92 protein-coding genes, 1 tRNA gene, 1 other RNA gene and 4 pseudogenes (1 of these 98 running past the window's edge) are annotated in these 115,343 nt (G+C 60.5%); 38 read left to right on the top strand and 60 right to left on the bottom strand.

What is annotated here, in order from left to right; translation table 11 throughout:
- A protein-coding gene (locus P7A97_RS06410) for a hybrid sensor histidine kinase/response regulator (protein WP_277689087.1) crosses the window boundary here: on the bottom strand, positions 1–1,165 show its 5' portion. It extends 1,226 nt beyond the left edge of the window; the window shows 1,165 of its 2,391 coding nt (coding positions 1–1,165); it begins with the start codon at positions 1,163–1,165; its stop codon lies beyond the left edge, outside the window.
- Between the two features lie 190 nt (positions 1,166–1,355).
- On the opposite strand from P7A97_RS06410, the gene P7A97_RS06405 reads away from it, so the two are divergent.
- The 9 genes from P7A97_RS06405 (at position 1,356) to P7A97_RS06365 (ending at position 11,167) form a co-directional block, all read left to right on the top strand.
- Positions 1,356–2,153, top strand: a complete 798-nt coding sequence (locus P7A97_RS06405) for a hydroxymethylpyrimidine/phosphomethylpyrimidine kinase (RefSeq protein WP_277689086.1) — start codon at positions 1,356–1,358, stop codon at positions 2,151–2,153.
- Entirely contained in the window at positions 2,150–2,779 is a 630-nt protein-coding gene (thiE, locus tag P7A97_RS06400) for a thiamine phosphate synthase (RefSeq protein ID WP_277689085.1), read from the top strand. The genes P7A97_RS06405 and thiE overlap by 4 nt, the downstream gene beginning before the upstream one ends.
- 18 nt (positions 2,780–2,797) lie before the next feature.
- Complete coding sequence (hemL, locus tag P7A97_RS06395) at positions 2,798–4,081, top strand: glutamate-1-semialdehyde 2,1-aminomutase (RefSeq protein WP_277689084.1); 1,284 nt, start codon at positions 2,798–2,800, stop codon at positions 4,079–4,081.
- Between the two features lie 141 nt (positions 4,082–4,222).
- Positions 4,223–4,825, top strand: a complete 603-nt coding sequence (locus tag P7A97_RS06390; protein ID WP_277689083.1) for a tetratricopeptide repeat protein — start codon at positions 4,223–4,225, stop codon at positions 4,823–4,825.
- Between the two features lie 63 nt (positions 4,826–4,888).
- Positions 4,889–5,902, top strand: a complete 1,014-nt coding sequence (locus P7A97_RS06385; protein WP_277689082.1) for a class I SAM-dependent methyltransferase — start codon at positions 4,889–4,891, stop codon at positions 5,900–5,902.
- A gap of 88 nt (positions 5,903–5,990) precedes the next feature.
- A complete protein-coding gene (locus tag P7A97_RS06380) occupies positions 5,991–9,014 on the top strand; it encodes a DUF748 domain-containing protein (RefSeq protein ID WP_277689081.1) in 3,024 nt (1,007 codons plus the stop codon).
- Positions 9,014–9,304: a DUF2845 domain-containing protein gene (locus P7A97_RS06375; RefSeq protein WP_277689080.1), complete on the top strand. Its 291-nt coding sequence runs from the start codon at positions 9,014–9,016 to the stop codon at positions 9,302–9,304. Before P7A97_RS06380 ends, P7A97_RS06375 begins: the two co-directional genes overlap by 1 nt.
- Positions 9,305–9,360: 56 nt before the next feature.
- Positions 9,361–9,666 carry a DUF2845 domain-containing protein gene (locus tag P7A97_RS06370; RefSeq protein ID WP_277689079.1) on the top strand — a complete coding sequence of 102 codons (306 nt, stop codon included), beginning with the start codon at positions 9,361–9,363 and terminating at the stop codon, positions 9,664–9,666.
- 46 nt (positions 9,667–9,712) lie between these two features.
- On the top strand, positions 9,713–11,167 hold the full coding sequence (locus P7A97_RS06365) for a rhomboid family intramembrane serine protease (RefSeq protein WP_277689078.1): 1,455 nt from the start codon (positions 9,713–9,715) through the stop codon (positions 11,165–11,167).
- A gap of 48 nt (positions 11,168–11,215) precedes the next feature.
- Here P7A97_RS06365 and P7A97_RS06360 read toward each other — a convergent pair whose 3' ends face one another.
- The 16 genes from P7A97_RS06360 to ftsH all read right to left on the bottom strand — a co-directional run bounded on the left by P7A97_RS06360 (position 11,216) and on the right by ftsH (position 27,860).
- Positions 11,216–11,413: a CsbD family protein gene (locus tag P7A97_RS06360; protein WP_277689077.1), complete on the bottom strand. Its 198-nt coding sequence runs from the start codon at positions 11,411–11,413 to the stop codon at positions 11,216–11,218.
- 46 nt (positions 11,414–11,459) lie between these two features.
- Entirely contained in the window at positions 11,460–11,810 is a 351-nt protein-coding gene (locus tag P7A97_RS06355) for a BON domain-containing protein (RefSeq protein WP_277689076.1), read from the bottom strand.
- 205 nt (positions 11,811–12,015) lie between these two features.
- The gene (locus P7A97_RS06350) at positions 12,016–13,428 is read right to left on the bottom strand and encodes a hypothetical protein (protein WP_277689075.1); all 1,413 of its coding nucleotides are present in this window, start codon (positions 13,426–13,428) and stop codon (positions 12,016–12,018) included.
- A 94-nt stretch (positions 13,429–13,522) separates the two neighbouring features.
- On the bottom strand, positions 13,523–15,628 hold the full coding sequence (gene pnp, locus P7A97_RS06345; protein WP_277689074.1) for a polyribonucleotide nucleotidyltransferase: 2,106 nt from the start codon (positions 15,626–15,628) through the stop codon (positions 13,523–13,525).
- 210 nt (positions 15,629–15,838) lie between these two features.
- On the bottom strand, positions 15,839–16,108 hold the full coding sequence (gene rpsO, locus P7A97_RS06340; RefSeq protein WP_277689073.1) for a 30S ribosomal protein S15: 270 nt from the start codon (positions 16,106–16,108) through the stop codon (positions 15,839–15,841).
- Between the two features lie 149 nt (positions 16,109–16,257).
- Positions 16,258–17,178 (bottom strand): tRNA pseudouridine(55) synthase TruB, encoded by a 921-nt coding sequence (truB, locus tag P7A97_RS06335; protein WP_277689072.1) that lies wholly within the window; start codon positions 17,176–17,178, stop codon positions 16,258–16,260.
- Between the two features lie 2 nt (positions 17,179–17,180).
- The gene (gene rbfA, locus P7A97_RS06330) at positions 17,181–17,558 is read right to left on the bottom strand and encodes a 30S ribosome-binding factor RbfA (RefSeq protein ID WP_277689071.1); all 378 of its coding nucleotides are present in this window, start codon (positions 17,556–17,558) and stop codon (positions 17,181–17,183) included.
- A 99-nt stretch (positions 17,559–17,657) separates the two neighbouring features.
- Positions 17,658–20,153, bottom strand: a complete 2,496-nt coding sequence (infB, locus tag P7A97_RS06325) for a translation initiation factor IF-2 (RefSeq protein ID WP_277689070.1) — start codon at positions 20,151–20,153, stop codon at positions 17,658–17,660.
- A gap of 27 nt (positions 20,154–20,180) precedes the next feature.
- Positions 20,181–21,662: a transcription termination factor NusA gene (gene nusA / locus P7A97_RS06320; protein WP_277689069.1), complete on the bottom strand. Its 1,482-nt coding sequence runs from the start codon at positions 21,660–21,662 to the stop codon at positions 20,181–20,183.
- Positions 21,663–21,709: 47 nt separating this feature from the next.
- Positions 21,710–22,168, bottom strand: a complete 459-nt coding sequence (gene rimP, locus P7A97_RS06315) for a ribosome maturation factor RimP (RefSeq protein ID WP_277689068.1) — start codon at positions 22,166–22,168, stop codon at positions 21,710–21,712.
- Positions 22,169–22,439: 271 nt separating this feature from the next.
- Positions 22,440–22,525, bottom strand: a tRNA-Leu gene (locus P7A97_RS06310).
- A gap of 10 nt (positions 22,526–22,535) precedes the next feature.
- Complete coding sequence (gene secG / locus P7A97_RS06305; RefSeq protein ID WP_277689067.1) at positions 22,536–22,913, bottom strand: preprotein translocase subunit SecG; 378 nt, start codon at positions 22,911–22,913, stop codon at positions 22,536–22,538.
- Positions 22,914–22,917: 4 nt separating this feature from the next.
- On the bottom strand, positions 22,918–23,673 hold the full coding sequence (gene tpiA, locus P7A97_RS06300) for a triose-phosphate isomerase (RefSeq protein ID WP_277689066.1): 756 nt from the start codon (positions 23,671–23,673) through the stop codon (positions 22,918–22,920).
- A gap of 66 nt (positions 23,674–23,739) precedes the next feature.
- Positions 23,740–25,077 carry a phosphoglucosamine mutase gene (gene glmM / locus P7A97_RS06295; protein WP_277689065.1) on the bottom strand — a complete coding sequence of 446 codons (1,338 nt, stop codon included), beginning with the start codon at positions 25,075–25,077 and terminating at the stop codon, positions 23,740–23,742.
- Positions 25,078–25,092: 15 nt separating this feature from the next.
- Positions 25,093–25,944: a dihydropteroate synthase gene (folP, locus tag P7A97_RS06290; RefSeq protein ID WP_277689064.1), complete on the bottom strand. Its 852-nt coding sequence runs from the start codon at positions 25,942–25,944 to the stop codon at positions 25,093–25,095.
- 8 nt (positions 25,945–25,952) lie between these two features.
- Positions 25,953–27,860 (bottom strand): ATP-dependent zinc metalloprotease FtsH, encoded by a 1,908-nt coding sequence (gene ftsH / locus P7A97_RS06285; RefSeq protein ID WP_277689241.1) that lies wholly within the window; start codon positions 27,858–27,860, stop codon positions 25,953–25,955.
- Positions 27,861–28,345: 485 nt separating this feature from the next.
- Here ftsH and yhbY point away from each other — a divergent pair, with 485 nt between their 5' ends.
- On the top strand, positions 28,346–28,657 hold the full coding sequence (gene yhbY, locus P7A97_RS06280) for a ribosome assembly RNA-binding protein YhbY (RefSeq protein WP_277689063.1): 312 nt from the start codon (positions 28,346–28,348) through the stop codon (positions 28,655–28,657).
- A 12-nt stretch (positions 28,658–28,669) separates the two neighbouring features.
- On the opposite strand, the gene P7A97_RS06275 is transcribed toward yhbY, so the two are convergent.
- The 8 genes from P7A97_RS06275 to grpE all read right to left on the bottom strand — a co-directional run bounded on the left by P7A97_RS06275 (position 28,670) and on the right by grpE (position 38,898).
- On the bottom strand, positions 28,670–29,071 hold the full coding sequence (locus P7A97_RS06275; RefSeq protein ID WP_277689240.1) for a DUF4149 domain-containing protein: 402 nt from the start codon (positions 29,069–29,071) through the stop codon (positions 28,670–28,672).
- A gap of 10 nt (positions 29,072–29,081) precedes the next feature.
- Positions 29,082–29,558, bottom strand: coding sequence for a transcription elongation factor GreA (gene greA, locus P7A97_RS06270; RefSeq protein WP_277689062.1), 477 nt, complete (start codon positions 29,556–29,558; stop codon positions 29,082–29,084).
- Positions 29,555–32,776, bottom strand: coding sequence for a carbamoyl-phosphate synthase large subunit (gene carB, locus P7A97_RS06265; protein WP_277689061.1), 3,222 nt, complete (start codon positions 32,774–32,776; stop codon positions 29,555–29,557). The genes greA and carB overlap by 4 nt, the downstream gene beginning before the upstream one ends.
- Positions 32,777–32,812: 36 nt before the next feature.
- A complete protein-coding gene (carA, locus tag P7A97_RS06260) occupies positions 32,813–33,949 on the bottom strand; it encodes a glutamine-hydrolyzing carbamoyl-phosphate synthase small subunit (RefSeq protein WP_277689060.1) in 1,137 nt (378 codons plus the stop codon).
- A 184-nt stretch (positions 33,950–34,133) separates the two neighbouring features.
- Positions 34,134–34,937 (bottom strand): 4-hydroxy-tetrahydrodipicolinate reductase, encoded by an 804-nt coding sequence (gene dapB / locus P7A97_RS06255; RefSeq protein WP_277689059.1) that lies wholly within the window; start codon positions 34,935–34,937, stop codon positions 34,134–34,136.
- A gap of 94 nt (positions 34,938–35,031) precedes the next feature.
- Positions 35,032–36,162 (bottom strand): molecular chaperone DnaJ, encoded by a 1,131-nt coding sequence (dnaJ, locus tag P7A97_RS06250; RefSeq protein ID WP_277689058.1) that lies wholly within the window; start codon positions 36,160–36,162, stop codon positions 35,032–35,034.
- A 117-nt stretch (positions 36,163–36,279) separates the two neighbouring features.
- Positions 36,280–38,196: a molecular chaperone DnaK gene (gene dnaK / locus P7A97_RS06245; RefSeq protein ID WP_277689057.1), complete on the bottom strand. Its 1,917-nt coding sequence runs from the start codon at positions 38,194–38,196 to the stop codon at positions 36,280–36,282.
- 108 nt (positions 38,197–38,304) lie between these two features.
- Positions 38,305–38,898 (bottom strand): nucleotide exchange factor GrpE, encoded by a 594-nt coding sequence (grpE, locus tag P7A97_RS06240; protein WP_277689239.1) that lies wholly within the window; start codon positions 38,896–38,898, stop codon positions 38,305–38,307.
- Between the two features lie 123 nt (positions 38,899–39,021).
- Here grpE and recN point away from each other — a divergent pair, with 123 nt between their 5' ends.
- Positions 39,022–40,695, top strand: coding sequence for a DNA repair protein RecN (gene recN / locus P7A97_RS06235; RefSeq protein ID WP_277689056.1), 1,674 nt, complete (start codon positions 39,022–39,024; stop codon positions 40,693–40,695).
- A 59-nt stretch (positions 40,696–40,754) separates the two neighbouring features.
- On the opposite strand, the gene fur is transcribed toward recN, so the two are convergent.
- Entirely contained in the window at positions 40,755–41,165 is a 411-nt protein-coding gene (gene fur / locus P7A97_RS06230; protein WP_277689055.1) for a ferric iron uptake transcriptional regulator, read from the bottom strand.
- A gap of 97 nt (positions 41,166–41,262) precedes the next feature.
- Here fur and P7A97_RS06225 point away from each other — a divergent pair, with 97 nt between their 5' ends.
- Positions 41,263–41,778 (top strand): outer membrane protein assembly factor BamE, encoded by a 516-nt coding sequence (locus P7A97_RS06225; protein WP_277689054.1) that lies wholly within the window; start codon positions 41,263–41,265, stop codon positions 41,776–41,778.
- 52 nt (positions 41,779–41,830) lie between these two features.
- Here P7A97_RS06225 and P7A97_RS06220 read toward each other — a convergent pair whose 3' ends face one another.
- Positions 41,831–42,142 (bottom strand): RnfH family protein, encoded by a 312-nt coding sequence (locus tag P7A97_RS06220; RefSeq protein WP_277689053.1) that lies wholly within the window; start codon positions 42,140–42,142, stop codon positions 41,831–41,833.
- Positions 42,135–42,569, bottom strand: coding sequence for a type II toxin-antitoxin system RatA family toxin (locus P7A97_RS06215; RefSeq protein WP_277689052.1), 435 nt, complete (start codon positions 42,567–42,569; stop codon positions 42,135–42,137). The genes P7A97_RS06220 and P7A97_RS06215 overlap by 8 nt, the downstream gene beginning before the upstream one ends.
- Before the next feature lie 130 nt (positions 42,570–42,699).
- Between P7A97_RS06215 and smpB the strand changes: the two genes are divergently transcribed.
- A complete protein-coding gene (smpB, locus tag P7A97_RS06210) occupies positions 42,700–43,194 on the top strand; it encodes an SsrA-binding protein SmpB (protein ID WP_277689051.1) in 495 nt (164 codons plus the stop codon).
- 36 nt (positions 43,195–43,230) lie between these two features.
- Here the strand turns inward: smpB and P7A97_RS06205 are convergent, their stop codons facing one another.
- Complete coding sequence (locus P7A97_RS06205) at positions 43,231–43,995, bottom strand: FCD domain-containing protein (protein ID WP_277689050.1); 765 nt, start codon at positions 43,993–43,995, stop codon at positions 43,231–43,233.
- A 273-nt stretch (positions 43,996–44,268) separates the two neighbouring features.
- Between P7A97_RS06205 and P7A97_RS06200 the strand changes: the two genes are divergently transcribed.
- The 4 genes from P7A97_RS06200 to P7A97_RS06185 all read left to right on the top strand — a co-directional run bounded on the left by P7A97_RS06200 (position 44,269) and on the right by P7A97_RS06185 (position 49,234).
- Positions 44,269–45,963: an L-lactate permease gene (locus tag P7A97_RS06200; protein WP_277689049.1), complete on the top strand. Its 1,695-nt coding sequence runs from the start codon at positions 44,269–44,271 to the stop codon at positions 45,961–45,963.
- Between the two features lie 66 nt (positions 45,964–46,029).
- Complete coding sequence (lldD, locus tag P7A97_RS06195) at positions 46,030–47,169, top strand: FMN-dependent L-lactate dehydrogenase LldD (RefSeq protein ID WP_277689048.1); 1,140 nt, start codon at positions 46,030–46,032, stop codon at positions 47,167–47,169.
- Between the two features lie 2 nt (positions 47,170–47,171).
- On the top strand, positions 47,172–48,884 hold the full coding sequence (gene dld / locus P7A97_RS06190) for a D-lactate dehydrogenase (protein ID WP_277689047.1): 1,713 nt from the start codon (positions 47,172–47,174) through the stop codon (positions 48,882–48,884).
- 89 nt (positions 48,885–48,973) lie between these two features.
- A complete protein-coding gene (locus tag P7A97_RS06185) occupies positions 48,974–49,234 on the top strand; it encodes a hypothetical protein (protein ID WP_277689046.1) in 261 nt (86 codons plus the stop codon).
- Positions 49,235–49,258: 24 nt separating this feature from the next.
- On the opposite strand, the gene P7A97_RS06180 is transcribed toward P7A97_RS06185, so the two are convergent.
- On the bottom strand, positions 49,259–52,177 hold the full coding sequence (locus P7A97_RS06180) for an ATP-binding protein (RefSeq protein ID WP_277689045.1): 2,919 nt from the start codon (positions 52,175–52,177) through the stop codon (positions 49,259–49,261).
- A gap of 136 nt (positions 52,178–52,313) precedes the next feature.
- Between P7A97_RS06180 and ssrA the strand changes: the two genes are divergently transcribed.
- From ssrA to P7A97_RS06160, 4 genes are all read left to right on the top strand, one after another.
- Positions 52,314–52,670: a transfer-messenger RNA gene (gene ssrA, locus P7A97_RS06175) on the top strand.
- 99 nt (positions 52,671–52,769) lie between these two features.
- Positions 52,770–55,217, top strand: coding sequence for a site-specific integrase (locus tag P7A97_RS06170; RefSeq protein WP_088177167.1), 2,448 nt, complete (start codon positions 52,770–52,772; stop codon positions 55,215–55,217).
- Between the two features lie 157 nt (positions 55,218–55,374).
- Positions 55,375–56,646 (top strand): tyrosine-type recombinase/integrase, encoded by a 1,272-nt coding sequence (locus tag P7A97_RS06165; RefSeq protein WP_088177166.1) that lies wholly within the window; start codon positions 55,375–55,377, stop codon positions 56,644–56,646.
- 546 nt (positions 56,647–57,192) lie between these two features.
- Positions 57,193–57,360, top strand: a complete 168-nt coding sequence (locus tag P7A97_RS06160; RefSeq protein WP_179213504.1) for a hypothetical protein — start codon at positions 57,193–57,195, stop codon at positions 57,358–57,360.
- 521 nt (positions 57,361–57,881) lie between these two features.
- On the opposite strand, the gene P7A97_RS06155 is transcribed toward P7A97_RS06160, so the two are convergent.
- From P7A97_RS06155 to rmuC, 13 genes are all read right to left on the bottom strand, one after another.
- Positions 57,882–58,781 carry a hypothetical protein gene (locus tag P7A97_RS06155; protein WP_088177165.1) on the bottom strand — a complete coding sequence of 300 codons (900 nt, stop codon included), beginning with the start codon at positions 58,779–58,781 and terminating at the stop codon, positions 57,882–57,884.
- A 3-nt stretch (positions 58,782–58,784) separates the two neighbouring features.
- Complete coding sequence (locus P7A97_RS06150; RefSeq protein WP_088177164.1) at positions 58,785–59,276, bottom strand: hypothetical protein; 492 nt, start codon at positions 59,274–59,276, stop codon at positions 58,785–58,787.
- Positions 59,277–59,543: 267 nt separating this feature from the next.
- Positions 59,544–62,645 (bottom strand): type I restriction endonuclease subunit R, encoded by a 3,102-nt coding sequence (locus P7A97_RS06145; protein WP_088177163.1) that lies wholly within the window; start codon positions 62,643–62,645, stop codon positions 59,544–59,546.
- Positions 62,646–62,805: 160 nt separating this feature from the next.
- Positions 62,806–66,051: a type I Zorya anti-phage system protein ZorD gene (gene zorD, locus P7A97_RS06140; RefSeq protein WP_088177162.1), complete on the bottom strand. Its 3,246-nt coding sequence runs from the start codon at positions 66,049–66,051 to the stop codon at positions 62,806–62,808.
- On the bottom strand, positions 66,051–67,688 hold the full coding sequence (gene zorC / locus P7A97_RS06135; RefSeq protein ID WP_088177161.1) for a type I Zorya anti-phage system protein ZorC: 1,638 nt from the start codon (positions 67,686–67,688) through the stop codon (positions 66,051–66,053). The genes zorD and zorC overlap by 1 nt, the downstream gene beginning before the upstream one ends.
- Entirely contained in the window at positions 67,689–68,426 is a 738-nt protein-coding gene (zorB1, locus tag P7A97_RS06130) for a type I Zorya anti-phage system protein ZorB1 (RefSeq protein ID WP_088177160.1), read from the bottom strand.
- 14 nt (positions 68,427–68,440) lie between these two features.
- Entirely contained in the window at positions 68,441–70,636 is a 2,196-nt protein-coding gene (zorA1, locus tag P7A97_RS06125; RefSeq protein WP_088177159.1) for a type I Zorya anti-phage system protein ZorA1, read from the bottom strand.
- A gap of 78 nt (positions 70,637–70,714) precedes the next feature.
- On the bottom strand, positions 70,715–71,947 hold the full coding sequence (locus P7A97_RS06120) for a PD-(D/E)XK nuclease family protein (protein ID WP_277689044.1): 1,233 nt from the start codon (positions 71,945–71,947) through the stop codon (positions 70,715–70,717).
- Entirely contained in the window at positions 71,944–73,290 is a 1,347-nt protein-coding gene (locus tag P7A97_RS06115; protein ID WP_277689043.1) for a restriction endonuclease subunit S, read from the bottom strand. Before P7A97_RS06115 ends, P7A97_RS06120 begins: the two co-directional genes overlap by 4 nt.
- Positions 73,280–75,223 (bottom strand): class I SAM-dependent DNA methyltransferase, encoded by a 1,944-nt coding sequence (locus tag P7A97_RS06110; RefSeq protein WP_277689042.1) that lies wholly within the window; start codon positions 75,221–75,223, stop codon positions 73,280–73,282. Before P7A97_RS06110 ends, P7A97_RS06115 begins: the two co-directional genes overlap by 11 nt.
- Before the next feature lie 268 nt (positions 75,224–75,491).
- On the bottom strand, positions 75,492–76,133 hold the full coding sequence (locus P7A97_RS06105; RefSeq protein WP_277689041.1) for a peptidase M15: 642 nt from the start codon (positions 76,131–76,133) through the stop codon (positions 75,492–75,494).
- 62 nt (positions 76,134–76,195) lie between these two features.
- Positions 76,196–76,552 (bottom strand): hypothetical protein, encoded by a 357-nt coding sequence (locus P7A97_RS06100; RefSeq protein ID WP_277689040.1) that lies wholly within the window; start codon positions 76,550–76,552, stop codon positions 76,196–76,198.
- Positions 76,549–78,135: a DNA recombination protein RmuC gene (gene rmuC / locus P7A97_RS06095; protein ID WP_277689039.1), complete on the bottom strand. Its 1,587-nt coding sequence runs from the start codon at positions 78,133–78,135 to the stop codon at positions 76,549–76,551. Before rmuC ends, P7A97_RS06100 begins: the two co-directional genes overlap by 4 nt.
- Positions 78,136–78,262: 127 nt before the next feature.
- Between rmuC and P7A97_RS06090 the strand changes: the two genes are divergently transcribed.
- The 4 genes from P7A97_RS06090 (at position 78,263) to umuC (ending at position 81,698) form a co-directional block, all read left to right on the top strand.
- The gene (locus tag P7A97_RS06090) at positions 78,263–79,138 is read left to right on the top strand and encodes a WYL domain-containing protein (RefSeq protein ID WP_277689038.1); all 876 of its coding nucleotides are present in this window, start codon (positions 78,263–78,265) and stop codon (positions 79,136–79,138) included.
- Positions 79,139–79,152: 14 nt separating this feature from the next.
- On the top strand, positions 79,153–79,686 hold the full coding sequence (locus P7A97_RS06085) for a plasmid pRiA4b ORF-3 family protein (protein WP_088177154.1): 534 nt from the start codon (positions 79,153–79,155) through the stop codon (positions 79,684–79,686).
- Between the two features lie 307 nt (positions 79,687–79,993).
- The gene (gene umuD, locus P7A97_RS06080) at positions 79,994–80,431 is read left to right on the top strand and encodes a translesion error-prone DNA polymerase V autoproteolytic subunit (RefSeq protein WP_031633879.1); all 438 of its coding nucleotides are present in this window, start codon (positions 79,994–79,996) and stop codon (positions 80,429–80,431) included.
- On the top strand, positions 80,424–81,698 hold the full coding sequence (gene umuC, locus P7A97_RS06075) for a translesion error-prone DNA polymerase V subunit UmuC (protein WP_277689037.1): 1,275 nt from the start codon (positions 80,424–80,426) through the stop codon (positions 81,696–81,698). Before umuD ends, umuC begins: the two co-directional genes overlap by 8 nt.
- An 8-nt stretch (positions 81,699–81,706) precedes the next feature.
- Here the strand turns inward: umuC and P7A97_RS06070 are convergent, their stop codons facing one another.
- Positions 81,707–82,609 carry a site-specific integrase gene (locus P7A97_RS06070; RefSeq protein ID WP_277689036.1) on the bottom strand — a complete coding sequence of 301 codons (903 nt, stop codon included), beginning with the start codon at positions 82,607–82,609 and terminating at the stop codon, positions 81,707–81,709.
- Positions 82,610–82,852: 243 nt separating this feature from the next.
- Here P7A97_RS06070 and P7A97_RS06065 point away from each other — a divergent pair.
- A pseudogene (locus P7A97_RS06065) lies at positions 82,853–83,126 on the top strand (transposase); the annotation flags it as partial.
- Between the two features lie 28 nt (positions 83,127–83,154).
- Here the strand turns inward: P7A97_RS06065 and P7A97_RS06060 are convergent.
- The 7 genes from P7A97_RS06060 to P7A97_RS06030 form a co-directional block, all read right to left on the bottom strand.
- On the bottom strand, positions 83,155–83,949 hold the full coding sequence (locus P7A97_RS06060) for a hypothetical protein (protein WP_277689035.1): 795 nt from the start codon (positions 83,947–83,949) through the stop codon (positions 83,155–83,157).
- Between the two features lie 368 nt (positions 83,950–84,317).
- Positions 84,318–86,405, bottom strand: coding sequence for an exodeoxyribonuclease V subunit alpha (recD, locus tag P7A97_RS06055; RefSeq protein WP_277689034.1), 2,088 nt, complete (start codon positions 86,403–86,405; stop codon positions 84,318–84,320).
- Positions 86,402–90,082: an exodeoxyribonuclease V subunit beta gene (recB, locus tag P7A97_RS06050; protein WP_277689033.1), complete on the bottom strand. Its 3,681-nt coding sequence runs from the start codon at positions 90,080–90,082 to the stop codon at positions 86,402–86,404. The genes recD and recB overlap by 4 nt, the downstream gene beginning before the upstream one ends.
- Entirely contained in the window at positions 90,079–93,540 is a 3,462-nt protein-coding gene (gene recC, locus P7A97_RS06045; RefSeq protein WP_201720807.1) for an exodeoxyribonuclease V subunit gamma, read from the bottom strand. The genes recB and recC overlap by 4 nt, the downstream gene beginning before the upstream one ends.
- Before the next feature lie 139 nt (positions 93,541–93,679).
- A complete protein-coding gene (locus P7A97_RS06040) occupies positions 93,680–94,273 on the bottom strand; it encodes a hypothetical protein (protein WP_201720808.1) in 594 nt (197 codons plus the stop codon).
- A gap of 170 nt (positions 94,274–94,443) precedes the next feature.
- Complete coding sequence (locus P7A97_RS06035) at positions 94,444–95,982, bottom strand: hypothetical protein (protein ID WP_201720809.1); 1,539 nt, start codon at positions 95,980–95,982, stop codon at positions 94,444–94,446.
- A gap of 92 nt (positions 95,983–96,074) precedes the next feature.
- Positions 96,075–96,947, bottom strand: coding sequence for a tetratricopeptide repeat protein (locus tag P7A97_RS06030; RefSeq protein ID WP_201720810.1), 873 nt, complete (start codon positions 96,945–96,947; stop codon positions 96,075–96,077).
- 83 nt (positions 96,948–97,030) lie between these two features.
- Between P7A97_RS06030 and P7A97_RS06025 the strand changes: the two genes are divergently transcribed.
- The 3 genes from P7A97_RS06025 to P7A97_RS06015 all read left to right on the top strand — a co-directional run bounded on the left by P7A97_RS06025 (position 97,031) and on the right by P7A97_RS06015 (position 99,797).
- A complete protein-coding gene (locus P7A97_RS06025; protein ID WP_236582585.1) occupies positions 97,031–98,053 on the top strand; it encodes a WYL domain-containing protein in 1,023 nt (340 codons plus the stop codon).
- Between the two features lie 204 nt (positions 98,054–98,257).
- Complete coding sequence (locus P7A97_RS06020) at positions 98,258–99,079, top strand: hypothetical protein (protein ID WP_277689032.1); 822 nt, start codon at positions 98,258–98,260, stop codon at positions 99,077–99,079.
- A gap of 133 nt (positions 99,080–99,212) precedes the next feature.
- Entirely contained in the window at positions 99,213–99,797 is a 585-nt protein-coding gene (locus tag P7A97_RS06015; RefSeq protein WP_277689031.1) for a HEPN domain-containing protein, read from the top strand.
- A 114-nt stretch (positions 99,798–99,911) separates the two neighbouring features.
- Here P7A97_RS06015 and P7A97_RS06010 read toward each other — a convergent pair whose 3' ends face one another.
- The 3 genes from P7A97_RS06010 to tauA are packed head-to-tail and all read right to left on the bottom strand — an operon-like array spanning position 99,912 to position 102,676.
- Positions 99,912–100,781 carry an ABC transporter permease subunit gene (locus tag P7A97_RS06010; protein ID WP_277689030.1) on the bottom strand — a complete coding sequence of 290 codons (870 nt, stop codon included), beginning with the start codon at positions 100,779–100,781 and terminating at the stop codon, positions 99,912–99,914.
- Positions 100,778–101,617, bottom strand: a complete 840-nt coding sequence (locus tag P7A97_RS06005) for a taurine ABC transporter ATP-binding protein (RefSeq protein ID WP_277689029.1) — start codon at positions 101,615–101,617, stop codon at positions 100,778–100,780. Before P7A97_RS06005 ends, P7A97_RS06010 begins: the two co-directional genes overlap by 4 nt.
- 54 nt (positions 101,618–101,671) lie before the next feature.
- Positions 101,672–102,676: a taurine ABC transporter substrate-binding protein gene (gene tauA / locus P7A97_RS06000; RefSeq protein ID WP_277689028.1), complete on the bottom strand. Its 1,005-nt coding sequence runs from the start codon at positions 102,674–102,676 to the stop codon at positions 101,672–101,674.
- 183 nt (positions 102,677–102,859) lie between these two features.
- Here tauA and P7A97_RS05995 point away from each other — a divergent pair, with 183 nt between their 5' ends.
- From P7A97_RS05995 to P7A97_RS05975, 5 genes are all read left to right on the top strand, one after another.
- On the top strand, positions 102,860–104,350 hold the full coding sequence (locus P7A97_RS05995) for a PLP-dependent aminotransferase family protein (protein ID WP_277689027.1): 1,491 nt from the start codon (positions 102,860–102,862) through the stop codon (positions 104,348–104,350).
- Positions 104,351–104,423: 73 nt separating this feature from the next.
- Positions 104,424–105,161 (top strand): sulfite exporter TauE/SafE family protein, encoded by a 738-nt coding sequence (locus P7A97_RS05990; RefSeq protein ID WP_277689026.1) that lies wholly within the window; start codon positions 104,424–104,426, stop codon positions 105,159–105,161.
- A 23-nt stretch (positions 105,162–105,184) separates the two neighbouring features.
- The gene (locus P7A97_RS05985) at positions 105,185–105,943 is read left to right on the top strand and encodes an SDR family oxidoreductase (protein WP_277689025.1); all 759 of its coding nucleotides are present in this window, start codon (positions 105,185–105,187) and stop codon (positions 105,941–105,943) included.
- A 93-nt stretch (positions 105,944–106,036) separates the two neighbouring features.
- On the top strand, positions 106,037–107,416 hold the full coding sequence (locus tag P7A97_RS05980; RefSeq protein ID WP_277689024.1) for an aminotransferase class III-fold pyridoxal phosphate-dependent enzyme: 1,380 nt from the start codon (positions 106,037–106,039) through the stop codon (positions 107,414–107,416).
- A gap of 161 nt (positions 107,417–107,577) precedes the next feature.
- Complete coding sequence (locus P7A97_RS05975) at positions 107,578–107,907, top strand: hypothetical protein (protein ID WP_277689023.1); 330 nt, start codon at positions 107,578–107,580, stop codon at positions 107,905–107,907.
- 66 nt (positions 107,908–107,973) lie between these two features.
- On the opposite strand, the pseudogene P7A97_RS05970 reads toward P7A97_RS05975, so the two are convergent.
- Positions 107,974–108,585 (bottom strand): annotated as a pseudogene (locus P7A97_RS05970) (inositol monophosphatase family protein); the annotation flags it as partial.
- Positions 108,586–108,629: 44 nt separating this feature from the next.
- Entirely contained in the window at positions 108,630–108,932 is a 303-nt protein-coding gene (locus P7A97_RS05965; protein WP_007182542.1) for an antibiotic biosynthesis monooxygenase, read from the bottom strand.
- 63 nt (positions 108,933–108,995) lie between these two features.
- Between P7A97_RS05965 and P7A97_RS05960 the strand changes: the two genes are divergently transcribed.
- The 3 genes from P7A97_RS05960 (at position 108,996) to P7A97_RS05950 (ending at position 111,456) form a co-directional block, all read left to right on the top strand.
- Complete coding sequence (locus P7A97_RS05960; protein WP_277689022.1) at positions 108,996–110,009, top strand: helix-turn-helix domain-containing protein; 1,014 nt, start codon at positions 108,996–108,998, stop codon at positions 110,007–110,009.
- A gap of 66 nt (positions 110,010–110,075) precedes the next feature.
- The gene (locus P7A97_RS05955) at positions 110,076–110,261 is read left to right on the top strand and encodes a hypothetical protein (protein WP_031634788.1); all 186 of its coding nucleotides are present in this window, start codon (positions 110,076–110,078) and stop codon (positions 110,259–110,261) included.
- A gap of 211 nt (positions 110,262–110,472) precedes the next feature.
- Positions 110,473–111,456: an LLM class oxidoreductase gene (locus P7A97_RS05950; protein WP_031634789.1), complete on the top strand. Its 984-nt coding sequence runs from the start codon at positions 110,473–110,475 to the stop codon at positions 111,454–111,456.
- 55 nt (positions 111,457–111,511) lie between these two features.
- Here P7A97_RS05950 and P7A97_RS05945 read toward each other — a convergent pair.
- The 3 genes and pseudogenes from P7A97_RS05945 to P7A97_RS05935 form a co-directional block, all read right to left on the bottom strand.
- Positions 111,512–111,649, bottom strand: a pseudogene (locus tag P7A97_RS05945) (antibiotic biosynthesis monooxygenase); the annotation flags it as partial.
- Positions 111,650–111,774: 125 nt separating this feature from the next.
- Entirely contained in the window at positions 111,775–112,758 is a 984-nt protein-coding gene (locus tag P7A97_RS05940) for a zinc-dependent alcohol dehydrogenase family protein (protein WP_031634792.1), read from the bottom strand.
- A gap of 95 nt (positions 112,759–112,853) precedes the next feature.
- Complete coding sequence (locus tag P7A97_RS05935) at positions 112,854–113,597, bottom strand: SDR family oxidoreductase (RefSeq protein ID WP_031634793.1); 744 nt, start codon at positions 113,595–113,597, stop codon at positions 112,854–112,856.
- A 143-nt stretch (positions 113,598–113,740) separates the two neighbouring features.
- Here P7A97_RS05935 and P7A97_RS05930 point away from each other — a divergent pair, with 143 nt between their 5' ends.
- Positions 113,741–114,655 carry a LysR family transcriptional regulator gene (locus tag P7A97_RS05930; RefSeq protein WP_078452183.1) on the top strand — a complete coding sequence of 305 codons (915 nt, stop codon included), beginning with the start codon at positions 113,741–113,743 and terminating at the stop codon, positions 114,653–114,655.
- Positions 114,656–114,777: 122 nt separating this feature from the next.
- Here P7A97_RS05930 and P7A97_RS05925 read toward each other — a convergent pair.
- Positions 114,778–114,908: pseudogene (locus P7A97_RS05925) on the bottom strand (hypothetical protein); the annotation flags it as partial.
- Between the last annotated feature and the right edge of the window lie 435 nt (positions 114,909–115,343).

The following is a 115,343-nucleotide window of genomic DNA, read 5'->3' as shown; positions in this document are numbered from 1 at the left end:
CGTTGATGCGGTCGGCCAGGGCCAGGGACAGCAGTCCTACCTCCAGCGCCGAACCAATCTGGCTGGCATACATGGTGATGAACATGTTAGGCAGGTAACCCAGCACCATCAGGGTATTGACCAGGCCACCGACCAGGAAGGCTGTCCAGGCGAAGATGAAATAGCGGGCCACGCGCATGCCGCGCAGCCAAGCCAGGATCCCGGCACCGAACACCACCACGGTGAAGACCAGAGCCAGGAAAGTGGCCAGGCGCAGAGAGATGGCGTAGCTGCTGGTCAACGCCATGACCATCACCAGCACGCCACCGGCCATCAGCAGTTTCAACGCACGGTCAACCCAGGGACTGTGCTCGACGGTATGCAGGAAACTGCGGGCGAACTGGCAACCGAACAGCGCCGCCGAACCAATCAGGAACGGCGTGGCGGCATTGGCCCACCAGGGACTGTCCGGCCAGAAGTACTGGATACCGGCACCATTGACCGACACCTGATACAGGCCGAAGGAGGCGATATACAGGATGTAGTAGAGGTAGCTGGTGTCACGCACGCTGAGGAAGATGAACAGGTTGTAGATCAGCATCACCAGCAGCACGCCATAGATGATGCCGAGGATGTAGATGCGCGTGGGCTGCTCTTCCAGATAGGCCTGCGGCGACCACAGCGCCAGCGGCACCTGCATCGAACCCTGGCTTTCCATGCGCAGGTACAGGCGCTGTTCCTGGCCTGGCGGCAGGTCGAGCAGGAACAGGTAATTGTTCTGTTTGATCTGCCGACTGGAGAACGGCAGTGCATCGCCGGTGCGCTGAGCCAGACGGAAACCGCCGGCGCCATCGGGCAGGTAGAGTTCCAGGTGATCAAGAGGCGGGTAGGCCAGCTCCAGCAACCAGGGCTGCGGCCCACCCTTGGCGCTCGGGCTGTAGGTCAGGTCCAGACGCACCCAGAACACCGAGCGCGAATAGCCGGCATTGAGCACGGGCTGGCCATGCTGACGGAAGCTGCCCTGCAGGGCGGGCGAACTGACCTCGACGATGCTGGAGTCGCCGCGCACATCCTCGAACACGTACATCACCGCGCCCAGAGGCAGGCGCCGCGTGTGCTCGTCGAACTCAACGGCGTGCGCCAGCCAGGACAGCCCGCACAGGATAAGAAAAACACAGTAACGCATGCCGCCCCGCATAGATCTTGCGCAGCCGCACACAGAGCCCTCTTCTCCCGATGGCGCGGCCCGCAGAATCCTTCTGATTGGTATGGGCGGCACTCTAGCACAGGCCATGCCGGGAAAAAGCCGTCACCTCGGACAAGTTGCAGCACAGGCGCATTGGGCCCGAGGACGGCTGGTGGTAAGCTCGCCGGCCATGAACAGACATAACTCCCGCCCCGTCGTCCTCTGTCTGTCCGGCCACGACCCATCTGGTGGTGCCGGCCTGCAAGCGGATATCGAAGCCCTGATCGCCCAGGGCTGCCACGCCGCTCCGGCGGTCACCGCACTGACCGTGCAGGATACGGTCAATGTCAGCGACTTCCGCGTCCTCGACCGTGCCTGGGTCATGGCCCAGGTCGACGCCATCATCACCGATCTGCCGGTGGCCGCCGTCAAGCTGGGCATGCTCGGCTCGGTGGAGATGGTCGACACCGTGGTCGAGATCATGCAGCGCCTGCCGGGCGTACCACTGATCTGTGACCCTGTGCTGCGTGCCGGCGGCGGCGGTTCGCTGGGCAAGGACGACGTCGGCTACGCCATGCGCGAACGCCTGCTGCCGATCGCCGCGGTGGCCACGCCGAATTTGCCGGAGGCACGCATCCTCGCCGAACTCCCCGAAGGTACGGCGGACGAGTGCGCAGCCAAGCTCGCGCCGTTCTGCCAGCACCTGCTGATCACCGGCGGTCACGGCGACGAGGCCGAAGTGCACAACCGTTTATACGTGCGCGGCGGCGACTGTCACACCTTCACCTGCGCGCGCCTGCCCGGCAGCTACCACGGTTCCGGCTGCACCCTGGCCAGCACCCTGGCCGGCCGCCTGGCCCTGGGCGAGGAGGTGGTCAGCGCCGTGCGCTCGGCGCTGGATTACACCTGGCGCACCCTGCGCGATGCCGAACAACCCGGCCGTGGCCAGTTCGTACCGCGCCGACTGCCGCTGGACTTCTGCTCGTGAAGCTGCGCGGCCTCTATGCCATCACCGACAGCCAGTTACTGGCCGATGGCAAGCTGCTGCCCTATGTGGAAGCAGCCCTGAAAGGCGGCGCGCGCCTGCTGCAGTACCGCGACAAGTCGAGCGACAATGCCCGCCGCCTGCGCGAAGCCTCGCAACTGGCCGAGCTGTGTGCGCGCCACGCTGCCGAGCTGATCATCAACGATGATACCGAGCTGGCCGCCAAGCTGGGCGTTGGCCTGCACCTGGGCCAGAGCGATGGTTCGCTGGCCGCCGCCCGCGCCCTGCTCGGACGCAAGGCGATCATCGGCGCCACCTGCCACGCCCGCCTCGACCTGGCCGAACAGGCCATCGACGAGGGCGCCAGCTACATCGCCTTCGGCCGCTTCTTCACCTCGCAGACCAAGCCCGGCGCCCCTGCAGCCACCCCGGAGCTGCTGCGCGAGGCCCGTCAGCGCTTCGGCCTGCCCATCGTCGCCATTGGTGGCGTCGACCTGAGCAATGGCGTGCAACTGATTGAGCACGGTGCCGACCTTCTGGCCGTCATCCATACCCTGTTTTCCGCGCCCTCCGCCGCCGAGGTGGAGGCCCGCGCACGCGCCCTAAGCGCGTTGTTCGCTACCCCCTGATTCGAGAGAGAGTTCGCCATGTCCCGTTCCGAGCAACTGTTCGCCAACGCCCAGAAGCACATCCCCGGTGGCGTCAACTCGCCCGTGCGCGCCTTCAAGAGCGTCGGCGGCACGCCGCTGTTCTTCAAGCACGCCGAAGGCGCCTATGTGGTGGACGAGGACGACAAGCGCTATGTGGACTACGTTGGTTCCTGGGGCCCGATGATCCTCGGCCACGCCCACCCGCAAGTCCTCGACGCGGTGCGCAACCAGCTGCAGCACGGCCTGTCCTATGGTGCGCCGACCGCCATGGAAACCGAGATGGCCGACCTGGTGTGCAGCCTGGTGCCGTCGATGGAAATGGTGCGCATGGTCAGCTCCGGCACCGAGGCGACCATGAGCGCCATCCGCCTGGCCCGTGGCTACACCGGCCGCGACGCCATCATCAAGTTCGAAGGCTGCTACCACGGCCATTCCGACAGTTTGTTGGTTAAAGCCGGCTCCGGCCTGCTGACCCAGGGCGTACCGAGCTCGGCCGGCGTGCCGGCGGACTTCGCCAAGCACACCCTGACCCTGCCGTTCAACGACATCGCCGCCGTGGAGAAGACCCTGGCCGACGTCGGTTCGAGCGTGGCCTGCATCATCGTCGAGCCGGTGGCCGGCAACATGAACTGCGTGCCGCCGGCACCAGGCTTCCTCGAAGGTCTGCGCGAGCAGTGCGACAAGCACGGCGTGGTGCTGATCTTCGACGAGGTGATGACCGGCTTCCGCGTCGCCCTCGGCGGCGCCCAGGCGCACTACGGGGTGACGCCTGACCTGTCGACCTTCGGCAAGATCGTCGGCGGCGGCATGCCGGTCGGCTGCTTCGGCGGCAAGCGCGCCATCATGGAGTGCATCGCCCCGCTCGGCCCGGTCTACCAGGCCGGCACCCTGTCCGGTAACCCGCTGGCCATGGCCGCCGGCCTGACCACCCTCAAGCTGATCAGCCGCCCGGGCTTCCATGCCGACCTGTCCGACTACACCAGCCGTATGCTGGCCGGTCTGCAGGAACGCGCCGATGCCGCCGGCATCCCCTTCGTCACCACCCAGGCCGGCGCCATGTTCGGCCTGTACTTCAGCGGCGCCGACGACATCGTCACCTTCGCCGACGTGATGGCCAGCGATGCCGAGCGTTTCAAGCAGTTCTTCCACCTGATGCTGGAAGGCGGGGTGTACCTGGCGCCGAGCGCCTTCGAGGCCGGCTTCACCTCCATCGTGCACGGCACCCGCGAGCTGGAAATCACCTTTGCCGCCGCCGAGCGGGCCTTTGCCAAACTCAAGTGAGGCCACGCCAGGCGTAACCGCAGAAAGGATTCTCGGTAAAGGCTTTGTAAGGTCGCCCCGGCTTGCCACATAATGTGACGGCCGGCGCGTTTCGCCGGCAGGGCATGAAGCCCGACCGTTTCGCGAGGCACTCCGATTTCCATGAAATGCACCGGCCGCAACCTGTTCCTGGGTTGTCTGTTGCTCGCAACACCCCTCCTGGCCAGCGCCGGCGACAACTCGTTGCTGGTGCCGACCGAAAGCCGCTGTGCCCTGAACGTTCCCGACGAAGACCTCGCCAATGCCCTCACCGCCTGTGAGGAAGCCGCCAAGCTTGGCGACGCCCAGGCGCAATACGAGCTTGGCGAGTTCTACTACAACGGCCAGCGTACCCAGCCCGACCTGCCCAAGGCACGCTACTGGTTCGAGCAATCGTCCCTGCAAGGCAACGCCGATGCCCAGCTTCGTCTGGGCAATATGTTCCTGCACGGCGAAAGCGTGCCTCCTAACAAGGTACAGGCCTATATCGTGCTGAAGATGGCGGCGGTGAACGGCTCGGACGAGGCCATGGACAACGCCGATCAGGTCGCCGAGCAAATGCCCCGGGAAGAACTGCAGGTTGCCAGCCAGGTCCTGGGCCAGATCTTCCGCAGCTACCTGCTGGAGCTGCAGAACATCGACAGCGAGCCCTCTTCTGGTTTCAGCCCCGCGCCTCACTCGCCCAGCGGCAGCCTCAGCCCGCAAGCACCCGCCTTCGCCCCATAAGGCCGAGCCCCGGGCTGGTGCTTCTTGGTAAACTGCGCGCCCTCCCGTTCCGAGACACTGCGCATGTCCTCTCTCGACCAGCCGCTGTCCGCCGCCCTCAACGCTCGCCAAGCCCTGCTCAGCGAACTGCACCAGCAGCAGACGGACTGCTATCGCCTGTTCCATGGCAGCCAGGAAGGCGCACCGGGTCTCACAGCTGACCGCTACGGCCCGCAGTTGATGGTGCAGAGCTTTCATCAGCCGCTGGAGCGCGAGGCTCTGCTCGCCCTGCACGCACAGATCAACGAACACCTCGGCCTCGACCTGCAGCTGGTCTATAACGACCGCTCCGGCGGCAATTCGCGCATCGACCGTCGCGATGAGGCGTATCAGCCCACGCCGGAGGCGCTGGCAGACAGGGTCGGCCGGGAATGGGGGCTGAACTACCGGGTTCGTGGTCGCCATCCGGGCCAGGACCCGCTGCTGTTCCTCGACCTGCGCAATGCTCGCGGCTGGATCAAGGCCAACAGCGCCGGCAAGCGCGTGCTCAACCTGTTCGCCTACACCTGCGGCGTCGGCCTGTGTGCCGCCGCCGGCGGCGCCCGTGAAGTGCTCAACCTGGACTTCGCCGAGGGCAACCTGGCCGTGGGACGGGAAAACCTGGCACTCAATCCAGGCCTGACGATGGACTTCGTACAGTCCGACTACTTCCCCGCCATCCGCCAGCTGGCCGGCCTGCCGATCACCACGCGGCGCGGCCATAAACTGCCCGGCTATCCGCGCCTGGAGCAACGCCAGTTCGACCTGGTCCTGCTCGACCCTCCCGCCTGGGCCAAGAGCGCCTTCGGCACCGTCGACCTGCTGCGCGACTACCAGAGCCTGCTTAAGCCGGCGATCCTGGCGACGGCCGACAATGGCACCCTAGTGTGCTGCAACAACCTGGCGAAAGTTGCCCTGGATGACTGGCGCGCCCAGGTGCTGCGCTGCGCCGAGAAACTCGGCCGCCCGGTGCGTGACTGCGAGCAGATCCTGCCCGCCGCCGACTTCCCCTCCCGTGATGGCCAGCCACCGCTGAAAACCCTGATCCTGCGCTTCTGAGTCACACCCAAGGCAGAGTGCTGGCCCACAAAGCGCGATAGCCCATGCCATACTCCAGACTCCTCAGTCTGGAAGAAGACGCTGCCCCATGCTCAAAGGATTGCAACGCATCGCCTACGCCGTCGCGGTCGTAATCGGCCTCTATGCCCTGCTCGGTTTCCTGATCCTGCCTGGCATCGGCCAACGCGTGGCCAACCAGCAACTCGGCCAGCTGGCTACCGTGCCGGCCCGCCTTGATCGTATCGAGCTCAACCCCTTCAGCCTGGAACTGCAGCTCTGGGGCCTGCATATCGGCGAGGCAGACAAACCGCAGATCGCCTTCCAGCGCCTGTACGCCAATCTGCAACTCGACAGTCTGTGGCGCAAAGCTCTGCACCTGGCCGACGTGGAGCTGGAAAAGGCGCATACCGAAGTACGCTTCGCCAAGGATGGCCAGCTCAACCTGACCGGTCTGTTCAAACTGCCGCCAAGTGAGGAGAAGCCCGCCGAGGAGACTCCGAGCGAACCCTTCCCACTGCGCATCGAGCGCATCGAACTGATCGAGAACAGCCTGCACTTCGCCGACCTGCGCCCCAGCGAGCCGGTCGAGTTCGTCTACGACTCGCTGAATCTGGAGCTGAACAACCTCAGTACCCTGCCTGAAGACAGTGCCGAGATGCAGCTGGTTGCCACCGGCCCCTATGGCGGCCGCATCGACTGGCACGGTCAGGTCAGCCTCAGCCCGATCAGCTCGCAAGGCCAGCTCAAACTGACCGATGGCAGGCTCAAGGGCGTGTGGCCCTATGTACGCGATGCCGCACCGCTGGTACTGGAAGACGGCGTACTCGACCTCAGCGCCGATTATTCGCTGAACCTGGCCAAGGGCACCGAGCTGCAACTGAGCAATGTCAGCGCCACACTCGCCAAGTTCGCCATCAAGAGCCCTGCAGACAAACCGCTGGTACGCATGGAGCGTCTGGAAATCGGCGAGACCAGCCTGGATCTGGCCAAACAGCAGGTCATCGTCGGCCAGATCCGTAGCCACAAACTGGAAACCTGGGCGGCGCGGGAGAAGGACGGCCAGCTGGACTGGCAGAAGCTGTTCGCCAGCCACAGCAAGCCGGCGCCAGCAGCAGCCCCTGCGGCGGCACCGGACGAAGCGGCCGCGCCTGAAGCAGTGGCGCCAGTTGCGGAGCAGACTACAGCCCCCGCCGCCCCGCAGAACGCCGCCCCCTCTGCAGAAGACGCGCAACAGCAGGCGGTCGCCACGCCAGCCGCGCAGGCGCCAGAGGAACCGAGCAAACCCTGGCAGGTACTGTTGCGCGACGTACAGCTGCGCGACTACCAGGTGCATCTGGCCGACCGCGCGGCGGGAGAGCAGGAGGTCAAACTCGATCTGGCACCGCTCAATCTGGACATCAGCAATTTCGACAGCCTGGGCACCTCGCCCTTCGGCCTCAAGCTCGACACCGGGGTGAACAAACGTGGCCAGATCAAGGCCGAAGGTCAGGTACAGCTGCAACCGACCACGGCCAAGCTGCAATTGGTCACCCAGAATATCGACCTGCGCCTGGCCCAGGCCTACATCAGCCCCTTCGTCCGCCTGGAGCTGCGCAGCGGCCAGCTTGGCAGCAACCTGGCGGTCAATCTGAAGAGCGTCGAGCCGCTGGCCTTCAGCATCGACGGGCGCGCCGAGGTCAATCAGCTGCACACCCTGGACACCCTCAAGAACCGCGACTTCCTCAAGTGGCAGCAACTGCAGGTCGAGGGGCTGGACTATCGCCACGGTGAAGGCTTGGCCATCCAGCAGGTCAACCTGCAACAACCCTATGCCCGCTTCATCATCAACGAAGACCTGACCACCAACATCAATGACCTGATGATTCCCCAACCGGCTCAGGCCGGCGCCAAGGCGGAGCCGGCCGGCAAACCGCTGCCCATTCGTATCGGCGGCGTGAACATCAAGGACGGCTCGGCCAACTTCGCCGACTTCAGCCTGACACCCAACTTTGCCACCGCCATCCAGCAGCTCAACGGCCAGATCGGCACCCTGGACAACCAGAGCCCGCAGGCCGCCAGCGTCGACATCAAGGGCAAGGTCGACAAGTACGCACCGGTCAGCATCAAGGGCAAGCTGACCCCGTTCGACCCGATGAACAGTCTGGATATCGCCACCAGCTTCAAGAACGTCGAGCTGACCACCCTCACCCCCTACTCCGGCAAGTTCGCCGGCTACCGCATCCGCAAGGGCCGCCTCAACCTCGACCTGCACTACCAGATCGAAAAGGGCCAGCTGAACGCCGATAACAAGCTGCTGCTGGAGGACCTGCAGCTGGGCGAGAAGGTCGACAGCCAGGACGCCGTGGACCTGCCGATCCGCCTGGCCGTGGCCCTGCTCAAGGACACCCAGGGCAACATCGACATCCAGCTCCCGGTGAAGGGTGACCTGAACAACCCCGAGTTCAGTGTCATGCCCATCGTCTGGCAAACCCTGCGCAACCTGGTGCTGCGCGCTGCCCAGGCGCCCTTCAAATTCATCGCCGGCCTGGTCGGCGGCAGCGACACCGACCTCAGCCAGGTACAGTTCGCCGCCGGCAGCAGCGAGCTGGATGGGGCAGCACAGAAGACCCTGGACACCCTGGCTTCCGCGCTCAAGGAGCGTCCGGTACTGCGCCTGGAGGTCGAAGGCATGAGCGCCAGCGCCAGCGACGGCCCGCTGGTGGCCGAGCAACGCCTGGAGCGGGAGTATCAGAATACCCAGTACAAGATCCTCCAGCGCAGTGGCGACGAGGTTCCCGCCGCTCCCGAATTGCTGGTGGTGGATGAGGACGACAAGGCGATCCTGCTGGAAGGCATCTATCGCGCCCGCCTCAAGCAGCAACCGCCAGCCGAATGGAAAGAGTTGCCGGATGAGGAGCGCACGGCGAAGATGCGCGACGCCGTGCTGCAATCCTGGGCCAAGAGCGAACTGCTACTACGCCAGCTGGGGCAGGCCCGCGCTGCCAGCATCAAGGACTATCTGGTAGAGCGTGGCAGCCTGGAAGACCAGCGCATCTACCTGCTGGATGTCAGCCTCACCGAAGGTACCGCTGGCGCCCCAATCGACACCGCACTGCACCTTGGGAGTTTGTGATGAAAAGCCCCCTGCTGTTAGCCGCGCTGGTCCTCGCCAGCGCCATGGCCGAAGCCGGCACCATGCGCTGCGGCAGTAAGCTGATCAACGAAGGCGACCGCGCCTTCGAGGTCGAAAGCAAATGTGGCCAGCCTGCCCACCGTGATCTGGTCGGTTATACCGGCGGCTATCAAAGCGACCGCGATCTGGTGATCGAGGAATGGGTATACGGCCCCAACAACGGCATGCTCAGCATCCTCACCTTCCAGGGCAACCGCCTGGTGCGCATCGAAACCAAACGCGCCAACTGACAGCTCGCCACGGCACGGTGTAGGCTGCCGCAAATACTTTGCGCAGCCCCATCACGATGCTCAAACCTGCCATAACGACCCTGTGCCTACTGCTGACCAGCATGGCCGAAGCCAGCTCGACCCTGCGTTGCGGCAGCCAGCTGATCAGTATCGAAGACCTGGCCAGCGAAATCGAAGCCAAGTGCGGCGCGCCGATGAGCCGCGACTTCCTCGGCTACCGCGAAGTGCGCGACTACTACGGCTATGTCAGCGAAGTCGCCATCGAGGAGTGGGTTTACGGCCCCAAGAACGGCATGTACCACTTCCTGCGCCTGGAGGGTAATCGCCTGGTCAAGATCGAGAGCAAACGCGGCAGTCGCTAGCCGCATCACACATTGCTATTCGTAGGCTCAACAAGGACGAAGCCTCATGCTGATCATTCCCGCAGAACACCCGCTGGACTGGAAGCGTCCTCCCGTCGTCACCCTGCTGCTGATCCTGCTCAATGTGCTGATCTACTTCGGCTACCAGGGCGGCGATGAAGAGCGTCTGGAGGCAGCAGTCAACAGCTACCTCGATGGCGGCCTGCTCAACCGTGAACGTGCGCTGTTCATCGAGAGCATTAGCCAGCGTAGGGACTTCGATGCCGAGGAGCGCGCCTATGTCGACGGCATGCGCCGTCAGGACCTGGCGGCCTGGGTGCTGCATGACCTAGAGTTCGAGCAGCAACTGCATCAGCGCGCCGATTACCAGGCGGACAGCACCTGGCAAGCTGCGCGCGAGTCCGCCGAAGACGCCCGCAACCGCCTCAGCAACATCCGTTTCGGCTTCATGCCGGCCCGCTTCAGCCTGGAGGGCCTGTTCGGTGCGATGTTCCTGCACGGCAGCTTCGACCACCTGCTGGGCAACATGCTGTTCCTGTTCATCTTCGGCTTCGCCCTGGAGATTGCCCTGGGCAAGGCGGTCTATCTCGGCCTCTATCTGCTCAGCGGCCTGGCCTCGCACCTGCTGTGGTGGGCACTCGACCCGGTGTGGATCAGCGGCGTCGGCGCCTCCGGCGCCATCTCAGGACTGATGGGCATGTACATCGGTGTATACGGCCTGCGCCGAATCAACTTCTTCTACTGGCTTGGCCCATTGATCGGCTATTTCAAGGCGCCCGCGCTGTGGGTGCTACCGGTATGGCTGGGCAAGGAACTGCTCGGCCTGCTCGCCGCGGACGATCACGTCAACTACTACGCCCACCTGGGCGGCCTGGGCACAGGATTCCTGGCAATCTGGCTGGCCAGACTAACTGGCCGGCTGCAGATGGATGAGGGCTATCTGCATAAAGAAGACCCGGACGCCCCCTTCAAGCGTGAGCTGGCCGCACTGGATCAGCTCATCAGCCAATTTGCCCTGGCCCAGGCCGCCGCTCGCGGGCCTGATCTACTCACGCGCTATCCGGGCCGACCTGCGCTGTTGGTGCGACTCTACAGTGTTGCCAGCGGGCGCCAGGACAAGGCCCTGCTGACGCAGATACTCAAGCAACTGTTCGCCCTGCCCGTAACGGAAGAAACGCGGCCACTGCTGATACGCCTTGCCATAGACAGCGCCGCCTCCGAACAACCCTGGCTGGCTCACCCCTCGGTACAACTGCATCTGCTGCAGAAGCTGCTCAAGGCCGGTGAAGGAGCGCATGCGCTGGCAGCCTGGCGCAGGCTCGCCCAGGCAAGTCAGCCCATCCAGCAACTGCCGCCCCTGACTCTGCAACTGGCCAAGCAACTGGGGCCGAAGCAGGATTTACGTGCCGTCACCGAGCTGGCGCAATACCTGCGACGCGTCTTCCCCGAGGCAGAACAGACCACCCAACTGAGCCTCTACCAGCAGCATCTGAGCCGTTGAGCGCCCAGAAAAAGCCCCGCCAGGCGGGGCTTTTTCTATCGCAGCCGGTTACAGGTCGCGACTGAAGCTGCGGATCTCTTCCTGGGCCTTTTCCTTGGTCCAGCCATAGCGCTCCTGCAGCTTCCCTTCCAGATATTCGCTATGGCCCTCGACCACATCCAGGTCGTCGTCGGTGAGGTTGCCCCAGCGCTCTTTGATGCGGCCGGAGAGCTGTTTCCACTTACCTTTGATCACATCGGAATTCATGGTTCTATCCTCGAATCGAGGCTGTCGGCAAAGCCGGTAGCGAGCATTAGTCGGTAGCTTTCAGGCCATCGGCCGATACGGCCTTCACACCCTTGACCATCTTGGCCTTCTCGACCGCCAGATCACGCTCAGCACTGCTCGGTACCACGCCGGACAGAGCAACCACACCCTTGTTGGTCTCGACCTTGATATCCAGACCACTGATGCTGTCGTCGGCCAGGAAGTCCGCCTTCACCTTGCTGGTGATCCAGGTATCGGAAACCACTTCCTGCGCTTCATCCATGGTGTCATTGGCAGCCACTTGCAGGGGTTCGGCAGCGAAAGCGCTGCTCAGCGGCAGGCTCAGGGCAGTGGCGGTCAGGGCAGCAAGGGTCCATTGAGTGAGTGGCTTTTTCATAGCGATATTCTCCTGGTTGCTTTGAAGTTTCGGCAGCCAATACATCCCTTGGCTGCGTCTGCAGGAGTTACATCGCAAGCCCTGTGCCAGCCCCGTAAAAAATAAAATTCCTTTTATATCAACTAGTTGGAAAATCACAGAAACAGCAGACCCGTGCATATTGCGTATTAGCCATCGAAACGGCCGTGCAGATTGCAATGCGTACTCAGCCGCGCTCGACCAGACGCCTCAGGGTGTCCTGCAACTGCTCGACCTCTGCCAACAGAGGAGACTGTGGATACTTGCCGCGAATAAAGCTCAGCAGGCGTTGAGCCGGCTCGATTTGTCCCAACCCCTCGGCAAGACCACGCGCCGCCAGCAGGTAGGCCCTGGGAATATGTGGGTAATCGGGAAAACGCAGGTGCAGATTGCGCAGCAGACTCAGCGCTTCGCGGGTCTTGTGGCGCGCCAGCAGCGCCTGGGCAATGCGCTCACAAACCAGGGCATCGTCTGGCAGGTAATCGGCACGCAGCTGCCTGGCGTTGAGTAGCGCCGTAGCGGCCTGCGCCGGATTGAGCCTCGCGGCCAGAGGCAGGTAGTGCGCCAGATGCCGCAGGCAACGCTCGCGGGCATCCAGACCAAACAGCAGCTGGTGGAAACGCTCATTGAGGAACAGGTCGTTAGGTGCCGCCTCCAGAGCCATGGCGAGCAATTCCAGCGCCTGGGTGCCCTGCCCCTCCTTGAGACGAATCTCGGCCTCGGCCAGCGCCTTGCGTCGACGATACTCCTCGGCCGGATAGCCTTGCGCTTCGTCTTCTACGGCGACATAACCCAGGGCGCCCTGATACTGGAACACCGCATAACCCATCATGGCGCACATCACCACGCTGAAATAGCCGAACAACAGCGCCGCGACAGGCATCAGCACCACTTTGGGCAGGCCACCGGCAAGCATGTAGGTCACCCAGCCTGGCGATTGCCAGAGGATGAACAGGAAGGCCCAGAGGATCAGGTAGCGCCAGCCCATGGCCTTGATCACCGCACCGACCTGATCGGGGCTGAGTGCCGCCCCCAGCGTCTTGTCCAACGCCAGGCGGATAAGGCTGGCCGGAATCACCAACTGCACGCCGAGCGTCACCGCCCAGAACAGTGCCTCGCTGTGAAAGTCAGCGGCCAGCCAGACTGCGGCAAAGCTGATCAGGAAAAGCACCAGCACGCGCCAGAACAGGCTGAAGCCCTCAATAGAAAAAGCCGACCGCAACGAGGGCGCTTCCCGTATGCCGAGGCTGGAATCTTCGATCACTGCCTGCAGGTATTTGCTGGCCACGCAGAATAACGCCAGCCACAGCAGCTTCCACGCCGGCATGAACAAACTGGCCAGGCATAGCGCTGCAGCAAACGCCAGGGCACCGGGTTGCAGGCCGTATTGAAAGAACTGCGGAATGCGCTGCCAGAACGGTTGCGCGGTATTGGCAGCGCCGAGAAAGCGCAGCTTGTCGCGACACAGCGGGCATAACGGCACCTCGTCCGGCGCCTCGGCATTGAGCGGCACGCAGCAGTCGCCGTAATCACGCGGGCAGCCCGGGCAATGCCAGGTCGCCGGTTGCGCGGGGTGGTAGCGGCAGTAGGTGACTTCCATGTAACAGGCATCCTTGGGCCCTGCAGGGGACGCTATTGTCCGGGCAAAAAAAGAGGGCCCGCAAGGGGCCCTCTCTTGTGCAGCGAGGTCTGGCTTAGACGCCGGAGGCCTTGGCTGCGGCAACGTCCTTGATGGACAGCTTGATACGGCCGCGGTTGTCCACGTCCAGTACCAGCACTTCCACTTCCTGACCTTCCTTCAGCACGTCGGTGACTTTCTCCACGCGCTGATCGCTCAGCATGGAAATGTGCACCAGACCGTCCTTGCCCGGCAGGATATTGACGAAGGCGCCGAAGTCGACGATGCGCTCGACCTTGCCGAGGTAGATCTTGCCGATCTCGGCTTCCGCGGTGATGGCCAGCACGCGCTGCTTGGCAGCCTCGGCCGCTTCCTTGGTTTCGCCGAAGATCTTGATCGAACCATCGTCTTCGATGTCGATCGAGGCTTTGGTTTCTTCACAGATGGCACGGATGGTGGCGCCGCCCTTGCCGATCACGTCGCGGATCTTGTCCTGGTCGATCTTCATCGCCAGCATGGTCGGCGCGTTGGCCGACAGCTCGCTGCGCGACTGAGCGATGACCTGGTTCATCTGGCCGAGGATGTTCAGGCGCGCTTCCAGGGCCTGGCCCAGAGCGATCTCCATGATCTCTTCGGTGATGCCCTGGATCTTGATGTCCATCTGCAGCGCGGTCACGCCATTGGCGGTACCGGCCACCTTGAAGTCCATGTCGCCCAGGTGGTCTTCGTCACCGAGGATGTCGGTCAGCACGGCAAACTTGTCACCTTCCTTGACCAGACCCATGGCGATACCGGCAACCGGGGCCTTCATCGGCACACCGGCGTCCATCAGCGCCAGGGAAGCGCCGCACACGGAAGCCATGGAGCTGGAGCCGTTCGACTCGGTGATCTCGGAAACCACGCGGATGGTGTACGGGAACTCGTCGGCGCTCGGCAGCATGGCGGCAACGCCACGACGGGCCAGGCGACCGTGACCGATTTCGCGGCGGCCGGTAGCGCCCATGCGACCACACTCACCGACCGAGTACGGCGGGAAGTTGTAGTGCAGCATGAAGGGGTCTTTCTTCTCGCCTTCCAGGGTGTCGAGCAGCTGCGCGTCACGGGCAGTACCGAGGGTGGCAACCACCAGCGCCTGAGTTTCACCACGGGTGAACAGGGCCGAACCGTGGGTCTTGTCCAGTACGCCGACTTCGATGTTCAGGCCACGTACGGTGCGGGTATCACGGCCGTCGATACGCGGCTTGCCGTTGACGATGTTCTCGCGCACGGTGCGGTATTCGATCTCACCGAAAGCTTCTTTGACTTCAGCCGCAGAAGGCTGGCCTTCTTCACCAGAGAACTTGGCGATCACCTGGTCGCGCAGCTCGCCCAGACGCGCATAGCGGTCCTGCTTGATGATGATGGTGTAGGCCTGGGAAATGGCCTCGCCGAACTCGGCGCGGATGGCATTCAGCAGCTCGGTGTTGGCGGCCTTCGGCTGCCAGTCCCAGGTCGGCTTGCCGGCTTCGGCAGCGAATTCCTTGATGGCACTGATCACGGCCTGGAACTCGTCGTGGGCGAACAGCACGGCGCCCAGCATCTGGTCTTCGGTCAGCTCTTTGGCTTCGGATTCGACCATCAGTACCGCGGTTTCGGTACCGGCAACGACCATGTCGAGGCTGGAGGCCTTCTGCTGCTCGTAGGTCGGGTTCAGCAGGTAGCCGGTTTCCGGGTGGAAGGCCACGCGGGCGGCACCGATCGGGCCGTTGAACGGGATGCCGGAAACGGCCAGAGCAGCCGAGGTACCGATCATCGCGGCGATGTCCGGGTCGGTCTTCTTGCTGGTGGAAACCACGGTGCAGATGACCTGCACTTCATTGAGGAAGCCTTCCGGGAACAGCGGGCGAATCGGACGGTCGATCAGACGCGAGGTCAGGGTTTCCTTCTCGGACGGACGCGCTTCGCGCTTGAAGAAGCCACCCGGGATCTTGCCGGCAGCGTAGGTCTTCTCCTGGTAGTGCACGGACAGCGGGAAAAAGTCCTTGCCTGGATCCGCGCTCTTGGCGCCGACCACGGTGACCAGCACGCTGACGTCGTTATCGACGGTGACCAGCACGGCGCCGGAGGCCTGACGGGCAATGCGGCCAGTCTCGAGGGTGATGGTCGACTGACCAAACTGGAACTTCTTGATTACCGGGTTCACGGTGTCTTCCTTCTCTTTGTTGCCTTGGGGGGAACGGGTGAGGCACAGACTGTGCCCCGAAAGTCTGTTCAGAATTCGCCGCTCAGCAGCGCATTTGGAACAGGCTCTAATTGGGTGTTGCAGAAAGCCAGAAGCTGGAAGCCCGAAGCCACAGCCGGTACACACCCACTGTCGCTTCAAACTTCCAGCTTCTCACTTATGGTTTACGTCTTAGCGACGCAGACCCAGGCGACCGATCAGGGCGCTGTAACGCGAGGTGTCCTTGCCCTTCAGGTAGTCCAGCAGCTTACGACGCTGGTTAACCATACGGATCAGGCCACGACGGGAGTGGTGGTCTTTACCGTTGGCTTTGAAGTGGCCTTGCAGCTTGTTGATGTTGGCGGTCAGCAGGGCAACCTGCACTTCCGGAGAACCGGTATCGCCTTCAGCTTGCTTGTACTCGTTTACGATCTGGGCTTTTTCTTCAACGCTCAGTGCCATGGTAATGGGCTCCTAAGTAAACAGGCCGGGACGAATCCCGTGTTTTAAATAAGAGAAATGACCGTGCCTGCTGACAGCCACCCTCATCACGCACCATCGCTTGGCGACGATTCGCTCCGGTCACTCGACCGAATCCTTGTTGACCCAGGCTAGGCCTTGGTCGAAATCAGACGTTTCGGCGCAATGCGCCCGTCTTCGCTCACTTCACCGATACCGATGAAGCGACCGGTGTGATCCTGCACCCGTACCATGCCGAACTTCGGCGCTTCCGGTGCCCTTACCGGCTGACCATGCAGCCAGTAGTAGGCGCTGTGCTCGCTGAACTGCAGCAGTGGCCAATGTTCCAGACCACTGTCCGCTGGCAACAGGAAGCGATCCAGCGCCTCGCTGCCACCTTCGGCATGGGCCTTTTCCAGCTCTTCCAGGGTCACCGTCTGCGCCAGGCTGAACGGACCGGCCTGGGTGCGGCGCAACTCTGCCACGTGAGCACCGCAGCCCAACAGCTGACCAAGGTCTTCCACCAGGGTGCGAATATAGGTGCCTTTGCTGCAGGCCACGGACAGGCGCATCTGCGCATCGTCCAGGGCCAGTAAATCCAGGCGCGCAATAGTAACAGAACGCGCCTCACGCTCCACTACTTCACCGGCACGGGCCAACTTGTACAGCGGCTGGCCATCCTTCTTCAGAGCCGAGTACATCGGTGGTATCTGACTGATTTCACCACGAAAACGCGGTAGCAGTGCTTCCACATCCGCCCGACCGACGGTCACCTCGCGGCGCTCCAGCACTTCACCCTCGGCATCACCGGTGGTGGTGGTGACACCCAGTTGCGCCAGGGTCTCGTAGCCTTTGTCGGCATCCAGCAGGTACTGGGAGAACTTGGTCGCCTCACCGAAGCACAGCGGCAAGACGCCGGTGGCCAGCGGATCCAGGCTGCCGGTATGGCCGGCCTTCTCGGCATTGAGCAGCCAGCGCACTTTCTGCAGCGCGGCGTTGGAGCTGAAGCCGCGCGGCTTATCCAGCAGGATGATGCCGCTGACGTTGCGGCGAATACGTTTGACCTGGGCCACGCTCAATCGTCCTGATGCTTGCTGTCTTCGGCCACGGCACGCTCGATCAACGAGGACAGGTGCGCGCCACGGGAAATGCTTTCGTCATAGTGGAAATGCAGATGCGGCACGCTGCGCAGCTTCATCGCCTTGCCCAGCAGCATGCGCAGGTAGCCCGCAGCGTCGTTCAGTACGCGCAGGTTCTGCTGGATTTTCTCGGCGTCATTCTCGCCCATTACGGTGATGAACACCTTGGCGTGACCGACATCGCGACTGACATCCACAGCGGTAACGGTGACGAAGCCCAGACGTGGATCCTTGACCTCGCGCGGGATCATCTGCGCCAGCTCACGCTGGATCTGATCGCCGATGCGCTGGGTACGGCTATAAACTTTTGCCATTTCTCTTACCTCGCCCGCCGCCTATAGCTACGGGTTCAAAAGCGGCAAACGCCCGGCCGCGCGTATGCGGGGCCGGGCGTTGCATGTTGCGACTCGCGCTTACAGCGTACGAGCCACCTCGACCTTCTCGAACACTTCGATCTTGTCGCCGACCTTGACGTCGTTGTAGCTCTTCACCGCGATACCGCATTCCATGCCGTTACGCACTTCGGATACGTCATCCTTGAAGCGACGCAGGGATTCCAGTTCGCCCTCGAAGATCACCACGTCGTCGCGCAGTACGCGGATCGGACGGTTACGGTGCACGGTACCTTCGATGACCATACAACCAGCCACCGCACCGAACTTCGGCGAACGGAACACGTCACGCACTTCGGCGGTACCCAGAATGTTCTCGCGAACATCGCTTCCGAGCATACCGGTCAGGGCTTTCTTGACGTCTTCGATGATGTCGTAGATCACGTTGTAGTAACGCATATCCAGGCCTTCGGCCTCGACGATCTTGCGCGCACCGGCATCGGCACGAACGTTGAAGCCGAACAGCACCGCGTTGGAGGCCAGCGCCAGGTTGGCATCGGACTCGGTGATACCACCGACGCCGCCACCGACCACACGCACCTGCACTTCGTCGTTGCCCAGACCACTGAGCGAGCCTTGCAGAGCCTCGAGAGAACCACGCACGTCGGCCTTGAGGACGATGTTGAGGGTCTTCTTCTCTTCCTGGCCCATGCTTTCGAAGATGTTTTCCAGCTTGCCGGCATGCGCGCGAGCCAGTTTGACTTCGCGGAACTTGCCTTGACGGAACAGGGCGACTTCACGCGCCTTCTTCTCGTCGGCCACCACGGTCAGATCGTCACCGGCATCCGGAGTACCGTCCAGGCCGAGAATCTCGACCGGAATCGCCGGGCCAGCTTCTTTGATCGGCTTGCCGTTCTCGTCGAGCATGGCACGTACGCGACCGAAGTTGACGCCACACAGCACCATATCGCCCTGGCGCAGGGTACCGTCCTGAACCAGAACAGTAGCCACCGGGCCACGACCCTTATCCAGACGGGACTCGACCACGACACCACGGCCAGGCGCCGACGGGGTGGCTTTCAGTTCGAGCACTTCAGCCTGCAGCAGCACGGCCTCCAGCAGTTCGTCGACACCGGTACCAGCCTTGGCCGATACGCCTACGAACGGCGCGTCGCCGCCCCACTCTTCCGGAATCACATCCAGCGCGGCCAGGCCGTTCTTGATGTTGTCCGGGTTGGCTTCCGGCTTGTCCATCTTGTTGATGGCCACCACGATCGGTACACCAGCAGCCTTCGCGTGCTGCACGGCTTCCTGAGTCTGCGGCATCACGCCGTCATCCGCTGCTACAACCAGGATGACGATGTCGGTCGCCTTGGCACCACGGGCACGCATGGCGGTAAACGCAGCGTGACCCGGGGTATCGAGGAAGGTGACCATGCCGCGCTCGGTTTCCACGTGGTAGGCACCGATGTGCTGGGTGATACCACCCGCCTCACCGGAAGCGACCTTGGCACGACGGATATAGTCGAGCAGCGAGGTCTTACCGTGGTCAACGTGGCCCATGACGGTCACGACCGGCGCACGTGCAACAGCCTCACCCTCATAACGCAGGGACTCGGCCAGCTGGTCTTCCAGGGCGTTCTCGCTGACCAGCTTGACCTTGTGGCCCAGCTCTTCGGCAACCAGCTGGGCAGTTTCCTGGTCCAGTACCTGGTTGATGGTCACCGGAGTGCCCAACTTGAACATGAACTTGACGACTTCGGCGCCCTTCACCGACATCTGCGCAGCCAGGTCGGCAACGGTAATGGTTTCGCCAATCGAGACTTCGCGCACTACCGGTCCTGTCGGGCTCTGGAACCCGTGCTGATTACGCTTCTTCAACTTGCTCTTGCCACCACGACCACCGCGACGGAAACCATCGGTCTCTTCGTCTACGGTACGTGGCGCAACACGTGGTGCAGGCGCCTTTTCCTTGACCATCGGGCGGTGCTGAGCGCCCTTGCGCTCGCCACCACGACGATCGCTGTCGTCGTTACGCTCTTTCTCAGGACGGCGCGGCTCTTCCTTCTTGCGCTCAGGTGCCGGGGCAACAACAGGCTCCAGCACAGGCGCTGCGGGAGCAGCAGGGGCTTCTGCCGCCACAACTTCTTCAGCTTTCACCGAAGCCTGCTTGCGAGCCTCTTCCTCGGCACGACGAGCAGCTTCCTGCTCAGCCTTAAGACGCTCGGCTTCCTGGGCAGCGCGCTGCTCTTCCAGCTCGCGCTGCTTCTCGGCCTCGATCTCGGCCGGGCTGCGCTTGACGTAGGTTTTCTTCTTGCGCACTTCCACGCTGATGGTCTTGCTACCGGCAACCTTCAGGGTGGTGGTGGTCTTGCGCTGCAAGGTGATCTTGCGCGGTTCTTCCAGCTTTTCGCCGTGGCTGCTCTTGAGATGGGCCAGCAAGGCCTGTTTCTCGTTATCGGTTACCACTTGCTCGGCGCTGGTGTGGGGCAAACCTGCCTCACGCATCTGCTGCAGCAGGCGCTCCACCGGTGTGTCGACCACTTGGGCCAGTTCTTTCACCGTGACTTGCGTCATGCACTTCTCTCCTCAGGCCGCAACCGCTTATTCGAACCAATGGGCTCGGGCGGCCATGATCAGCTTGCCGGCACGTTCTTCGTCGATGCCGTCGATGTCGAGCAGGTCGTCAATCGACTGCTCGGCCAGGTCTTCGCGGGTGATTACGCCGCGAACCGCCAGTTCTTGCGCCAGGTTCTTGTCCATGCCCTCCAGAGAGACCAGGTCCTCAGCCGGTTGGGCGTCAGCAAGTTTCTCTTCATTGGCAATGGCCTTGGTCAGCAGACGATCCTTGGCACGAGCACGCAGCTCATTGACGATATCCTCGTCAAACCCATCGATGCTGAGCATTTCTTCCATCGGCACATAGGCGATTTCTTCCAGGCTGGTGAAGCCTTCCTCGACCAGCACCTGGGCCAGGTCTTCGTCAACTTCCAGCTCGTCGACAAAGTTCTGCAGGATGTCGCCAGTCTCGGCCTGCTGCTTAGCCTGGATATCCGCTTCGGTCATCACGTTCAGAGTCCAGCCGGTCAGCTGGCTGGCCAGGCGCACATTTTGACCGCCGCGACCAATGGCCTGGGCCAGGTTGTCCTCGGCAACAGCGATATCCATGGCATGGGCGTCTTCGTCGACGATGATGGCTGCCACCTCGGCCGGAGCCATGGCATTGATCACGAACTGCGCAACGTTTTCGTCCCACAGCACGATATCGACGCGCTCGCCACCAATCTCACCAGAGACTGCCTGAACGCGCGAACCGCGCATGCCGATACAGGCGCCCTGCGGGTCGATACGCTTGTCCTTCGAACGCACGGCGATCTTGGCGCGCGAACCCGGATCACGGGAGGCCGCCATCACTTCGATCAACCCTTCGGCGATCTCCGGCACTTCGATGGTGAACAGCTCGATCAGCATCTGCGGCGCAGTGCGCGACAGGATCAACTGCGGACCACGGTTCTCGGTGCGGATTTCCTTGAGCAGTGCGCGCATGCGGGCACCGACTCGGAAGGTCTCACGCGGAATGATGTCCTCGCGGGCCAAAAGAGCCTCGGCGTTGTTGCCCAGGTCGACAATAACGCTGTCGCGGGTGACCTTCTTCACGGTACCGGAGATGATCTCGCCAACACGCTCGCGATAGGCGTCAACGACCTGTGCACGCTCAGCCTCGCGCACTTTCTGCACGATGACCTGTTTGGCAGTCTGAGCGGCGATACGACCGAACTCGATCGACTCAACCGACTCTTCCACAATGTCACCAACCACTGCACCAGGTTTCTGCGCCTGGGCCTGTTCAACAGTCAGCTCGGCAGCCGGGTTTTCCAGCTCGTCCTCTTCGACGACTTTCCAGCAGCGGAAGGTTTCGTAGTTACCGCTCTGGCGATTGATCGCCACGCGCAGCTCAACTTCGTCGTCAAAACGCTTCTTGGTCGCAGTCGCCAGCGCCAGCTCAAGCGCCTCGAAAATCACACCCGCCGGTACACCCTTTTCGTTGGATACCGACTCTACAACCAGCAGTACTTCTTTACTCATCGTACGCCTCGCCTTTCGCAATCCATTGGATCCGCGGGATCCGCGTCTCAATCAAAACGGGGAATGATATTGGCCTTGTCGATCAGATCGATCGGCAACAGGAACTCGTGGTCATCCACCAGCACCACCACATCCTGCTCCTCCACACCACGAAGGAGACCCTGAAAATTGCGCCTACCCTCAAAGGGCGAGCGCAGCTTGATCTTTACTTGTTCCCCAACATGCGCCGCGAACTGCTCAAGACTGAACAGCGGCCGGTCCATGCCGGGCGATGACACTTCCAGGGTGTATTCACTGGAGATCGGGTCCTCGACATCCAGGACCGCACTGACCTGTCGACTGACCGCTTCGCAGTCGTCAACCAGAATTCCATTGGCGTGATCGATATAGATGCGCAGCACGGAGTGCCGGCCCTGGGAAATGTATTCCACGCCCCAGCACTGATAGCCGAGGGACTCGACCACAGGGGCCAGCATGGCCTGCAACTGTTCCAGCTTGCTCGACACTCGAAGCCCTCCGCAGATGTCGTAGAAATAAAAAATGGGCGAAACGCCCATCCATCGCGCCGTTCGACATCACAAATGTCGACAGCAGACTGTCCAGCTAGCAAAAAGCCCCTTGAAAGGGGCTTTTTGACTGCCAATTGTGGGCTGAACAAAATACCAAACCGATCAACGCCACTACAAAGCTGGGCATGAATTATACGGAGCCCGCCAGCACCGGTCAACCAGAATAAAACAAACAACAAGGCCCGCTTGCAGCGGGCCTTGTTTAATATGGTACCGAGGAGGGGACTCGAACCCCTACAGCCTATGGCCACTACCACCTCAAGGTAGCGTGTCTACCAATTCCACCACCTCGGCAAAGAGGGTTTTACTGCTCAGGAGCGCTTGGAACGTCTGCGGAACCAGCCGACTCTTTCTGAACTTCCAGAACCGGAACATCTTCGACAACAGGCTTCTGCTGCACTTCCAACGCCGCCGGATCTGGCAAACCAGCCTGAGTAAGATTATCAGACTTTTGTTTAGCAAAGAAAGCTAAACCCAAGCTAGTAATGAAAAAAATTGCTGCGAGAACGGCCGTAGCGCGGCTCAGAAAGGTAGCAGAACCCTGACTACCGAAAACGGTAGCAGAGGCGCCAGCCCCGAAAGACGCACCAGCATCAGCACCCTTACCCTGCTGAATCAGGACGAAGCCAACGATCCCGAGAGCACCCAGCAGATGTACAACGATTACGACTGTTTCCAGCATCTTTTCAGCTTCCTGCGGCGCGACAAATCGCACCGAACTCATCCGCATTCAAGGAGGCGCCACCAATGAGCCCCCCATCAATATCCTGCATACCGAATAACTCGGCAGCATTGACAGCCTTGACACTGCCGCCGTACAGAATCCTCACACCGCGCGCCACTTCAGCATTTTCTGCTGCAAGCTGCGCACGGATAGCAGCATGGATCTCTTGAGCTTGCTGCGGCGTAGCAGTCAGCCCAGTGCCTATCGCCCAAACCGGCTCATAAGCCACGACAGCACGAGAAAATGCACCAACACCCAGCTCTTCGATCACACTACCCAACTGGGCAGACACCACATCTAAAGTGCGCCCCGCCTCACGCTGCTCCAGAGTCTCGCCGACACAGAGAACCGGCACCAGACCACAAGATTGCGCAGCGGCAAATTTGCGACTCAACTGCTCGTCACGCTCACCGAGTATCAGACGACGCTCGGAGTGCCCAACCAACACAAACTCACAACCAGCATCAGCTAGCTGACTCGGAGCGACCTCACCAGTCAGAGCACCCTGCATGGGCTCAACGGCACAGTTCTGCGCACCGACCGATATGGCCTTACCCTCAAGCCCGGTAATCACCTGACCTATGTACAGACAGGGCGGCATAACGGCCACCTCGACACCGGCAGGCAATGCCAGTTGACGCAAGCCTTTGATCAGCTCTGCGACGCTGGCGCGGGTACCGTGCATTTTCCAGTTACCAGCTACCAAAGGGCGACGCATGCCAGACCTCGTCGTTCAAAGTGGGCGCAGATGTTACCCAAGAGCTTATGCACTAGCAAGCCGAAATCAGGCACAGAGATCACTGACCACCTTGGCCAACTCCTCGGCGTAACCGCGCACCTGCACCTCGTCGTCCCCCTCAACCATCACGCGCACCAAAGGCTCGGTTCCAGACTTGCGCAGGAGCACTCGCCCTCGACCCGCCATGCGCTCAGTAATACTGGCACAGGCCGCTTTAACCTCGGCCGCTTCCAGCGGATCGACATTGCCAGCCAAACGCACATTGATCAGCATCTGGGGACACTTGCGCAATGCAAGGCGCGCCTGCGCCAGAGTTTCACCGCTGCGCTTGAGCGCCATCAAAACCTGCAACGCGGCAATCACCGCATCCCCTGTGGTGGTGTGCTGAAAGCACACCAAATGACCGGAGCTTTCGCCACCCAGCTGCCACTCGCGCTCCTGCAACTCGGCCATCACATAGCGATCCCCCACCTTAGCTCGCACGAAGGGCACCTGCAGTTCTGACAGCGCCAGCTCCAGCCCCAGATTACTCATCTGCGTGCCGACCACACCACCCTGCAATTTCCCACGCTGCTTCAGGTCTCGCGCAATGATGTAGAGCAATTCATCACCATCAACCACGGCTCCCGTATGATCGACCATCAGTACTCGATCACCGTCACCATCGAAAGCGATGCCCAAATCCGCCTGCTGTGCCAACACCTCAGACTGCAGGGACTCAACATGGGTTGAACCGCAACTGTCATTGATGTTCAGGCCATTGGGCTGAGCCGCAAGAACGGAAACCTGAGCGCCCAGCTCGCGAAACACACTGGGGGCGACCTTGTAGGTAGCACCATGTGCGCAATCCAGCACTACCTTTAGACCAGCAAAACTGGTGTGATTGGGGACGCTGGCCTTACAGAATTCGATGTAACGACCCGCAGCATCATTGATGCGCGTGACCTTGCCCAACTGCTCAGACTCAACCACGGTCATAGGTTGATCGAGCAACTCTTCGATCATCAGTTCGATTTCATCCGGCAGCTTGGTGCCGTAGCCGGAAAAGAACTTGAAACCGTTGTCGTGATGCGGATTATGCGACGCACTGATGACGATACCTGCCTCAGCCTGAAAGGTCCTGGTCAGGTAAGCCACAGCCGGAGTCGGCATCGGCCCCAACAACATGACATCCGCCCCGGCCGCCAGCAAACCCGCCTCAAGCGCAGACTCGAACATATAGCCGGAAATGCGCGTGTCCTTACCGATCAAAATCCGGCACTTGCCCTGCTTACGGAACGCCATGCCAGCAGCCCAGCCCAACTTGAGGATGAACTCAGGGGTGATCGGAAATTGACCTACGCGACCACGAATACCATCCGTGCCGAAATACTTTCTGCTCATTAGCACTCCAGACTCTTATTCAGCAGACTGCACCGCGGCAATCATGCGCACCGCATCAACGGTTTCCGCCACATCATGCACTCGCACAATGCCTGCACCCTTGGCAACTGCCAGGGCTGCCAACGCCAGGCCACCCGACAGGCGCTCATGCACCTCACGCCCCAACGCCTGACCGATCATGCTCTTGCGCGAGACTCCGACCAATAACGGGCGTCCCAAGTCATGCAGCGCCTCGAGATGGCGGAACAAGCTCAGATTGTGCGCAAGGTTTTTGGCAAAGCCAAAGCCAGGGTCCAGCACAATGCGCTCAGCAGGAATACCCGCTTCAGCACAGACGACCATGCGCTGCTGGAGAAACTCACGCACCTCGAGCACCACATCACGATAATACGGATCCTGCTGCATCGTGCCGGGCTCTCCAAGCATGTGCATCAGGCAGACAGCAAGACCACTATCGGACGCGGTCTCAAGCGCTCCATCACGGCGCAAGGCGCGGACATCATTGATCATGCCCGCACCCAGGCGAGCCCCCTCACGCATCACTGCAGGCGTCGAAGTGTCCAATGAGATAACGACGTCCAGCTCAGCAAAAACAGCCTCCACCACCGGCGCCACTCGCTCGAGCTCCTCAACTGCAGATACCGGCCTGGCGCCAGGCCGCGTGGACTCGCCACCAATATCGATCAGGGTCGCTCCCGCAGCCACCATCGCCGCAGCATGACGCAAGGCCGCATCACGCGCTGCGAAACGTCCGCCATCGGAGAAAGAATCAGGAGTGACATTGAGGATCCCCATCACGTGCGGACGGGTTAAATCAAGAACCCGACTGCCACAGGACAGTCGGGTCGGGTATTGCATGACAGTCATGACCAGCCTTAATGCTCGCCCGCAGGCCCACCAATCGGGTTCTGTGGACGCTCAGCCTCCTGCTTAGGCGCTGGCGGGTTGCCCGAACCACTTTCCCAATCACGCGGCTCACGAGGCTCACGTCCCGCCATGATGTCGTCTATCTGTTCGGAGTCGATGGTTTCATACTTCATCAGCGCGTCAGCCATCATATCCAGCTTGTCGCGATTCTCCTCCAGCAGTCGCTTGGCAGTGCCATAGCAACCATCAATGATGCTGCGCACTTCCTCATCGATGGCCTTGGCGGTCTCACCGGAAACATTAGTGTGCTGACTGCCAGCGCTGCGCCCAAGGAACACTTCACCCTCCTCTTCGGCGTACATCAGCGGCCCGAGCTTCTCCGACAGCCCCCACTTGGTCACCATATTCCGCGCCAGATGAGTGGCACGCATGATGTCGTTGGAAGCGCCAGTGGTGACGCCATCGAAGCCGAGCGTCATTTCCTCGGCGATACGACCACCGAACAGCGAGCAAATCTGACTGATAAGCGCCCGCTTGGACAGGCTGTAGCGATCCTCTTCCGGCAGGAACATGGTCACACCAAGAGCGCGACCACGAGGAATGATCGACACCTTGTAGACCGGATCATGCTCAGGCACCAGGCGCCCGACGATAGCGTGCCCTGCTTCGTGATAAGCGGTATTGAGCTTCTCCTTCTCCGACATGACCATGGACTTGCGCTCAGCGCCCATCATGATCTTGTCCTTGGCCAGCTCGAACTCCTTCATCTCGACCAGACGCTTGCTGGCGCGAGCGGCGAACAGAGAGGCCTCGTTGACCAGGTTGGCCAGGTCGGCACCGGAGAAGCCAGGCGTACCGCGCGCGATCACTGCAGGCTCGACGTTGTCGCCGACCGGCACCTTGCGCATATGCACTTTCAGAATCTGCTCACGGCCACGGATGTCTGGCAGACCCACCACAACCTGACGATCGAAACGACCGGGACGCAGCAACGCCGGATCCAGTACATCCGGACGGTTGGTGGCGGCAATCACGATGATGCCGTCGTTCATTTCGAAACCATCCATCTCCACCAGCAGCTGGTTGAGCGTCTGTTCACGCTCGTCATGACCACCGCCCAGACCGGCGCCACGATGACGTCCGACAGCGTCGATTTCATCGATAAAGATGATGCAAGGCGCATGCTTCTTCGCCTGCTCGAACATGTCGCGCACACGGGAAGCGCCAACACCGACGAACATCTCGACAAAGTCGGAACCGGAGATAGTGAAGAACGGCACCTTGGCCTCACCGGCAATAGCCTTGGCAAGCAGCGTCTTACCGGTGCCAGGCGGGCCAACCATCAACACACCACGCGGGATACGGCCACCGAGCCGCTGGAACTTGCCAGGGTCGCGGAGAAACTCGACCAACTCCCCGACCTCTTCCTTAGCCTCGTCGCAACCGGCGACGTCGGCCAGCGTGGTCTTAACCTGGTCTTCGGACAACAGGCGAGCCTTGGACTTGCCGAAACTCATGGGGCCGCCACGGCCTCCCGCGCCACCTTGCATCTGGCGCATGAAGAACATGAATACTGCGATGATGACCAAGATCGGGAAGCTGGCGACCAGCAACTGGGTCCAGATGCTCTGACGCTCAGGCTGCTTGCCGACGATCTCGACGTTATTGTCGATAAGATCCTTGATCAGGCCGCGATCCTCGATGGCCGGACGCACGGTTTCAAACGTGGTGCCATCCTGATTCTGCCCGCTGATGATGTAGCCATCCACGGTGACCTGCTTGACCTTGCCGCTCTGAACCTGCTGGATGAACTCCGAATAATTCAGCTTGCCGGAGTCGCTCGGGCTGGAGAAGTTGTTCATCACGGTGACCAAAACGGCCGCGATGATCAGCCACAGGATCAGGTTCTTTGCCATGTCGTTCAATTAGCTACCCTCTGAAGCGAGCCCCGTCCTGAAACGCGCTCCGCATAACGGCTGGAGAAATACCCGCCTAACTTACTACACAACCCGGCACCTGGCAGGCACCGTCTGTAACCCTTTATGAGTCTTAGGCGGCTGGCGCTCACGCCTTCCAGTCTAGGCACCCTGTAAGCCGGGCGCGAACACATGGATCAACGGCCTTAACAACAATGTGGGGGCCTTATGAGAAATCACAAGGGCCGCCTGGTATCAATTGCCCGCAGCAGCAATCAAACGCAGTCTGACACCTGGGCTGTCGAAACCGTTGATTCAGCCTACGCTAAAACCGACAACAGCACCCTGACCTGAATAGACAGGAGCGCGCTCCATTCGGCTCAGGTAAACTACGTCGTTTTTGCGGCCCGCGCTGGCGGCGATAAGCATGGGGCCTTGGCCGCATTGTCGCTCCGCGCCGCCCATCACTGCAGCAAGGTCAAATTATGGCGCTTACCAACGAACAGAAGAAACACTTCAAATCTATCGGCCACCACCTGAAGCCTGTATTGATCGTCGCCGAGAACGGTCTGACCGAAGGCGTGCTGGCTGAACTAGAACGCGCCCTCAATGATCACGAGCTGATCAAGGTACAGTTTCGCCTGACCGAGCGCGATGATCGCCGCGCGCTGATCGAAGAACTGGTGAGCGTCGGACGCTGCGAACTGGTGCAGGTGATTGGCAAAATGGCCCTGATCTATCGCAAGAACCCAAAGCCGAACAAAAACCTGTCCAACATCCACCGCTATCAGGCCTGATAGCGGCTGGCTCTAGCGCCCCCGCTGCCCAGGCAGCGGCTGCAACACCAGCACCAACCCGCACAAAGCTACCACCAGATAGTTGAACAGCAGCCAGCGCTCGGCGCCTGGCAGCAGGTGGCTCACCGCGAAAAACACCCCCGCCATCAGTACCACCACCCCCAGCAACTGACCGCGCATGTCGCGCCATAGACTGGCAACACCTTCCGCCTGCACCAGCACCAAGCCCTGCAACAGCGCGCAGAAAGCAGCGAAACCGATCAGCAACGGAGCCAGCACGCCATTGATCTCCTCGACCAGTAGCGGCGCCAGGCCCAACTTTTCCAGTGCAGGCAGCATGACGAAATGCAACAGCCAGAGGCCGCCGACCCAGAAGGTCTGAGCCAGCTGCCAGCTGATCGCCCCTGCGCGCAGGGGCGGGCGTTTAAAGATGGCGGACTTCGACAATCTCGTACTCAACCAGGCCACTGGGTGTCTGCACAGCCACTACGTCACCCTCTTCCTTGCCAACCAGCGCGCGGGCGATAGGTGAACTGACGGAGAGCTTGCCGGCCTTGATGTCGGCCTCATCCTCACCGACGATCTGGTAGGTCACGCTCTCGTCGGTCTCGACGTTGGCGATATCCACGGTAGTACCGAAGATCACCTTACCGGTGTGGGCAATCGTGGTGACGTCAATGACTACCGCGTGCTGCAGACGCCCCTCGATATCGCGAATACGTGCTTCGACCATACCCTGCTCTTCACGAGCGGCGTGGTACTCGGCGTTCTCCTTGAGATCGCCCAGCTCACGCGCCTCGGCGATCGCCTGGCTCAGTGCTGGACGACGCACCTTGGTCAGGTGCGCCAGCTCTTCCTCCAGGGCGCGAGCACCCTGGACGGTCATGGGGTATTTATTCATGCCTTGATTCCTGCATGCAGATCCTGCAGACGGCGCACGGTCTTCTCCGAACCGAACTTGAGCGCCTCACAGATCGCCTGCCCCGCCGCAATGGTGGTGGTGCAATAGATCTTGTGCTGCAGAGCGTTACGACGAATGGAATAGGAGTCAGCGATGGACTGACGACCTTCAGTGGTGTTGATGATCAGCGTGACTTCGTCATTCTTAATCATGTCGACCACGTGCGGGCGACCCTCGGTCACCTTGTTCACGCGGCGCACCGGCAGGCCGGCAGCCTCGATCAGCTTGGCCGTACCAGCAGTGGCGACCACTTCGAAGCCCAGGCTCACCAGATCGCGGGCGACCTGCACGGCCTCGGCCTTATCGTCCTCGCGCACACTGATGAAGGCGCAGCCGGTGTTAGGCAGGATCTCGTTGGCACCCGCCTGGGCCTTGGCGAAGGCTTCACCGAAGCTGTCGCCAACACCCATGACCTCACCAGTCGACTTCATTTCTGGACCGAGGATCGGGTCGACGCCCGGGAACTTGTTGAACGGGAACACCGCTTCCTTGACGCTGAAGAACGGCGGGATGATTTCCTGGGTGAAGCCCACATCAGCCAGACTCTTGCCAGCCATCACGCGTGCAGCCACCTTGGCCAGCGACTCGCCGATGCACTTGGAGACAAACGGCACGGTACGCGATGCGCGCGGGTTCACTTCGATGACGTAAATGTCCTCGCCCTGCACCGCCATCTGCACGTTCATCAGACCAACCACGCCGAGCTCCAGGGCCATCTTTTTGACCTGCTCACGGATCTCGTCCTGGATGTGCTTGGGCAGCGAGTACGGCGGCAGCGAGCACGCGGAGTCACCGGAGTGCACGCCGGCCTGCTCGATGTGCTGCATGATGGCGCCGATCACTACGGTCTCACCGTCGCACACCGCATCCACGTCCACCTCGATGGCGCAGTTGAGGAAGTGGTCGAGCAGCACCGGGCTGTCGTTGGATACCTTCACCGCTTCGCGCATGTAGCGCTTGAGCTCTTCTTCCTGGTAGACGATTTCCATCGCACGACCGCCCAGTACGTAGGACGGACGCACCACCATCGGATAGCCGATACCCTTGGACAGGGCCAGGGCCTCGTCTTCGCTGCGCGCGGTGGCGTTGGCCGGCTGGCGCAGACCGAGGCGCTGGACCATCTGCTGGAAGCGTTCGCGGTCTTCGGCACGGTCGATGGCGTCCGGACTGGTACCGATGATCGGCACGCCGGCTTCTTCGAGGGCGCGGCACAGCTTCAGCGGAGTCTGGCCGCCGTATTGCACGATCACACCTTTCGGCTGCTCGACGCGGACGATTTCCAGCACGTCCTCCAGGGTTACCGGCTCGAAGTACAGGCGATCGGAGGTGTCGTAGTCGGTGGAGACGGTTTCCGGGTTGCAGTTGACCATGATGGTCTCGTAACCGTCTTCACGCATTGCCAGCGCCGCGTGTACACAGCAGTAGTCGAACTCGATGCCCTGGCCGATACGGTTGGGGCCACCGCCGAGGATCATGATCTTGTCGCGACCACTCGGATTCGCCTCGCACTCTTCCTCGTAGGTCGAGTACATGTAGGCGGTATCGGTGGCGAACTCGGCGGCGCAGGTATCCACACGCTTGTATACCGGCAGCACTTTCAGTTTATGGCGATGGCTGCGCAGGTTCTTCTCGGTCACGCCGAGCAGCTTGGCCAGACGCGCGTCGGAGAAGCCCTTGCGCTTGAGTTTGCGCATCAGCTCGTAGTCAATACCGGACAAACCAAGGGTCTTAACCTTTTCCTCATCCTTGATCAGATCTTCGATCTGCACCAGGAACCACTCGTCGATGCGAGTCAGGTCAAACACCTCGGCGACGCTCTTGCCAGCGCGGAAGGCGTCAGCTACATACCAGATACGCTCGGCGCCCGGCACGGTCAGCTCGCGGCGCAGGGTGCTCTCCGCTTCCGGATCGTTGAGGTCGAGCTTCGGATCAAAGCCGGCAACGCCCACTTCCAGACCGCGCAGGGCTTTCTGCACCGATTCCTGGAAAGTACGGCCGATAGCCATGACTTCGCCCACAGACTTCATCTGGGTGGTCAGGCGGGCATCGGCCTTGGGGAACTTCTCGAAGGCAAAGCGCGGAACCTTGGTCACCACGTAGTCGATGGACGGCTCGAAGGACGCCGGGGTGCGACCGCCGGTGATGTCGTTCTGCAGCTCGTCAAGGGTGTAACCGACAGCCAGCTTGGCGGCGATCTTGGCGATCGGGAAGCCGGTGGCCTTGGAGGCCAGTGCCGAGGAACGCGACACCCGCGGGTTCATCTCGATGACCACCATGCGCCCGGTGTTCGGGCAGATGCCGAACTGCACGTTGGAGCCACCGGTCTCCACGCCGATCTCACGCAGCACCGCCAGCGAGGCGTTGCGCATGATCTGGTATTCCTTGTCGGTCAGCGTCTGCGCCGGGGCGACGGTGATCGAGTCGCCGGTGTGCACGCCCATCGGGTCGAAGTTCTCGATGGAGCAGACGATGATGCAGTTGTCCTTCTTGTCGCGGACCACCTCCATCTCGTATTCCTTCCAGCCGATCAGCGATTCGTCGATCAGCAGCTCGTTGGTCGGCGACAGGTCCAGACCACGGGCGCAGATTTCTTCGAACTCTTCACGGTTGTAGGCGATGCCGCCACCGGTGCCGCCCATGGTGAAGGACGGACGGATGATGCAGGGGAAACCTACCTGCTCCAGTACACCGTAGGCCTCTTCCATGCTGTGGGCGATACCCGAGCGCGGGCAGGCCAGGCCGATCGATTTCATCGCCTTGTCGAAGCGCGAACGGTCTTCAGCCTTGTCGATGGTGTCGGCGTTGGCGCCGATCATCTCGACACCGAACTTCTCCAGCACGCCGTGGCGCTCCAGATCCAACGCGCAGTTCAGTGCGGTCTGGCCACCCATGGTCGGCAGCAGGGCGTCCGGGCGTTCCTTCTCGATGATCTTGGCCACGGTGGCCCACTTGATCGGTTCGATGTAGGTGGCGTCGGCCATGGCCGGGTCGGTCATGATGGTGGCCGGGTTGGAGTTCACCAGGATGACGCGGAAGCCTTCTTCCTTGAGAGCCTTGCACGCCTGCGCGCCGGAGTAGTCGAACTCGCAGGCCTGGCCGATGACGATGGGGCCGGCGCCGAGGATCAGGATGCTTTTGATGTCTGTACGTTTTGGCATGTTTCTTACTCGAATCCTTGGGTCAGTCGGCAGGGCTTAGCGGCGCTTGGCCATGGCTTCGATGAAGCGGTCGAACAGCGGGGCCACGTCGTGCGGACCAGGGCTGGCTTCTGGGTGCCCCTGGAAGCTGAAGGCCACCTTGTCGGTGCGCTCGATGCCCTGCAGGGTGCCATCGAACAGCGACTTGTGGGTGGCGCGCAGGTTAGCCGGCAGGCTCGCCTCATCCACGGCGAAACCGTGGTTCTGGCTGGTGATCATCACCACGCCGGAATCCAGATCCTGCACCGGGTGGTTGGCACCGTGGTGACCGGTTTCCATCTTCACGGTCTTGGCGCCGGAGGCCAGGGCCAGCAGCTGGTGGCCGAGGCAGATGCCGAATACCGGAATTTCGGTCTGCAGCACTTCCTGGATGGCGGCGATAGCGTAGTCGCATGGCTCGGGGTCGCCAGGGCCATTGGAGAGGAACACGCCGTCCGGATTCAGCGCCAGCACTTGACTGGCCGGGGTTTTGGCCGGCACCACGGTCAGGCGGCACCCGCGAGCGACCAGCATGCGCAGGATGTTGACCTTCACGCCGTAGTCGTAAGCGACCACGTGGTAAGGCAGCTCACCGGCAGGGATTTCCGGGTGGCTATCGCTTTCCAGGCTCCACACGCTGGAGCGCCACTCATAGGTCTCGCTGCAGGTCACTTCCTTGGCCAGGTCCATGCCCTTCAGGCCCGGGAAGCTGCGCGCCAGCTCCAGCGCCTTTTCTTCGGTGGCGTCATCGCCAGCCAGGATGCAGCCATTCTGCGCACCTTTTTCGCGCAGGATGCGGGTCAGGCGACGGGTATCAATGCCGGCGATGGCAACGGTACCGTTTGCCTTCAGGTACTCATCCAGCGGCTGCTTGTCGCGCCAGTTGCTGGAGATCAGCGGCAGGTCGCGAATGATCAGGCCGGCCGCCCACACGCGATTGGACTCGGCATCTTCCGGCGTGGTGCCGGTATTGCCGATGTGCGGGTAGGTCAGGGTAACGATCTGCTGGGCATAGGAAGGATCGGTGAGGATTTCCTGATAGCCGGTCATGGCGGTGTTGAACACCACCTCACCAATGGTATGGCCATCGGCACCAATGGCTTCGCCGCGAAAAATGCTGCCGTCGGCGAGTGCGAGTATGGCTGGCTTAGTCAAGAAGACCTCCCTTAGATCTGCTGCTTGCTCAAACGCAGGTTGTAAAAAAGCGGGATGACGTATTGACCGTCACCCCGCTTCTTTATCTGATTCATTCTGCGTAACTTTTAGTGGACACACTAAAGCGGGAAGCTTACAGGAAAGTCCCTTTTCGGTCCACCGTTTGCATGGACCGAAAAGGCATTCAGTTCAGCCCCAGCACGTCCTGCATGTCATAAAGCCCCGCAGGCTGCGCCTGCAACCAAAGCGCGGCACGCACCGCACCCTTGGCGAAGGTCATGCGACTGGAGGCTTTGTGAGTGATTTCCACGCGCTCGCCATCAGCGGCGAACAGCACGGTGTGATCCCCCACCACGTCGCCGGCACGCACGGTGGCGAAGCCGATGGTCTCGCGCTCGCGCGCACCGGTCTGGCCTTCGCGACCGTAGACCGCCACCTTCTGCAGGTCACGCCCCAGCGCATTGGCCACCACCTCACCCATACGCAGCGCAGTACCGGATGGCGCATCGACCTTGTGCCGGTGATGCGCTTCGATGATTTCGATATCGACCTCATCGGCCAGCACACGCGCCGCGGTATCCAGCAGCTTCAGACAGAGATTGACCCCGACGCTGTAGTTGGCGGCAAACACGATCGGAATCTGCTTGGCCGCCTCTGACAGCAACTGCTTTTCCTCCGGCGAGAAGCCGGTGGTGCCGATGACCATGGCTTTGCCCGCCTGACGGCAGACCTCCAGATTCTTCAAGGTCACCGAGGGATGCGTGAAGTCAATCAGCACATCGAACTGATCCAGCGCAGCACTCAGATCACCGACCAACGTGACGCCGATCTTGCCCAGTGCCGCCAGCTCACCCGCATCGGCACCGATCAAGCTGCTGTCCGGACGATCGATGGCCGCGGTCAGCTCTGCGCCTTGCGCCTGACCAACGGCCTCGATGAGGATCTTGCCCATGCGCCCGGCGGCGCCCATCACTGCAATACGTCGCATTATCTGTGCCCTCAGTGCCGGCCCACGAGCGCGCGGGCCAGAGCCTGTTCTTGATCACACCCGGCCGACACCCGCTCGGGATGCCGGCTGGCGCTTAGATATCGCCGAAGAAACGCTTCATGCCGTCAAACCAGCCGCTGGCCTTGGGCGAGTGGGAACTGTCGCCTTCCAGCGACTTGCGGAAGTCTTCAAGCAGTTCACGCTGGCGCTTGTTCAGGTTGACCGGCGTTTCCACCGCCACGCGACACATCAGATCGCCCGCACCACCACCTCGCACCGGGGCCACGCCCTTACCGCGCAGGCGGAACAGCTTGCCGGTCTGGGTGCCTTCCGGAATCTTCAGTTTGACCCGGCCATCCAGGGTCGGCACTTCCAGCTCGCCGCCCAGCGCCGCATCGGCGAAGCTGATCGGCACCTCGCAGTACAGGTGCTTGCCGTCACGCTGGAAGATCGCGTGCTCGCGCACGTTGACCACCACATACAGGTCACCCGCCGGCCCGCCATGGGAGCCGGCCTCACCCTCGCCGGACAGGCGAATGCGATCGCCGGTATCGACGCCTGCCGGCACCTTGACCGACAGCGTCTTACTCTCTTCCACACGACCCTGACCGTGACAGCTGCCGCAGGGGTCACTGATCATCTTGCCGCTGCCATGGCAGCGCGGGCAGGTCTGCTGCACCGAGAAGAAGCCCTGCTGCATGCGCACCTGGCCGATGCCACCACAGGTGGTACAGGTCACCGGACTGGTGCCCTTCTTCGCACCCGAGCCATCGCAGGTCTTGCAGCCCACCAGGGTCGGCACGCGAATGGTCACCGTGGTGCCACGCACCGCCTCTTCCAGATCCAGCTCCAGGGTGTAGCGCAGGTCGCTGCCGCGCTGAGCACCGCCACGCGAGCCGCCGCGACCACCGCCCCCAAAGAAGTCACTGAACACATCGCCGAAGATGTCGGAGAAGTTGGCACCACCAAAGCCCGCGCCGCCGCCACCGCCCATCTGCGGATCGACGCCGGCATGACCGTACTGGTCATAGGCCGAACGCTTGCCTGCGTCGGACAGAATCTCGTAAGCCTCGTTGGCTTCCTTGAATTTCTCTTCCGCCGCCTTGTCGTCCGGATTGCGGTCCGGGTGGTACTTCATCGCCAGGCGACGGTAAGCCTTTTTCAGCTCCGCTTCGCTGGCGCCGCGCTCCACACCGAGCACTTCGTAATAGTCACGTTTGGCCATAAATCCTCAACACCTCAATTTGGTCGCTCCAGACACGCCAACGCGGGAGCAAGCCCCCGCGTGGTCGAGCGGCCGACCGAATGACGCCGGCCGGCAGAACACAGCAAGCCCCAGGACTTACTTGTTGTCCTTGACCTCTTCGAACTCGGCGTCGACCACGTCGTCAGCGGCATCCTTGGCAGCCTCGGCGCCCTGGGCTTCGGCGCCCGGCTGCGGCTGCTCGGCGTACATCTTCTGCGCCAGCGGCGTGGTGGCCTCGGACAGCGCGTTGATCTTGGCTTCGATCTCAGCCTTGTCGTCGCCCTTGAGCGCGGTTTCCAGATCGCCGATGGCTTTCTCGATCGCCGCCTTCTCCTCGGCAGTAGCCTTATCGCCCGCCTCAGTGATCATCTTGCGAGTGGCGTGGACCAGACCGTCGCCCTGGTTGCGCACGGCAGCCAGCTCTTCGAACTTGCGGTCTTCCTCGGCGTTGGCCTCGGCGTCACGCACCATACGCTCGATTTCTTCATCAGACAGACCAGAGTTGGCCTTGATCACGATGGACTGCTGCTTGCCGGTGGCCTTGTCCTTGGCGGACACGTGCAGGATGCCGTTGGCGTCGATGTCGAAGGTCACCTCGATCTGCGGCACACCACGCGGAGCCGGCGGGATCTCGGCCAAGTCGAACTTGCCCAGCGACTTGTTCTGCACGGCCTGCTTGCGCTCGCCCTGCAGCACGTGAATGGTCACGGCGCTCTGGTTATCGTCTGCAGTGGAGAACACCTGCGACTTCTTGGTCGGGATGGTGGTGTTCTTCTCGATCAGCGCGGTCATCACACCGCCCATGGTTTCGATACCCAGGGTCAGCGGGGACACGTCGAGCAGCAGCACGTCTTTCACGTCACCTGCCAACACCGCACCCTGGATCGCAGCACCCATGGCCACGGCTTCGTCCGGATTGACGTCCTTGCGCGCTTCCTTGCCGAAGAAGTCAGCAACAGCTTTCTGCACCAGCGGCATGCGGGTCTGACCACCGACCAGAATCACGTCGTTGATCGAACCGACGTCGATACCGGCGTCTTTGAGCGCGATACGGCACGGCTCGATGGTGCGCTGCACCAGGTCTTCAACCAGGGCTTCGAGCTTGGAACGGGAGATCTTCACGTTCAGGTGCTTCGGACCACTGGCGTCGGCAGTGATGTACGGCAGGTTGACGTCGGTCGACTGGCTGGAGGACAGCTCGATCTTGGCTTTCTCGGCGGCTTCCTTCAGGCGCTGCATGGCCAGCGGGTCACCCTTGAGGTTCATGCCGGTTTCTTTCTTGAACTCGTCGACGAGGTAGTCAATCAGACGGATGTCGAAGTCTTCACCGCCGAGGAAGGTGTCGCCGTTGGTGGCCAGCACTTCGAACTGGTGCTCGCCGTCAACTTCGGCAATCTCGATCACCGACACGTCGAAAGTGCCGCCACCCAGGTCATAGACGATCACGGTGTGGTCGCCCTTGGCCTTGTCCATGCCATAAGCCAGTGCGGCAGCAGTCGGCTCGTTGATGATGCGCTTGACGTCCAGACCGGCGATCCGGCCGGCGTCCTTGGTGGCCTGACGCTGGCTGTCGTTGAAGTAGGCCGGAACGGTGATCACCGCCTCGGTCACCGGCTCGCCCAGGTAGTCCTCGGCGGTCTTCTTCATCTTCTTCAGAACTTCGGCGCTGATCTGCGGCGGGGCCATTTTCTGGCCGTTGACCTCCACCCAGGCGTCACCGTTGTCGGCCTTGGCAATCTTGTACGGCACCATCTGAATATCTTTCTGTACCACGTCTTCTTCGAAGCGACGACCGATCAGACGCTTCACCGCGTACAGAGTGTTGTGCGGATTGGTCACTGCCTGACGCTTGGCCGACTGGCCAACCAGGATTTCGCCATCATTGGCGTAGGCGATGATGGACGGGGTGGTACGAGCGCCTTCGGCGTTCTCGATGACCTTGACGTTGCCGTTTTCCAGAATGGAGACGCAGGAGTTGGTGGTCCCCAGGTCGATACCGATGATTTTGCCCATGTTCAATCTCTCCGAAACTTGTCTTTAACCTTGAGTCCGCCGCGGTTTATTCACGCGGCGTCAGCTACTGAATCGCTTGCACTGTAGATGGGGGCGTTACCGACGATTTCAAGCCTGCTCGTCGATGGACGGTGGCGGCGTGGTCGGCGCCTTACTGACCACGACCATGGCCGGGCGCAGCAGACGGCCATTGAGCAGGTAGCCCTTCTGGAACACCTTGAGCACGGTGTTCGGCTCGGCATGAATGCTTTCTTCCATCGCCATGGCCTGGTGATGCTCCGGATTGAACGGCGCGCCGTGCGGATCGACCGCCTCCAACTGGTAACGCTTGAGAGTGTCGATGAACAGCTTGAGGGTCAGCTCCATGCCTTCACGCATCGCCTTGCTCGCCTCATCGGCCGCACTGGTCAGCTCCAGGCCACGCTCCAGGCTGTCGACCACCGGCAGCAAGTCATTGGCGAACTTTTCCAAGGCAAACTTGTGCGCCTTCTCCACATCCTGCTCTGCGCGACGGCGCACGTTCTGCAGGTCGGCAGCCATGCGCAGGGACTGATCCTGAGCGGCAGCCAACTGCTCTTCGAGGCTCTGCACACGAGCGCCCAGATCGGTCTCGGCGTTCGCCTCAGGGGCCAGGTTGTCTTCGGCTTGCGCCGTGTCCAGGGTCTGTTCGTCTGCCATTGGGTCCTCCTGTGAATGCGACAGCGGGTCATGGCCCGCGCTTCTGGCCTCCTATATGGGGCTCATCCGCAGGGTTTCAAGGGTTATTGCCGCCGACGAACAAAACACTGTATAAATACCCAGCACACACTTCTGGGAGCGCTTACCATGCTGGTGCACCTGTCGGTCAACAACTACGCCATCGTCGAACACCTGGATCTGGAATTGCAGCGCGGCATGAGCGTGATCACCGGCGAAACCGGCGCCGGCAAGTCAATCATGCTCGACGCCCTCGGCCTGGCCCTGGGTGACCGCGCCGATAGTGGCGTGGTGCGCCCGGGCGCGGACAAGGCCGACATTCTCGCCAGCTTCGACCTGAGCGACATCGACGAGGCGCGCACCTGGCTCGCCGAGCGCGACCTGGACAACGACGGCCCGTGCATTCTGCGCCGCGTCATCACCAGCGAAGGCCGCTCGCGCGGCTATATCAACGGTACGCCCTGCCCACTGGGCGACCTCAAGGCTCTCGGCGAGCTGCTGATCGACATCCACAGCCAGCACGAGCATCAATCGCTGCTCAAACCCGACACTCATCGCCGCCTGCTCGACGAGTACGCCGGTAGCCAGGAACTGGCGCGCCAGGTGCAACTGGCCGCCCAGCGCTGGCGCCAGACCCGCCAGGAGCTGCAGCGCCTGTCTTCCAGCGGTGATGAACAACGCGCTCGCCACCAACTGCTCAGCTATCAGCTGGAAGAGCTGGACAACCTCGCCCTGGGCGACAACGAGCTGGAACAATTGGAGCAGGAACACAAGACCCTGAGCAGCGCCGAACAACTGCTCGGCGCCTGTCGCCAGGTGCTCGACCTGTGCAGCGAAAGTGATGCAGGCAATGTGCTCTCAGCCCTCACCGCCAGCCTCAATCGCCTCACAGCCTTCAACAACCAGCCAGGCGCCTTGAGCGAAGCCACCAGCCTGCTGGCCAGCGCACAGATCCAGGTCGAGGAGGCAGTCGGCGAACTCAATCGTTTCATCGATCACTTCGACGCTGATCCGCAGCGTCAGCAATGGCTGGAAGAACGCCTCGACGCCATCTACAGCCTGGCGCGCAAACATCGCGTACAACCCTTCGAGCTGACTGAACTGCAGCAGCGTCTACTGGAGGAACTGGAAAGCCTGAATGCCGACGACGAGGCCGTGGAGCGGCTCGGCGAGGAGCTGGCCTCCTACGCTCGCCACTACCAGGAAAAGGCCAGCGAGCTGAGCGCCCTGCGCCAGCAGGCAGCGAACCGTCTGGCCGATGCCGTGCAGGTTGAGATGCAGACCCTGGGCATGCCCGGCGGCCGTTTCAGCATCGAACTGCAGGCAGCAGACAGCGAAGAGCCGCAACCCCATGGCCTGGAACAGGTGGAGTTCCTGGTCAGCGCCAACCCCGGCCAACCGCTGAAATCCCTGGCCAAGGTAGCCTCGGGTGGCGAGCTGTCACGCATCAGCCTGGCCATCCAGGTGATTACCGCACAGACCTCGCGGGTGCCGACTCTGGTGTTCGACGAAGTCGACGTCGGCATCGGCGGGCCGACTGCGGAAGTGGTCGGCCAGCTACTGCGTCGTCTCGGCGAGCGTGGCCAGGTACTGACCGTCACCCACCTGCCGCAGGTGGCGGCCCAGGGGCACAACCACCTGTTCGTACACAAGCAGCGCGGTAGCAGCGAAACCCGCACCGCCGTGGCCAGCCTGGATACCGCCCAGCGCGTCGAGGAAGTGGCGCGCATGCTGGGTGGCGTCGACCTCACCGAGGAGTCGCTGCAACACGCGCGCAAGATGGTCACCAGCGCTCAGGCTTGAAGCCAGGGCCAATAAAAAAGGCGCCTTTCAAGGCGCCTTTTTTGCCAGGTAATCCGCGCTTATTTCTTCTTGCGCACGTAGAGCACCAGATTGTGATCGACCAGCTCGTAGCCGTGCTGCTTGACGATGTCCTTCTGCAGCTTCTCGATCTCCGGATCGAAGAACTCGATCACCTCGCCGCTATCCACGCAAACCATATGGTCGTGGTGGCCGCCGTCGGCCAGCTCAAAGACGGCGTGACCGCCATCGAAATTGTGCCGCTCGACCAGGCCAGCTGCCTCGAACTGGGTCAGTACACGGTAGACGGTGGCCAGCCCCACGTCCTCACCCGCCTCCATCAAGGCCTTGTAGACATCTTCAGCACTCATGTGACGCTGGCCGGATACGGCCGAATCGAGCATCTGGAGAATTTTCACGCGCGGCAGAGTGACCTTGAGGCCGGCTTTGCGCAGTTCGTTGTTTTCAACCATGGTCAGCTTTCTCGTGGCTGCTGCTTTCGCAGCTCCCGTTTATACGGGTATGATCGGGGTTTATTTGCCCAGCCAAGATAGTGGAAGTCACCCACCGATGCAAAACACCAAGCTCCTGCTGCCCAGCCTCACTCTCGTGGGTCTGCTCGCACTCGCCGGCTGTTCGTTTCCCGGGGTTTACAAAATCGACATCCAGCAGGGCAATGTCGTAACGCAAGACATGATAGACCAGCTGAAGCCCGGAATGACCCAGAGTCAGGTGCGCTTCATCATGGGCAACCCGCTGATTACCGACACCTTCCACGCCAAGCGCTGGGACTACCTGTACAGCACCCAGCCAGGCGGACGTCAGCGCTATCAGGAACGTATCGCGCTGATGTTCGACAGCAATGATCAGCTGATCGGCCTGGCCGGCGACTTCATGCCAGGCGTGAGCCGCGACCAGGAAATCCTCGGCGAAGATACCGGCAGCGCAGTCACCGCACCGCAGGTGCAGGAAGTGGAAGAACCGGCCAAGCCAGGCTCGCTGCTGGAACAGATTCAGCAGGAAGTCGACGCCGCAGAGCCTGTAGCCGTACCGATTCCAGAGCCGCTGGATCCACAGCCCCAGTAAAAGATGCACAAAAAACCCGGCCAACGCCGGGTTTTTCATTTACGGCTAACGCTCACTCATCTGCCTTGGCCTGCGCCGCCCTCGCGGCACGCTGCTTGCGCACTTCCTTGGGATCGGCAATCAACGGGCGGTAGATCTCAACCCGCTCCCCCTCCTCCAATACACGCTCATCCGGTTTGGCCACGGCCTTGCCGAAAATACCCAACGGCGCCGTGTGCAGGTCCAAACCGGGAAAATGTGCATCCAGCCCGGAGCGCAGGGCCGCCTCTCGCACCGTGGTACCCACCGGCACACTGAGACTCAGCAACTTTTGCTTGTCAGCGAGAGCGTAAACCACCTCGATGACGATATTGGCTTTATCCATAGAGTTGCTTGGCTCTCTGGCAAAAGGCATCAACCATGGTATTCGCCGCCTGGGTGAACAGCGGACCGAGCGTCGCCCGCACCAACGAGCCCGCGTAATCGAACGTCAGATCGAGACTGATCTTGCAGGCCTTGTCGCCCAGAGCTTTGAACTCCCAGACGCCCTGCAACTGACTGAAGGGCCCCTCTTCCAACTGCATCTCGATGCTCTGTCCGGGTAACAGCTGATTGCGCGTCACAAACCGCTGGCTGATATTGCCCTTGGCCACCGTCAGACTGGCACGCATATGCGCTTCGCTCACCTCCAGCACCTCGGAAGCCGCGCACCAGGGCAGAAACTGCGGGTAGCTGGCCACATCGTTGACCAGATCATAGAGAGCCTGCGCCGGATAGGGCAGCAGCGCCGAGCGTTGAATTCGCGTGCTCATCAGCCTTCATTTCCACAACTGCAGCGCCGCCCAGGCAGGCGCAAATAAGCGCGCATTGTGCGGAATTCGACCTGCCCCCTCAAGCGCAGCTGTCGCCAGCGCCGTGGCGACTCCCTATAATGCGCGCCCTATGGCCAAACAGAAGAAACATCCCTCCGGGACCATCGCGCTGAATAAAAAGGCGCTGCACGACTATTTCATCGAGCACAAGTTCGAGGCTGGCCTCGTCCTGGCTGGCTGGGAAGTGAAAAGCCTGCGCGCCGGCAAGGCGCAGCTGGTCGACAGCTACATCCTGCTCAAGGATGACGAAGCCTGGCTGATGGGCTGTCATATCACCCCGCTGACCACCGCCAGCACCCATGTGATCGCCGACCCGACCCGCACCCGCAAGCTGCTGCTGAACAAGCGCGAGCTGGACAAGCTGTTCGGCTCCGTACAGCAAAAGGGCTACACCTGCGTGGCGCTGTCGATCTACTGGAAGGCGCACCTGATCAAGTGCGAGATCGCCCTGGCCAAGGGCAAGAAGGACTTCGACAAACGCCACACCGAGAAGGAGCGTGACGCCGACCGCGAGGTTCAGCGCGCCATGCGTACCAAGGTCAAGGGCAGTCGCGACGACGATTGACAGCAAGGGCGCCAAGGCGCCCTTTCTTCTGCCTGGTCAGATGCCGCGGCGCTGGGCACGTGCCAGGCGTTTGACCTCCTGCTGCCCCTCTTCCAGCACCTCGCGCACATAATCGATATGCCGACTGGAGCGTTCGCGCGCCTCCTCAGCCCGGCCTTCGACAATGGCCTCGAACAACTCTCTATGCTGCTCGCGCAGACGCTCACGCGTCTCGCCACGCTGCAGATACATGCCGCCAATATTGGTCACCACGTTGTGCTTGAGCAGATCAAACAGACCACGGATGGTGTGCAGCAACACGGCGTTGTGGCTGGCCTCGGCAATTGCCAGATGGAAACGCGCATCCGCCGCCCCCTCCTCGGCGCGAGTCGCCTTGCTGCCCTCGGCGTAGCAGGCCTGCAAGGCGTCGTAGGCAGCGCGCAGACGCTGGTGATCGACCGGCGTAGCACGCTGCGCCGCATAGTAGGCGCAGGAGCCTTCCAGGGTATGGCGGAACTCCAGCAGGTCGCGCTGGGCATCGGGATTGTCTTCCAGCAGTTGCAGTAGCGGATCGCTGAAGGTCGAGCCCAGCTGTGCCGCCACATAGTTGCCGCCACCCTGCCGGCTGACCAACAGGCCGCGCGCCACCAACTTCTGGATCGCCTCACGCAGTGACGGCCGCGAGACGCCGAACTGCTCGGCCAACTGGCGCTCCGCCGGCAACCGTTCGCCCGCCTTGAGCGTGCCCTCGAGGATCATCGCCTCCAGTTGGCTGACGATATCGTCCGACAAGCGGCGCTGCCGCACCTGCCCCACTTCCATAACCCGCTCCACTGCCTATTACCCGGCGCCAGGCCGGTGTTTCCGGCAAGCCTATCCGCCACCCAGCAAGCCCAGCAAGCCGATGCCCTGCGACCAAAGTCGAAGGCGTGAAAATTGACAGGCGACAAGGCCGACTTTTACCCTGAGCCCGACACTTTGTAAATTGGTATTACCAATTAATCAAAGCGCGACCAACAAATCCAACAAGCGCCGAGGTATCTCCCATGTCCCATTCACTGCCGCGCCTGGCGCGCCACTGATCGGAGTCATCCCATGTCTTCCGGACTGCTCGCCCTGCTGGCGTTCTCGCCCATCCTACTCGCCGCCATCCTGCTGATCGGCCTGCGCTGGCCCGCCAAGCGCGCCATGCCGCTGGTCTACCTGCTCACTGCCGGCATTGCCCTGACGGTGTGGGACATGAGTTTCAACCGCGTACTCGCCTCGACCCTGCAGGGCCTGATCATCACCGGCGGTGTGCTGTGGATCATCTTCGGCGCCATCCTGCTGCTGAACACCCTCAAGCACTCCGGCGGCATCACCGCAATTCGTGCCGGCTTTACCACCATCAGCCCGGACCGGCGCATTCAGGCGCTGATCATCGCCTGGCTGTTCGGCTGCTTCATCGAAGGAGCCTCGGGCTTTGGCACACCGGCCGCCATCGCTGCTCCGCTGCTGGTCGCCATCGGCTTCCCGGCGCTGGCCGCGGTCATGCTCGGCATGATGGTGCAGAGCACCCCGGTGTCCTTCGGCGCGGTCGGCACGCCGATCATCGTCGGCGTCAACAGCGGCCTGGACAGCGCCGGTATCGGCAGCCAGCTCGCGGCCCACGGCTCCAGCTGGGAAGCCTACCTGCAGCTGATCACCAGTGAAGTGGCGATCATCCACGCCACCGTCGGCACCCTGATGCCGCTGCTGATGGTGCTGATGCTGACGCGCTTCTTCGGCCGCGAGAAAAGCTGGAAAGCCGGTTTCGAAGTGCTGCCCTTCGCCATCTTCGCTGGCCTGGCCTTTACCCTGCCCTACGCTGCCACCGGCGTGCTGCTTGGCCCGGAGTTCCCCTCCCTGCTCGGCGGCCTGATCGGTCTGGCCATCGTCACCACGGCGGCGCGCTTCGGCTTCCTGGTGCCGAAGAAGACCTGGGACTTTGCCCCGGCCAGCGAGTGGCCGAGCGAGTGGCTGGGTAGCGTGGAAATGAAGCTGGACAGCCTCACCGCCCACCCGATGAGCACCCTGCGTGCCTGGCTGCCCTACGTAATGGTTGGCGCCCTGCTGGTGATCAGCCGCGTATTCCCCGACATCGGCGCCGCGCTGAAGTCGGTGGTGCTGGTGTTCCCGGACATCCTCGGCGAGGCCGGCATCAAGGCCGATTTCATGCCGCTGTACCTGCCGGGTGGCATTCTGGTCGCCGTGGTCATCGCCACCTTCTTCCTGCACGGCATGAAGGCCCGCGAGATGGTTGCCGCCGTCAAGGAGTCCTCCAGCGTGCTGCTCGGCGCCGGCTTCGTGTTGCTGTTCACCGTGCCGATGGTGCGCATCCTGATCAACTCCGGGGTCAACGCCGCCGAGCTGGCCAGCATGCCGATCAGCATGGCGCGCTACGTCGCCGACAGCGTCGGCAGCGTCTACCCGCTGCTGGCACCGAGCGTCGGTGCACTGGGCGCCTTCATCGCCGGCTCCAACACGGTAAGCAACATGATGCTCAGCCAGTTCCAGTTCGGCGTGGCGCACAACCTGGGCATCTCCACCGCGCTGATCGTCGCCGTACAGGCCATCGGCGCCGCCGCCGGCAATATGGTGGCGATCCACAACGTAGTGGCCGCCTCCGCCACGGTCGGCCTGCTCGGGCGCGAAGGCAGCACCCTGCGTAAGACGGTGTGGCCGACCCTGTACTACGTGCTCTTTACTGGAGTGATCGCTCTGCTGGCGATTCATGTCTTCGGTATCAGCGACCCACTGCAAGGGGTCTGAATAGCAGCCTGACCATGCCCTGCCCGCGCAGGGCATGGTCGTAACAGACTTCACGGAAATCTGCCCATGATCATCTCTGCCTCCACCGACTATCGAGCCGCCGCCCAGCGCAAGCTGCCGCCCTTCCTGTTCCACTACATCGATGGCGGCGCCTACGCCGAGCACACGCTGAAGCGCAACGTCGCCGACCTGGCCGACATCGCCCTGCGCCAGCGCGTACTGCGCAACATGGCCGAGCTGAGCCTAGAAACCGAGCTGTTCGGCGAGAAGCTGGCCATGCCGGTGGCCCTGGCGCCTGTCGGTCTGACCGGCATGTACGCGCGCCGCGGTGAAGTGCAGGCGGCCAAGGCGGCAGCGGCCAAGGGCATTCCCTTCACCCTGTCCACCGTCTCGGTCTGCCCGATCGAGGAAGTGGCGCCGGCCATCGACCGCCCGATGTGGTTCCAGCTGTATGTGCTGAAAGATCGCGGCTTCATGCGCAACGCCCTGGAGCGGGCCAAGGCCGCCGGCGTCACCACCCTGGTGTTCACCGTCGACATGCCAGTGCCCGGCGCCCGTTATCGCGACGCCCACTCCGGCATGAGCGGCCCCAACGCGCCGCTACGCCGCGTGCTGCAGGCCATGACTCACCCGGCCTGGGCCTGGGACGTCGGCCTGCTGGGCAAGCCGCACGACCTGGGCAATATCTCCACCTACCGTGGCAACCCCACCGGTCTGGCCGACTACATCGGCTGGCTGGGCGCCAACTTCGACCCGTCCATCTCCTGGAAAGACCTGGAGTGGATTCGCGAATTCTGGGACGGCCCGATGGTGATCAAGGGCATCCTCGACCCGGAAGATGCCCGCGACGCAGTGACCTTCGGCGCCGACGGCATCGTGGTGTCCAACCACGGCGGCCGCCAGCTCGACGGCGTGCTGTCCAGCGCCCGCGCCCTGCCGGCGATTGCCGACGCGGTGAAGGGTGACCTGAAGATCCTGGTCGACTCCGGCATCCGCACCGGTCTCGACGTGGTGCGCATGCTCGCCCTCGGCGCCGACTGCGTCATGCTCGGCCGCGCCTTCGTCTACGCCCTGGCCGCCGCCGGCGGTGCCGGCGTGAGCAACCTGCTGGAGCTGTTCGACAAGGAAATGCGCGTCGCCATGACCCTGACCGGCGCCAAATCCATCAGCGAAATCAGCCGCGATTCGCTGGTCAAGGAGTTCTGAGTATGACCGCTGTCAGCCGCGAAACCCTGCTCGCCCAACTGCACGACGCCGTGGGCGCCGACCACGTCCTCACCGACGAGCAGAGCACCCGGCGCTTCCGCAAGGGCCATCGCTGTGGCGAAGGCGGCGTGCTGGCCGTGGTTCGCCCCGGCACCCTGCTGGAACAGTGGCGCGTGCTGCAGGCCGCCGTGGCGGCTGACCGCATCGTCATCATGCAGGCGGCCAACACCGGCCTGACCGGTGGTTCGACCCCGGACGGCGACGACTATGACCGCGAGATCGTGCTGGTCAGCACCCTGCGCATCACCGGCGTTCAGCTGATCAACGATGGCCAGCAGGTGGTCTGCCTGCCCGGCGCCACCCTCGACCGCCTGGAGCAGGCCCTGGCCCCGCTGGGCCGCGAGCCCCATTCAGTTATCGGCTCATCCTGCATTGGCGCCTCGGTGCTCGGCGGGGTGTGCAACAACTCCGGCGGCGCCCTGGTACGCCGCGGCCCTGCCTACACCGAGCTGGCGCTGTACGCGCAGGTCAAGGCCGACGGCTCGCTGGAGCTAGTCAACCACCTCGGCATCGAGCTGGGTAACAGCCCCGAGGAAATCCTCACCCGCCTGCAAAAGGGCGATTACAGCCCGCAGCAGATTCGCAACGACGATATCGGCAAGGCCTCGGACGAGCGCTACGGCGAGCACGTGCGCGATGTCGACGCCGACACCCCGGCGCGCTTCAACGCCGACCCTTCGCGCCTGTTCGAGGCCTCCGGCTCAGCCGGCAAGCTGTGCCTGTTCGCCGTGCGCCTGGACACCTACGCCAAAGAAGCCAGCTCGGTGTTCTATATCGGCAGCAACGACCCGCACGATCTCACCGAAGTACGTCGCCACCTGCTCGCCCATCTACCGCGCCTGCCGATCGCCGGCGAGTATATCCACCGTACGGCCTTCGACATCGGCGAAAAATACGGCAAGGACACCTTCCTGCTGATCGACACCTTCGGCACGGCCAAGGTGCCCGCCGCCTTCGCCATGAAGAGCCGGGTCGACGGTTTCTTCGAGCGCCTCGGCCTGCGCGGCGTGACCGACCGGATACTGCAGCCCCTGATGAACCTGCTGCCCAGCCATCTGCCCAAGCGCATGCGCGACTACCGCGACCGCTACGAGCATCACCTGCTGGTGCGGGTTTCCGATGACACCAAGGAGGCGACCCGCGCCTTCCTCGCCGACTACTTCGGCCAGCACAGCAGCGGCGCCTTCTTCGAGTGTGATGCCGAGGAAGGACGCAAGGCCTTCCTGCACCGTTTCGCCATCGCCGGCGCGGCGATTCGTTATCGCGAGGTGCACCAAAGCAGCGTGGAAGATATCGTGCCGCTGGACATCGCCCTGCGCCGCAACGACCGCGACTGGGTGGAGGTGCTACCGACCGAGATGGAGGAGCAGATCCTCCACAAGCTCTACTACGGGCACTTCTTCTGCCACGTGTTCCACCAGGACTACATCATCAGGAAGGGGGTCGACCCGCTGGCCATGGAACACCGCATGTGGGCCCTGCTCGACGAGCGCCGCGCCGAATACCCGGCCGAGCACAATGTCGGCCACCTCTACGTGGCCAAGCCCGCGCTGGCCGGCTTCTACCGCGAGCTGGACCCGAGCAACACGCTCAACCCCGGCATCGGCCATACCTCGAAGAAGAAGCACTGGGCAGACTGCTGCGACGGGCACTGAATCGATAGTCGGCTCGCTCGTCAGGCTGACCGACTCCCTGCGCCGGGCTTTCTATACTCAAACCTCCAGCCCTGCTCAGGAGGTGCACCATGCGTCGGATATCCCAACTGCTCGCGCTCGGCCTGCTCGGCGCCGGCCTGTTCAGCGGCAATCTCTGGGCCATGCACTGCCCACAGGATATGGCCCAGATCGATCAATTGCTCAAGAGCGATCCGCCAGCCGACCCAGAAGTTCTGGCCGAAGTACAGCGCCTGCGCGCAGAGGGCGAGGAGCTGCACAAAGCCGGCGACCACAGCGAGTCGGTCAAGGTGCTCAATGAGGCGCTAAATTTGCTGCAAGCCAGCGAATAAGAACTGGGACGCCACTGCGAGCCCCTAAGCCTTATGCCCCAGCAACGACAGCGCCATGCTGCGCAGTTGCTGCAGATCCACAGGCTTCAGCAGGCTGGCCGCAGCGCCCATGGCACGGGCCTCGGCCAAAAGCTCCTCGTCCGCTGCGGCACTGACCACCAGCACAGGCACATCAGCGAGGTGCGGCTTGCTGCGCATCAACTCCAGCACTTCCAGGCCACTGCCATCGGGCAGGTCAATATCCAGCAATACCAGCGCTGGCGTCAGCTCTGCCAGGTACAGCATGGCTCGGCGCACTGAAGGCACGCCCTCGACTCGCGCAATGTCGCGCAAACCTTCCTGAAGCACACGCATGCAGGCAGGGTGATCCTCCACGCACAGCACCGGAAGCAACGCCTCCGGCGATCGCTGCATCTGTTGCGCGGCAGCTTCAGCTACCGCTTCTGGCTCCGCGGCACTGGGCAACTCGATCCAGAAACGGCTGCCCAAACCCACATCACTGGCAAAGCCCATCTCCCCGCCCATCAACTCCGCCAGTTCGCGGCACAGCACCAAACCGATACCCGTACCAGGAATATTCGAGTTTTCCCGCCCCAGCCGCTGGAAGGGCTGGAACAGACTCTGCTGCTGCTCTGCGGTCAATCCCGAACCACTGTCCTCGACCCATAGCCGCACACCGCCGGGGCGCACCTCGTACCCCATGCGAATCAGCCCTTGCGGACTGTTGTACTTGATGGCGTTGGACAGCAGATTGAGCATCACCTGACGTAAGCGCCGCGGATCAGCCAGCACGAACAGCGGAGCACTGGCTTCATCCTGTACCTGTAATTGCAGGCACCGCTGTTGCACCTCGGGCTGCACCAACTCGGCACACCCCCGAAGCAGGGGGCCGATATCGATGGCCTGCAGTTGCAACTGCTGCTGGCGACTCTCAATGCTGGAGAGGTCGAGAATATCGTCGACCAGCGACGTCAGGTGCCGGCTGGCCACGACAATTTCACGGGCGTACTCGGCCTCCTGCTCACGTCCGGCCTGGTCCTGTGCCTCAAGCTCGATCAACTGGGCAAAACCGTGGATAGCGTTGAGCGGCGTGCGCAACTCATGACTCATGCTCGAGAGGAAACGGCTCTTCGCCTGACTGGCCGCCTGCGCCTCCAGGCTCGCCCGGCGCAGCTCATCCTGCACCTGCTTGAGCCGGGAGATGTCCACATGAGTGCCGGCCGCGCGCACGGCGCGCCCTTCGCGATCACGCTCGATGACCTTGCCGCGACTGAGCAGCCAGCTGTAATGCCCCTGAGCATCGGCATAGCGATACTCAGCCTCGAAGAAATCCACCTGGCTTTCTTCAGCCATGCTCAGGCGCAGATGACGCACGCGCGGCAGATCATCGGGATGTACGCGCTGGTTGAACTCGGCGAACGGCAGATTACTGTCACGCAAACCAAAACGCCGAACGAAACGTTCGCTGATACGAATGCTCAAGCTCGCCGCATCGACTTCCCAGAGGCTCTCGGTGGTGCTCTCCAGCACCAACTCCAGAGTACGCTGCACCGACTCTCGGCCCTGCTCGCTGAGTTGCAGCTGCTGCCCCGCGTGCTGCACTTCTTCCGCCATCTCCGCCAGCTCACGGATGTTGGTTGGCGGAGGTAGAGGCTGACGTTCGCCAGCCCCCAGGCTGCGCATCATTCCGACTATGCCGGTAATTGGCTCAGCCAGCTGATCGCTCAGACGCCGCGAACGCAGCCACATCCAGCTGCCGAACAGCAGGTAAAAGAACACCAGACCGGCAATCAGCAAATAACCAATGGCCTGGTACTGCTCAGCCAGGCCATTGGTTTCACGAAAGATATTCGCCTCATCCACGACCATCAGCAGGCGCCAGTGAGTTTGCGGCACCTCACTCCAGGCCATCAGCTGACTGCGCCCGCCAAGCTGCACCTCCTGCACGCCATGACGCTGCTCAGCCATGGAGGCCAGCAATGACTGCAGCCCCGGCTGACGATCCAGCTTGAAATCAGCCGGTTTCAGTACCTCGCGGCGCACCGCTTCGGCATAGGAGTAATCGGTCAGCTCGCGCAAACCGAAGTCGCGTTCGCCCGCCTCAGGCAACGCCATGATCTCGTTGTCACTGCCCACCAGCAGCGCATAACCCTGCCAGGGGACCTGCAGGTTACCGATCTTGCTGAGCATCTGGCCGACGGTCACATCTAGACCGACCACGCCCTCGAGCTTGTCGTCACGGTAAACCGGAGCAATAGCCGACAACATCCAGCCCAGGCCGGCCGGGTCGAGATAGACCTCGGTCCACACTGTCCCGCGGCTCGGGTTGTGCTTGGCGTCAGCCAGGTAATAGAAGTTGTACTGCGGGATGACCATGTCATGCGGGTACTGCTGCAGCACATCGAAATAGGGATAGATGCGGTTGTAGCTGTCCCAACTGTTGAAGTAGACCGCCGCCACTAGCGGATCGGCTTGCTGGAGCGAGCGCATCAGTGGATCGAGGCGCGACAGGCGCAGCGCCTTCTCCCGATCCTGCTGCTCGACGGGCGTACTAGCCGCATAAAAGGAAGCCGCTCGGCCATCATCACTGCGGCTGTAGAAAACGCCATCAGGGGTGCTGGCATGGCGCATGCGTTCGAGTTCGTCCGGCTGAAAGCGACGATCCTGCAAAGCCTCGGCGACCGCATCACGATAAATACCGACTTGAGCTTCGATGGCGCGCAACCGCTCATCGATCACCTGTCCCTCGCGGCGTACCGCTCGATCCAGATCCTGCAGCGCACTGCTCTGCAAATAGCCTATCTGCGTCTCACGGATGGACTCGTTGGTGTAGAGGTAGACACCGATCAGCACGGACTCCACCAGCACCAGGGGAATCAATGCACTCTGCAAAAAGGCTCGCCAGATCCAGCGACGCAAAGGCTTGAGCGATGCAAGCGGCATCCAGCGCTCCTCGAAATCCAATCTGAAGAGAATGGCACATGGCCTGAGATAGGCCAGCCATTGTACGGGCATTGTCGCGGTCGACGCAGGGGAACCTTTGCCGTAAACTCCGCCTCAAACCTCGCAAGAGCGTTCTGGGGCCGATTAGGATTCGACGCCGGTAGCAAAACTTGAGGGGCATGCCGAGTAGGTGACAGTTCTCGTAAATCCGCTGCCACAACTTCATAGTTGCCAACGACGACAACTACGCTCTGGCCGCCTAAGGGCGCCAGCAGACCCTAGGGGATGCCTGTAAACCCGAAGATTTGGTCTGTCAGATAGAACAGGATCGCCGCCAAGCTCGCTGCAGGTGTAACGGCTAAAACTTATGCAGCTCGCTCCAAGCACCCTGCCACTCGGGCGGCGCGGAGTTAACTCAGTAGAGATGGCTAAGCATGTAGAACCGATAGTGGAGAGCTGGCGGACGGGGGTTCAAATCCCCCCGGCTCCACCAAATGAGGCCTGAAACCCGTCTAAAACGCGGGTTTCAGGCACGATTTGATGGCACTGGATTTCACACAGTCCAACTGTGAATCCAAATAGGTACGCCATCATGTCCAAGCGTCAAAGCAAAACCGGTGTTCAGCACCTTGTCTATCAGGCCAAAACTGGCTTTCAGTTTTACTACACCTTCCCAAGCGATATCGGCTCCCAACCCCAGCTGCCTGCACAAATTCGCTGGTCGCTGGGCCACGACGAAGCCCTCGCACGCGACCTTGCCAAGCACCTGAATGCACGCATTCAGGATTTGCTGAAACGCCTCAGGATCCCATTCAAAGAGTTCAGCCCAGAATTCATTCTGAGCAACCTGGAGCTCTTACAGGCTGAAGTCAGGCGCTTTGTCGACACCTCGCTGAACATTTGGGGCCTGCGCCCATCACCCGCCAAGCTCGCAAACACCGACCTGAGCGCCGGCCATGCACGCCTTATGGAGGAATGCAAAGAGCATCCCGTACTCTTCTGCAACGAACCGGGAGGCGAGATCTACTTTGCCCTGCATCCAAGCGAAGCACTGCGCAAAGCCCTCAAATTCGGCTTTACCCGCTTCGATTGGCCCCTGGGCACTAATGACCCAGAAGTAGCCAATGCCGCCGCTGTTTACATCTACAGCGCCATCACCGTGCTGGAGACTACTCCAATGTCCCGGAATATTTTGAAGTCCGGGCATCCACTGATCACGATGCTCTCGTTCTACGAATACCTGTGCTTTGCCCGCCCAGACCAGGGCCGCAATCTGCTGCATATTCCAACCGGACTGCCACAGTCCGCGCACAGCGTGATGTTTCACCTCAGCCGGATTGCGAAAAAGGTCGACCACCTGGCCCTCTGCCAGAACTTTCAGACTCTTCAAGAGGAAAGCGGGCTCTATACCGTTTTGATACCCCTCGACGATCCGCGCCTTAAAGGGAGCCCCAATCGCCCGAAGAAGATGCGCATCGAGCTACTCACCAGCTCACCAATCCTTGCATCAATCCTGCTGCACTTCAGCCTGGTACAGATCGACAAGACTCTGCTGAGTTGCTTCATCGAAGCCCCGTCATCAGACGCCTATGAACGCGCCCGGCAGGAGATTCAGGATCTAATCCGGCGCATGCTTGGCCCAATTCCGCCTGCCGAACCAATGCCCTCGCTGCCGGACATGAACGCAGCAAACGACACAGCGACACCACCCCAAGATGCAGGTACCCAAGCGCTACTCAATGCACTGAGCAGCACCTTGCCACCCGAGCAGGGAGCCAAGCTGAAAGCACTGTTTGAGGTCCCCGCATCGAATGAATGCCTGATTCAACCTCCAACCACTAGCGAACCAACCCTCTATTTCGGCACCCTCATCCGCGAGTTCGAAGAGCGGCAAGTGCGCGAAGGAGCCTGGCAGAACCCGCGCACGCGCATCACCATGCATGCACGCTTGGAGGGACTAGCCGAACTGATCGGCGGTCATCGCCCAATCCAGACGCTGACCCGAGCAGACTTCAATGCACTGCGAGATCAGTTGCGCAGCTACCCCAAAAATCGCCACCGCCTGCGTGCCACCCGCTATCAACCCTTAAGCAAGATTATTCAGAGCGGCAAGTACGAGCCCATCAACGCGCGCACTGCGAAAAAGTTTTTCGAGCTAGCCCGCGCCCTCATCCGCTACGCTCACGATCAGGGGTATTTGAATGAAAACCTGGCCGCAGGACTGACGTTCAGCACCAAAGGTGCCCCCTCTCCGCGCAAACGCACTTACACCCCTGGACAGATTGAGCAACTGCTTCGCGGCCCGGCCTACACGCTGAAAGCGCCGCCTCGCTGGCGCCTGGATGACTATCGTTTCTGGCTGCCGCTTCTCGGACTCTACAGCGGCGCACGACTGAGCGAGTTGTGCCAGCTTCGGCTTGGTGATATTCGCGAAGAGCTTGGCGTGTGGGTGATCAGCATCAGTAGCTCCGGCGCAAGACAGCTGAAAACCGTTGATTCGGAGCGCCTCGTGCCGCTGCACAAAGCGATTCTCGAAGCCGGATTCCTGGAATTTCATCAACAGCGCCTGCACGCGACAGGCGGCGACCCGTCAGCAGCTCTTTTTGAAAATCTCCGCACCTACGGAGACCTTTCCCCAGGCCACACTGCCAGCCGGTGGTACCGCGGCTCAGACAAAGATGACAAAGGCTATTTGGGACAGTGCGGGCTGGGCGATGACGAACTCACCTTTCACGGCCTGCGACACACCTTCATCAACCAGTTTCGCCGACAGAAGCTGGACTTGCTGATCGGCAAGGCATTGGTCGGCCATGCCGACCGCAGCACCACCGGTGGTTACGGCGATTGCTACCCGAGCTACGTGCTGAAAGAGGAGCTCGACAAGATCAACTTTGAAGCCTCGACTGCACACATCCACTACAGCCACTACCGTGCGCTGCAGGTCGAGCAGGGAGTCTTCCGCGTTGGCCGCCCCGCCGGCAGCAGCATAGCCGCCAACAGGCCCGCAAAACGTCACTGGCGATCCCGCACCAACCGATAGCGGAACTGGTGCGGGGAGATAACTCTCCCCGCACCCCAAAAAAATCTATTGACAAACTGTCAATGCAGGTAAATAATTAAAGTAATTTGCCAAATTCATGTTTACTGGTTGCACATCCAGTGGTATTGTGGTGCCTCAATTAACCAGAGAGGCACTTATGAATGCACTAACCCCCTCCCTCATCTCCGTCCCAGTCACACACGGCCTAACGCTTTCTTTGGCCGCTGGTCACGACCCAAAAATATTGGAAGTGGCCATGCCTCACCTCGCCAAGATTTCTGAATCGATTTATCGGCACCACAACTCGCCGCTGCTGTCCGAGTTCATGGACAACGTGCTGAATCGCTTCCTTCGGCAGAATCCTCGCAACGCAAAATCGGCATACCAACTCAGAGCCAGGATGGCCAAAATCAAGGCCGTGCTTACTCAAGATGATCCCTTGCGCCGAGTAGCCAGCCTTAGCAATCGCGATATCCAAACGCTAAAGGATGATCTCCCAAAGCTGCTCAGAAAGAACAACACATCTAGCAGCCAGGGCGATAACCTCCAAGCCTACTACCGGCTGTTTAATCGCATGCTGGATCAAGCAGCCAATGACCATTGGGTTGATGAAGACCTCAAGATCAAAGGCTGCCAGACCACCAAATCGAAGATAACCAAGTCATTCTTGGACTCCAATCTGGTCAGCCTCTTCAATAGCTGGCCGTATCAGGCATATGCAGCAGACACCCCCAGGGATCAAGTGCGTCGGGATGCTCACAGCTACTGTTTCTGGCTAATGCCGCTTGGGCTCTTCACCGGAGCCAGACTCAACGAGCTCTGCCAGCTACGCGTTCACGACGTGTTTCATGACGCGCATGGCGTGCCCCTTATCAGCATCAACGACAACGGCTTCAAAAAGTCGCTGAAAAATGAGCAATCAAGGCGCGAGATCCCGATTTGTTCGAAGCTGATCGCAATGGGTTTTCTGGACTTCGTGGAGGAGCGTCGTCAGGCCGAAGGCCCTGATGCTTTGCTGTTTTCAGAGCTGCACTTTGACGAAAAACACCTTTATTCACGTGCTGCGAGCCGGTTCTTCTGCGGCCCCGTGACTGGAGCCGGCTTCATCGGGCAGCACTGTCCAGTGGCACTGAGTGGTGGCTTTAATTTTAAAAGCTTTCGACGCACTTTCGCGGTACAGCTCCAGAAGTCCGGCGTGCCAGCAACCGTTATTGCACACCTGCTGGGTCATGACAGCGACATGCTCGAAGTCACCCGCGAGCACTACCTCGATAAGCCGCAGTCAGTGTTTTTGCTGGATACCTTGGAGCGATCTCTGAGCTACAACCTGCCCCTAGGGGCCATAAACTGGCAACACTTCAAAAATTTGATGAGCAGCCAGGCAGGACGCAGCAAGCGAGGTCGGAAAGCCAAGAAAACGCTGCACTAGCCCCTTCATAACAGAAGGGAACCATCATCAGTTGGAGATGATGCGATGAAGGATCAATAAAGGCCGCCGTCAGTGCGGCCTTTTTGCATTTTTAGAAAGCTTTCAGGCGTCAGCGATACGATAAGCTGCCGCAGAACACTGATGCGACCAGAATGCCGCTAGCACTGGTTCATCACATACGGCTAGCACCTTGGCTTTAGACCGGCGGCATGTCACAACATGTACCGAAACCCAATGGTTGTATCGGAGACACCTCACTGCGATACACCTGGGCTGTAGCACGCTTACGCTGCGATACTCGCCCCCTGTCGCATGAACAGACTGCGACACACCGACCATGTCGCACATGCGTTTTGCGACACGCATAGTGTGCATCAAGCGGCACCGGCAATGTGATCGCAGATTTGCGACACTCTCGGTCTGTCGCACATTGATGCTGCGACACCCTTGCTATGTCGCACTCAGCTGTTGCGATACACCATGCGTGTCGCACACGCGGTTTGCGACACTCGGATCGTGCCACTTAAGGCAGCTTAGGTGCCTCTAGTGGCACTGGAGAAAGCCGGAACTGACACCGCACTGGCCTCTAGTGGCGCAAAACGTGCCAAAACTGGCACTCCTTATTTTGGTTATATTATCGCTGAAACCCTTGAAAATACTGACTTCGGCGGCTTTTTTCATAACCAAATCGCCACCGCATGGCTAGCATTTTGAATGCAGCTTTTTCTGCATGGGCCATGAACGTTTTTGGATGCCAAGCTCGTCACTTCAGCGCCATGGGCGCTGGCTACTTTTTGAATTTGATCGCAAAAGGCATGAGCAGCTAAAACGTCGCACCACCGGCAAAGTCGCCTTTTCAGCCCGGCGTGCCGGGCTGGCTAAGCTTTGACAACAAACGGGAGGAAGGGGGCGTACTTGAAGCAGCCGTCCAGGCGCATCTTCAAGTACGCCCCCTCCCCCCATACTTGAAGCCTTCAAGTATGGGGCAGTTGGGTGTTTTTCCGCGTAGCCATGGTTTGCGAAACGAATGTGAAGCAAGCCGAGCGGAGTGGAAAAATGCCCAACTGCCATCGCGAAGCGACAGGCTTTGTTGTCAAAAAGCTGTTTCATTCGCAGCAGGTGAATGGCTGGCTGGTAATTCGATGCGTAGCATGGCTAATGCTTAAACTGCCATTCAGGCTTTGGTGGATCACCTGCCTGCACAACGAATTTCCAAGATGACACAACTACAGTTATCAGTCTGAGGGACCTGGGTTCACTTCGATCAGCTGACTCTCCAATGCAAGCGAACGCATCCGCTCCAGCGCCAAAGCGACTGGGAGTTTGCCAGCATCTACCAAGTCAACCATTCTGCTGGCATCTGCTTGATCCAAGACTCCGGCATCAAGTGTCAGCGCCATCAGCTGCCCCAACTCGACCTTCTCATCCTGAGGCGCCTTAGCCTCCTCAAGCGCCATCAGCCGTTCTGTTTGACGCTGTATGAACTCCTGCCGCACTCGATCCTGCTCACTGCCGGAGCGGATCAGTTTCGCAATGCCATAGCCAGCAGCCCCCATCACGACAGCAGAACCGAGTACCCAACCAACAGGCGTCGTTGTAACAAAGACGCCACCCAACATGCCCGCAAGTCCAGTGGAGCCCAGCAGGGTCGTCGCGCCCGCAGCTCCGGCAATAGTTCCTGCAGCTGCGACCCCAGCAGCCGCGCCCCCGGCGGCAGCAAGATGCTCCCCGGCAAGACCAACCTTGTCTCGCCCGCTCATCTTCTCAATTGCATTTCTGATGGAAGCCTCTTCAGACTGATCCACTTCTGAATCAGCGCCTGACGAGTCAGGCTTGCGCATCAGCTCCTGAGCCTTGCGCTTGGCCTCAATCATCGCCTTCTGGCTTGCCAGTCCTGCTTCCTTCAAGCGCTCACCCGCTCGCTGAAGATCACCGTTTTCTAGTGACTGCTTGGCTTTATCTACGGCTTGACTACAGCTGTCCGAAACAGCGCTCGCCGTCTTAGCCGTCACCTCGCTGGTAGTTTCCAGCGCGCGATCCAACAAGACCTTGGCTTTTGGCAGCTCGGCTTCAATACGATCCTGGGTCAGTTTTCTGGCTTTCTTTAAGCGCTCTAGGTAGGAGTCGAAAGCCATCGATCAAGCCTCAACCATCACGAGATAGTCTTTGACGGCCATGAATATCTCTTGGATCAGCTCGAAGAATTTCTTCGCCAAGTGAGAGGCTGCAATGTAGGGATCACTGGGTATGCCACCTGCATCGAACGCTGCACCGACCGTAGCGCCATATGCCATGGAGAGCGCCGTTGAAAGCGGCGCTAGCAATGTGCCTAACAAAGGAATACCGGCAATCAACACTCCGACTGCTGCGCCAAGAGCGATGCCGATTGTCAGATTTGGATTCGCCTTCAAAAATTCGAAGATCTTCAGAACGACGATTTTCCCAACAGCAACCACCTGACCAGCAATGGTCTTCGTCACCCGCCAGAGACTTTCAAGCCGGGTCATGATCTCTGGTGGAATACCGCGATTGAGACCGAAAACCAGCACATCATCCATCTCTGCTTGGCTGACTTCGGCATTCAAAAGGGTCAGCTCAAACATCCCTCGCTCTTTGGTCAAAGCAGCCATCTCTTTCTCCTTTTTTATTTTTCTTAGGCCTTAAAGCCCAAGCGCGCTGGATGTCTTTCCAACTCACAGGACACGCTTTGCTCAAAGGTGGGACAGAGAGCCTCTGACCCACCTTTGCCTAAATTGGCTCAAGAAAATCTGGATCCCACTGATGTGCCAGATTAGTGAGCAATGCCTCAGCAGCCCGAGCCTCTTTGACGGGCCAATCTAACTCATCAACTGCATCAATCAGCGACTCCTTTAGCTCAATCAGCAGTATTTTTGGGGTTACATCCACGCCCCGCACAGCGTCTCCGCCTGCGCCAGCACCAGCTGAGCAGCCTCTTCCTGCTGATCCGGCGGGTACTTGTATTTACGCAGGATGCGCTTCACCAGCAGCCGCAACTTGGCCCGTACGCTGTCGCGGTTGCTCCAGTCCACGGTCACGTTCTGGCGCAGGCTTTCGGTCAGTTCATGGGCGATCTTGGCCAGGGTCTCATCGCCCAACTCTCGTACTGATGACTCGTTGTTGGCCAATGCATCGTAGAAGGCCAACTCATCGTCATTCAGCCCCAGCTGATCGCCACGCTTGCTGGCAGCAGCAAACTTTTTGGCCATTTCGATCAGCTCTTCGATGACCTGAGCGGTTTCGATGGAGCGGTTTTGGTAGCGCTTGATCACACTATCCAACAGCTCGGAGAACTTCTTCTCCTGGGCCAGGTTGCTGGCGAACTTGCTCTTGATCTCGCCTTCCAACAGCCGCTCCAGCAGCTCCAAGGCAAGGTTTTTTTCCGGCAGGTTGCGCACCTCGGCGAGGAACTCGTCATCCAGCAGGCCGATATTGGGCTTGTCCAGCCCCACCGCCTGGAACACATCCACCACCTCGCCGGAGACCACGGCATTGCCGATGATCTGGCGGATGGCCAGTTCGCGCTCCTCATCGGTTTTCTTCTTGGCGCTGATCTCGCGTTTGGTCAGCAGCACCTTGATGGCCTGCAGGAAGGCTACCTCTTCACGCACCGCCTTGGCCTCATCCAGCGTGCAGCACAAGGTAAAGGCTTTGCTCATGGCCAGCGCATTGTCGGCAAAGCGCTTCTTGCCATCCTCCAGCCCCAGCACGTGGTTGGCGGCACCAGCCAGCAGCTTGTGTCCGCCAGTCAGGAAGTCGCCGTAATCGAAGCCATGCAACAAACTGCGCAGCACATCGAGCTTTTCCTCCAGCACCGCATAAGCCTCGTGGGCATCGACGGTGGGTCGCCCCCTACCCTTGCTGGCGGTGTACTCCTTGAGTGCTGCCTTCAGCTCATTGGCGATGCCGATGTAATCCACCACCAGGCCGCCCTGCTTGTCCTTGAACACGCGGTTCACCCGGGCGATGGCCTGCATCAGGTTATGGCCCTTCATGGGTTTATCGACATACAGGGTATGCACACAGGGCGCATCGAAGCCGGTCAGCCACATGTCGCGCACAATCACCAACTGCAGCGGGTCTTTCGGGTCTTTGAAGCGCGCCTCCAGATTTTTCTTCACCTGGCTCGGATAGATGTGTGGGCGCAGCAAGGCTTTATCCGAGGCACTGCCGGTCATAACGATCTTCACTGCGCCCTTCTTCGGATCCTCGTCATGCCACTCCGGGCGCAAGGCGATGATCTCGTTGTACAGGTGCACACATATCTCGCGGCTCATGGCCACCACCATGGCTTTGCCTGGAGCCGCATGATTTCGCTCCTCGAAGTGCGCCACCAGGTCAGCCGCCACGCTCTTGATGCGCGGCTCGGCACCCACCACTTTCTCCAGCGCGGCCCAGCGCGACTTCAGCCGTGACTGCTGATCCTCTTCCTCATCCTCAGCCAGCTCATCGACCTCGTCATCGATATGTGCCAGCTCCGAGTCCTTGAGCGACAACTTGGCCAGCCGCGACTCGTAGTAGATGGCCACGGTGGCGCCATCTTCCTTGGCCTGCTGCATGTCGTAGACGTGGATGTAGTCGCCGAACACCGCGCGGGTATCACGGTCTTCGCTGGATACCGGCGTGCCGGTAAAGGCCACAAAGGTGGCATTGGGCAAGGCATCGCGCAGGTGCTGGGCGTAGCCCACCTGATAACGGGCACTGGCCTCGGCCACTTTTAGGTCAGGCGCCTTCAATGAGGCACTGAAGCCGTACTGGGTGCGGTGTGCCTCGTCGGCCACCACCACGATATTCGAACGCTCCGAGAGCACCGGGAAGCTGTCTTCATCCTCGCCCGGCATGAACTTCTGGATGGTGGCGAACACAATGCCGCCACTGGGGCGGTTGCCCAGTTTCTCGCGCAGGTCACCGCGGGTCAGCGCCTGCACCGGCTGCTCGCGCAGCAAATCCTGCGACAGCGAGAACACACCGAACAGCTGGCCATCCAGATCATTGCGGTCGGTGATTACCACGATGGTCGGGTTTTCCATCGCCGCTTCCTGCATCACGCGTGCGGCGAAGCAGGTCATGGTGATGCTCTTGCCCGAGCCCTGGGTGTGCCACACCACCCCGCCCTTGTGCGTGCCCCCTGGACGCGAGGCGCTGACCACCTGCTGAATGGCCGCACGCACGGCATGGAACTGGTGATAACCGGCAATCTTCTTCACCAGCCGCCCGTCATCCTCAAACAGCACAAAGTAGCGCAGGTAATCCAGTAGCATCGCCGGCTGCAGCACACCACGCACCAGCGTCTCAAGCTCGTTGAACTCACCCAGCGGATCGATTGTTACACCATCGATGGTGCGCCAGCGCGCAAAGCGCTCGATGTCCGCCGACAACGAGCCCATCCGCGCCTCGCTGCCATCGCTGATGACCAGAATCTCGTTGTACTCGAAGACGTCCGGAATCTGCTCCTTGTAGGTCTGGATCTGATCAAACGCTTTCACCAGATTCGCATTCACGTCCGCCGGATTCTTCAACTCCAGCAGCACCAGCGGCAGGCCGTTGACGAACAGGATGATGTCCGGCCGGCGCGTATGCTTCGGCCCCTGGATGCTGAATTGATTGATGGCCAGCCACTCGTTGGCGCGCACATCCGCCCAGTCGATCAAGCGCACGAAATCACCGCGCGTCTCACCATCCTTCTGGTACTGCACCGGCACACCGCTGACCAGCAATCGATGGAACAGGCGATTGGCCGAAAGCTGTACCGCCACACCCAGGTCCAGCACCTGGCGCAGCGCATCCTCTCGGGCAGCGAGCGGTATCTGCGGGTTGAGCCGCGCGATTGCCGTGCGCAAGCGCATGGTCAAGATCACATCGCGATAGCTCTCACGCTCGGGGTTGTCGCCGTCATGGGCGATGTCCGGCCCATAGAGGTGCGTGTAACCCTGCTCACAGAGCCAGCCGAGGGTTTCCTGTTCCAGTTGGTCTTCGGTCATTCCTGCACCTCAGTTGTTCCATTACGCCGAACGCAGCCATGACTGGCCCTGCTGGCTCAAGCAGCGCGTGAAATCCACATCATCGGCCGACCAAAGTACCGTCTTTGGCCAACACGTCGGAAGTTCAGCCCATAGGGTTTCAAGTTGCTTAATCGCTCATTCATCCCTGAGCCCTCAGCAGCTCACCAAACTCCGCCACCTGGATCTCTGAAGAGCCGTGCAGCATGTCCTGCGCCAACACCCGCCGCTTTTCCAACAACTGATCCAACGTCGCCTCGAAGGTCTGGATGCTGTTATCCCGTACCGTCGGGTAGTAAACGTACACATCCTTCTCCTGACCAATGCGATAGGCACGGTCAGTCGCCTGATCCTCTTTTGCCGGGTTCCAGCAACGAGTGAAATGGATAACGTGGTTGGCAGCTTGCACGTTCACACCAAAACCCACAGCAACGGTGGAGAGGATGATCACAGAGAACCCAGGCTGCTGTTGGAACTGATCGATAAGCTTCTGCCGGCTTTGCGCACTTTGGCTGCTAGTGCTGGTATCGCCATTGATCACCGTGGCTTTGAAGCCAAAACGCTCGTAGATGGCGTGCTGCAGCTCGCGCTGAATATCGCGCAGCTCGCTAAATACAATGACCTTGTCGCCATTGCCTGCGCGCTTGATGCCTTCAAGCGTTTGCAGCAGCCACTGCAGCTTCGGTGAGTGATCCCGCAACCGCTGATCTGGCTGCACGCTGTACGGATGAGCGCATACCAGCTTGAGCCGGTGTAACAGCCCAAGCATGCCGCTCTCCTTCTGCTCAAGTAGCTCCTGCATTTGCTGCTTCTGGCTGTAGCTGGCCACTTCGGACAAATACAAATTACGCTGCAGCGCATGCATGCTGAGCTGCCGGCACGCCTTATCCACCAGCTTGGCCGGTAGATCCTTGGCCACATCCTGCTTGGTACGCCGCAACGTTTGCGGCTGAATGAGACCTCGCAAACGCTCCAACGCGCCGCTATCACGCTCAGTTCCTGCCTCGATGGGCCGCTGATACTCACGACCAAACTGATTTAGGCCGCCCAAAAATCCCGGTTGAATGAAGTCAAACAGACACCACAGATCGATCAACGTGTTCTCTACCGGGGTACCAGTACAAGCCACACGGAAACGCGCCGGGATAGCCTTTGCCGCCTGGGTAATCAGCGCGGCCGGGTTCTTGATCTTCTGTGCCTCGTCGCAGACCACGATCGCCCACTGCTGCATGGCCAAGGAAAACTCCTGATCACGCAGCGTCTCGTAGGTAGTCAGCACGATACGGGCATTACCTATCCAGCCAGGACGAAGCAGGTTCTTGATGCCTTTCGCCCTGAGGTCATCTGGAATTTCATCCTTCTTGAACTTAACCGCACTCAGCGCGCCGCCATACAGCTTCAATACGGGCAACGCATCGGCATAAAAAAAGCGTTCAAGCTCACGCTCCCAGTTGTCCAGCAACGACACTGGAGCAACGATCAGGGTGGGTTTGTCGTCTGAATTCTTCTCTAGGTACCACACCAAAAAGGTCAGTAGCTGGATGGTTTTTCCCAAGCCCATGTCATCCGCCAGCAAGCACCCGGCAACATGGGTTGGCGAGAGACCGAACAAATGCTGCATCCAGGCCACACCTTTCAGCTGGTGCTCCCGCAACTGAATTTCGGGGCGCAACAATTCCGGTAGATCGGCGTGTGCGTCATGTCCCGCCTCTAGCGCCATTCTACGGCGCTCAGCGTATTTAGCCTCCTCGATATTGTTTTCGATTTGCAGCACCGCACGTGCTGACTTGGTGGTTCCAAGGGTGGCAAGTGCTTCGACTGGATTGAGCTTCTTCGACCAGGTGTCGAACAGCTGCTCAGCCGCCTTGAGCGGCAGCGACAAATCCGTACCAGGCAAGCAGACGGTCTCATCACCCGCTGCACGGGCTTCATCGAGACGCTGCTCAAACTCCTCGAAATGCTCTCGACTCGAGGCGTCCCACTTACCCAGCAGCTGCGCATCGACACCCAGGTCTTTGATCTCTGCCGGCAACCAGTTCTCCGTCGCCTCTTTGACGAGGAACGGAGAGGTAATGCGCTCCGCCTCACCGATACCTACCACACGGTCACCGTAGGAGGAGAGATCGATCACTGCCTCAAAGGCTTTGCCGTCAGCCTGGCGCTGCCAGCCGCGCAGCAGCTCCTTGACACCTGTCAGCTGCACCAAATCGAAGTCACTCAACTCCAGTTCATGCCCCTGCCATGAACTCGCGGGCAAACCTGCCGCCAAGTTCACCTCAAGCGCACGTACAAAAGGAGCCAGCTCATGGGGGGCGATAAAGCTCAACACCACTTCAGGCAGCGGCGTAGCCGAGATAGGCTCCAGTAAGAGCTCGACCGACTGGATCGTCTTTGCGTCTTCAGCCAATTTCGGCTCAAGACGAAAACGGTGGAAATAGATCCCTTCATCAGCCAGAGCGCTCTGGTACTCATCAGAGTCCACCACCCTCGCAGCCTCATCCCCGATAAAGCTGAAAGGGTTACGCAGCAGGGATACCGCCTCGTCTCCAGCAACGCGACGCCCAGGCAGCGCGCGCACCGACTCTAGCACCGCCTTCACCTCAGGCTCGATCAGTACATGGGTTACAGAACCATCCTCGCTCGGTACGCGGTAACTGTCCTGTACCTGCTTATAGGCATCGAAGCTTGCAAGCCAATTGCTAGGCTGGCCATCAAAGGCCACATCCAACTCAATAACTGGCGTCGTGCCGACCATCCTTTTGCGGGGGTTGAGCCTCAAGCTTTGTGGCTTAACCACAACGGTCTTATCGAGGAAGCCATCCATCCCCGCACCAGCACGCTTGGCAAGCTTGCGGATGTTCGACCAACCGAGCTGATTGGTTGTCTCCCCCGGCGACTGCTGCTGAGCAGCATGCAAAGCGCGCACGGCTTGCAGCAGCTCCCAGACAGCCCGCGGCAACAACTCTACGCCATCGGCAACCCGCACAATGGCACCACAGCGCTCCACCTCAACGACAGCGCCGCCAGCAGGATCACGCCATGTCTGGAATACCTTGAAACCGGCATCAGCCAAGCTGCCTTGGCTAGCTAGTTGCGGCTGCAGCTTCGACAACGGAGGCAAACCAAGCAACTGCAAGCTACTGGCGTGTTCTGGGTCATCCAATAGCTGATAAAGCGAGTCCCAAGGCAGCAACCAACGGTCACTCAGCTGAGAAGCAAAATCCTCCTCAAACAGCTGATCCAGGTATGCGGCCAACTGCCAATGCGCATCGTCATTAGCCAGACTCAGCACATAGCAAAGCCCCTGCTCCTCCACATCCCAAACCACGGGTGCCGCAGCAGCTTGCTGTGTCCGCTGCCCCTTCCCTGAGAAAAATCGCTTAAGCATCAGCTCCTCCAGAACAGCAGCGGATTGTTATTCACGGGTTTGAATCCCAGTCGCAGCAAAGCGGTCTTGGCACGGGCGTCATCACGCGCCAGCTTGACCTGATAGGCACCACCCTTGCTGCGGTTATCAAACACTTGGTACTGCACGGGCGAGAGCAGCTCAGCCAGCTGAGCTTCTAGCGAATTGCCGGCGGCCTTTGGCGAAGCAGAACTACTGCCGGTTGACTGCGGCACGATACCCAGCGTCCGCAGCTCTACATCGAACTTATCCAACCACCCCTCAACCAAATCGTGGCGGCGAGGTGCCGGTGAGTGGGACATACGCTTCAGCGCACGAGCTGGCTGCTTCAGTTCGGTAGCGAGGCCCAGGACGCTCTTATCCGGGTTGAACGGTGCCGAATCGGCTCGATACACGTAGCAAGCGTTGCCCGTGCCGGAGAACTCCACGAAGAAGTAGTTACCGATCTGCATCACCACCGCATTATTGTGGCTAGGCCCGCCAGTTAGCTGGCTCAGACGCCCCTTGTTCTTCTCTCGGAAAGCCACAAAATCACTGCCCCGGTCATGCCAGGCATCGCCGCCCATCACAATGCGCGTGTAGCTCATCTGATTGGCAAAGCGCAGCCAGTAAAAGAGGCGCGACTGATCGACCTCCGCCTCGCCCTTAAGCAAGGTGAAGAAGTGCTCCAGGTCTTCCTTGGCAAACCAGGCCACCACCATCGCGCACACCGGCTGCTCCACATACTGCAGCCAGGCATTTTGCTTGGAGCGCATCTGCGGGCTCCCCCAATGCTCCAGGGCTGCCTGCTTGAGCAACGAAGAGGACTGTTCCCGATAGCAGGAGTGGTAGTAACGAGTCAGGCAGGCGCTAAGCACATCATTGAGATAACGCGCGTTCAACTGACCGAGCTGCACGAGCTCCGGCAAACGCTGCAAGAAGGTCGCGTCGTCCAGGTTAAAGATGCGCGACAACAACACAGCAAAGATGCGCCGCCATAGCCAGCTGTCATCCGGGATCTGCGCGATCGCCTGCAATGCAGAAAGATCCTGAATCTTGCCGTCAAAGATCTCCTCAGCCAGCTGAGCCCCAGCGCCCTCACCAAACAGCTCGCGGTAATGGGCCACAATCCGCATCCAGTCTTTCTCGCGGCCCAAGCGCTGCTTAACCGCGTCAAACCCGTGGTCAATATCCTCACGCAACAGACACCAGTTGGGATTGTCGTCGGGCTTGTCTTCGTCATAACCGAAGTAGCTGAAACACAGCGCCAGCCAATCGCGGCGAGTGAGTGTCTGGTGCTCGATAAGCCCGACGACCTTTTGATGCACCCGGCCAAACAACTGGTCGTCTTCCAGTACCGGCAGGCTAACTTCGTCATCGTCGGCCAGCCCGGCAAATACCAGACGCCACTCGGTAGAGTCCAGGCTCTCTGGCTCGCGCTTGAACTTGTTAAGTGCCTGCAGGCGCTTCTCCCGTGGCGGCACCAGCGCTTTCTCAGCCTGATCAAATCGTCGCGCCAGCTCAGCGCCAGCACGCTTCAAAGCAACCAGCCCGCTAAGGCCAGTATCCGCCGTACGCTCGTGCTGGCGCTGCAGACCTTGAGCAATAGCCGAGGTCAGCGACGACAATGCGCGGTTCATCTAGCGCATCTCCAACGAGCACTTTTCCAGCGTCGTTGTAGCGAAAACCGGCACCTCTGCGGTGGCGGCATGCTCCTTGTCTTTCAACCCAAAGAACTGCATGCGCAACTCCACGCGCCGACTCTCCTCCTTGCTTTCTTTCGCGTTATTGAACGACACCCCACCGGCCAGGAACATCGAACGGATCTGCTGCTGGCGCTCAGCAGAAAGCCCTTGCTGCACAGGGCTACGGCTATCGAGCAAGCTGCACATCACCCACTCAGAGCGCTGCAACGACAGGTGCAGGTTGTACAGGTAAGAGCCGTCAGTATCGGTAAATCCCTCGATCACCACCTGCTTGAGCCACTTGCGCCCCTCTTCGCTGTCAGCGGCGTCTAGCACCAACGGCACAACGTCCTGCAGCGCCTGCTGGCCTTTCTCATTGAGGAAGTACTGATTCTGCCCAAAGCGCCCCGCCTCACCAAAACTGATGCGGTTATCTCGACAGTCCACCACGATGGTCTGGTTGCGACTCCTCGCCTTGAGCTGCAAGTCGTCGCACAGCTTGGCGATATCTTTGCCGCGTTGTTTCTCACCCTGCTCGGCCTGCTGAATGCGCTGCGTCACCGAACTCAGTGACGCCACCATCACCACCAGAAACAGAATCATCATCGCCGTCATCAGGTCGGCAAAGGAGATCCAGAAAGGCTTTTCGCCTTCATCTCGCGCGCGAGTCGGGGCAGCTGATTTGTTGAACATTGGCTAGCTCCCGATCACTTGCGCTGCACACGTTCCATGATGTCGCTGAAGTCATCGAGGCTCTCTTTCATGGTGTCCACGCCACCTGCAAGCCGAGTAACTGCGCTCCCGAGCTCCTCATCCAACTTGCCTAGTGTTTGCCGCAAGCTGCGCTCCATACCCTCAGAGAATTCGTTGAAGCCCTTACCAAGCACTCCACTGATTTGCTCCAGGTAATCGTTCACCTCACGGTTCAGCGCCTGCAGCCTCTCACCTTGCTGCTTGAGATCCTGCAGATACTGGCTGCGGCCCGCCGCCTCGCCCTGGGTGCTAGCGACCACCCCCTGCAGCACCGCCAGCGTCTGATTTACCGCCTCACGGTTATTGCGATAGTCCGCCACCACACTGTTCAGCTCGCGCGAGGCGCCGACCAACTCGGCGCTGCTGCCTTGTATTGCACCTAGCACTCCCGCTGTCGCTTCGCCGGCCTTACTTACACTCTGCCCAGCGGTATCAAAGCGCTCGGCCGCTAGGCGCATTTTGTCGGCGCCTTGCTGCATGCTTTGCAGATGCTGCTCGGTTTGCGCGCTTAGCAGCTTGATGGTGCCCTGCATGGTGCCGTTCTGTTCGGCCACAGCAGTCAGCAGCTCTTCGACCTGCTTCTCCAGCCCACCAACCATTTCGCGAGTGCCGCGGTGCAGCTCGACCTGGGCCACTTTGCTGGCCTGATCCATCTGCGTGCGGTTGTGCTCCAGTTGCTTGAACAAGCCACCCAACTGCTCGCCTAGCACCTCGACCGAGCCTGCGATCTTGGCCATGGTCTCCTGCTGGCCCTGGCCCATGCTCTGCTGCATAGACTCGACAAACGCCTGCAGATTTTCCGCCATAGCCTGTTGGCGCGCTTCGCTCTCGGCAAAGAGCTTCTCCAGTTGCTTGGCCATACGCTCGCCAGCATCCTCACCCTCGCTACCGATACGCGCGATGGAAGCCTGCAGGTTGGCCAACATCTCGTTCATCCCAGCCTGCATACTGTTCTGCCCAGCCTGCATATCGCTCAGCAGCTGCGCGATCATCTTGGCGCTGTTTTCCGAGGAGGCCTCACCGGCCGAGCGCATATCCGCCACCAGGCTGTTAAAGCCCTGCTGCATGGACTGCATGGCCGCAACCGACTGCCCTAGCATTTCGTGCAAACCATGGAACTGCTGACCGAAGGTGCTCTCCAGCTTGCTCATAAAGGCAGTCAGCACATCCGTGAGCAGCCCTTGCACTTGATTACTCTGGTCGCCGCTGGCTGTTTGCACCGCGCCGGCAATCTGCTCTAACGGTGCCTTCAAGCTGCTTTCGATAGCTCCGCCAATCTGCTCAGCCAACACCTGACCAGAATCGCGGTAACTGGCGGACAGGGTGTCGGCCAGCTTGAGGCTTTCCCGCACCTGGGTATCCACCAGGTTCTGCAGCATCTCGCGCAGATCGGTGACCAGGCTGTCCTTGAGCTGGCGGGTCTGGATTGAGCTTTCATTGCTCGACTTAACCAACTCGGCCAGATACTCCTCGCCCACACCGCTGTCGAACAAGCCATCGATGCTTTCAGTCAGTCCTTCCAGGTGTTGATAGCAACGCCCCAAACGCCACTTCTCAGTCAGGGTGACGGCAATCGAAGCCAGGATCGAGACGAACGAACCCAGGAAGGCAAACAACACGTCCTTAAGCAGCTTATCGACGCTGGCATTGACCTGTTCCGGCGTGCTCGGGTCAAAGTGCTGCAAGCCCAACATCAAGCCAAAGAAGGTACCGACGATACCGATGCCAGTCAGAATGCCCGGCAAGTGTTTGTAAAACTCGGTCACCAGCGGTGTTTCCACCATGTTCTGGGCCGTGAAGAAGCTCGCCGCGCCTGCCGTCGCCCGCGAGCGCAGCAAGCGTTGCTCGCCATCACGCAGCTCGTACTGGTTATGCAGGGTCTCTGAATACTCGCGCCACACATGCTCAAAGGCATGGCCTTTGAACAATTGCTCCAACTCCTTGCGACGCTGCGCGGGTGCAATCTCCCCAGCAGCCTCTATCTGCTTAGACAGCTTTTTAAGCCGGCCGCTGAGCCAGAACGAACGGAAGAAGTAATGCACGAGATACAGCAAACAAAAAATGCCCACCAAACCAACCACAAAGGTCGGAGCGAATTTTTGTGCCGAATCAGCACTGTCCCATAAGCTGAGTAACGTCGAAGTGTCCATCTGCCCTAGCCCTACTTATCAATAGTGGTGAGCCTCTTTGGGCCCTACTCAACATCCCACTTCTGGCGATCAACCAGATCAACGCATTGCGTCATCCACCCCAGCCAGGGCAACCCTGGCCTCTAGTGCCAGCTTTACAAGCCGGCTCACAAAGCCCTGCTCGGTCTTGTCTGCAATGCGTAACCAAGGCTCTGCGGAAGTTGCCCAATTGCGCTCGGCATCACTTAGTACGTGATCCTGCGTACCAATACCGATGTACCAGGGCCAGTTAGCACCACGCTCCCCCACCCCAAAAACACGGTCCATGGCGTCAGCAATGGCCTCAATATTGGCGGGATTAAGCTTGATCTCTGCGTTGTCGCGGCTAATACCCCACTCCAGTGTATTTAGCCGAGCAGCCGCGAACTCGAAGCGCAGGTGTAGGCGGTGCCCGAGGTTCAGCTTCACACCAAAACCAGCATAGGCACGACCGCTTGCCAGCTCCGGCCCATCCCACACCAAGCTCAGCCCTTCGGACTCTAGGGCTTGCTCCAGCGAGTGTTTGAACTCCGTCAACAGCTGGGCTTTCACCTGATCGATGGATTGCGCCACCTTTAGCGCCGCCTCCAGATGCTCAGGCTTTTGCAGAATCACCGCCTTGATTTGCTCTGCCTCGCTCACATCAATTTCTCCATTAACCTGCTGGCGCACATAAGCGCTGAGAGCCTCCACAAATAGCCTCACCTTGGGTGCGCGGGCGAAGCAGGCGGACTCTCCCAACCATTCAGCAATCTGCAAAAAATCCAGGCGTAAGAAGTTACCGGCCTCTTCAAGCTGCTCACGCTTGTCTGAACTCAGGCTGGCCTCAGACGGATCCCAATTGCAGGCATACACCAGCAGCCACTCTCCGCCACGTGCCGACGCCTGAAGAAAACCTGCGTAATCCTCTAACTGCTTGTTTTGATCGGCCGCCCACGGCTTGTTCTCGATGCCAATGACCCCGCCGCGAAACTCAAGGTAGATATCCAGATAACGTCCGCTGTGGGTGCGTTTCTCAAGCTCCACGCGTAGCAGATCCTGCGGCTCAAATCCTGGGCGCTCCAGCCGCTGGAGCAGGCCGCGCAAAAACAGCTCGCCCTGGCCATGTACACCCTGCACATCCAGCAAAAGCCCCAGGTAACGCGATAGCGCCACCTCGTTATTGCGCAGGTGATCTACCAGGTTAAAGTCCGGCGCTATCTCAGCGGCATAACGTTGCTTCGCCTCGGCCAGAGAGGCAATGCGAATACGCACGGCATCCAGCAGATCGATTACGGTTGCGGCTGTACTCATGCCAGCACTTCCTCAAAGGCATGCTCAGCGTCCGGCAGGCGCAGTTGGCCGGAGATCAGGCGGGGTAAAAGGGTGTCGCGGAGTTGGGTGAGGGTTTGGGCTTGCCGCAGGTTTTCTTTAATTCGGCGCATAAAGGGACGCAAAAAAGCTTCAAACGCTTCAATAACACTCGCATTCGGGTAGATGACCTGAACACCCTTCATTGTCTCGGTAGTAATGGTGTCAAACACCGAGCCATGACTGCGCTGCTTAAGATCCTCAACCAAACGGTACGTGCTGAAGTAGGTGAAATAGGCGTCCCCTGCTTTGCCTTGAAGGCCGTAGCAGGACTGATTCATCGCCATGTCTTTACCGACCAAAGCCAGACGCCCCACTGTCCCACGCGCCGAAATAATTGTTGTTCCTTCAGGCAATAGCTTGGTCGATGAACCGTTTAGCCCTGCCACAGAAATGTGCTTGACGGTATCGATCACAAACACATCAGTAACTGCAGGAGCGTCAACGACCGAGAACCAAGGGATATCGCCATCCCAGTACTCCGGCACAGAAGTCTTAGGAGTACCCCCGCCGATAACTTTTACTGTTTCAGTGAAAGCAAGCCTCTGCCACCCCTTCGGCACCAAGCCCAGTTCGGACTCTTCGAAGCTATCGGGGAACAGGGCGGCGGTGGTGGCGTCCATGCCTTCCGGCTGGCGGCCTTCGGCCTTGGCGCGCACGGGGTCGAAATCGACGAACCAGGATTTGAACAGTGCTTGGGCGATGGCTTCCAGGGTGGCGTTGGTTTCGCGTAGCAGGGTGATGCGATCATCAACTGCACCAACAAACTCAGAAAGCTGGCGCTGAACAGTTAAGGAAGGCACCTCAACTTCCAGAAGGCGCTGCGCCGTGATGGGAACTTGGTTCCTCGTCGATAGGCCCATCACACTAGCCAGTTGATTCTGGAAATCGCGGCTTTCGAAAAAACATGCCAAGTAGCGCGGAAGCAATCTTGATCTGTCGACTCTGAAGTATGTCAGTGAGGTGCCAATCATGGCTTGGCCGCTGAACTCGGGCACAACAGCAACCCGGCCAACAGTAGCGTTATGCGAAAGCAAAACGTCACCAGCCCGAATAAACCCATAGGGCAATTTGATAGCTTTCTCTTGACTTAGCCGTTGGGCCGCACCGAAATCAATTCTCCCAGCGCTAACGACCTTCGCAGTCAGTAGCGGAATACCGTCATCCACAAAGTCATCTATACGTGGGTAAAGCGAGCCAAAATTCCCATCCTTATGCGCAGTAATAGCTCCAGCTTTTATCAAGTCGCCGATTGAAAATCGCCCGACAAGAACCTCAGAACTCATACCCCAGCCCTCCCAGCTTCTGCCGGATCAACTGATCGAGTTCCGCGCCTTTCTGCATCTGCTCACCTAACTGCCGGGTTAACCGCTGCATCTTCTCGGCAAAGGCTTCGTCGTCGTCCTGTACTTCCTCGGCACCCACATAGCGCCCCGGCGTCAGCACATGGCCATGCTCGGCGATTTCAGTCAAGGCGACGCTACGGCAGAAACCGGGAATATCCGCGTACTCGCCAACCTGCCCCCCCTCATCCAGCGCCTCGCTACGCCAGGCCGCCACGGTACTGGCGATGCGCTCGATATCGGCATCGGTCAGTTCGATCTGCACCCGGCTGACGCTGGTGCCGAGCTTGCGCGCGTCGATAAACAGCACCTGGCCGCTGCGATCGATACCGCCAGTGCTCAGAGCGTGGCGCTTGTCCTTGGCGAGAAACCACAGGCAGGCGGGAATCTGGGTGTTGAAGAACAGCTGGCCGGGCAGCGCGACCATCACTTCCACCACATCGGCCTCGACCATGGCGCGGCGAATCTCGCCTTCGCTGTTCTGACTGGAGCTCATGGAACCGTTGGCCAGCACGATGCCGGCGCGGCCATTAGGCTTGAGGTGGTAGAGCATGTGCTGCAGCCAGGCATAGTTGGCGTTGCCTTGCGGCGGCGTGCCATAGACCCAGCGCGAGTCGCCTTCCAGGCTGCCGTGCCACCAGTCGCTGATATTGAACGGCGGGTTAGCGAGGATGAAGTCGGCGCGCAGGTCGGAGTGCTGGTTGCGGATAAAGGTATCCGCCGGCTCTTTGCCCAGGTTGAAGTCGATGCCGCGAATGGCCAGGTTCATCGCCGCCAGGCGCCAGGTAGTGGGGTTGGCTTCCTGACCGTAGATGGACACATCACCCAGCTTGCCGCCGTGGGCCTCGATGAACTTCTCCGACTGCACGAACATGCCACCCGAACCGCAGCAGGGGTCATACACCTTGCCATGGTGCGGGTTAAGCACCGCCACCAGGGTTTTCACGATGCTGGCCGGCGTATAGAACTGCCCGCCCCTGCGCCCTTCGGCGCTGGCGAACTGGCCGAGGAAGTATTCGTAGACCTGGCCGAGCAGATCGCGCGCCTTGCCGATGTCCTCGCCAAACCCGATGGTGGAGATCAGGTCCACCAGCTCACCCAGCTTGCCGTCCGGCAGCTGGACACGGGCGAATCGCTTGTCGAGGATGTTCTTCAGCTTGGGGTTTTCCGCCTCGATGGCGGCCAGGGCCTCGTCGATGCGCTTGCCGATATCCACCTGCTTGGCGGCGGCGCGGATCGATTCCCAGCGCGCCACTTCCGGCACCCAGAACACGTTGACCTCGCGGTAGTAGTCGCGGTCTTCCAGCTCGGCGTTGAGCGCCTCGGGGTCGTCATCTCCCAGGTAATAGTCGTCGTTCTCGTCGGTCAGCTTGCGTTCCAGCTCGGCGCGGCGGCCGGCGAAGCTGTCGGAGATGTACTTGAGGAAGATCAGCCCGAGCACGATGTGCTTGTACTCGGCGGCGTCCATATTGGCGCGCAGCTTGTCGGCGGTGGCCCAGAGGGTTTTCTTCATGTCCTCGATGCCGGTGGCGGGCTGCACCTTGGCCGCCTTGCCCTTTTTCACCGCTGCTGCGGCTTCCACCACATAGTCGGCTGACACCTCTGCCGCATTTGCCGGCTCGAAGCGCCCACGGGCCTTGTTCAGCGCCTGATCGGCCAGGCTGCTGCCCGATGCTTGCGCGCGCAACACCGAACCACCGCGACCACGCCCCTTCTGCAGCACGCCCTGTTCGATCAGCCCATCGCGCGCCGCCCAGAAGGCCTCGTCGCTGATCTGCGGAAACTGCCCTTTCAGACGCTCCAATAGCGACTGATTGCCAATGCTCGAACCATCCACCGGCACCAAGGCCAACAGGGCCTGCTCCAACTCATTCATGCACAACACTCCACAGCCGCCCGTCACAGAGCGGGCCAGCCCAATTCAAACCAAGGTGGCAATCAAGACGGGATCAGAGGGTGGCACGACGTTATGCGGCGGTTGCCGCCGCACATTCGGAGGGCCATCCCTGGGATACCACGACCTGCCATTTTGCGATGTCCGTCACCATATCCACTGGCGCCGCATGGGTAAAGCCGGACGCCTCCTTGACTCACTGGTCAGCTCCTACGCGCACCGCCGCAATGCCCGGTTAAGGCAGAGCCCATTACGCCAGGCTGGCCAGCCAGGGCTCGACGATGCGCTTGCGCTCCTGAGCGCCCAGCGTGGCCACGCCTTTGTGCACCAGCGCCTTCTTGTCACCGGTATGCGGGTTGGTGACATAGGTATTGATGCTCGGCAGCACCTGCGGATTGGCGCTCCAACGCAGGTTGAAGGCGGCCAGCTTGGGGAACCAGTACTGGTTAGCGTAGGGCAGGTTGTCGTGAATCCACCAAGCCAGCGGCGTCCAGTCGCCGGTCTGGTCGTACCAGGGCAGCAGGGCCGGCACCACGATGCAGGCAGTAGCACCCAGGTGACCGTTGGCATCCGGGTAGTCCCAGATATGCGCGGCGTAGTTGCTTTCATTCTTCGCGCAGTTGTTGCCGTCTTCCGCCCCCTTGGCATTCACCGCCGGCGAGCGATACGCCGAGCGAATGGCGATGCGGCCGAAGCGCTCTTGCAGTGGCTCCAGCAACTGTTCGCAGAGCTGGCGCCCCGCCTCGATGGCGCGGTCGGGGAAGTCGGGGATATTCGGGATACCGTCGATCTGGCTGATCTCCGAATAGAGAAAATCGCGCATGAAGAAGCTCTTGGAGAGCCTGACACGCCCCAGATCTTCCAGTGCCTGCACGGTGGTGGGTTTATTCATGGAGGTTGCTTCCTGCTGAGCGTGGTTGATTAGCCGAGCCTGCGTGTGCAGGCGGTCGGTCGTCAATCGCGGCGTTTGTCGTTGTCCAGGTCACGGTCGCTGCCGCCCTTGTCGTAGTCCCAACGACCATCGTTGTCGATATCCCGATCCGAGCCGCCGGCATCGAAGTCCCAGCGCCCGTCGTTGTCCAGATCGCGGTCCGAGCCGCCTTTGTCGTGGTCCCAGCGACCGTCATTGTCGACATCACGGTCCGAGCCGCCGGCATTGAAATCCCAGCGTCCGTCGTTATCCATGTCGCGATCGCTGCCGCCTGCGCCGAAGTCCCAGCGGCCATCGTTGTCCAGGTCGCGGTCCATGGCGAAAGCCGTGCTGCTCATGCCGAGCAGCAGCACCATGGCCAGCCGCACGCACGCGTTCATGCTTGCTCCTGCGCCTCGAAGGCTTCCTGTTCGACCAGGCCCAGCTCAAGCTCGGCGCGGTCTACCCAGCTTTCGTCCAGCTCACCTTTGACGGCCACGCCCAGTTGGCGGAAGTCGCTGACCTGCTTGACCAGGTTGGCCTTGCCGCTGACCAGCTGATCACGCGCCTTGCGGTAGGCGTCCTGGGCTTTGTCCAGGCTGTTGCCAATGGCGTCCATGCTGCCGAGGAAGGTGCGCAGTTTGTCGTAGACCTTCCCAGCGCGCTCGGCCAGCTCAGCGGTGTGCTTGTTCTGGTCCTCGAAACGCCAGAGCTGACGCACGATGTTGAGGCTAGTGAGCAAGGTGGTCGGGGTGGCGACCAGCACGTTCTGCTCGATGGCTTTCTGGAACAGGGTCTCGTCCGCCTTGAGCGCCTCGACGAAGGCCGACTCGATGGGCACGAACATGAACACCATCTCCGGCGCATTCAGCCCCGGCAGCTCGAAGTAGTGCCGGTTGGACAACTCCTTGATGCGCTGGCCGATGGCCGTGACGTGCTCATTGAGAGCCAGGCGCCGCTCGGCATCATCCTCGGCATTGATGTAGCGGGTGTAGGCATTGAGCGAGACCTTGGCATCGATGATCAGGTGCTTGCCCTGCGGCAGGTAGACGATCACGTCCGGGCGCTGGCGATTCTCCTCGCCATTGATGCTGACCTCGCGCTTGAAGTCGCGCCCGTTGACCAGACCGGAGCGCTCCAGGACGTTTTCCAGCACCAGCTCGCCCCAGTTGCCCTGGGCCTTCTTCTGGCCCTTGAGTGCGGTGGCCAGGTCATGCGCCTCCTGGGTGATCTGCTGGTTGAGTTCTTTGAGGTGCAACAGCTCCTGGGTCAACGCGGCCTGCTGCTGGACATCCTTGTGGTGGATATCTTCGACCTTGGCGCGGAAGCCGTCGATCTGCTCGCGGAAGGGCTTGAGCAGCGCATCCAGCGACTGCTGGCTGTGCTGCGAGAAGGCCTTGCCCTTGGCTTCGAAGATCTGCCCGGCGAGCTGTTCGAACTCCAGCTTGAGCTGGTCGCGGCTTTCCTTGAGCAGCTGCTGTTGCTCGGCAAAGTGCTGCTGCTTCTGTTCCAGGCTACTGCTGAGGGTGGCGTGCTCCTTGGACAGGTTGGCGAACTTGTCCTGCATCACCTCGTGACTGTTCTGCAGGCGCTCATGGGCCTGCTTGAGCTCGGCGTGCTGCTGCAGCAGCTGGCCGTGCTGAGCACGCGCCGCGCTGGCCTGGCTTTGCGCCTCGGCCAACTGGGTGAGCAGTTGCTTCTGCTCATCGCGCAAGCCGGCAGACTCTTCATGGACAAAGCTCAGCTGGCGCTGCAGTTGCTCGACATGCGCCTTCTCGGCACGCACCGCGGCGGTCAGCTCGCGCAGCTCCAGTTCACGCGACTGACCCAGCGCCTGAAGCTGCTCCAGCTGGTCTTTGCAGGCCTGCAAATGGGTGTGTGCCTCCTTGCGCCGCATGCTCTGCCAGAACAGCGCCAGGCCAAGACCTGCGGCCAGCACCAGGGCAACCGCCACCATTCCCCAGGACATTCGGATATCGCTCATGGTGTTCTCCTTCCACTGCATACATCAGTGATGCAACTTGAATGACAGTCACAGGATATGTAGCCTCAAGCGACGCATCCACGGTGTTTACTCGTACAGGTAAAGTTTTCGAGCAGATGGAGAGGCCATGAAACGCAAACAAGCCATTGAGTCTGTGCGCTGGGATCTGGCCCTGCGCTACCGCCTGATCGAGACCATCGCCTGGTGGGAAGGCCGCTTGACCACGGGCCATCTGATGCAGAGCTTCGGCATCAGCCGGCAGCAAGCGTCGAAGGACATCAACTCCTACATCACCGACTACGCGCCGAAGAACCTCGAATACGACAAGCATTTGAAAGGGTATGTGCCGAGCCGCCACTTCAAACCGCTGTTTATCGATGACAGCGCCAGCGCCTACCTGCATCTGCTTAATCAAAACTACGATCGTGCACCGCACATCGAAGGTCTGGCGCTGGCCTACGCGCATACCGAGGTACTGGACGTGCCGGATCGCTCGGTGCGCCCCGAGGTGCTGCGCCCACTGCTCAAGGCCTGCCGCGAGGGGCTGCGACTGGAGTGCGAGTATGTGTCCTTCACCACGCCAGACGGCGAAACCCGCCTGATCGCACCGCATACGCTGATCTACACCGGCATGCGCTGGCATGTGCGGGCCTACTGCGAGAAGAACCGTGACTATCGCGACTTCGTGCTAAGCCGCTTTCGCGGTGAGCCTGACCTGATGGATGCTCCCTCGGAGCACACCCGCGCGCTCGACAAAGGTTGGAACACCCAGCTCACGGTGGTTATCGAGCCGGACTCGCGCCTCAAGCCGGAGCAACGCGCGATCATCGAAGCCGACTACGGCATGCGTGATGGGCAGCTGGTGATCGAGACCCGTGGTGCCCTGGTGCAGTACGTGCTGCAGCGCTATCAGATCGACCCGACCAAGGTGCACGCCAAAGCCACGGCGCAACAGATCGTCGTCACCAACCTCGATGAACTGCAGCCCTGGCTGTATCACTGACCGACGGAGCCAGCATGGCGACTCAACCGCTGCTGTATACCCTGCACATTCAGCTGGAGCCGTTGAATTTCAATCCTCCGGTCTGGCGCCGTCTGCGTGTGAACGGCGACTGCACCCTGCGCAAGCTGCACCACTTCATTCAGGCGGCCTTTGGCTGGCACAGCAGCCACCTGCATGAGTTCAGCGACGGCATCCATCGCTACCTGCCATTGGATGCCGAGCTGATGTACATGTACGACGATGCGCTGGATGACCGTAAGAGCAAACTGCGCCGCGTACTCAAGGAGGCGGACCGGCTGCGCTATCTCTATGACTTCGGCGATAGCTGGCAGCATGTGATTGCCGTAGAGAGCATCGAGCCCAGTGATTTCACCGGCACTTGGTGTGAAGTGCTCGATGGCGCCCGCGCCTGCCCGCCGGAAGATGTAGGTGGCGTGCCGGGTTACCTGGACTTCTTGGCTTCAGGCGGCAGCTTTGATCCCGAGCTGTTTGACCGACGCGCCGCCAACGCAGCGGTGCAGCGGATCTGCAATAACTTCTGGGGCTAAGGCCAGCGCTGCCAAGAGGCGCTAGCGCTTAATCCGCAGTACCGCCATAGGCCAGCCTGGCCAGCCCGATCAGTGCAGGCAGCACCAGCGCCAGCGGCAAAAGATCGTTAAGGGTGGGCAGCAAGATCATGGGAAGTCCTCCTGGTCGGTTGCCCACAACCTAGCGAGAACCATCCGCCAGGGCGATCTGTCTACTTTTCGCCTGTAAACAATCCGCGCAGACCCCACACATTGGCGACGAACGCGCCTTGTCGAAATGGCGGAGCCCTCATTACTGTATATAAATACAGTTATCGGTCCGCCCGTCATGAGCAACGCCCTTATCCTCGGACCGCTGCAGCGCAGCGGCACCGCCCTCCCCCTCTTCGATGCACGCGTCCCGGCAGGCTTTCCCAGCCCTGCGCTCGATCACATGGAGCACAAGCTGTCGCTCGATGCTCTGCTGGATCTGCAGGCCCCGCACACCTATGTGGTCGCCGTCAGCGGTGACAGCATGATCGGCGCCGGCATCTTCGATAACGACCACCTGATCGTGAGTCGCGCGCTGCAGGCCCGCCCCGGACACGTGGTGGTGGCATGCCTCAACGGCGATGTTTTTGTGAAGCGTTTGGCGCAGGATCAGGGGCAATTCGTATTGCGCTCGGAGAATCCCGCCTACTCGCCACGCTACATCCTGGAACAGGATGAGCTGATGATCTGGGGAGTCGTCACCCATAGCCTGCGCAATCACCTGAACCATGGCTGAGCCGGTCTACGCACTGATTGATTGCAACAGCTTCTATGCCAGCTGCGAGCGCGTCTTTCGCCCCGATCTGCAGCGCACGCCCATCGTGGTACTCAGCAATAACGACGGCTGCGTCATTGCCAGGTCTGCCGATGCCAAACCGTTCGTGAAGATGGGGGCACTCTTTCACGAGATAAGAGGCGACCTCAAGCACCACGGCATCGTGGCCTTCAGTAGCAACTACGCGCTGTATGGCGACATGAGCGAGCGAGTGATGACCATCCTGGAAGCTCGCTTCCCAAGCGTTGAGATTTACAGCATCGATGAAGCCTTCGCCGATATGACCGGCCTTCCCGAACCCCTGGAGTCGATAGGTCGTCAGGTCCAAGCGGAGGTGAGACAGAAGACCGGCATTCCCGTTGGTATTGGCATCGCCACCACCAAGACCCTGGCCAAACTGGCCAATGCCGCCGCCAAGCGCTGGCAAAAACAGACCGGGGGCGTCGTCGACATTCGCGACCCTGTTCGGCGCGACAAGCTGCTCAAAGCCATGCCGGTTGAAGAGGTCTGGGGCGTGGGTCCGCGGCTGCGCGCGCACCTAGAAGGCATGCAGATCAAAACGGCCTGGGAGCTGGCGCAGATGGACGCCTGGACGCTGCGCAAACGGTTCAACGTGGTGGTAGAGAAGACCGTACGAGAACTGCGCGGAGTAGCCTGCCTGGAGATTGAGAGCGAGATCGAACCCAAGCAGGAGATCTGCTCCAGTCGCTCTTTCGGCAAGCGGCTGCGCGAGTTAGCCCCTATCCAGGAGGCCGTCGCCGCTTATGCCATGCGCGCCGCCGAAAAACTGCGCAAGCAGGAATCACTTTGCCGGCAAGTGCGTGTCAGCCTTCGCACGGGGATGTTCAACCCCGCTGAGGTCAAATATGCCAACGGCATCCTCTGCCAATTGCCCTACCCTACCGATGACAGTCGGCTGATCATCCAAGCCGTTCAGACTGGGCTGAAGCAGGTGTACCGCGAGGGTTTCAGCTACGCCAAGGCGCAGGTGCTGCTATTGGATCTCTGCCGAAAGAATGAGTACACACCGGATCTGTTCGCCCCAGAGCAGCCCATCAGAACCGAGCGGCTGATGAGCACCCTGGATGCGATCAACAGCCGCTGGGGGCGGGGCACATTGCAACCAGGAAGAACTGCCAAGCCTGCGGAGTGGTCAATGCGCAGAGAGCTCCTCTCACCCGCCTACACAACGCGCTGGGCAGAGCTGCTGAGGGTTAGCGCCCGATAAGCTCACTATCAGCAGACAGCATGCAGAGCCTTCGAGCGAGAACTCGCATATCCCGCATGTGTTGCTCGAACCTTCGATAGATCAGCACCCTTTGCCGGCCTGACCTTCACGGCCTCGGCCCGCCCATAACGCTTGTCACCGTAGCGTCCAATAGAGTCCGTCGCCTGGTGCCCCATCACATATGCCATCTCGACTCTGGACATACCTGAGGCCTTCAGATTCGCACCAAACTGGTGGCGAAGCGTGTACATGCTGGGTGGTTTGCCCCGCGAGAAAACCTCTTTTGCGGCTTCATGTATCACTATTCGAATAGAGTCCAGGCTCCTGACATCAGAACGAAAGGCCTCCAGCGCATTACAGACGAGCTGGCAGAAATCCTCGTCAGCCTCCAGCATTCGGTCAGCGCCACGCAGCCCACCGTGGCTATGTTTGGCGCCGAGAATGCTGATCCTCGTGCCCTCAATACTGATGTCATTCAGCTCACAAGGGCGCGCTCCCGTCATGCTGATTAGCATCAACGCACCGGCTTCCACCTTCTGGCCCTTAGCCAGAAGCGCCATCACCCATTTGGCGAAATCGTCATCAGAAATTCTCTGCCGCCGCGCCTGCTTGCGCTTGCGCGGTAAGCCTATGACGGTAACCGGATTGAGGGTGCGATTGATCTCCTGCGCAATCCAGAAATGCCCCCTGAGCTTCTGGTCTAGAGCCAATGCATTGCGCAACCGCCTGAAGTAGTCAGGTCGGTAACCAGGAGCGGCACGCAGCAACGCGCCAATGATGCTGAACTCGTTGAGCGCACTGGGGGGGATGCCTGGCAGGTGTGTGGCGTAGAAGTGGGCAGCTAAAGATCGGTAAGCATTTTGAGTTTCTGTGTTCATGCTGGTTTTCTTCTTGTTCTGTGCACGATCCATCTCGTACACCATCAGCATGCGCAATGAGCAAAAGCTATCGCAACAGGTCTTTCAATTATTTCTGTATAACAATGATCGAATGAACGTCAAGCCAAACAGCCCGATTCTGAGCGGACATAGGTTCATTGATTGAAGACGAAACCGGTCGACTCTCGGGGACAGCTATCGGCCCAGACTGTGTAAAAACGTGCCCACCCTCCGTCCTTGTTATGCCGCCGCCAGGCTTCATCACATGGACAGTCCATGAAACGTTTCATCCAGGGTGAGTATCGGGCCAAAGTACATTGCTACCTGAGAGGCTGGATGATCATGTGGAGGACACCACCCGGTGCAACTGGTCGATGTGTTCGTCGATAAACTCGACTTTGGACGACTGGGTTTCGATGGTGTGGTTCCTGCGAAAACTAGTCGGTTTTCTTACCATCCTGCTGTTCTGCTGAAGATCTACATCTACGGCTATCTCAACCGTATTCAATCCAGTCGACGCCTTGAACGAGAAGCACAGCGTAACCTTGAGCCGCTGATTGGCCAGCCAGTTCGTGCCATCACGCGCAAGTAGCATCCTTGGCTGTCCTGGCCTGTGATTTCTTCGCCCTGACGTATGGCTCAGTAGTGATACTAGAGTTCATTCCGGTGACAATGCCCCCTTTGGGGTGTGGGGCAAAAGGCCAGTTGCTGTCCACGATAGGTAGCGCCATTAGTCTGAGATGGAATAGCTGCTCGTCGTCAGCGGTGATGTGAGCAGTAAGGTCGAGACTACCTGGCAGCCTGAAGGTTGGGTTCTGAACTTCGGTGCTGAAGCCAAAAGCAAGTGGGTAGGTTTTGAAGGCACAGATCCACATCGGATCGAATTTAGCTCCAAATTCGAAGTGATTTAGGTCCTTAAACATGCCTTGCTTGTGGAATGGGTAAAGCCACATGTGGAATCGCAAGGCAGGGTGAAGACCGGATCTGCGATCAAGGACGAAGCGTCTCAGGCGTCTATCCGGCCTATAAGTGGCGCGCGGTACGTCATCTAGGGCAAGCAAATGGCCTGCGACAGCTCGGGCAACCCTGTTGAGATTGACACCTTCGAAGATGACGCCCCCCGCCACCGGGTATCGGATGTGCTCCATAGCGGCTGAAGCTGCCCGGTAAAGGGAAATCAGTGCAGGGTCTAGCTCGGTCCCGAGTACGCGATTATTGCAGTCAGCGCACAAGGTGGCCTTCTTGACGCCATTCTGCGCGAGAAACGTGCCCTGCCGACCACGGTAATTTGGATTTATTTGGTGCAGAATCTGCGTGACCCGACGCTGCCCAGGGATCGCCAACCCTTGTGGGAACAGGTGATCTTCAGTCATAGCGGTACGCCGAAGGCAAAGGTTGCAGCGCCTGATTACACTCAACTACTTATCTCCTAATCCCGGCACCCTGAATCACTCTTGGTTTTCTAGATACCTCTACAGCCCAAAAGTGAAACCTGCCAGCCAGGGAGAAATCTATCCTATTGAAGTAGGAAACGGTCGATCCAAACTGGATCGGGGCTCATCTGATTGAGATGAACCTCAATGTGAGTGCTGCATGGGGATGGCTGGCTGGCGCTCACATGCTGGCTCGTCGGCTTACCACTTATGTCTAGACCTATCGGCGCTGATGCCGTGAGCTCTGACATGGCAAAGGTCACAGTCCAGGCCCAGTACCCGGGCTACAAATTCCTGAACGCACCCACTCAGGTGCGTTGAGCCAGCGCCTCGTGCAGTTGAAACGCCAAGCCGCTGGTGCGCTGCACGTTGCGACCCACCGCGCCTTCAAACACCCCCGGGTGAGTCTCGGCCAGGCTGAACCACTCCCTGGCGCGGGTGATCGCGGTGTACAGCAGCTCCTTGGTCAACACCGGGTTCAGCGCATCAGGTAACACCAGCGCAGTGTGGTTGAACTCCGACCCCTGAGACTTGTGCACCGTCATGGCGAACACCGTTTCCACCTCCACCAACCGGCTCGGCAGCACGAAGCGCACGCCGCCACTGCCGTCATTACGCGGGAAGGCCACGCGCAGGGCCAACGCACCCTCTGGTCCGGGCACACATAGCGCGATGCCGATATCGCCGTTCATAAGGTTTAGGCTGTAGTCGTTGCGCGTAACCAGCACAGGGCGCCCTTCGTACCAACCGTGGTCGCTGCTCAGCAAGCCGCGCCGACGCAACTGCGTGGCCACGCGCTGGTTCAGGCCCTCGACGCCCCAAGGCCCCCGACGCAATGCACACAGCAGGCGGAAACGGTCGAATGCAGACAACACCTTGCCCGCCCAGTCGGCCCAAAGCTGGCTATCCCACGGTGTGTCGGGTGCGGGGCGCAGGTCGCGCAGTTGCTCCAGATAATGCCGGTAGCCGGGGGCGTTGCGGTTACCATCGATGGCCAGGTCGGTGAGTGCAGCATCCTGCTCACCACGCACCAGCAGGTTGAAAAGCTGCTCCGAAGGCTGCTCCAGCACACGCCGTGCTTCGTCGGCGTGTTTGTGGTTGATCAGCTTGGCCAGACGCCCGATGCCCTTCTGCGGGTCGAAACGCCACGAGCGACGCAGCATCACGGTCTGCTGCGCCAATGGGTCACCAGCGCCGGCGGCCATCTGCAACTCGGGGTCGAGCAGGGCTTCACCGCTGTGGGTGCTCAGCCACTGGGCGGTTTGCACGTTGTAGCCGCCTTTTTCAGCCTCGCGGCACAAGTCGCCCATCACGGAACCGGCCTCCACCGAAGCCAACTGGTCCTTGTCGCCCAGCAGAATCAACCGCGCCGCATGAGGCAAGGCGTCCAGTACGCAGGCCATCATTTCCAGGTCGATCATCGAGGCTTCGTCAACTACCAGCACATCCAGCTCAAGCGGTTTGTCGCGCTGGTGAATGAAGTTGCGCGAGTTCGGGCGGCTGCCCAGCAAGCGGTGCAGGGTGGACACATCCGTGGGGATCTCGGCGCGCACCGCATCACTGACCGGCAACGCCCTCACCTCCTTGCCGATGGACTCAGACAACCGCGCAGCCGCCTTGCCGGTCGGGGCCGCCAGGCGAATGCGCAGCGGCTTGCCGCTATCGACTGCCGGCGTTTGCAGCAAGCCCAGCAAGCGCACCACCGAGGTGGTCTTACCGGTGCCTGGGCCGCCGGTGATGATGCTGAAATTGCCACGGGCCGCCAGCGCGCAGGCAATTTTCTGCCAGTTGCTGCCCTGCGCGCGCTCGGCTTCGGAAGGCGGTGGGAACAGTTCGTCGAGGCGGCTGGCGAGGTTGTCTGGGGTGACTGGCGCCACACCCAAGCGTGCACTCAAGGCTTGGGCAATGCTGCACTCGTAGTTCCAATAGCGGCGCAAGTACAGGCGCTGCCCCACCAGCACCAAGGGCCGCTCGGGTGCGTTCGGGCTGGCGTCGCGGTCCTCGACCATGGGGCTTGCGGCCAGCACCTGGCGCCACTGCGCGGCGTCCAGGCCCTGCAACCATTGCGATGGAAGCGTGTTGCCCTGCTCACCTTCAGGGGGCAACGAGAGCACGAAATCCGGGGTGGCCAGGGTGGCAACCAGGTCCAGGCAGGCGTGGCCACGGCCCAGTTGGTGGCTGGTCATCGCGGCGGCCAGCAGCACGCTGGCCTGGGCTTGAGGGTCTTGCTCGAGGATGAACTTGGCCAACGAACGATCCAGCGCACGCAGCCAGCCACGCGCCACCCAGGTATCGAGTTGCTGCAATAGCTCGCCATGGCTGACTGCGCCGATGGGCACTACCACTTGCTCGCTATCGCCTTGGCTGGCGCTGAGTTGCTTGAGGGTCTGGCTCATGCGTTGACCTCCAGGTGTTGCCCCATGAAGAGTCGGTCAAGCTGCTCGATCAATTGCCGCGGTGGGCGTTCGAAGTGCAGGCCATGGGTGGGCGCCTGGTGCCCACGGATGAACAGGTACAACGCGCCACCCAAGTGCTGGTCGTAGTCGTAGCCGGGCAGGCGCAGCTTGAGCTGGCGATGCAGGGCCAGCAGGTACAGGCACATCTGCAGGTCGTAGCGTTTGCCCAACATGGTTTCGGCCATGGCCTCGGCGGCATAGGCGCTGTCGGTACTGCCCAGCCAGTTGGACTTGTAGTCCGCCACGTAGTAGCGGCCCTCGTGCTCGAAGGTCAGGTCGATGAAGCCCTTGAACATGCCGTTCAACTGGCTTGGGGCGAGCGCTGGCCGTGGCGCGCCGCCCAAGGTGTGTTCACGCACCAGGGCATCGAGGCGCTCGACGCTCACGTTTTGGCTGGCGAACCAGAACTCCATCTCGACCTGGTAGGTGTCCAGCGCTGCGAGGGTGCATTGGGTGCCGTTGAAGCGCAGTGGCGCCTTCAGGTAGTGGCTGAGCCAGGCCGACAACGGGTCGATCCAGCGTTCCCAGCCACGCAGGTTGCAGCGCCGTGCCACGGCGTCGTGCAGGGCTTGCTCATCACTGGCGGCGTTGCCGAAGCCCTCATCACCCGCCCACTCGAACAACCCGTGCAGGAAGGTGCCCGGCCCCGCCCCTCGGGGGAAGCAGTGAATGCCAACGCCGGCAGACGGGTTCTGCTCGTCGTCCTGCTCTTGCAGGTTGGCTTCTAGGGCAGTTGCAGGCTCTGGGGCGATGGGCGAAGTGGCGCCCACCAGGGTACGGTCTTCGGCGATCGCCAAGGTGGAGTAGCTGGCGATCCACCAATTGGCTGCCAGCGCATGCAGCGGGCGCAAGGCTGGGCCTGCGGTGGGTCGGGCGGGCGCGGTGTGGACGGTTTGGGTGGGCGTGGGCGCCTTGCTCACGGCGATGTCGTCGCAGCCCTTTGCCAGTGCCTCGACCACTTCAGCCAGGCACTCGGGCGCCACCTTGTTTTCGCCTGCCAGCAGGTAGCCCAGGCCCGACTTGTGCAGGTCGAGCGACTTTTCCCCGGTTTTAGCCACCTTGGGCGCCACGCAAATCCAGGTGGCGTAGCGGGCGCGGGTCAGGGCGACATACAGCAGGCGCATTTCCTCGCCCATGCGCTCATCGTCGGCCAGTTTCTGCGACGGCTTCGCCAGCTCGCCTTTGCCCAATTCAAGCACCAGGCGGTATTGCTCACCCTGTTGCTCATGGAACATGGGCGGCGTTTTGCTGCGGCCATCCACCGGCCTGGCGCTGCACGCGAACGGCAACATCACCAAGGGGTACTCAAGGCCCTTGGACTTGTGCACGGTCACCACCTTGATCAGGTCCGAGTCGCTTTCCAGGCGCAGAATTTCTTCTTCACTCTGCGCCTCGATCTGCTCGGCCAAGTGGCGAATCAGCGCGTGCTCGCCGTCCAGTTCAGTGGCGCTGCGTTGCAGCCATTCAGCCAGGTGCAGCAGGTTGGTCAAGCTACGTTCGCCCTGCGCCTCGGCAAGCAACCGGGCCGGAACCTGGAAGGTCGCGAGCAGCTTACGCAGCATTGGCAGCACGCCTTGTTGCTGCCAATGCTGGCGAAACTCGCGGAAGCACTGCACAAGCTCTTCCCAGCACAGCTCGTTCTGATTCAGGCGCTCCAGCGCCTGCCAGCCAAGGCCCACGCTGCGGGTTGCCAGTGCCGCACGCAGCAAGCGGTCACTGCTGGGTTGGGCGCAGGCCCGAAGGATGCACAGCAGGTCTTTGGCCTCTTCGCTTTCGAACACCGAGTCGCGGTCAGACAAATAAACGCTGGCCAGTTTGCGACGTGCGAGGGCCTTGCGAATGGCTTCGGCTTCCGTGCGGCTGCGTACCAGAATGGCGATATCGGCGGGTTTGAGCTTGGTCAACTGGCCGTCGCTGCTGCGCAAGCCCGAGGGCTCGGGCGCACTACCGTCGAGCCAGGCCTGAATCGCCGAGGCGCACACCTCGGAGGCCTCGCGCAGGTACGTGGCGTTGTTGATGACTCCGTCGGTTTGCAGTTGCCAAAGAGTCAGGGCCTTCTGCTGTTCGCCCTCGATTTCCAGCACATCGCTGCGGCCTTTGGCGTCGACGCCCTTGAACGGCACCGGGTTCTGCCCGTCCTTGGCGAAGCGGAACGCCGCTCGCGGGTGCGCTTCGGCGAAGCTGAAACAGTGGTTGGCGGCATCGACCATCGCTTTGGTGGAACGGTAGTTGGTGCCCAGGGTGTAATGCCGGCCCTCGGTAGCCTCACGCGCCTTGAGGTAGGTGTAGATGTCGGCGCCACGGAAGGAATAAATCGCCTGTTTCGGGTCGCCGATCATGAACAGCCCGCAGTCGGGCAGGTTGTCGCCGATGCGGTAGATGGTGTCGAAGATGTCGTATTGAACCGGGTCGGTGTCCTGGAACTCGTCGATCAATGCTACCGGGTACTGCTGGCGAATGGTTTCGGCCAGGCGCGGCCCGCACGGGCCTTCCAGCGCACGGCCAAGGCGGCTCAGCAGGTCGTCGAAGCCGATCTGCGCCCGGCGAAGTTTTTCTGCTTCGAAGGCGCTTCGTACTTCACGCAGTGCATGCAACAGCAACTGCGCACGCGTGTCCTGCTTGGTTTCCTTGTGGTCGACCAACGCATCGATGGCCTCGAAGGCCGGTTTCCTGGCAATGCTGCCGCCCTTGTTCAACCTGAAGCGGGTTTGCCCACACCTGAACACGTGGGCACAGGCGTCCTCACCCTGGCTCCAGGCCGCGATATTGCGCAGCATCTCTTCCAGGGTTTCGCGGCTATTGGCGGGGTAGGAATTACGATTCAGCGAAGTGCGGGCCTCGTGCAACGCCGCCTCAAGCGCCACGATGTCCTCGGCCCACGCGGCTCGGGCTAGCGCTTCGAGCGTGGCGTACTTCGCATTCCAGTCGGCAGCCGTCTGAAGCAATGCATCCAGCTTCGCGGGCGCGGTGATCGCCACCCCCTCCTGCTGGAACTCGGCATCGCTACGCGAAAGCAGTGGCGTCAGTGCCTCACGCAGCGCGGTCGGGCTTTTGAAGCACTCGGTCACCGCCTTGGCAACTTCGGGCGACACGCCATAGAACTGCTGACGCCAGTAGTCCCTGACCACCTCATCGAGCAGCTCGCGCTGGTCGGTTTCCAGTGTCTGGGTGAACAGGCTGCCGCTGTCGAAGGCGTGCTCGCGCAGCATCCGGTAGCACCAGCCATGAATAGTCGAAACCGCGGCTTCATCCATCCATTCGCTGGCCAACTGCAACCGGCGAGCGCAGGAAGGCCATTGGTCGGCGAGGTATTCGTCGCGCAGTTTCACCAGCAGCGGGTCGTGAGGCAACTCCGGTGCCAGGAAGCACTGGGCAGCCTCGTTCAAGCGTGCGCGAATACGGTCGCGCAGCTCTTGGGTGGCGGCGTCGGTGAAGGTCACCACCAGAATTTGTGGCGGCGTAAGCGCTTGCTTGAACGCCGCGTCGCCGCCATGGCCCAGCACCAGGCGCACATACAGCAAGGCGATGGTGAAGGTTTTACCGGTGCCCGCGCTCGCCTCGATCAAGCGGCTGCCGTGCAGGGGGAAATCGAGGGGGTTGAGGTTTTCCGCGGTCATTGGTCGCTCCCTGCGTCGGTCGGGGTGAAGTGGCCGAACAAGCCGCCATACAAGTGCTTGGCCCAGGCTGGGAACTGGCCGCTTGCGCACAGTTGGTCGAAGTCGGGGTAAGCCCGCCGCTGGGCGAACGAGCGCTGCACCTCGCCCTCGAACGTGTAGCTACCTTCGTAGGTTTCACGCGCCTTGGCGTAGGCCGCCTCGCCGTTGTCACTGTTCTCCCCGCCCGCAGCCAACCAGACGAAAGCACTTTTGCAGGCCACCGGCAGCGGCTCCTGCATGCCCGCCACCCAGGCTTCGAGCAGCGCTTGCAACTGTTTCTGCGCCTGTTGCGCGGGCACTGGCTGGAACACCACGTCCCCATTCAAGCCCACCAGAATCGTCGTGCAGGCAGGCCCGTTCAACTGCAACGCCAGGTGCCGCAACCAAGGCCGCACCAAGTGGTGCCAGCAATAGCTGTCGTCGGTGCACAGCTTTTTGCTGTCCAGTTGCAGGTAGGCTCGCTCATCCAACGCATTGCGGCGAATGCCACCCAGCCAGTCCTTGAGGCCGGGAAGCTCGTCGGTGGCGTCGATAACGGCAGCGCTCTGGCCCTCTTCCAGCTCAGGCCAGGCTTGCAGTTGCGCGTGGTAGCGCGCCAGCAGGCCCGGCATCGGCCCCACCAGCGCCGAGGCGCTCAAGGTGCCGAAGCCGCCCAGCGGCAAGGCGCCCTCGCGTTGCAGGCGCTGCACTTGCAGGCCCAGTTCGGTCGCGGCCTGTTCGGGGTCGTACGCCTCCTCTACCCAGCGCTTTAGCGCCTGGGTGAGCCTGTCCTGGTGCTGCCAGTTTTCCAGGCCATCGAGCAGGAAGGCTTCGTCATCGCGGTTGACCAACTCGTCGTCATCGAAATTGACCTTCAAGCGCTGGGTGAAGAAGGCGCCCACCGGGTCGCGTACGAACTCGGAAAGTTGGCGCAGGTTCAACGGTGTGTCCTGAACCGGCGCGGGCAAGCGCTCGCCTTCTGGCTGCAAGGCATGTTCGTCGTGCACCTCGCGCCACTCGCTGGAATAGGTGAACAAGCCATCAGGCCCCGGCTGGTTAGCGAAGTACGCGGCGCTGAAGGGTTGTAGCGGGTGCTCCTGGGTCAGTGCGGGCAGCAACGGTTGGCCGCTGGCCGAGCGCCAGCCGTTGGCCAGGTGGTCGCGTAGCTGGCCGATCAGCACCGAGGGCACGCGCTCGCTGTTGTCGCGAATATTACGGCCCACCCAGCTCACATACAGTTGCTTGCGAGCCGAGAGCAGGGCTTCGAGCAGCAGGTAGCGGTCATCTTCACGTCGCGACCGGTCACCTGGGCGATAGTCGTTGCGCATCAGGTCGAAATCGACCGGCGATTGCTGGCGCGGGTAATCGCCATCGTTCATGCCCAGCAGGCAAACCACCTTGAACGGAATCGCCCGCATCGGCATCAGGGTGCAGAAGTTCACCGCACCGGCCAGAAAACGCTGCGACAAGCCACCGTCCTCGATGCCGCTGAGCCAGGCTTCGTGCACCACGCTCAGCGGCAGTGGCTGCGCGAACTGCGCCAGCTCGCAGGTGCGCAGCCAACCTTCAAGCAGCTTGAGCAACTGGTTGAGCAGCAACTCTTCGGCATCGCTCTCCGAGCGGAAGAACACCTTCAACAAGGCTTGCAGGCGCTCGGCCCACTGCACGGGTGTGGCCGGTTGCTGAAGCTCCTGAAGAGCGACTTCCAAGTGGTCGAGCAAGGTCAGCAGCGGGCCGGCCAGGGCCGCTTCCAGCCCCGACACTTCATCGTAGGGCTCGATGCCGTTGAGCTCAGGCCCACGCCCAACGGCGTAGCCCAGCAGCATGCGGCGCATGCCGAAGCGCCAGGTGTTCTGCTCCAGGCCCTGCGGCATACCCAGGCTTTCGCGCTGTTGGGCATCCAGCCCCCAGCGCACCCCGGCACCCTCGATCCAGCGCTGCAGGGTCGGCACGTCCGCTTCGTTGATCGCGAAACGTGCGCGCAGGGCCGGCACGTCCAGCAGGTCGAGAATGTCGCTGGCAGCGAAGCGGCTGTGGGGCAGCTTGAGCAGGTGCTCCAGCGCGATCAGCAGCGGCTGGCGACCGCGTTGGCCTTGGTCGGACACGGTGAAGGGCAAGTAGCGCGGGTCGTGACGCGGCACCTGTCCGAACACCGCTTCTATATGCGGGGTGTAGGCGTTGATGTCCGGCACCATCACGATCACATCGCGCGGGCTCAATTGTGGGTCGGCGCTGAAGCGGGCGAGCAGTTGGTCGTGCAGCACTTCCACTTCGCGCTGCATGCTGTGCACCACGTGAAAACGCAGCGAGCGGTCGGCACTAACCTCTACCGGGTCCCAGGTTTCGCGGCTTTCCGCCAAAGGGCGCAGTTCGAGAATGTCGCTTTGCAACTGGCCTAGCAGGGTTGTGGTATCCGGCTCGGTAAACAGGTCGATACGCCCGCCATTGAGGCCGTCGAGCAGGTGGCGATAGCTGCCGGGTTCGTCGTGCTGGTCGAGCAGGTTGATATAGTCGCGCCCCTGCTTGCCCCAGGCAGCGAGCAAGGCTTGGCCATGCTCGTTCGCTACGGTGCCAACCTCTCGGGCAGGCTGGCGACGGTAGTGGTGCGCCAGCAGGTCTTTATCGGCAACGATGTCGCCCCAGTGGTGGCGGCAAGGGTTGTGCACGCACAACAGCACTTGGCTGTAGCGGGAAAGCTCCTTCAGCGCTTCAAGCACTTGTGCGGGCATCGAGGAAATACCGAACACCACAACTCGGCGTGGCAGCCCCTTCGGCGCCTGGGCGGCGCTGCGCAGGTGGGCGACGAAGCGTTTGTGCACCCCAGCGCGGCTTTGCTCAAGCGCGCCTTCGCCTACGTCTGCCAGTACCTCGCGCCATAGCTGCGCCTGCCACAGGTTCGGCGCATCCAACGGCTGCGCAGTGCCCTTGATGTGCCGCAGTTGATCGCGCCCGACAGCCCAGTCTTCCAGCCAATCGGCGCGGTACACCTGGTATTGGTCGAACAAGTCCGCCAGCCGCTCGCACAGTTGGTGCAGCTTGCGCTGTTCGTCGTCCTGTTCCAAAAAGCGCTGCAGGCTTGCGAACACCGGCTTTTCCAGCAAGCTCGGCAACAGACGCATCAGCCGCCAGCTCAGGGCGGCCTTGTCCAGCGGCGAAGACTGCGGGGTGGTTTGCGCCCCAAGCACCGAGCGATACACCTGCCACAGAAAGCGCGCGGGCAGTTGCACATCCAGCGCCGCGGCAATACCGCAGCCGCCGTTGTGCGGGTCTTCGGCCAGCGCCAGCTTCAGCCACTGGGCGATGCCATTGCTCTGCACCAGCAGCACTTCGTTCTCCAGTGGTCGCAGCGGGTGACTGCGCATCCACTGCACCGCGAGGGCTCGCAGTTCTTCTAGATGATTGCCATGGATGACAACAAGACCAGGCTGAAGCTCCTGCATAGACACACATCCCTCTGGGTACGCTGGAGTGAAAGCTAATCAACACATGCGACACCCTGTGTCGCACGGGATCTTTCACGGAAGAAGCAAAGTGACGTCGTTGAACTAAGGCAGCGATTGGAGAACCGCTCCGGCAACCTCAAATGACTTCAAGCCGGTAGGTATCGGTATCACCGACCAACTCAAAGAACAGCTCGCCATCCGAAGATTGAGGCGTGTCGGATGCAGAGGACCAGAACGAAGAATGCTGCCGCACATAAGCGCAAAACGCGGCTACCAACGGATGGGCCTTCCACAGCTCGGTCAGCTCACGTCGATGCAGGCCCGGCATAAAGAGCGGTGCAAGCTTCTGCTTTTGATCCAACGAAAGCTCAGCCAACTCCTGCCCATGCTGACTGATCCACTTGCCAATCAAACGGATGTCGCTGTGGTAGCGCGCATCGGTCACTTGAAGCTGAGCAATACGGATTTTCTGCGGTTCTACAACAACCCGGCAGGCAACGTATTCATCGCCATCCGCCAGCTGAGCACTGGCATTCTGCAAGGCGAGCTCAGGAGTTGGGCTGGCGTAAATTGCATGCCGGCGGGACGGCATATTTTTCGGCCGGAGAGACTCCCAGAGGTTGTCGACAACATAGGGAACATTGCTCGGAATCCGCATCGTCAAATGACGACGAATTCCTTTTCCCGACATAATCACTTGACTGGCCGGGATCGCCCGGAATAGCTCCATGTCAGACTCCTCAGAAACACATCACTAGCAGCTACAGTTGCCATAGCCCCTCTGCATCTCGCGCGCTAAAAAACACTAATGAACACTACCGCAAGTTCCAGGAGCTGAAGCGCGAAAAGCAAGGCAGCAGGGAGCCAACCACCTGAGTGGCCGAGGTTGATGCTGCTCTACTAGCGATCGTGGCCAACTAGAAATGTCGACATTTGGACACTGCGCTGAAGCTGATCATCTAGATCAGCCAGTGTCTGACCAAAAAATGTCGTGAACAATTCGGTGGGTTGTTCACCGTCAAGCAAGTCAAAATGCTGCCCCACTGCCTGCCCAATGCGACGAAGCAGCTTCGCCGAACTACATATGCCGGCAAACCCTGCCTTCACCAGAATATCAAGGGGAGATATCTGGTATTGAATAGCCAATTGCGTGGATCGACCGCAAAGAAATATACATACCAGACACACCTGCTCGCGCTCGTCTCCTGCAACGAACCCAGTTTCACCGGCACTGAGCACCTTCAAGCCAGTTTCTCCACCGCGAGCAATCAGCTCAAGATCGTCGAGGCTGTAACTAACCAAATCAAACTCGGCGCTCTTGAAAGGAAAGCAATATGACCTGGCCGTACCCAGGGTGCGCCCTTTCACTATGGTCTGCCACTGGCGAAAAGCGGATAGATCAATGGCATGCCCCGCCACACGGCTGCACGCAAGGTATTCATCTAGAACCTGGGGGAAAGGAAAACTAGTTGGCACCCAAGTGCAGACGCTCTTCGTTTCAACGTGATTCGCCTTTCGGCTGCTCGAAGTAGTGGGAATTGCTACACCCGATACAGTCGCGAAGCCAGGCAATACAAGGCAGCGCAGATCGTACCCAATCATGAACAATGCGGCCTCAAATGACCGACAGCGTTCCGCCAGTGAACCAGAGAACAGATGGGGCGCTTGCTGAAGCGTTTCGCACACAATCCAACCGAGCTCCACCTGACTCTGAGCCCAGCGCTCGGCAGGCACACTCCGAGTAAAGAACTGAGGAGCCTTTGCAAATCCAAGCTCGCCCGGATCACGAATCTGATCTCCTCGCGCCGCCCCCGTCGGGAAAGTCAGCACGGAACTCGCTGTCGCCCGCTGACGATAAAGGGTATAGAGCATTGCTATAGCTGCCCCAACCCGGCTGTCGTAAATGGGGGATCCTGTCGTATCAAGCAGCGAATGAATCTTGGTCAGGCCTGCATCGAAGCGCCAAATGCTTTGCTTATTCAACTGGGAGAGCGTTTGACTGCCATTTAGGACAAACAACGGCCGACAGCTATCGAGGTACTGCACCAATTTTCCCTGTTGCTGCAACCGATTCAGAAAGGGAACCGCGCCACGTACGCCGCCCCATTTCAACACTGCGAGACACGCCTTGTAAGTGGTGGCCTCGCAGCCATTGGCCATAGCAGTCAACAGACGGTCTCGCAAAAGATCGAGGGAGATGCTCGTACTCTTCCAGTCGTCAGACCTCACCAACCGCCCAGTCTGGTAGTCACTCCAGCTATTTTCCCAGCGATAGAGAGCATGAACCGCTTCGATTCCTACCACCTGCCGATCAATCCCCCCTCTTACGAAACGACTCGGGCTGAAGCGCAGGTGCACATTGAGATCAGCAAGGTTCAGACACAGCCAATCGATGAATCCACGAACATCCGGCTGTGCGAGAAATTTATTTCGGTCCATCTATCCCCCTATTTCCATATTTCAGACCCGATGCCTCGACTATACGGCCCTGACATCCACGTTACGTCTTTGGTTAGAGCACCACCGGCATATTATGAGCGGTTGCGTGCCAATTGAAGATCGGCATCCAAATCACCGAGCTCCACTGCCCACAAGCTTCCCTGGCTGATCGCCAGATCCCGCCAGAAACGAAACAGCCCCCCATCAGGATCCGGCGGGGCCTCGAAGGTAGAGAAGTAAAAATCGGTAAGCCGCTCAGTCGCCAATACCTGCCCCTTCATGGCCGCCCACTGCAGCCAATACAAGCCAAGCGCAGGATCATACTCGGGTGATGCCTCATCCAGAGCCAACCTGCCAAGTGAGAAGCACGCCATCAAGTCCTGCTCGGCCGCTCCACTCTTGTACCAACTGATGGCTTTGCCATGATCGACGATGACACCCTCGTCCCCACGCTCATACAAGCTCCCTAATGCTTGCGCAGCACAGGGAATCCCCGCCTCGAAAGCCTGCTCGTAATAGTCGATGGCCAAGTCCAGATTGACCGTCAACCCCTTGCCGTAAAAGGCCAGCTCGGCGAGGTTGAATAACGCCTCTGCGGAGCCCATTACCGCAGCAATCCTCAGCAGCCTCTTGGCGAGAGCTGGATTTGGCTTAAGCCGCAAACCGTTGAGCCACCACCACCCAAGATCATTGAGTGCATTCTCGTCACCAATCAGGGCCTGCTCACGCAGCTCCACATAGCGATTTCGAATTCTGATCGGATCAACCAATCCAAGAAGCGGATTGGCTGCCTTGATCTCGTGATAGGTAACACCAGCCTGCCCGCTTAGCTCCATCGCTCTCAGCGATGGCATTCCAATGCCAGCGTAAAGGCGTTGCAACTCGTCAGGCCCAGCTAGCTCGACGTCTTCAGCCCGCGGAAGAAGGTTATCCATGAGATTGAAGACTTCCGCAGATTTGCTCATGCTGCTGCCTCATCGATGATTGTGCCTGACCATTTTCAACAGCCATGCGACAGTCTGTGTCGCACACAAGCAGGGACGGAAGTGTGGAACAGCTACTCCGCCATGAGCTCATCCTTGGCCTTCTCCCGAGCAAGGACAGCGCTCTCGATAGCAACGCCATTCACCAACGAGTAGCCAATCAGGGCATCCAGGTTGGTAAACGCACCATTCAACGTGACCTCAGCGAACTCGAACAGAAATTCCCCCATGTGCACAGTAGGCCCAAGGGCAAAGCAAAACTGTGGTGGGCAGAGAAATCGCTATCGCGACTGAGCATGCTGCCAACAGATGCAATGAACCTCGTCATGATCATGGAGCACGCTGCTAGATTCGGAATGGCGGCGCAGGTAGCAAATCTGGCGCCCCTTCGGGATTACGCAACATCACTGTTGAAAGGAAACCGTCCTAGCCAAGACTGCTCAGGCAAGGTCATCAGCAACACCCGCTTCGTGGTCCTTGAGCCAGGTCAAGTAAAGCCAGAAGTTCTGAAGGTTATTCAACAAGCCCTGCTGGATGATGATTCGATAATGGCTCTCTACCTGAAACGCGGTGCCAGCGAGCCACGCCAGCTTCATCTCAAGCCACTAGGGCTGTCCTATCAGGACTCCAATATCTACCTCTCATGTATTTTCGAGGGATTACCAAAAGGCAAAGTCGCCGCACTCCCCCTGCATCGCTTTCAAGCTGCCAAAACCACCGTGGACAATCTCAAGGCCCCCGAGGGCTTCGACATCAACTCGTTCGAAGCCAGACAAAGCCTGATCAGCCAAAAATCCGAGCACCCGGTTCAACTCAAGTTACGTATTTCACAGACGCTCTATGAGCGCTTGGACGAGAACGCGCTCACTTCTGATCAACAACTACAACCTACCAACGATGGCTGGTGGCTAATGACAGGCAGCCTCTGCCTCAGCCAGGGCCTTGATTTGTGGCTACTGAGCCAAGGCGAACACGTGGAGGTGCTTGAGCCCATTGAGCTAAGACAGCAAATGGCAGCCTCGGCGAAAAAAATGGCTGCCCTGTACGAAAAAGTTAAAACGACGACACAGGATGTCGCATATCCATAGCACCCTGCCTCCCGTCAACTGACTACGGAGACGTTGCTATGAAAACCTATTCCGCTTTGCTTCAGCGCGTAACACCCAACGCAGGGCCTCGCGCCAACTTCACGATCACGGTACAGGCCGTCAGCTCTGAGATGGCTCGCGTCACGGCTGAGGCCCAGTATCCTGGCTACAAGTGCGTCAACGCTCCCGTCCAAGCGCGCTGAAATGCACAAGGCACATGTGGACAGAGCGCTTCGAAACCACGTCTACAACCTACTCAAGCAGGGGAAGAGTCTCGCCGGCATCCCAGAGCAAACCATCCGGGAAATATTCCTTTCGGAAGAGCAAGATCTAGAGCCCACTCCAACGGTCTATGAAATTGCACTGGTCGCTACCACGTATGCTGAGGCTGAAAGACTGCTGGCGCTGATGGCAACAGCCATACGCAAGCAGTCGAACAGCACTGCAAATCACCGTTTTACTGCTTACGGACTGGATCCGGGATCGCCTCCCCGTCAACTCTTTGATGAAGTCCATTGGATCAGTACCAGCGCAAATCCACTGCCACAGTCGGAGCTTCTGGCTGGCTCCGGGCGCATCGTCCATGTCCATCAACTTGGATCTGGCGACATCCCCAAGAGACCAGGCGTCCGCACCTATCGTTGGGAGTCTGAAACCACACTGACTGAGTTCTTGGCAAGCTTCTATCTCGCCTGGGAAGCAAGTGGACTTCTGAGCCTGAACTGGGACAGCTATTTCGCCTGGCAGCCACCTCAGCAGAGCCTTGGTCTCATGATATCAAGCTGGGGAAGAGACCCTGGCACCGCCATCGATACGCTATTGACGCAAGCGGCTGCGACAAAACTGGCTACCGACGAGAGTGCAATTCTGATCATCGAGGGCAACACCAGCACCACGATTGGCGATTGTTGCGAGATAGTGGATGCACTAGAGCACAACTTGGAATTCGATATTGTCACCACGTACCGGGGTAGCTCCAGCCCATCAGGTTATGGCCTGAAACTACTGACGTTTTGCCAGTCATGACTGTACACCGGCCGACAACACCAACGATGAGAGCAAGCCATACATCGCGCCCATGGTTATTCCTTGCAAACTCAGATTGGGCCATCCAGAGCACCCGAGAAGCTGTTCACCCCGCAGTCACAGAATCACCTTCATGCACTCAGCCTCCAGAACTCTCTGCTGGCTGAACCGCGCAGAGCAAGCCGAAGATACTGATGGCCGATTCATTTTTCTGTGGATCGCATTCAACGCCGCCTACGCCACCGATATCGACGAGCAGATGCGGCTATCTGAACAGGAAACCTTCAAAGCCTTTCTCGAAAAGCTGTGCTCACTCGATAGCACCAACAGCATCGAACAGCTCGTCTGGTCGGAGTTCCCTGGCAGTATTCGGGTGCTGCTGGACAACCAGTATGTCTTCCAAAGTTTCTGGGATCATCAAAGCGGAAAAATCAGCGAAGAACAGTGGAAAGAGCGCTTCGCCAGTGGAAAAAAAGCAGCAGCTTTGGCACTGGCCAACCGCAACACGCCTGCAGTACTCGGTGTGATGTTCAACCGCATCTACACCTTGCGGAACCAGCTCATTCACGGCGGAGGAACCTGGAATGGCCGAGTAAACAGGGATCAACTACGAGACTGCTGCAACCTGCTCGGCAAACTGGTGCCATTGATCATCCAGATCATGCTGGACAACCCAGACACCTTATGGGGCGATGCCAACTACCCGGTGGCTGGCTGACGTTGGACGCCGGTTCATCTTGAATAGACGAAACCGGCCGACACTCGATGGCATCTATCGGCCTACTCCGTTGAAAAGCTTGCCTCGCAACTGATCGGCGTCCTAACCGGCAACTTAAACTTTACCTTTCCACGGCACCAACTTTTGCTCAAGCCAGCGCATGCCGAAGTCGAACAGCAGCGCCATCAGGCCGATCACCAGAATGCCCATGATTACCACCTCGGTGACCATGAACTTGGATGCACTGAGCACCATGAAACCCAGGCCGGCGGTGGCTGCAACCATCTCCGCTGCCACCAGGGTGGTCCAGCCGAAGCCGATGGCGATACGCATGCCGGTGAGCATTTCCGGCAGTGCCGCCGGCATGATCACGTGGCGCAGCACCTGACCACGGCTGGCGCCCATCGAATAGGCGGCATGGATCTGCTCGATGGCCACCGAGCGCACCCCGGCGCGGGCGCTGAGCGCCAACGGGGCAAACATCGCCAGGTAGATCAGCAGCACCTTGGAGCCTTCGCCGATCCCCATCCAGATCACCACCAGCGGCAGGTAGGCCAGCGGCGGTAGCGGGCGGTAGAACTCCACCAGCGGATCGAAGATGCCACGGGCGACGCGATTGACGCCCATCATGATGCCCAGCGGAATGGCCGTGAGCACGGCCAGGGCGAAGGCACTGAACACGCGCAGGGCGCTCCAGCCGATATGGGTGAGCAGCGAGGCATCGGCGAAGCCGTCCTGCGACACCGCGACCAGTTGCTCCCAGACCGCCTGCGGCGACGGCAGGAACAGCGGCTTGACCCAGCCCAGGTTGGTGGCGGCGAACCACAGGGCGAGGAAGGCCGCCACGGTGATGCAACTGAGCAGCAGGCTCGAACCGTTACCCGGCGCACCGTACTGCTCGCCCGGCTTGGCCGACTGGCCTCGACGAAGTGACTGCAACGTGCGCTGTACGGCCTTGTGCTGATATTGATCGAACATGCTCATGCCGCCTCCTCATCCCCGTGGATGATGCTCAGCACCTGCTCGCGCAGGGCGATGAAGTCCGGCATCGACTTGACCTTGCGTGCATCGCGGCACTCGAGGAAACGCCGGCCGAAATCCAGTTGGAATTCGTGGGTGATACGCCCCGGGCGCGGCGACATGATGATCAGCCGGGAACCCATGAACAGTGCCTCTTCCACATCGTGGGTGATGAAGAACATCATCTTGCCGGTGCTCTGCCAGATATCCAGCAGCAGCTCCTGCAGGCGCTCGCGGGTCAGCGCATCGAGCGCGCCCAGCGGCTCGTCGAGCAACAGCATGTGCGGATCGTTGGTCAGCGCACGGGCGATACCGACGCGTTGCTGCATGCCACCGGAAAGCTGGTAGATCGCATGGTTGCGGAACTCTTCAAGCCCGGTCAGCCGCAGGAAATGCATGGCCCGCTCCTCGCGCTCGCGCTTGTCCACGCCACGCAGCTTGAGGCCTAGGGCAACGTTGTCGAGCACGTTCAGCCAGGGCATCAGGGCATGCTTCTGGAACACCACGCCGCGCTCGGCGCCAGGGCCGGTGATCTGGTCGCGCAGTTGCGACTGCAGCTCGATCTGCTGCGGCACGCGGCCCTGGTAGTCGCCCAGGGTCAGCACACCGCTGCTGGGACGAATGAACCCGGCCATCAGGTTGAGCAAGGTGGTCTTGCCGCATCCCGAGGCGCCAAGGGCCATGACAAAGTCGCCGGGCTCGATATTCAGGTTGACCCCGGACAGCGCGGTGACGGGCTGCCCGCCCTGCTGGCTCGGGTAGACCACCGACACATCATGGATTTTCAGGCTGTGGCTCATAACAGTTCCCCTTGAAAACGCGGGCCGTCGCTGCGTGCAGGACGGCCCGTTCGATCACTTCGCCGCGTCGACGAAGCTGGCATTGATGGCAGTGCTGTAGTCCGGCAGAACCGCCGGCACCTTCTTCTGCTCCTTAAGGAACTCAGCAGTCGCGGCCAGGGCCTTAGCCGCACCGCCGTCCTTGCCACCACCCAGCCAGAGATTGCTGGCCTGCTCGCCCGCCAGGGGGAACTGGTACAGGGCCAGCACTTCCGGCACTTCCTCGGCCTTGCCGCCGGACAGACGCGCGACATTGGCGACCTTGGGCGAAGTGGCATCCCAGGACTCCGGCGCCTTCACATAGTCAGAGGTGCTGCTCTGAAGAACCTTGGTGAAGGCGGTCATGCCATCGACGTGCTTGGCAGCGAAATCCTTGTCGGCCACCAGAGCCTCGAAGGTGGCCTTGCCCCAGCTGCTCAGGGTGCCGGAGCTGATCAGCACCTTGCCGCTCTGCTTGAGCTTGCCCAGCGCCGGGTCCCAGATGAAGGCGGCGTCGATGTCGCCACGCTCCCAGGCAGCGGGAATGTCTGACGGCTGCAGGTTGATCACCTTGACCTTGCCGGTCAGGCCGAACTGCTCCAGGGCGAACAGGGTGTGGAAGTGCGTGGTGGAGACGAAGGGCACGGCCAGGGTCTTTCCGGCCAGGTCCTGCGGCGCGTTGATGCCGCTGCCATTACGCACCACCAGCGCCTCGGCGTTGGCGATATTGTCGAGCACCCAGAACACTTCGATCGGGATGCCGCGGCTGACGGCGGAGGCGATCGGGCTGCTGCCGGCCACGCCGATCTGCACATCGCCGGAGGCCATGGCCATCATCACGTCACCGCCACTGTCGAAGTTGCGCCACTGAATATCCCAGCCGGTGGCTTTCTCGAATTCCTTTTCAGCAATCGCGTTCTTCCAAGGCGCATACATGCTCTGTATGCCGATGGTCACGGTTTCGGCCTGTACGGTGCCGGCCAGTCCCAGGGACAGGGCTACGACAGGGGCCAACAGCAGACGGCGCGAGTTCTTCAGCATGACGTGTTCTCCAGAGAGGGACAGGAATCTGCAAGTGCCATGCGATCTTAGTGCCGGCCTGGACCTTGCTTTAGATCCAGACAGCGAAAACCGTGGGGCCAGACAACCCTGCAGCCCAGGCGCCATCGGCCCTCCACGCCCTTGAGCGCCCCTCTCCAGTGCAACCCGAGCGGAGCACGCCCCATGTTGGAACGTTATTTCCGCCCGTTCGAGTCGGGCCGCAGCCTGCAGGAGCAGCTGCGCGAAAACCTGCTGCAAGCCATCCTTGACGGCGCCCTGCCGCCTGGCGAGGCGCTGCCGTCCTCGCGCGAGCTGAGCAAACTGCTCAAGGTCTCGCGCAATACCGTGGTACTGGTCTACGACAAGCTGGTCCAGGACAGCTTTCTGATCCCGTCCGACCGACGCGGCTATTTCATCAACGAGAAATTCCTGCGCCAGCAACTCAACGTCAGCGCGCCCTCACGCCCGCAGCATCTATTCGAGCGCCCGGACCACGCTCCCGACTGGGATGCACGCCTGCAACAGCAGCCCTCGCAGTTGAAAGCCATCGTCAAACCGCGCAACTGGCGCGAATACCGCTACCCCTTCATCTATGGTCAGGTCGAGCATGACGAGCAGACCACCGCGCGCTGGCGCGACTGCGCGCGCATCGCCGCCACCGGCGCGCACATGCGCAGTTGGGTCGATGATCAGGTGATGGTCGACGATCCACTGCTGGTTGAGCAGATCGTCCAGCGCGTGTTGCCACGCCGGGGGATCAAGGCCAGCGCCGAGGAAATCCTTATCACCGTGGGCACGCAGAGCTCGCTGTACATGCTCGGCTGCCTGCTTGGCCGTACGGGCCTGGCGCTCGGCCTGGAAAACCCCGGCTATGTCGATGCGCGCAACATCTTCCAATTGGCCGGCTGCGATCTGCGCCCGCTGCGCATCGACCGCCAGGGCCTGGTGGTGGACAACCAGCTGCATGGCTGCGAAATGATCTTCTGCACCCCCAGCCACCAGTCGCCGACCGGCGTGACCATGCCGGTGTACCGGCGCATGGCCTTGCTTGAACGAGCCCGAACTGACGACTTCCTGGTCATCGAGGACGACTACGACAGCGAGCACAATCACCTGGGTGGCAACCATCCGGCGCTGAAGAGCTTCGACGACAGCGGTCGGGTCATCTACCTGGGCAGCCTGACCAAGGGCCTGCTACCTGGCATCCGCCTCGGTTTCATCGTCGCCGCACCCGAGTTGATCTACGAACTGCGCGCCCTGCGCCGCTATCAGTACCGCCACCCACCGGCCAACAACCAGCGCATCCTCGCCCTGTTCCTCGCCATGGGTCATTACGACGCGCACCTGCGCCGCCTGCGCGACAGCCTGTCGCGCAAGTGGTATTGCATCAGCCGCGCCCTGCAAGAACACCTGCCGGATTGCCAGACCAGCGGCATGGCCGGCGGCTCGGCACTCTGGGTCGAAGGCCCACCCGGTTTCGAGGCCTGGCAGCTGCAGCGCCTGGCCGCCAAGCGCGGCGTGCTGATCGAACCAGGGGATATTCATTTCCTCGATGCCGAACGCCCGCAGCGCTTCTTCCGCCTGGGCTACGGCGCCATCGACGAAACCCTGATCGAGCCCGGCATTGCCGCACTAGGTGCCGCGCGCGAGGAAATGCGGCAACTGGCACCATAACGACAGGCCCCTGGCCCTAAGGCGCTTCGCGTCTGCGGACTAGAGTGGCGGCAATCGTCGAACGGAGCCGCCCGTGATCATCGAACAACCCACCCTACTGAGCAGCCTGTGCGTCTTTTTCGCTGCCATTGTGCGCGGGCTGACCGGATTCGGTTTCGCCGCAGTATCGGTGGTCGGCCTGATTCTGTTGATGCCGCTGCAACAGGCGGTGCCGCTGATCCTCTGCCTGGAAATCGCCAGCAGCGCGTTGCTGATCAGCAGCGCCTGGCGCGATGCCGATCAGCCGCTGCTCTGGCGCTTGTTGCTGGCGGCCCTGGTCGGCGTGCCCTGCGGCCTGATTCTGTTGAGCGGCAGTGACCCGCACTGGCTGACGCTGAGTGTCTACCTGCTGGTCGGCGCGCTGGCACTGGTCGGTTTGGCGCGGATCAGCCTGCCGCTCGGTCGCGGGCCGCTCAGCCTGGGGCTGGTCGGCGGTGTCAGCGGCGCCTTGATCGCGGCCTTTTCCATCGGCGGCCCCCTGCTGGTGGCCTGCCTGAGCCAGCTGCGTTTGAGCCCGGCAGCCCTGCGCGCGACCTTGATCCTGTTTTTCTGCGTCGTCGACCTGGCCGCCCTGGCTGGCCTGAGTTTGAACGGCAGTGTCAGCTGGAACACTGCCAGCCAGGCCCTGCTGCTGCTACCCGCGCTGGGACTGGGACTGCTCCTCGGCCAACGCCTGTTCCGCTACATCGCCCCGCACACCGCCGCCCTGGTCACCCAGTGGCTGCTCCTGACCCTCGCCAGCCTGGGCCTGCTCGGCTGGTGGCAAAGCTGAACCTCTGATTCGGGAGAACTCGCATGCAACCCTCCGTCTTTATCACTGGCGCCACTTCCGGATTCGGCGAAGCCTGTGCCCGGCGCTTTGCCAGGGCCGGCTGGTCGCTGATCATCACCGGCCGCCGCGAAGAACGCCTGTTGGCGTTGGCCAATGAGCTGTCGAGCCAGACCGACGTACTGCCGCTGGTCCTGGACGTGCGCGACCGCGCTGCTATGGAAGCCGCCATCGAAGGCCTACCGGAACGCTTTTCCCGCATCACCGGGCTGATCAACAACGCCGGTCTGGCGCTGGGCACCGACGCCGCGCAGAACTGCGACCTTGACCAGTGGGAAACCATGGTCGACACCAACATCAAAGGTCTGATCTACAGCACCCGCCTGCTGCTGCCGCGACTGATCGCCCACGGCGCCGGTGCGGGCATCGTCAACCTCGGTTCCATCGCAGGCAACTGGCCCTATCCCGGCAGCCATGTGTATGGCGCCAGCAAGGCCTTCGTCCGTCAGTTCTCGCTGAACCTGCGCTGCGACCTGCTGGGCACCGGCGTGCGCGCCACCAACCTGGAGCCTGGCCTGTGCGAAAGCGAGTTCTCGCTGGTGCGCTTCGGCGGCGACCAGGAGCGTTATGACGCGATCTATCAGGGTGCCAATGCCATTCAGCCAGCAGATATAGCCGAGACCATCTGGTGGATTCTCAACCAGCCCGCGCACCTGAATATCAACAGCCTGGAGCTGATGCCGGTCAGCCAGGCCTGGAACAACTTCGCCATCCACCGCGAGTAACGAACTGGCCCCATCACTGAGCGCCACTGGCCCTATGGGTTGGCGGCGCCGGCCCCTATCGTGACTTCACCCCTGATTCGGAAGCCTTCGCCCATGAACGACCTGACCCAAGTCGCCAGCCTGCAGGAACTCGACCGCCGCCATGTCTGGCACCACCTGACCCAGCACCAGGCCTTCGACAATACCCCGCCGCTCGTCATGGAGCGCGGCGAAGGCCTGTATATCTGGGACGTGACCGGCAAACGCTACCTGGACGCCACCTCCGGCGGCGTCTGGTGCGTCAACGTCGGTTACGGCCGGCAGAGCATCGCCGATGCCGTGCGCGATCAGCTGGTCCAGCTCAACTACTACGCCGGCAGCGCCGGCACCCCTGTGGCGGCGCGCTTCGCCGAGGCGCTGATCGCCAAGATGCCGGGCATGAGCCGGGTGTACTTCTCCAACTCCGGCTCCGAGGCCAACGAGAAGGCCTACAAGATGGTGCGGCAGATCGCCCACCGCAAATACGGCGGCCAGAAGACCAAGATTCTCTACCGCGAGCGCGACTACCACGGCACCACCATCACCTGCCTCAGCTCCACCGGCCAGGAGGAGCGCCGCATGCAGTACGGCCCCTTCACCCCGGGCTTCGTCGAGTTTCCGCACTGCTGCGAATACCGCAGCCAGTTCGGCGCCGTCGACAACTATGGCGAGCTGGCCGCCAAGGCCATGGAAGAGGTTATCCTGCGCGAAGGCCCGGACACCATCGGCGCCGTGGTGCTGGAACCCATCACCGCCGGCGGCGGTGTGATCACCCCGCCGGAAGGCTACTTCAAAGCCATCGAGGCTATCTGCCGCAAGTACGACATCCTAATCCACATCGACGAAGTGGTATGTGGCCTGGGCCGCACCGGCGCCTGGTTCGCCTATCAGCACTACGACATCCAGCCCGACATCGTCACCATGGCCAAGGGTGTGGCCTCGGCCTACGCGGCGATCTCTTGCACGGTGACCACCGAGGCGGTGTTCGAGGCCTTCCGTGGCGAGGCAGGCGAGCGTTCTGCCTATTTCCGCGACATCAGCACCTTCGGCGGTTGCACTGCCGGACCTGCAGCGGCGCTGGAGAATCTGCGCATCATCGAAGAAGAAGGTTTGCTGGAAAACGCCACACTCATGGGCGAGTACCTGATGGCCGGTTTGCTGGCACTGAAGGACAAGCACGCGTTGATCGGCGATGTGCGCGGCAAGGGCCTGTTCCTGGGACTGGAGCTGGTGGCCAACCGAGAAACTCGCGAGCCGGTGAGCGAGCAGGTTGCCATGCAAGTGGCCGGCGCCTGCATGGCCCGCGGCTTGATCATCGGCCGCACCAATCGCTCCTTCGCCGACTTTAACAACACCTTGTGCTTGAGCCCTGCGCTGACCTTAAATAGAGAACAGGCCGACGAGATCCTGAGAGTCCTAGATGCGGCTTTCAATCAAGTTGAAGGTAGATTCTGACCAACAGACAAGAACTTACCGAGCTGGCCAGGCGTCGACGTTACGCTGAGGCCAGCTCTTTCGGAGCGTTCACTTTGGCACGTCAGGCTTTCAGGGTTATGTCTCAGCTTTTCCATGACGCAGCTCCAGACGTCGGGGGGACGTCGGATGGCATTTAAGACTTGAATCTACCCATCTTGAATGCACCTCAAGAATTGCCCTGGGCGACATTGGAAGTTGGCAGCACGGCCAAGAACAAGCATGACATTGATCTGGACAGGAAAAGGGAGCAGCTGGAAAAGCAGCAACAGGCTGTTTATCGCATGCGGGCGCGAAGCTTGCCTACGTTGCGCCGGGGCAAGCTGGGGGCGGGCTTTGGGTTCATTGGTCATGGACACACCAATGTCTATAACACCGTCACACAAGGCCTGGGGCCTGCTCCCAACCTAGCAGTGGCGAGGATCGGCGGGAACTGCGCCACATACGCAGCCCCAAATGGCGCAGTTCATTAAACTGCGCCAAGTCATCAACGCTCGCGAACGCTGCGATGCTGCTGGCTCGAACTCAAAAAACAACAGCTACTCAAACAGTCGACTCCACTCTCGGCTCACCAGTGATCGACAGATAACTGGTGAACCTCCGAAGCACCGATGCGAGACAGTCTTCATTTGTGCCTCTGCCACGTATGAAATCTCTTCTCCGTCCTGATTGAGAAGTACGCCTCCAGCACCTTTTAGCAATGCGTGTCCTGCTACCACATCATGTGCGGAAACCTGGACAAGTGACACACCAGCAACCCCATCACCTGCAGCTACACGAGCTAACCGGTAGGCAATGCTTGGCATCGCGACAAATCTACCCGGAGCACACAATTCAGAATTTAGCTCTGGCTTCATCCTGGCAGCAGTACTGACCATTACTTGACTGTCTGAACTCCACTCCAGTTTTGACAGATGCCCGTCAACCGGTTCGCCATTACGCAGCACCGATGGCATGCCTTTAGCCCAGGCGATGCAGTCAGCTGGGCACCCTACTAGCACAGGCGCATACACCACACCGAGAACAGGCTGAGCATTTTCAAGTAGTCCTACCGAAATGGCAGAGCCCTTGAAGCCCTTCAAAAAGTCAGCAGTCCCATCGTTAGGATCGACCACCCAGCAGAACGGGGCACCGGTCAGCGAATATCCTGTGCCCCCATCCTGCAGCGTGATCTGATTGGGTCAAGGCCGGGTTGTCATGCAGGCAGTTTGGCTGCAAGCAGTTCGACCTTCTCGATATTGGGCGGAGAACTGAGCAAGGTCGCGGCGTTGGCCATCAAGGCCGCGGCGATCTGGCCGTTCAGATGTGCTTGGCGACCTGCCTCATCGGCAAAGGCATCGAACACACCGAACGTCGAAGGGCCAAACTTCAATGCGAACCAGGCAGTGGTGCCGGACTCGGCGTTGGCGAGCGGCAGTGCGCTGGCCAGGAAGTCGGCAAGCGCAGCCTCCTGGCCGGGTTTGGCTTCGAGGCGAACAAACAGGGCGAGCTTGGTCATACTGTAATCCTTTGGGTAACTGGGTTAGGTGAATGGATCAACGAGCCTGCAGTCTAAGTCGTCATGACAGCCATCTCTATAGACAATAATGACAACATTGATATCATTGTTGCCATGAAACTCCACATCCTTGTTTGTGATGGCGTGTTTGATCTGGGGCTTGCGGCGCTCACCGACACAGTGGGCTTGGCCAATGCGATGGCGGGCTCGCTGCCACAGGCTCCCGCGCACATAGAGCTCACGCTGGTGGGCGTGCGGCGTCGCATCCGAACTGCGCAAGGCTTGACGGTCCCCGTGGTCCCTGCGCGTAGTGCGCCGGAACCAGACGTCGTGCTCGTGCCCGCGTTTGGCGACAAGATGCCTGACACGCTCTCGGCTCGGCTCACACGCCCCGATGTGCCCGACGCGGTCGCGGCGCTACAGCAGTGGTCCACCGCTGGCGCGCACCTAGGTGCCGCTTGCTCCGGTAGCTTCTTGATTGCAGAGAGCGGCCTGCTTGATGGGCATCGTGCGACGACGTCATGGTGGCTGGGGCCGATGTTTCGGCAGCGCTATCCGAACATCAAGCTGGACGAGTCACGCATGATCGTGAACTCGACACGCTTCACCACCGCTGGTGCCGCTTTGGCCCACGTCGACCTGGCCTTGCGCATCATCCGGGAGCGCAGTCCGGCGCTGGCGGCCCTGGTGGCACGCTATCTGCTGGTCGAGGCACGCAGTTCGCAAGCCGAGTTCGTTATTCCCGACCACCTTGCGCATGCCGACCCGATGGTGGAGCGCTTCGAGTGCTGGGCCAGAAGTCAGCTCGCGAAGGGGTTCTCGCTGGCCGAGGCGGCCAGCGCCGCGGGCACAAGCGAGCGCACCTTGGCGCGGCGGCTGCAAAGCGTTTTGGGCAAGACACCGTTGTCGTATTTCCAGGACCTGCGCGTGGAGCATGCCGTCCATCTCTTGCGCACCGGAAACGCGAGCGTCGACCAAGTCGCCGCACAGGTCGGGTACTCGGATGGGGTGAGCCTGCGGGCCCTGTTGCGCCGCAAGCTGGGCCGGGGTGTCAGGGAGTTGCGACGCGGTGGATGACCAGAGGCGTTTGGTGTATGTACGGCTGGAGACCGCCGGGAAACTGACGCAGGCCAAACGACGCATTTGGACCTGACAAAACTACTGCCCGCCACGGCGCGCAAGCTCCAGTTTGACCCCGAACAAAGTTTTGCTGGCAATGTCGTGGTTGAGCAAATCAATACCTTGATTGAGCAACGCTGTGCACTGACGATTCGGCGGCTCACCGACCCCGCCGTCGACAATGACGCGGCCGCCGAGCCTACCGTTTGAACTACCGTGCGGACACGGGTTCGATTCAGGGTTTGGGAATTGAACCTACATCCCATCGCAGACGAGTTTGATGCCCGTTTCCGGCGACCAGCATGGCTGAGAAACCTGCTTGCAGGTCTACAATCGGGCAGGCTTTACGATCGAGTTCGCAATGGTTCGCAGCAGCCCGTTGCACTTCTATTGCGCGGTTCTCCCATTGAGGAAGATTAGAATGTATCTGCCGAGCACGATTCCTCATCAGCAGCATCGAGGGTTCAGCCGAACCTTCACTCCGGGTCATTTGAGCCTGGGATTGTTCTTCCCTTTGGAGGCCTTCGGTGGGGACATTCCGAGCATGCTCAACCAGGTCGCATTGGCCAAACGAGCAGAGGACCTGGGCTTCTCCGCGCTCTGGTTTCGCGACGTGCCTCTTCGGGACCCTAATTTCGGCGATGTTGGCCAAGCCTTCGATCCCTGGGTATACATGGGCTATATGGCGGCTCATACGTCAGAGATAGCGCTTGGCAGCGCATCCATTGCCATCCCTTTACACCATCCTCTGCACACGGCCAAGGCGTCAGCCAGCGTCGATCAGTTGAGCGCAGGTCGCTTGATTCTGGGCGTAGCCTCCGGCGATCGCCCAGTGGAGTTTTCAGCCTTTGACGTCGATCCCGAAAGACGCGGAGAAGTCTTTCGAGAGCACTACGAGGTGATTCGCCGAGCCTACAGCACCAGCTTCGAACCCATCCGCTGGAGCGGTGGTGAGCTGCGCGGCGCAGACCTCATTCCCAAACCCACAACCCAAGTGATTCCGATGCTCGTGACCGGTCATAGCCGCCAGTCACTGGATTGGATCGCGCGCGAAAGCGCCGGATGGATCAACTATCCACGCGCGCCGAAAATACAGCGACTGATCGTGGAAGATTGGCGGATCGAGGTCATGAAGCAATGTGGTTCCGTCTATAAGCCCTTCACTCAGTCGCTTTACATCGACCTCAGTGAGAACCCGTCCACGCCACCCACTCCCATTCATTTGGGGTTCAGGCTCGGACGCGACCACCTCCGGGCTTTGCTGGAGTCGCTTGAGGAAATCGGGGTGGACCACGTTATCCTCAATCTCAAGTACGGAAAGCGCCCTGCGGCGGACGTCATTGAGGAACTGGGCACTCACATCGTTGCGCAATTCGGAGTAAAGGCGCGTCCTGGAGCAAATTGATCCGCCGGCCGCGTCCAAGCCCGGCCGAGGTGGTGCGGCTCAACAGGCTGAATGATCAGGCCGATACCTGTTCAAGGAATATCAGTTGCAACGGCTCTTGCAGCAGATCATCTGCCGTGGCGGCAAAGCGCTGAAAGTAAGGCATCGAAAAATGCGCATCCAGCGCCGCCTGATCCCTGAAAGCCTCGCGCATTACCAGATGTCTCGGCAATGCGGGTGTTAGGGCTGTGAAAAAAACGGCTTCACCGAGGTGGATCAGGAGAAGCAAGTTCCTCTTATCCCTGCATGGCACGATCTGCCTTACAGGCACGAAGGCCCTTAGTCGATATCAATGACGGCCTTACCTCGTACATCTCCGCGCTCAAGCATCTCATGTGCAGTCTGAGCTTGGCTTAAAGTAAAGCGGAACTCATCTACCAGCGGCTTCAACTGGCCCGCCTCTGCCAATTGGGCAGCCTTGCGTAGGATTTCGCCATGGTGAGAACGCCCTTTGCCAGAAAGCATTGGCAATAGGACAAATACCCCGGATAGGGTCATGCAGCGCAGGGAGCCCGGAGCTAGGTTATGGGAGGAAAAAGCAGCGCAACTGACGACGTGCCCATATGGACGAATAGCCTGGAACGACAGATCCAAGGACTCGCCACCAACGGTGTCATAAATAATGTCGAAGCCATCCCCGTTAGTGTGCTGGGCCACATACTCATTGACGCCAACGCTTTGATAATCGATGGACGTTGCCCCGTAGGACTCGATGATTGATTGCTTTGCCGGGGACACGGTTGCATAAACATCCGCACCAAACGCTTTGGCGAGTTGTACGGCCACATGCCCGACTCCGCCAGCGCCACCATGAACCAACACGCGGTCACCCGCTTTCACAGCTGCTTTATCTACTAGGCCTTCCCATGCAGTCAGCGTCACCAGCGGCAAAGCTGCCGCTTCGCGCATGCTTAGATTTCTGGGCTTGATGGCTAACAAATTTGCATCGACTGCCGCGTACTGGGCTAGAGATCCCTGCAATCCACGCACACCGCCAGTTAGACCATACACCTCATCCCCAACTTGGAATTGAGTAACGCCTTCGCCCACTGCCTCAACGACGCCAGCCAAATCAGTGCCAATGATCGCTGGTAACTCAGGCATCGCGTAAGGGGCCTGCCCCAGGCGAATTTTGTAGTCGATTGGGTTAACGCCGCTGGCTTTAATCTTTACCAGTACCTGCCCCTGTTGTGGCGAAGGCTTTGCGACTTCGACTTCACGCAGGGTGCTCGCGTCATAGCTGTCTAGGCGCAAGGCCTTCATCAGTCCCCCACTCGAAAGCGATTCAGTTACGTTGCTCACAGCTTTTGACTCCATACAAGCGGGGCCTGACGCCGAAGCGGCAGGCCCTAAACTCATTAGAATTCCTGCACGGTTGGGCGCAGAACAATCTCGTTAATATCCACTTCAGCAGGCTGCTCAATTGCGAAGGCGATAGCCCGAGCGACGGATTGAGCGGGAATTGCATGCTTGTAGAAGTCCACCACGAAATCGCGGCTCTGTTGGTGGGAGCTGCCGAATTTCAACTCGGAGTCCACGGCACCTGGTTCGATAGTCGTGGTGCGAATGCTGCCACCGACTTCGTGACGCAGTCCTTCGGAGATGGCCCGCACAGCAAACTTGGTGCCGCTGTACACTGTGCCGCCAGGGCTGAATACCTTCAGGCCTGCAACCGATGCGATGTTGATGAAGTGGCCACTGTTTTGTTTCTGGAAGACCGGCAATGCAGCCGCGACTCCGTACAGCAGCCCCTTGATGTTGATGTCGATCATGCGATCCCACTCGTCAGTCCGAGCATCACTGAGCGGTGCAATCGCCATCAGCCCGGCATTGTTGACCAGTACATCAATGCGCCCGTAGGTGTCCACGGCACCTTGAATGAGCGTTTTGACCTCTTCCTGAGAGGTGACATCGGTCTGATACGCGATTGCCTGACCACCTGCATTGGTCAGCTCAGTCACCAATGCGTCGAGTTTATCTTTGCGGCGTGCGGCCAGCACTACGCGCGCGCCAAGCGCAGCAAGGTGGCGTGCAGTCGCTTCACCCAAGCCACTGCTGGCGCCGGTGATAACGACAACTTTTCCAGAAATGTTATTGCTCATGTTGAGAACCTCATCGGCGGGTTTGTACTTCGCCATGGCTGGTTAACCTGGCAGTGCGCAAACCTTAGCCCCATGATTAATCTCAATAAATGGAAATGATTGGATTAAGCTATTCCTGAATATGGAATAAATGGGGGGGCAACATGCTTAACCGCATGGAGATGGTCAGGATTTTTTGCACAGCAGCAGAGGCAGGTAGCTTCCGCGAAGCGGCAACCCGATTAGGTATCTCCCCGCAAGGGGTTACCCGAGCCATTCAAGCCCTGGAAACGGAGCTTGGCGAATCGCTGTTTCACCGTAATACCCGCCAGGTGAGCATCACTGCTTTCGGTCAGGATTACGCCAAAGATGCCAGATCAGCTCTGGAGCATTTCGACACGCTATTCCGGTCGCACAGGATGGAACCTGAGCTGTCAGGGAGGGTGGGAATCACGGCTCCACATGCTATTGGCAGGCGCTTCTTAATACCGTTTCTTCAGCCCTTGGCCGCAGCACATCCAGACCTGCAATTCGATCTCCGCCTGGAAGATCAGATGACCGATGCCGTTGAGGCACATATCGATATTGGCATCAGGGTGGGTGTTATTCGCGACCGGCGCTACGTCGCACGGGCCTTAGCTCCCGTGCCGTTTTATGTTGTCGCAAGCCCGGCGCTAATAGAGCAAAAGACAATACCTAGATCTCTGGATGCCTTGGCTCAGCTGCCACTTTCAGTCCTGATCGACCAGAAAAATGGTCGCCCTTGGCCTTGGCTATTTGCCGACGGGAAAACATTTACGCCCAGGCAGCCAGCTCTTATCTGTGATGATCCTGACACGGAATTGGAAGCCACCCTGGCAGGCATGTGCTTTGGCCAAATTCCTGCCTATCTGGCTGAGCCCCATCTGCGGTCAGGCAAGCTGGTTTCTGTTTTGGCTGATCTCGCTCCAGCGCCATGGGATCTGTTCATATACCGCCCGCAGCAGGGCCCTGTATCGAAGCGGGTGCGATTGGTGTACGACCATCTTAAGCAGGCTTTCTCAAACCCCGAGCTATTTCCCCAAGGCCTGGGGACATAGCGATGCATACCTGCCAGCCAATCGTCCGCTATTGGCCAATTCTGTTGAAAAAGTAGCGACCTCCCCATGCCGTTGGCAAAATTGCTCTGTCAGCGAGCGCGGGGGCGAACAGCATGATGGGGCAGCTGGCCAAGGTCGAGTTCATCGACGAAAACATCGACCACCCGTACCGGGTTGGTGTCCGCCACATAGTCAGGCTCTCGGGAAGCAGTGCGCTTTGGCCTCGATGCTCTCCCTGGATAAAACGCTTCATTGGCATCCTCCAGCTGATTTGAATCCATCAAATCACAGCAAGGTCGATGCCAACGTTTTTACCCAGCCTGGGCCGGAAGTGGTCGATCCAAGGCTGGACACTGGTTCATCTTGACCGGACGCACCAATGTCTGTAACGCCTTCATTTGAGGTTTAGGGTCCGTTCTTCGCCTAGCCATGGCGCAGTCCGACGAGAACTGCGCCACATACGCAGCCAGAACTGGCGCAGTTCATGAAACTGCGCCAAGTCATCCCCCCCCCCCCGCAAACGTTGCGATACTGCTGGCTCGAAATCAAAAAAACATAGCTACTCAAACAGTCGATTCCACTCTCGGTTCACCAGTGATCGACAGATAACTGGTGAACCTCCGAAGCACCGATGCGAGACCGTCTTCATTTGCGCCTCTGCCATGTATGAAATCTCTTCTCCGTCCTG

The organism is Pseudomonas sp. GOM6 (assembly GCF_029537485.1).
In the GTDB taxonomy this organism is placed as follows: Bacteria; Pseudomonadota; Gammaproteobacteria; order Pseudomonadales; family Pseudomonadaceae; genus Aquipseudomonas.
The sequence above is the reverse complement of the archived record's forward strand: the minus strand, read 5'-3'. Positions and strand labels throughout refer to the sequence as shown.

Excerpts from the sequence above, each read along its gene's own strand:
- P7A97_RS06200 (WP_277689049.1), top strand. The coding sequence starts at position 44,269 with ATGTCTTCCGGACTGCTCGCCCTGCTGGCGTTCTCGCCCATCCTACTC.
- secG (WP_277689067.1), bottom strand. The coding sequence starts at position 22,913 with ATGCTGGAAACAGTCGTAATCGTTGTACATCTGCTGGGTGCTCTCGGG.
- carB (WP_277689061.1), bottom strand. The coding sequence starts at position 32,776 with ATGCCAAAACGTACAGACATCAAAAGCATCCTGATCCTCGGCGCCGGC.
- P7A97_RS06390 (WP_277689083.1), top strand. The coding sequence starts at position 4,223 with ATGAAATGCACCGGCCGCAACCTGTTCCTGGGTTGTCTGTTGCTCGCA.
- P7A97_RS06165 (WP_088177166.1), top strand. The coding sequence starts at position 55,375 with ATGAATGCACTAACCCCCTCCCTCATCTCCGTCCCAGTCACACACGGC.
- P7A97_RS06370 (WP_277689079.1), top strand. The coding sequence starts at position 9,361 with ATGCTCAAACCTGCCATAACGACCCTGTGCCTACTGCTGACCAGCATG.
- zorC (WP_088177161.1), bottom strand. The coding sequence starts at position 67,688 with ATGAACCGCGCATTGTCGTCGCTGACCTCGGCTATTGCTCAAGGTCTG.
- P7A97_RS06040 (WP_201720808.1), bottom strand. The coding sequence starts at position 94,273 with ATGGAGCTATTCCGGGCGATCCCGGCCAGTCAAGTGATTATGTCGGGA.
- umuD (WP_031633879.1), top strand. The coding sequence starts at position 79,994 with ATGAGCAACGCCCTTATCCTCGGACCGCTGCAGCGCAGCGGCACCGCC.
- P7A97_RS06155 (WP_088177165.1), bottom strand. The coding sequence starts at position 58,781 with ATGGCTTTCGACTCCTACCTAGAGCGCTTAAAGAAAGCCAGAAAACTG.
- folP (WP_277689064.1), bottom strand. The coding sequence starts at position 25,944 with ATGACTGTCATGCAATACCCGACCCGACTGTCCTGTGGCAGTCGGGTT.
- hemL (WP_277689084.1), top strand. The coding sequence starts at position 2,798 with ATGTCCCGTTCCGAGCAACTGTTCGCCAACGCCCAGAAGCACATCCCC.
- tpiA (WP_277689066.1), bottom strand. The coding sequence starts at position 23,673 with ATGCGTCGCCCTTTGGTAGCTGGTAACTGGAAAATGCACGGTACCCGC.
- P7A97_RS06205 (WP_277689050.1), bottom strand. The coding sequence starts at position 43,995 with ATGGAAGTGGGGCAGGTGCGGCAGCGCCGCTTGTCGGACGATATCGTC.
- P7A97_RS06035 (WP_201720809.1), bottom strand. The coding sequence starts at position 95,982 with ATGGACCGAAATAAATTTCTCGCACAGCCGGATGTTCGTGGATTCATC.
- smpB (WP_277689051.1), top strand. The coding sequence starts at position 42,700 with ATGGCCAAACAGAAGAAACATCCCTCCGGGACCATCGCGCTGAATAAA.
- P7A97_RS06020 (WP_277689032.1), top strand. The coding sequence starts at position 98,258 with ATGCACAAGGCACATGTGGACAGAGCGCTTCGAAACCACGTCTACAAC.
- P7A97_RS05960 (WP_277689022.1), top strand. The coding sequence starts at position 108,996 with ATGACAGCCATCTCTATAGACAATAATGACAACATTGATATCATTGTT.
- infB (WP_277689070.1), bottom strand. The coding sequence starts at position 20,153 with ATGACGCAAGTCACGGTGAAAGAACTGGCCCAAGTGGTCGACACACCG.
- dapB (WP_277689059.1), bottom strand. The coding sequence starts at position 34,937 with ATGCGACGTATTGCAGTGATGGGCGCCGCCGGGCGCATGGGCAAGATC.
- P7A97_RS06380 (WP_277689081.1), top strand. The coding sequence starts at position 5,991 with ATGCTCAAAGGATTGCAACGCATCGCCTACGCCGTCGCGGTCGTAATC.
- P7A97_RS05935 (WP_031634793.1), bottom strand. The coding sequence starts at position 113,597 with ATGAGCAATAACATTTCTGGAAAAGTTGTCGTTATCACCGGCGCCAGC.
- P7A97_RS06145 (WP_088177163.1), bottom strand. The coding sequence starts at position 62,645 with ATGACCGAAGACCAACTGGAACAGGAAACCCTCGGCTGGCTCTGTGAG.
- P7A97_RS06030 (WP_201720810.1), bottom strand. The coding sequence starts at position 96,947 with ATGAGCAAATCTGCGGAAGTCTTCAATCTCATGGATAACCTTCTTCCG.
- zorB1 (WP_088177160.1), bottom strand. The coding sequence starts at position 68,426 with ATGTTCAACAAATCAGCTGCCCCGACTCGCGCGCGAGATGAAGGCGAA.
- P7A97_RS06360 (WP_277689077.1), bottom strand. The coding sequence starts at position 11,413 with ATGAATTCCGATGTGATCAAAGGTAAGTGGAAACAGCTCTCCGGCCGC.
- zorD (WP_088177162.1), bottom strand. The coding sequence starts at position 66,051 with ATGCTTAAGCGATTTTTCTCAGGGAAGGGGCAGCGGACACAGCAAGCT.
- dld (WP_277689047.1), top strand. The coding sequence starts at position 47,172 with ATGACCGCTGTCAGCCGCGAAACCCTGCTCGCCCAACTGCACGACGCC.
- dnaJ (WP_277689058.1), bottom strand. The coding sequence starts at position 36,162 with ATGGCCAAACGTGACTATTACGAAGTGCTCGGTGTGGAGCGCGGCGCC.
- glmM (WP_277689065.1), bottom strand. The coding sequence starts at position 25,077 with ATGAGCAGAAAGTATTTCGGCACGGATGGTATTCGTGGTCGCGTAGGT.
- P7A97_RS06070 (WP_277689036.1), bottom strand. The coding sequence starts at position 82,609 with ATGGATCGTGCACAGAACAAGAAGAAAACCAGCATGAACACAGAAACT.
- rpsO (WP_277689073.1), bottom strand. The coding sequence starts at position 16,108 with ATGGCACTGAGCGTTGAAGAAAAAGCCCAGATCGTAAACGAGTACAAG.
- rmuC (WP_277689039.1), bottom strand. The coding sequence starts at position 78,135 with ATGAGCGATATCCGAATGTCCTGGGGAATGGTGGCGGTTGCCCTGGTG.
- P7A97_RS06150 (WP_088177164.1), bottom strand. The coding sequence starts at position 59,276 with ATGGCTGCTTTGACCAAAGAGCGAGGGATGTTTGAGCTGACCCTTTTG.
- umuC (WP_277689037.1), top strand. The coding sequence starts at position 80,424 with ATGGCTGAGCCGGTCTACGCACTGATTGATTGCAACAGCTTCTATGCC.
- P7A97_RS06225 (WP_277689054.1), top strand. The coding sequence starts at position 41,263 with ATGCAAAACACCAAGCTCCTGCTGCCCAGCCTCACTCTCGTGGGTCTG.
- P7A97_RS06120 (WP_277689044.1), bottom strand. The coding sequence starts at position 71,947 with ATGAGTACAGCCGCAACCGTAATCGATCTGCTGGATGCCGTGCGTATT.
- P7A97_RS05930 (WP_078452183.1), top strand. The coding sequence starts at position 113,741 with ATGCTTAACCGCATGGAGATGGTCAGGATTTTTTGCACAGCAGCAGAG.
- P7A97_RS06350 (WP_277689075.1), bottom strand. The coding sequence starts at position 13,428 with ATGGAAGTCACCTACTGCCGCTACCACCCCGCGCAACCGGCGACCTGG.
- P7A97_RS06110 (WP_277689042.1), bottom strand. The coding sequence starts at position 75,223 with ATGAATGAGTTGGAGCAGGCCCTGTTGGCCTTGGTGCCGGTGGATGGT.
- P7A97_RS05995 (WP_277689027.1), top strand. The coding sequence starts at position 102,860 with ATGTTGGAACGTTATTTCCGCCCGTTCGAGTCGGGCCGCAGCCTGCAG.
- P7A97_RS06180 (WP_277689045.1), bottom strand. The coding sequence starts at position 52,177 with ATGCCGCTTGCATCGCTCAAGCCTTTGCGTCGCTGGATCTGGCGAGCC.
- recB (WP_277689033.1), bottom strand. The coding sequence starts at position 90,082 with ATGACCGCGGAAAACCTCAACCCCCTCGATTTCCCCCTGCACGGCAGC.
- P7A97_RS06220 (WP_277689053.1), bottom strand. The coding sequence starts at position 42,142 with ATGGATAAAGCCAATATCGTCATCGAGGTGGTTTACGCTCTCGCTGAC.
- P7A97_RS05940 (WP_031634792.1), bottom strand. The coding sequence starts at position 112,758 with ATGAAGGCCTTGCGCCTAGACAGCTATGACGCGAGCACCCTGCGTGAA.
- P7A97_RS06085 (WP_088177154.1), top strand. The coding sequence starts at position 79,153 with ATGGCGACTCAACCGCTGCTGTATACCCTGCACATTCAGCTGGAGCCG.
- recN (WP_277689056.1), top strand. The coding sequence starts at position 39,022 with ATGCTGGTGCACCTGTCGGTCAACAACTACGCCATCGTCGAACACCTG.
- dnaK (WP_277689057.1), bottom strand. The coding sequence starts at position 38,196 with ATGGGCAAAATCATCGGTATCGACCTGGGGACCACCAACTCCTGCGTC.
- fur (WP_277689055.1), bottom strand. The coding sequence starts at position 41,165 with ATGGTTGAAAACAACGAACTGCGCAAAGCCGGCCTCAAGGTCACTCTG.
- P7A97_RS06090 (WP_277689038.1), top strand. The coding sequence starts at position 78,263 with ATGAAACGCAAACAAGCCATTGAGTCTGTGCGCTGGGATCTGGCCCTG.
- P7A97_RS06385 (WP_277689082.1), top strand. The coding sequence starts at position 4,889 with ATGTCCTCTCTCGACCAGCCGCTGTCCGCCGCCCTCAACGCTCGCCAA.
- P7A97_RS05980 (WP_277689024.1), top strand. The coding sequence starts at position 106,037 with ATGAACGACCTGACCCAAGTCGCCAGCCTGCAGGAACTCGACCGCCGC.
- greA (WP_277689062.1), bottom strand. The coding sequence starts at position 29,558 with ATGAATAAATACCCCATGACCGTCCAGGGTGCTCGCGCCCTGGAGGAA.
- P7A97_RS06015 (WP_277689031.1), top strand. The coding sequence starts at position 99,213 with ATGCACTCAGCCTCCAGAACTCTCTGCTGGCTGAACCGCGCAGAGCAA.
- recD (WP_277689034.1), bottom strand. The coding sequence starts at position 86,405 with ATGAGCCAGACCCTCAAGCAACTCAGCGCCAGCCAAGGCGATAGCGAG.
- P7A97_RS06115 (WP_277689043.1), bottom strand. The coding sequence starts at position 73,290 with ATGAGTTCTGAGGTTCTTGTCGGGCGATTTTCAATCGGCGACTTGATA.
- P7A97_RS06105 (WP_277689041.1), bottom strand. The coding sequence starts at position 76,133 with ATGAATAAACCCACCACCGTGCAGGCACTGGAAGATCTGGGGCGTGTC.
- ftsH (WP_277689241.1), bottom strand. The coding sequence starts at position 27,860 with ATGGCAAAGAACCTGATCCTGTGGCTGATCATCGCGGCCGTTTTGGTC.
- P7A97_RS05950 (WP_031634789.1), top strand. The coding sequence starts at position 110,473 with ATGTATCTGCCGAGCACGATTCCTCATCAGCAGCATCGAGGGTTCAGC.
- P7A97_RS06170 (WP_088177167.1), top strand. The coding sequence starts at position 52,770 with ATGTCCAAGCGTCAAAGCAAAACCGGTGTTCAGCACCTTGTCTATCAG.
- zorA1 (WP_088177159.1), bottom strand. The coding sequence starts at position 70,636 with ATGGACACTTCGACGTTACTCAGCTTATGGGACAGTGCTGATTCGGCA.
- P7A97_RS06405 (WP_277689086.1), top strand. The coding sequence starts at position 1,356 with ATGAACAGACATAACTCCCGCCCCGTCGTCCTCTGTCTGTCCGGCCAC.
- P7A97_RS06060 (WP_277689035.1), bottom strand. The coding sequence starts at position 83,949 with ATGACTGAAGATCACCTGTTCCCACAAGGGTTGGCGATCCCTGGGCAG.
- P7A97_RS05965 (WP_007182542.1), bottom strand. The coding sequence starts at position 108,932 with ATGACCAAGCTCGCCCTGTTTGTTCGCCTCGAAGCCAAACCCGGCCAG.
- nusA (WP_277689069.1), bottom strand. The coding sequence starts at position 21,662 with ATGAGTAAAGAAGTACTGCTGGTTGTAGAGTCGGTATCCAACGAAAAG.
- recC (WP_201720807.1), bottom strand. The coding sequence starts at position 93,540 with ATGCAGGAGCTTCAGCCTGGTCTTGTTGTCATCCATGGCAATCATCTA.
- lldD (WP_277689048.1), top strand. The coding sequence starts at position 46,030 with ATGATCATCTCTGCCTCCACCGACTATCGAGCCGCCGCCCAGCGCAAG.
- yhbY (WP_277689063.1), top strand. The coding sequence starts at position 28,346 with ATGGCGCTTACCAACGAACAGAAGAAACACTTCAAATCTATCGGCCAC.
- P7A97_RS05985 (WP_277689025.1), top strand. The coding sequence starts at position 105,185 with ATGCAACCCTCCGTCTTTATCACTGGCGCCACTTCCGGATTCGGCGAA.
- P7A97_RS06005 (WP_277689029.1), bottom strand. The coding sequence starts at position 101,617 with ATGAGCCACAGCCTGAAAATCCATGATGTGTCGGTGGTCTACCCGAGC.
- tauA (WP_277689028.1), bottom strand. The coding sequence starts at position 102,676 with ATGCTGAAGAACTCGCGCCGTCTGCTGTTGGCCCCTGTCGTAGCCCTG.
- rbfA (WP_277689071.1), bottom strand. The coding sequence starts at position 17,558 with ATGGCAAAAGTTTATAGCCGTACCCAGCGCATCGGCGATCAGATCCAG.
- P7A97_RS06375 (WP_277689080.1), top strand. The coding sequence starts at position 9,014 with ATGAAAAGCCCCCTGCTGTTAGCCGCGCTGGTCCTCGCCAGCGCCATG.
- P7A97_RS06355 (WP_277689076.1), bottom strand. The coding sequence starts at position 11,810 with ATGAAAAAGCCACTCACTCAATGGACCCTTGCTGCCCTGACCGCCACT.
- P7A97_RS06215 (WP_277689052.1), bottom strand. The coding sequence starts at position 42,569 with ATGAGCACGCGAATTCAACGCTCGGCGCTGCTGCCCTATCCGGCGCAG.
- P7A97_RS06365 (WP_277689078.1), top strand. The coding sequence starts at position 9,713 with ATGCTGATCATTCCCGCAGAACACCCGCTGGACTGGAAGCGTCCTCCC.
- P7A97_RS06185 (WP_277689046.1), top strand. The coding sequence starts at position 48,974 with ATGCGTCGGATATCCCAACTGCTCGCGCTCGGCCTGCTCGGCGCCGGC.
- P7A97_RS06010 (WP_277689030.1), bottom strand. The coding sequence starts at position 100,781 with ATGAGCATGTTCGATCAATATCAGCACAAGGCCGTACAGCGCACGTTG.
- P7A97_RS06100 (WP_277689040.1), bottom strand. The coding sequence starts at position 76,552 with ATGAACGCGTGCGTGCGGCTGGCCATGGTGCTGCTGCTCGGCATGAGC.